Origin of the sequence: Micromonospora noduli (assembly GCF_003264475.1) — a bacterium.
In the GTDB taxonomy this organism is placed as follows: Bacteria; Actinomycetota; Actinomycetes; order Mycobacteriales; family Micromonosporaceae; genus Micromonospora; species Micromonospora noduli.
Genome location: NZ_PYAC01000006.1, coordinates 1 through 95,859, shown reverse-complemented (window position 1 = coordinate 95,859; position 95,859 = coordinate 1). Strand labels below are relative to the sequence as shown.

Below are 95,859 nucleotides of genomic sequence, written 5' to 3'. Positions count from 1 at the left end.
GCCGGGTCGTGGACCGGGCCCGACGAGTCGTGGACCGGGCCCCGACCGAGCCGACCGCTTCGTGGCTTGGCGCGCGGCAGGCAATCGCGCTGTCGGGAACTAGGCTCGCGGGCATGACGATCGACAGTGACGGCTTCGCCGCCCCGGCCGCCCTGGTCGAGCACGCCCGCCGGTTCCAGGCCGAGGGTGGCACCCCGGCGACGCCGCGGGTCGCCGCCACAGTGCTGCTGCTGCGTCCAACCGACGCCGACTTCGAGGTGTACGTCATCCGCCGGGTCGCCGCGATGACCTTCGGCGGGATGTACGCCTTCCCCGGAGGCGGGGTGGACCGCTCCGACTCGGAGGCGCACCTGGACTGGGCCGGCCCGACGCCGGGCGAATGGGCGGACCGGCTCGGAGTGGCCCCGCAGGCCGCGCAGGCGGTGGTCTGCGCCGCCGCGCGGGAGGTCTTCGAGGAGGCCGGTGTGCTGCTCGCCGGTCCGAACCGGGAAACCGTGGTGGGCGACGTCAGCGGCGACGACTGGGAGGCGGCCCGGCAGGACCTGGAGGGACGGCGGCTGGGCTTCGCGGCGCTGCTCGCCGACCGTCAGCTCACCCTCCGCTCGGACCTGCTGCTGCCGTGGAGCCGGTGGATCACTCCCGAGTTCGAGCCGCGCCGCTTCGACACGTACTTCTTCATCGCCCTGTTGCCGGCGGGCCAGCGGACCCGCGACGTCTCCGGAGAGGCCGACCACACCCTGTGGATCCGGCCGGCGGACGCGCTGGCCCGCGCGCAGGCCGGCGAGCTGACCATGCTGCCACCGACAGTGGTCACGCTGGCCCAGGTGGCGGCGGCCGGCGACCTGGCCGGGGTGGCGCGGGCGGCGGCCGATCGAGACGCCGCCAGCCCGGTCACCCCGCGCCTGGACCTGCCCCCGGACGGCGAACCCCGCTTCGTCCTGGGCTGACCACGGGCCCTGCCGCTGCGCCGGATATGGCACCGGCGCCCACGCCGGGAGGCGGGGCGCCGGTGACCGGACGTGGTCGGCTCAGCCGAAGCGGCCGGTGATGTAGTCCTCGGTCTTCTTCACGCTCGGGTTGCTGAAGATCTTCTGGGTGTTGTCGTACTCGATCAGCCGGCCCGGGTCGCCGGTCTTCTCGATCGAGAAGAAGGCGGTCCGGTCCGAGACACGCGCTGCCTGCTGCATGTTGTGCGTCACGATGATGATCGTGAACTTGTCCTTGAGCTGGAACATCAGGTCCTCGATCGCCAGCGTGGAGATCGGGTCCAGGGCGGAGCACGGCTCGTCCATCAGGACGACCTGCGGCTCGACCGCGATGGTCCGGGCGATGCAGAGCCGCTGCTGCTGACCGCCGGAGAGGCCCGCGCCGGGCTTGCCCAGCCGGTCCTTCACCTCGCCCCACAGGTTCGCGGCGCGCAGGGCCTTCTCGGCCGCGTCCTCCAGGATCGACTTCTTGCGGACTCCGTTGAGCTTCAGCCCGGCCACCACGTTCTCGAAGATGCTCATGGTGGGGAACGGGTTCGGCCGCTGGAAGACCATGCCGATGGTGCGCCGGACCGCTGTGACGTCCACGTCCCGGTCGTAGATGTCCTGGTCGTCGATGGTCAGGCTGCCCTCGACCCGGGCCCCCGGCAGCACCTCGTGCATCCGGTTGATCGACCGCAGGAACGTCGACTTGCCGCAACCGGACGGCCCGATGAGGGCGGTGACCGTCTTCGGTTCGACCGTCAGGTTGATGTTCTCGATCGCCTTGAAGCCGCCGTAGTACGCGGTGACGTTCGAGGCGGAGACGCGCTTGGCCATGGTGGTACCTCCGGGGTTCATCGGCTGAGCCTGTTGCGACGGGCCAGCAGCTTCGCCGCGATCGTCAGGATGAGCACGAGGGCGACCAGGGTGAGTGCCGCGGTCCACGCCCGTGCCGGGGCGTATTTCGACGCGTCACCGGCCTGCTGGTAGACGAAGAGGGACAGCGACGACTGGTTGTTCTCGAAGGGGTTGGTGTTGATCGCGGCGCCACCGCCGGCGACCAGCAGCACCGGCGCGGTCTCACCGGCCGCGCGGGCGATGGCGAGCATGACGCCGGTGACGATGCCGGGCAGCGCCGTCGGCAGGACCACCCGCAGGATGGTCTTCCACTTGGGTACGCCGAGCGCGTACGCGCCCTCACGCAGTGGCGCCGGTACGAGGCGGAGCATCTCCTCGGTGGACCGGACGATGGTGGGCAGCATGAGCACGCTCAGCGCGAGCGCGGCGGCGAAGCCGGAGAAGCTGGGCCGACCGTCGTTGAACCACGGCGACACGATCAGCACCCAGAACGCCAGCACGAAGAGGCCGGAGACGATCGACGGAATGCCGGTCATCACGTCCACGAAGAACCGGATCGCGAAGGCGAACTTGCCGCGCCCGTACTCGACGATGTAGATCGCGCAGAGAACGCCGAGCGGGACGGTGATCAGGGTGGCGATGCCGACCTGCTCCAGCGTGCCGACGATCGCGTGGTACGCGCCGCCGTTGGCGTCCCGGGCCCCGATGTTGTTCATCGAGGTCTGGAAGAAGTTGACGTCCAGTCGGTCGGCGCCCTTGCTGACCAGCGTCCAGACCACCGACACGAGCGGCAGTACCGCCAGCACGAAGGCGGAGTGGATCAGCGCGCTCCAGGTGCGGTTGCGGGCCGACCGGCGCCCCTCGACCGCGTTGGCGGCGGCGAAGAGCCCGACCAGGTAGAGGATCGCACCGAGGACGACCACGAGGACCGGGCCGCCGATGCTGGTGCCGTAGACGAGCACGGCGGAGAGCGCCAGGGCCGCCACGGCGATGGCCGGGGCGGCGTACCAGGGCAGCCGCTTGGCCCGCAGCGAGTCGGGTTGGGCCGGCGGCCGGGTGCGGTGGGAGGTGGCGGTTGTGGTCATGCGGCCGACTCCGTGAACTCCCGGCGGCGGTAGATGATCGCCCGCGCCGTGATGTTGACGATCAGCGTGATGGTGAACAGCACCAGGCCGGAGGCGATGAGCGCGCCCCGGCCGGTCTCGTTCGCCTCGCCGAACGCGTTGGCGATGTTGGCGGCGATGGTGTTGCCGCCGTTCTGGATCAGGTTGAACGAGATGCCGAAGGTGATGCCGAGGGTCAGCGCCAGGGCGATGGTCTCGCCGAGCGCCCGGCCGAGGCCGAGCATCATCGCGGCGATGATGCCGGGACGGCCGTAGGGCAGCACCGCGGTGCGGAGCATCTCCCAGCGGGTGGCGCCCAGGGCGAGGGCGGCCTCCTCGTTCGCGGTGGGGGTCTGGAGGAACACCTCGCGGGAGAGCGAGGTGATGATCGGCAGCACCATGATCGCGAGCACCAGGGCGCCGAGCATGACGGACGCCCCGAAGGGGCCGTCGCCGCCGAAGAGCGGGATCCAGCCGAAGTGCTGGTTCAGCCAGACCGAGAAGTCCCGGACGGGGCTGCTGAAGACGTCCCGCCCCCAGAGGCCGAAGACCACGCTCGGTACGGCGGCCAGCAGGTCGACCAGGAAGCCGAGCGCGGTGCCCAACCGGCGCGGCGCGTAGTGCGAGAGGTAGAGCGCGATGCCGAGCGCCACCGGCACCGCGATGAGCAGTGCGAGCGCAGAGCTGAGCACGGTGCCGAAGGCGAGCGCACCGATGCCGAACTTCGGCTCTGTCTCGTTGGGGGACCAGCCCTCGTAGGACCAGAAGTTTTCGGTGTTGGCGCGTAGGGCCGGCACCGCCTTGGCGACCAGGAAGATCGCGATGGCGGCGATGATGACCAGAACGGCGGTGCCGGCGGCCAGTGTGAGACCGCGGAAGGCCCGCTCGGCACCGAACTTACGGCTGCGCGGCAGCGCGCCGCCGCCGCCCAGCCCGGTGCCGCCCGGGGAACGGGTGCTGACTGGTGCCTCGGCCACACGCGCCGAGGCACCGGCGGGCCACTCGTGACTCTGGGTCACGCGCGTCCCGCCGGTGCCGGCGTCGGCCGAGCGGTGAGGGGTTTCACCCATCTGCTCGCTCGATTCGATTGCGGAGGTGTGGAATCGGGTCAGGAGAGGTTCTTGACCGCGGTCTCGACCTTGGTGCGGACCGTCTCCGGCAGCGGGGCGTAGCCCAGCTCGGTGAGAGAGGCCTGGCCCTCGGCACTGGCGGCGTGGCCCAGCAGGCCCTTGACCAGCTTCAGCTTGTCGGCCGCGAGGCCCTTGCTGCAGACGATCTCGTACGTCGCCAGGACGATCGGGTAGGCCCCGGCCTCCTTGGTGTTGTAGTCGATCTTCAGCTTGAGGTCGTCGCCCTGACCCTCGATGGCAGCGCCAGCGATGGTCTTGCCTGCCGCCTCGGCGGTCAGCGCGGCGAACTCGCCGTTGCCGTTGCCGATCTTCGACATCTTCAGACCGGCGTTCTCGGCGAACGACCACTCCATGTAGCCGATGGAGCCGTCCGCGCCCTTGACCCGGCTGGCCACGCCGTCCGAGCCCTTGGCGCCGGTGCCGCCCGGTGCCTTCCACGCCTTGGCGTTGCCCAGGGTCCAGTCGCTCTCAGCGGTCTTCGAGAGGTACTTGGTGAAGTTGTCGGTGGTGCCCGACTCGTCCGAACGGTGGACGGTCTGAATCGTGGTCGCCGGGAGCTTGGCGTCCGGGTTGTCGGCCTTGATCGTGGCGTCGTCCCACTTGGTGACCTTGCCGGCGAAGATCTTCGCCAGGGTGGCCGGCTTGAGCTGGAGGTTGTCCACGCCGCTGACGTTGTAGGCGACGGCCACCGGGCCGATCACCATCGGCAGGTGGATGGCCTTGCCACCGACGCACTTGGCGTCCGCCTGCGGCTGCTCCTCCGGCTTGAGCGCGGAGTCGGAACCGGCGAAGTCAGCGGTCCCGGCGATGAACGCCTGGATGCCGGCGCCCGAGCCGGAAGCCTCGTAGTTGATCGTGGTGCCCTGGCACTTCTGCTGGTACGCCTTGATCCACTCGGCCATGGCGTTCTTCTGCGCCGACGAGCCCTGGGCGTTCAGCGTGCCGGTAGCGCAGTCGACCGCGGCGGCCGAGCCCGAAGCACTCGCGCCGGAGGCGGGCTCGTTGTTGTCCGAGCCGCATGCACTGAGGCCGAGCGTCGCGGCAAGAGCGAGGCAGGCAATAGTGCCGTACCGCTGGAGCTTCACCTGAGGGGTTTCCCTTCGCGTCTGACTTGGCGCCCCGATCCCGGGGCCCGAGGACCGGCACTGACCGGCTGACACGAAAGTTAGAAGTGCCAGGTAGCCGGTTCGCCGGTCGCAAGTGAACGCAAGGTGAACACGTACGGCACCTGAGGTGACCGCTTGCCGAGGGTGAGTTGTCCGTTAAATGAACCCGGGTACACCTGTCGGAAGTATGGGCATATTTCTGGTTCGGCGTTATCCCGCCGACGCTCGGCCGTTACCCGTCGGTGACGCGCTCGGAGCGGCGGCCGACGGTCAGCCCAGGTGGTAGTTGATGTGCGCGGACCAGCGGGCGAAGCCCAGCCGCTCGTAGAGCGCGACGGCCCCGGTGTTCGAGTCGTCCACGAAGAGCATCACCCGGTCGAGGCCACGCTTGTCCCGCAGGTGTGCCAGTCCGGCGGTGGTCAGGGCCCGGCCGAGCCCGCCACCGTGCGCGGTCGGCTCCACCCCCAGGACGTACACCTCGCCGATCCGGGCCGACCCCGGCCGCTCGTGCACCTTGGTCCAGTGGAAGCCGAGCAGTCGGCCGGTCGCGCTCTCCTCGGCGAGCAGGAAGCCCGCCGGGTCGAACCACGGCTCGGCGAGGCGGACCCGCAGGTCGTCCGACGTCCACCGGCCCTGCTCGGGGTGCTCGGCGAAGGCCCGTGCGTTGAGGGCCAACCAGGCGGCGTCGTCCACCCCGGGCCGGAACGCACGCAGCGTCACCCCGTCGGGCAGGCGCGGCTCACCCAGCGGGGCCGCCAACGGCCGGCGCAACTGCCAGAGCACCCGGGCGCGGGCGAAGCCGAGGTCGACGGCGAGCGCGGCGGCCGAGGGGTGGTCGCCGTGCGCCCACGCCCGCAGCGGCCCGGTGGCCGAGGCGAGGACGCCCCGGGCGAGCGCCCGCCCGGTGCCCCGCCGCCGGTACGCGGGGTGCACCACCAGTTCGACCCCGATCCCGCCGACCGGGTCGGTGGTGTCCAGGTGCGCGTACCCGGTGAGGGTGCCGTCGTCGGCGCGGGCGATCAGATGAACGGCGGGGGCGTCGGGGTCGCGCAGCCGCAGCAGGACGTGTTCGTCGAGCGGGTCCGCTCCGTCCGTGTCACCTGCGGCGCTGGCGAGGGCGAGTACGTCGGCGATCTCCGTCGGCGCCAGTTGGTCGCTCCGGGTCACCTGGTCGCTGGTCGGCTCCGCGCTGCTCATCCCGCCACCGTATCCGTTGCGTGTCGTGACGCCCGGAGCGTCGCCGTAAAGCTGCGGCTCACGTCGGGTCGGTGGGGAGTGCCTCCAGATCGAACCGGGCGGTCAGGTCGGGCAGGATCCGGCGCAGTGCCTCCACCGTGCCCTGCCGGTCCCCACCGGCGTCGTGCAGCAGCACCACCGAGCCCGGTTCGGCCTGGCTCAGCACCGTCGCGGTGATCTTGTTGGCACCGGGTAGCTCCCAGTCCGACGGATCCACCGACCAGTGCAGCGGGGTCATGCCGAGCTGCTGCGCCACCGACACCACCGGGTACGTCCAGGCTCCGCCCGGCTGGCGGTACCAGACGATCGGGGCGTTCGGCACCGCCGCCCGGATCGCCGCGTTGGTGCGCAGGAGGTCGGAGCGGATCGCGTCGGCCGACCGGGCGCCCAGGCCGACATCGTGGTGCCAGGAGTGGTTGCACAGGGTGTGCCCGGCGTCCACGATCGACTGGACCAGTTCGGGGTGGTTCTGCGCGTTCTCGCCGACCACGCAGAACGTGGCCCGCACGTCGTATTCGCGCAGGAGGTCGAGGACCTGCGGCGTGTAGCGCGGGTCCGGCCCGTCGTCGAATGTCAGCGCGAGCCTCGGGGTGCCGGTCGTGGCGTGCGCGCCGAACAGGTTGTCGCCTCCGGCGTCCCGTCCGGACCCGTCCTGGCCGGCCTCGGCCGGGCCGGCGCTGCTGCTCGGGGCTGCGCCCGGCTCGCCAGCGCTGGGCTGGTCGGCGTAGTGCGGTCCGTCGGCGCTCGTGGTGACACCGGTGGACTGCCGAGGCGTCTGGTCGGGGACGAGGCTGCGGCCCAGCACGTACGCGGAGCCGAGCAGCCCCGCCACCACCAGCGTCACGATCCCCGCCGCCCGCGCGGTGGAGCTGCCCCGCGTCACGACTTCCGCCTGGCTTGCCGGTTACGCCGGCCCGTCGCCCCCGTGTGCAGTGCGCGCACCATCGCCCCTTTCTCCGACAAACCCGGCAGTCAGAATAGAGCTGCCAAGCTGCGCAAAAAGGGCATATGGGAAATCGCCCGTAGTGGTCTTTGGATCAGACCGGCAGGGGCGCGTGCTCCGCCTCGGGAAGCGACCGCGACGGCGGAACGACGAACTTGTAGCCGACCTGGCGGACGGTGCCGATCATCGACTCGTACTCCGAGCCGAGCTTGGCGCGCAGTCGCCGGACGTGCACGTCCACCGTGCGGGTGCCGCCGAAGTAGTCGTAGCCCCAGACCTCGCGCAGGAGCTGGTCCCGGGTGAACACCCGGCCCGGGTGCTGGGCCAGGAACTTCAGCAGCTCGAACTCCTTGTAGGTGAGGTCGAGCGGACGGCCCTTGAGCTTGGCCGCGTAGGTATCCGGGTCGATGGTCAGCTCGCCGGCCCGGATCGAGCCACCCGCGCCAGCGGTCGCGTTGCTGAGCCGGCCCACCGCCAGCCGCAGCCGTGCCTCGACCTCGGCGGGGCCGGCCGAGGCGAGGATGACGTCGTCGACGCCCCAGTCGGCGTTGAGTGCGATCAGGCCGGCCTCGGTCACCACCGCGACCAGCGGCACGCCGAGCCCGGTGGCGTGCAACATCCGGCAGGTCGCACGGGCCTCGCTCAACTCCGATCGGGCGTCCACCATCACCGCGTCCGGGCTGGGGCCCGCGACCAGGGTGCGAACATCACGCGGCGCGGTGCGGACCGAGTGCGGCAGCAGGTCGAGCGCCGGCAGTACAGCCGACGGTTCTCCTGCGCGCGCGGTCACCAGCAGCAGGATCTCCACGATCACCTCCGTCCCGGCGGCGCGAGGCCGCACGCGACCAGTCGCACTCATCAAGGAGTGCGCTGAGAAATTGCGTGGTCCCGGCGTCGCTGACGGGCGGGTAACGCGTTGAGCCTAACCGATCGCCTCGGCCGCGCCGTCAGGCCATTTCCCGTTTGTCTACCTTGCCCCTGATCGTGGCCCGGATTTTAACGTCGCTGAAACCCGTGACCACCGCGTCGGGCCGTCGGTCTGGCACGATCGGGTCGTGTTTCCCTCCACCTCGCCCGAGGCCGGCCGCGAATCGTGGCCCGCAGGGCCCCAACCGGGTCCGGCCGCCGCAGCGACGCGCGGCCAACCGCCCGCGCCGCGTACCGGTCCGGCCACCACCGATGGCGACCGCCGCGAACGGGGTGGGCCTCGCCGTGCCCGTCGCGCCGGCGAGCCGGCCCGCCGATCCGAAGAAGAGATCGACGAGCCGGAAGAGGAGGTCATCCCCCCGGTCGCGGTGCACCGTCAACTGGCGCTGACCATCGCCGGCTTCGCCGCGCTGCTCGGTGTCGGCCTGGTGCTCGGCGCGCAGACGTCGGGCCCCGGTCACCGGCTGCCGTTCGCCTTCATCATCTTCGGCGTCCAACTGCTGTTCGTGCTCGCCTGGACGATGGCCATGCGTCCGCCCGCGCTGTTGGTGGTCGCCGGGATCAGCGCCGTGGTCGCGGCGCTGGCCGACATCGCCGCGGTGCAGACCGACGTCGCCGGCCTGGCGCCACTGGGCTACCTGGCCGCCGGCGGGTTCCTCGCCGCCGTGCTCGGCCAGCTGGTTCGTCGGGTCGACCGGGTCCGGGTCACCGACTCCCTCGGTGCCACGCTGCTCATCGTGGTCGGGGTGGTGGCCTTCGGCACCCTGATCGTGCTCAGCCGGATCCCGGCCGGCACCCAGGCGATAACCGTCTGCCTGACCGCGAGCGGTGTCGCGCTCACCGTCGCCCGGCTCACCGACGCCGTGCTGCCCTGGCCCCGGCTCGCCCCGCAGGTGCCCCGGGGCGCCGCAGGCGTGGTGGCCGGCGCGATGGTCGGCACGCTGACCAGCGCCCTCCTCGGCAGCTACCTGGTGGCTCCCTTCACGCCGACCCGGGCCGCCGTGATCGGCCTGGTCGCGGCGGTCACCGCCGTCCTCTCCGACCTCGCCGTGGGGTACGCGGAGGCGGGCCGGTTGATGGCCGGCGAACCGCCCACGATGTGGGTGGCCCGGCACATGCAGGGCCCGCTCGGCGGCTTCGCCCTGGCGGCGCCCGCCGCGTACGCCATGTGCATGCTCTTCCTCTGAGTCACGGTTGAGCGCTGAGCCGGCCGGGTACCTACGGATGCGCCGCCCTGCGGCGTCGGTACGAACGACCCGTCGCGGCGCGACGGGCGGAGACAGGAGGCGGCGTGGCGCAGGACTATCCGGTGGACCAGGCGCGACCCCGACGGCGTGGCCGCAAGCTGCTCATCGGGCTGTTCGTGCTGCTCCTGCTGCTGGCGGCGTTGCTGGTGGTCGCCGATCGGGTGGCGGTCGGGGTCGCCGAGCGGATGATCGGCGACCGCGTACGCCAGGAGATCGCCAAGCAGGGCGCGCAGTCCGCCCCACCTGAGGTGGAGGTGGGCGGAACTCCGTTCCTCACCCAGGTGCTGGATGGCCGTTACCAGCGGATCACCATCAACCTGCGGGACGTGCAGGCCTCGGTCGAGGGCGACGCCGTCCGGCTGCCGGTGCTCGACGTGACCGCCCGCAACGTTCGGGCCTCGCTGGACACCCTGCGCACCGGCCAGGGTGACGTCGTGGCGGACACCGTCAACGGTGCCGGCACGATCAGCTACGAGAGTCTGGCCGCGCTGCTGAACCGCCCGGGTCTCACCCTCGGCGAGCAGAACGGCAAGCTCACCGTCAAGGCCCCGGCCGACATCCTCGGTCAGAAGCTCACCATCAGCGGCACCGCCGACGTCACCGTCGCCGACAACGGCGCTGTCGCCCTGCGGTTCAACGACCTGGACGCCGCGGGTCTGCCGAACCTGCCGCTGGCTCGTGCCTTCCTGAGCAACTACGCCAAGAGCATCTCCATCGACGTTCCCCTGCCGGAGTTGCCGTTCCAGCTCGCGGTCCGGGAGGTCCGTCCACTGCCGGAAGGGCTGGCGGTCACCGCCGACGCGAAGAACGTGCCGATCAACTCCGCTGGCTGACGCCGGAGGCGTGGTGGGACGCCGAAATCCTCGGCGATCCCGGCGATTCCCGGATGGTGGTCGGCCCAGTGGCAGCACGGTCACTGGCTGGTAGGCTCCCTGGCCATGGGGACCCACCTCACCAAACGGCGCGCGGTCGACCTGTGCCGCGTGGCCACCTGCCTGTGTCGCCCCGTCATCTGACGGCGGGGCTGTCTCCGGCCGCCTGACGGCGGCCACCGGCACAGGGTTCTCGCACCCTCCGGTTATCCCACCGAACGCCCGGCAGCGGCGCCGTCGCACGAACCCGTGATCCCGTCCTTCCGCTGGGTCCCGCGCGTGGTGCGACAGTTACACCCATCGATTCGCGCGCGTTGGCTCACCATCCATCCTCACCAGGGAGTGATTCGATGAGTCGCGACACCGCACTCGTTTCGGCCGAGTGGGCCGAGAAGAACCTCGACGCCCCGGGCGTCGTCTTCGTCGAGGTCGACGAGGACACCTCGGCCTACGAGACCGGCCACATCGCCGGTGCCATCAAGATTGACTGGAGGACCGACCTCCAGGACCAGGTTCGCCGGGACTTCGTCAACAAGACGCAGTTCGAGGCGCTGCTCTCCGAGCGGGGCATCAGCAACGACGACACCGTCATCCTGTACGGCGGCAACAACAACTGGTTCGCCGCGTACGCCTACTGGTACTTCAAGCTCTACGGCCACCGTGACGTGAAGCTGCTCGACGGCGGCCGCAAGAAGTGGGAGCTGGACGCCCGCCCGCTCGTCACCGACGCGGTGTCCCGCCCGGCGACGCAGTACGTCGCGCAGGAGCCGGACACCTCCATCCGGGCCTTCCGCGACGAGGTCGTCGCCGCGATCGGCACCAAGAACCTGGTCGACGTGCGCAGCCCCGACGAGTTCGCCGGTCGCCTGCTCGCCCCCGCCCACCTGCCGCAGGAGCAGGCGCAGCGGGCCGGCCACATTCCCACCGCCATCAGCGTGCCGTGGTCCAAGGCGGCCAACGAGGACGGCACCTTCCGGTCCGACGACGAGCTGCGCAAGATCTACGGCGACGCGGGGCTCGACGACGGCAAGGAGACCATCGCGTACTGCCGGATCGGCGAGCGCTCGTCGCACACCTGGTTCGTGCTCCAGGAGCTGCTGGGTCACCGCAACGTCAAGAACTACGACGGCTCCTGGACCGAGTACGGCTCGCTGGTCGGTGTGCCGGTCGCGCTCGGCGACGAACCCGGGGAGGCCTGATCATGACTCTTCCCACCGCTGCAGGTTGCGCCGCACCGGACCAGGCCGCGCCGCTGCCGGCCAGCCTGGACCTGGAGAAGGAAACCGTCATCACCGGCATCGTCCGTTCCGCCGAGGCCGAGCCGGTGCCGGGCGCGTACGTCCGGCTGCTCGACTCGACCGGTGAGTTCACCGCCGAGGTGGTCACCTCGGCTGCCGGGCAGTTCCGGTTCTTCGCCGCGCCGGGTTCCTGGACGCTGCGGGCGTTGTCCCGGCACGGCAACGGCGACACCGCTGTCACTGCCGGCCGAGGCGTCAACGAGGTTGCCGTCACCGTCGCCTGACCCACTGCTCTGATCGACCGGGGCCGGTCACCCTCCCGGGGGTGGCTGGCCCCGGTCGTTTCTTCGTAGCGCGCCGGCACGCCGGGGCGGGTGCCGAAATCCATCGGCATACGTCACTATCTACTGGTGGATTTCAGGGATGAAAGCGGCGGGTCCGACGAAGCGGTCCCCATCGTCCTCTGCGTGGGCACGGACATGTCGCTGCGGGAGCGGGTGCTGAGCCAACTCGACGGGCGCGCCCCGGTGCACAGCTGTTCCGATCTGACCGAGCTACGCGAGCTGTTGTCGTCGCCGACGGGCTCGGCGCCGGTCAGTTCCACAGTCCTTCCGCTCACCGAGGCGCGGGGCCTGGTGAAGTGGGGTGAGCTGGTCGTCGACCGGGCCGGACACCGGGTCACCTGGCGCGGCGAGGTGCTCCCGCTGACCCCCACCGAACGGGACTTGCTCACAGTGCTCATCGGCCCACCGCTGGTGGTGTGGAGCTACGAGCGGCTCTGCGTCTCCGCGCTGGGCGGTGCGGACACCGCAGCGCTGCAATCCACCATCAGACGGCTTCGTCGCAGGCTGCGGGGCCTCCCGGGCGGACCGCAGGTGCACACCGTGCGAGGCATCGGCTACCGGCTCGACCCGCCGCCCCGGCTGAACGACCACTGACCCGCAGTCGCTGCATCGGGCCGACCGCCTCCGCTGCCGGCCCGGCGGCGGGCGCGTGACACCATGGCCGGGTGAGCGGTGCTGTCCAGACGGGTTGGGCCTCTTCGGCCGGCCCTGCCGCGCCGACACCGGCCCGGTCTCGGCGGCGTTGGCTGCTGGCCGTAACAGTGGCCTGGGCGGTGCTGCTGGGCGGGCTCACCTGGACATCGGTGCGGAACGACCCGCCGACCGTGCGCGAACAGCGTTCCCTCGATCAGGCCGGCCCGGTGGTCGACCGGGCGGTCGGCGAGTTGGCCCGTGCGGCAGGTGCGGCCGGTCTGCTGGAACTGGGCCCCGCGCGGGTCGCGTCCGGCTGCCGGGTAACCCCGTTCGCCGACGGGGCAAGGCTGCGGCGCGAGGTAGGGGTGCTCGCGTCCGCCGGTGACGAGCGGGCCGTGCTGGCCGGCATCGCCGAGCGGCTGCCGGCGAGCTGGCGCGCCGGGGTCGGGCCCGGCGTGGACGGCCCCGAGCTGCGCGCCGACGCCGGTGAATTCGTGGCCATCGAGGGCCGGCCGACCGTCGACGGCCGGGTGCGACTGGTCGTCGACACCGGTTGCCGGCCGGTCGGCGCCGGCTACACGCCGCCCCCGGCCACCGTTGGCGGCCCGGAGACCGCTGCGCTGACAGCCGCGCTGCGGGCCCTCGACCGGCCGGGCGACGCCGCGTCGGAGCTGGTCATCGCGCCCTGCCCGGGCGGCGGGCTCGCCCGTACCGCATGGTCCGCGAACGGTCCCGGCCCGGCGGCCTCGACTGCCGCACTCGCCCCGCTGGCCGGCAACGCCCCACTGCTGGACCAACCCCCGCTGTACGCGTACCGCAGCGGTGCCGTCACGGTGCTGGCCGAGATCAGCCCGGACGCCACCCGAGTGGCCGCCACCGTCGGCTGCCCGGGCTGAGCCGGGCGGCCCGCCCGGGTCAGCCGTCGTCCGGCTGGTCCTCCGGGTCACGGCTGCGGCCCAACGCGTCGACCATGCCCCACCGGCCGGGGATGTCCAGCAGCTCGACCCGGCCCATCCCCGGTGGCACGGCCGGGTCGATGATCAGGTGCTCGCCCTGCGGCTCCAACCCCAGCATCACCCGCAGGAGCAGCAGTGGGGTGCCTGTCGACCAGGCCTGCGGGCTGCACGCGGTCGGGTACTCCACCGGGTAGTCGGTGAGGTCGCGGGCGTAGCCGGCGAACGCCTCCGGCAGCCGACCGTCGAAGTACCGGGACGCGGCCAGCATCGTGTCGCAGAGCAACCCTGCCTCCTCCCGGAAGCCGTACCGCCACAACCCCCAGGCGATGATCGAGTTGTCGAACGGCCAGACGGTGCCCACGTGGTAGCCGATCGGGTTGTACCGCCCCTCGTCCGCGGCGAGCGTCCGCACCCCCCAGCCGGAGAACAGTCGTGGCCCGAGCAGATGCTCGACCACCTTGCCGGCGCGCGACTCGTCCACGATGCCGCTCCACAGCAGGTGCCCGATGTTCGAGGTCAGCGCGTCCACCTGCCGGCCGTCGGCGTCCAGCGCGAGCGCGTAGTACTCGCGGTCGGCGATCCAGAAGTCCCTGTCGAACCGCCGTTTGAGGTCGGCGGCCTGCCGCTCCAGCTCGTCGGCGAACTCCGGATCGTTCCAGAAAGTCCGGGCCAGCCGGGCGGCCCGGACTTTCGCGTCGTACGCGTAGCCCTGCAACTCACAGGTTGCCCGGGGGAAGCCGGGCAGCTGACCGTCGGCGTACGAGATGGCGTCCCAGGAGTCCTTCCAGCACTGGTTCTGCAGGCCGGTCTCGGGGTTGCGGGTCTGGTACCAGAGGTAGCCGGTGCCGAGCAGGTCACCGTAGGTGTCGATCCACTGCAACGCCGCGCGGACCTGCGGCTCCAGCTTGCGGACGAGTGCGGTGTCACCGGTCCACCGCTCGTACTCGTCGAGCAGGATGATGAACAGGGGAGTCGAGTCGGCCGACCCGTAGTACGGCGAGTGAGGTTGCTCCTCGAAGCCGGCGGTCTCCCCGTACCGCAGCTCGTGCAGGATCTTGCCGGGCTCCTCGTCCCGGAAGTCGTCCACCCGGTGCCCCTGCAACCCGGCCAGCATCAGGATGGTCGGCGGGACCAGCTCCGGCAGGAACGGCAGCACCTGCAACGAGGTGATGATGCTGTCCCGACCGAACAGGGTCATGAACCAGGGGAGTCCCGCGGCGATCAGCCGTACGCCCAGGGCGATCGACTCGTAGCGCAACGCGGCCAGGTCGTTGAGGCTGCGCCGGTACGCCCCGGCCAGCGGCTCGCAGTCGCAGCCGAGCTTCGGCGCCCGGTCGATCAGCTCCTGCTGCTCGGCCCGGATGGCGTCCGCGCTGCGGCTGCCGCCGTAGGGCAGGGTGGCCCGGATGTCCTCGCCCCGGGCCCCGAAGACGACGCTGGACACGTGCAGCCGGGTGCTCCAGCTGTCGTTGCGGGCGATCCGGATCCGGAAGGTCATCCCGGTGTCGTCGACCTGCGCCGGCGCGGTGCTGCTGACCACCATCTCCCGGTGGAACGCCTCCCGCCGGTAGGTCAACCGCAGCTCGTTCTCGGCGACCGTGACGGTGGTCCGGCCCCGCTTCTGCCGAGAGTTCTTGATCTCGAACAGGTCGGCGAAATCGGCCCCGATCTCGATCCGGAGGGTGCACTCGACCTCCGCGCCGAGGTGGTTCAGCACTGTCAGCTCCTCCTCGAAGCTGCCCACGATCGCCCGGCTGCGGATCACCGACGCCTTGGCGTCCAGATAGTGCGTGGGTTCGCCGGGGGCGAGGAAGAACTTGGTGCGGTACGACTCGACATCGTCGACGGAGAGGGCGTGCAGCCGTTCGCCGTCCAGGGTGAGCACCCACTTGGACAGGAAGCGGGTGTCGAAGGAGAACAGCCCGGTGGGGAAGTCGTAGGACGGTTCGATGTCCCCACGCCGGTCGCTCACCAGGAAGGTGTTGCCGTCCAGAATGCTGACGAGGTCCTTCACCTGAGTCGCCCGGCTGCTCGACGGGCCGTTTCGCGGGGGTCGCGGGTGCCGGGCGGGTTCGGAAAGAACCGGCGGAAGGCGAGGAAGAGCACCACGTTCCCGCTGAACGTGCTCTCGTTGCGCAGCACCGCCGCGACCCCCTGGGCCTCACCGCTGATCAGCCGGTCGAAGAGGGCGGCGCTGCTGTACCAGATCGCGTCGGCCGGGCCGCGTCCCCGGCTGACCTGCACCGACCCGGGCCGCATCCGGACCAGCCAGTGTTCGGTGCGGTGGTCCTCGCCGAGGTCGATCTGGAGGGTGCCGTCGGCCAGGCCGCCCAGGACCTCGGCGGCGCGCGACGGCAGTGCCTCGAAGAACCTCTCCGCCGCCTCGGTCACATCCGAATCGTAGGCAGCCGTCCGAGATGTCGGGTCGGTATCGGCACTCCGCTCGGATCGACCCACCGCCGCCGTGCGGTCAGTAGACGAGTGCCTGCGCGCCCTCGGCCAACGCCTCCTCGACGAAGACCGCGGCACCGGCGATCCGGACCCCGGGGAGTACGTCGTCCGGGCCGATCTCCCGTCGGGCCGCGCACTGCGTGCAGGCGGTCACCCGGCCGCTGGTCAGGATGACGTGCAACAGCTCGGCCAGGGGCGCGGAGTGCGGCAGGTCGAACTGCTGGGCGCGACCGGGCAGCGCGAACCAGGTGGACTCACCGGTCAGCCAGAGCGAGACGTCCACCCCGGCCGCTACCGCCGTCGCGGCGACGGTGAATGCCTGCGCGCACCGCTCCGGGGCGTCCGCCCCTGCGGTGGCCTTGACGACGAGAGTGCGGGCCATGTGGCCCAGCATAGGATGGCCGGGATGGTTACCGAGATCGGGTTTGTCAGCCTGCTGGTCGCTGGCCTGGGCGGGCTCGCCGGTGGCCTGGTCTACCTTGCCGTACGCATTTCGAGAGGACGCTGGTGAGCGCGAGGAGTGAGCCGGGCCTGCGAGCCCCGCAGTCGCGAACGAAGGTGGCCCTGTGAGCGAGAACCCGCTGCAGCCGCCGTGGCTGAACGCGCCGCCGGTCGAGGAGTACCCGTTCGAGGAGAGCCACGACCTGCGGGTCGGGCCGAAGCTGCACCCCGCGCTGGATGCCCTGCTGCCGTACATCGGTCTGTGGCGCGGTCGGGGCAAGGGCGGTTTCCCCACCATCGAGGATTTCGACTACGCGCAGGAGATCCGGATCAGCCACGACGGCCGACCGTTCCTGCACTACGAGTCGCGTGCCTGGATCCTCGACGAGCAGAGCAAGCCGGTCCGTCCGGCCGGCCGCGAGGTGGGCTGGTGGCGGCCGGTGCTGGTGGATGGGCGGGCGACCGACGAGCTGGAGGCGCTGCTGACCACCCCGACCGGGGTGATGGAGCTGCACCTGGGCAAGCGCACCGGCACGCAGCTCGAGTTCGCCACCGACGCGGTGATCCGGACTCCGACCGCCAAGGAGGTCACCGGCGGGCACCGGCTCTTCGGCATCGTCGAGGGTGCGCTGCTCTACGCCCAGGAGATGGCCGCCATGGGGCACGGGCTCAGTCCGCACCTCTCCGCCCGACTCGTCCGGGTCGGCGGCTGACCTCGACGGTCGGTGGCCGGCTAGACGGGGAAATTCAGCAGGGCCTGTAGGGCGGGGGTACGCGGGCAGCGAGCCCGCCGTACTCCGTCCAGCGTGTGGACCTCGGCGGCTCCGCGCAGCGACGAGGTGAACCACACGCCGTCCGCCGCGTGCAGTTCGGCGGCGCTGACCATCCGTTCGGCGGCGCCCAGGCCCAGCTCGCTCGCGTGGGCGAGCAGCCAGGCCGCGGTGGTGCCGGCGAGGATGCCGGTGCTGGCGGCCGGCACCGTGCAGAGGGTGTCGTCTGTGAGCCACACCACATTGGCGGTGGGGCCCTCCAGCGCGTACCCGTCTGAGGAGATCCAGAGCACGTCGTCCACGCCGGCCCGGCGGGCCCAGCGGCGGGCGGCGCTGCTGACCGCGTACGACGTGGACTTGATGCCGACCGGCAGCCAGGTCAGCCCACTGCGGGCGGCGGCGGGCAGCCCCAGCGGCAGGGTGGCCACAGTGATTCCGTCCCGCCGGGCGGCCCTGGAGGCCGCCGGCACCGGGGCCAGCGTGGCGTAGATGGTGGGCGGACCGCCGGCCTCCGGGCCTCGGGTGCAGACCAACCGAAGTGCCCCCTCCACAGCTGCTGGCCAGCCTGTCCGCACCTGATCCAGCAGGTCGATCAGGGCGCTGGTGGGGGGCAGTGGCAGCTCGACGGCGGCGGCCGCCGTGGCCAGGCGGGCCAGGTGTTCGTCGCGCAGCCACGGTTGGCCGCCCCGCAGGTGCATGGTCTCGAAGAGGCCGTCGCCGTGCAGCACCCCGAGGTCGTCACCCCGAAGCACCGGGTCGCCGGGCGGCACCGGGCCACGCCCCAGGACGGCGATCCGCGCGGGCGGGTCGGCCGCGTTCTTCCCGACGGACGACCTCACCATGACCGTCGAGCGTAGCGGCGATCGATCGCGGTGCGGGGAACAGCCTGGTGGCCGAACTATGATCGGACGGTGTCCGAATCCTCCCTCGCGGAAATGCTGCGGGCCCGTGGGCTGCGGCTGACGGCCCAGCGGCAGCTCGTCCTCCAGGCGGTGCTCGATCTGGGCCACGCCACCCCGGAGCAGGTGCACACCGCGGTCCGGGAGGTCGCCGCCGGCGTCAACATCACCACCATCTACCGCACGCTCGAGCTGCTGGAACGGCTCGGTCTGGTCACCCACACGCACCTGTCGCACGGCTCACCGACCTATCACGCCGCCGGTGAACACCAACACGTCCACCTGGTCTGCCGGGAGTGTGGCGCGATCGACGAGATCGATCCGGAGCTGCTCCGCCCCCTCGCCGACCAGTTGGCCGCGCAGCGCGGGTTCCGGGTGGACATCGGGCACGTGTCACTCTTCGGCGTCTGCGTACGCTGCGAGAACGGGGACGAAAAATGATCGACATCGCGGGTGCGGTGGCCGTCGAGAGCATCGACGAGGCCAGCCGTGACCAGCCGGATCCGGCGCACGTCGCGGCCGGGGTGCGAGGGGTGGCCGCGCACTACGGCGACCCGCTGCGCGAGCAGCGCACCCTCGACACCGAGGTTGGTCTGGTCGACCGGTCGCATCGAGGGGTCATCGCGGTGCCCGGGGAGGAGCGGGCCAGTTGGCTGCACACCGTCACCTCGCAGCACCTGAACGCGCTGGCCGCCGGTGAGGGCACCGAGTTGCTGGTGCTGTCCCCGCACGGCCACATCGAGCAGCACGCCATGGTCGCCGAGGACGGCGAGACCACCTGGCTGGACACCGAGCCCGGCGCCACCCAGGGCCTGCTGACCTACCTGGAGAAGATGCGGTTCTTCAGCAAGGTCGAACCACGCGACGCAACGGCCGAGCGCGCGCTGTTGTCGCTGGTCGGGCCGGCGGCCATGGAGGCGCTCGGTACGCTCGGCGTGACCGGGCTCGCCGCACCGGACGTGGTCGCGGTGCCGGGTCCGAAGTTCCCGCACGGTGCCGTGCCATCCCGGGCGAGCGCTCGGTACGACGTGCGACCGCTGTCGATCGGCGGCTGGGCCCGACGTGGTCCGCTCGGGGTGGACCTGCTGGTGCCCCGGTCGGGGATGGACCAGGTGGTGGCGGAGCTGCGCGGCGCCGGTGTGCCGGTCGCGGGACTGTGGGCGTACGAGGCGATCCGGGTGGCGGCTCGGCAGCCGCGGGTCGGGGTGGACACCGACCACCGGACCATTCCGGCCGAGGTCGACCTGATCGCCCCGGCGGTGCATCTGGACAAGGGTTGCTACCGGGGGCAGGAGACTGTGGCGCGGGTGCACAACATGGGCCGGCCGCCGCGTCGCCTGGTGCTGCTGCATCTGGACGGGGTGACCACGGATCAGCCGCCGGTGGCCGGTACGCCGGTGACCCTCGACGGCCGGGCGGTCGGCTTCGTCGGCACCGCCGTGCTGCACCACGAGCTGGGCCAGGTCGCTCTCGCGGTGCTGAAGCGGAACGTCCCGGACGATGCCGCGTTGCTGATCGGCGAGACCGCGGCGGCGATCGACCCGTCCTGAGCGGGCCGTCTAGGATCGCCGGCATGACGACAGGGACGTTGATCACGGTGGCCCCGACCGGCGCTGAGTCGGCCAAGGCGGAGGTGCCGGCGCTGCCGGTGACCCTCGACGAGTTGCTGCTCACCGCCAAGGAGTGCGAGGCGCTCGGCGCCGCCGTGATCCACGTCCACATCCGCGACGACGAGGCCCGGCCGACGCTCGACCCGGTGCGGCTGGCCGACACGGTGGCGGCGCTGCGGGAGAGCACTGACCTGATCGTGCAACTCTCCTCCGGCGGCGCGGTGACCGACCCGGAGGCCGCCCGGCTCGCCGTGCTCGACGCCCGTCCGGACATGGCCTCCTGCACCATGGGCACTGTCAACTTCGGCGACGACGTCTTCCTCAACCGCTGGGAGTTCATCGTCGACCTGCACACCCGGATGCAGGAACGCGGAATCGTGCCGGAGTACGAGATCTTCGACCTCGGCCACCTGTCCGCGTTGCAGCGGTTGCTCGGCAAGTACGGGCTGCCGGCCGGCGGGCACGTGCACGTCGACTTCGTGATGGGAGTGCCGGGCGGGATGCCGGGCAACACCGAGACCCTGGTCGCGGCCCACCGGATGCTGCGGGACCTGCCCGAGGGCACCACCTTCTCGGCCACCGGCGTCGGCCGGAGCACCATCGCGGTGCTGCTGGCCTCGCTGTCGACCGGCGGGCACCTGCGGGTCGGCATGGAGGACACGGTGACGTACGCGAAGGGCCGCCCGGTGGAGTCCAACATGCAGTTGGTCGCCCGCGCTGTGGGTTTCGCGCAGCTCGCTCAGCGCCCGCCGCTGACCACCACCGAGGCCCGCGAGCTGCTCGGGCTGTAAGGCCGGGTCTGTCCCGCGCCCCTGTCACCCGGGCGGTGGACCTCCTGGTCACCCCGCCGCCGGGCACCCCCGGACCGTCGGTACCGTCCAGCGCGTGACGAAGACGTACGAGGGCGGCGCGCCGCTCGCCGAGGTGGTCCGGTCCGGGTTCGTGGAGGGTGCGCACCGCGGCTCGGTGGTGGTGCTGGACGCCGCCGGTGTCGCGGTGGCGTCCGCCGGGGACGTGACCTCGCCGATCTTCCCCCGCTCGGCCAGCAAGCCGATGCAGGCGATCGGGATGCTCCGGGCCGGCCTGGCCCTGACCGACCCGGCCGACGTGGCGCTGGTCTCGGCGAGCCACGCTGGCGAGGAATTCCACCTGGCCCGGGTCGGTGCGCTGCTGGAGCGCGCCGGGTTGGACGCGTCGGCGCTGCACTGCCCGCCCGACCTGCCGGTGGGGGCCGCGGCCCGGGAGGCGGTGCTCCGGGCCGGTGGTGGCCCGAGCCGGGTGCAGATGAACTGCTCCGGCAAGCACAGCGGGATGCTGTTGACCTGCGAGGCCGCCGGTTGGTCCCGGGAGGGCTACTGGCGGCCGGAGCACCCGCTTCAGCAGCGGCTGCGGGCCGCCATCGAGGAGTTCACCGGTGAGCAGGCGGCGGCGGTGGGGGTTGACGGTTGCGGCGCCCCGGTCCTCGCGGTCTCACTGGCCGGTCTGGCCGGGGCGTACCTCCGGCTGGTCGACGCCGAGCCCGGCTCGGTGCCGCGCACGGTGGCGGACGCGATGCGGGCGTACCCGGAGATCGTGGGTGGCACCCAGGCCGACGACACCCGGCTGATGCGGGGTGTCCCGGGGCTGCTGGCCAAGGTCGGTGCCGAGGGCGTGATCGCCGTGGCGCTGCCGGGCGTCGGCGCCGTCGCACTGAAGATCGACGACGGCGCCGACCGGGCCCGGATGCCGGTCCTGGTGTCCGCGCTGCGCCGGCTCGGCGTGGACGCTCCGGTGCTGACCGAGTACGCCGAGGTGCCGCTCTTCGGTGGCGGGGTCCCGGTCGGGGCGGTCCGCCCGCTCTGGTGACACCGTCGGCGGCGGTGGCGGTCAGCTCAGGAAGTCGAGCAGCGCGGCGTTGACCGGCTCCGGACGCTCGAGCGGCAGCAGGTGCGCGGCGTCCTGCACGTCGGGCAGTCGTACCGCGCCGGGGACCTCGGCGGCGATCCGGTCGGCGAGCCGACTGATGTCCGGCACGTCCGCGGCGCCGGCGGTGACCAGGACGGGGATCTTCAACTCACCGAGACGACCGATCGCCGGTGGCGACAGCTCTCCCACCTCGACCGCGCCGAGCGCCAGCTCGGCGGCGAGGGCACGCTGGTCCATCTCCTGCGCGAACGCGACCAGCTCCGTGTCGACGTCCTCCGGCTGGCGGCGCGGGCCGACCACCCAGAACCGCACCTCACCGGCCGCGCCGGCGACGAAGTCGTCCGGGTCGACCTCGCCGACCAGGCCGTCCCAGAGGTCGTTCGCCTCGTCGGACCACTCATTGCCGGAGACCGCCGTGTCGAACAGTGCGAGCGCGCTCACCCGGTCGGGGTGGGCCAGCGCGGTGTCGATGGCGACCGCCCCGCCGAAGGAGCAGCCGACCAGGGCAGCCCGGGGCAGGTCGAGCGCGTCCAGCAGCCCGGCCACGTCGTCGTGGTGCGTGAACGGGGTCGGCGGGAGCTCCGAGTCTCCGTAGCCGCGCAGGTCCGGGACGATCACCCGGTGCCGGGCGGCGAGCGCGGACACCTGCCCTCGCCACATCCGCCGGTCGGCGATTCCGGCGTGCAGCAGGACGACGGGCGAACCGGTGCCGGCCTCGTCGTACGCGATGCTTGCTCCATTGACTGTGATCTTGTGCACGGACGGACCGTACGGATCGGCCGAGCGGCGCGCAAACGGGGTCCTGAGACGTTGCTAACTATGGTTAGCGTTTTGCTTGCAACAGCTAGCGCGGGCGGTTAGCGTCGCTGCCATGGCCACACCCAAGGACCTTCCCGACGTCGGCGGGTTCATCCGCGATCTGCGGCGCAACGCCAAGATCTCGCTTCGGCAGCTCGCCGAGCAGGCGGGGGTCAGCAACCCGTACCTCAGCCAGATCGAGCGAGGCCTGCGCAAACCCAGCGCCGAGGTGCTCCAGCAACTGGCGAGTGCGCTGCGGGTCTCCACGCCGGCGATGTACCTGCGCGCCGGTCTGCTCGACGACAAGGAAGGCCACGGGGTGCTCGCCGCAATCGCCGTGGACGCCGACCTGACGATGGCGCAGAAGCAGTCGCTCAGTCAGATCTACGAGACGTTCCGCCGGGAGAACACCCGGCTGGCCGAGGCCCAGGCCGAAGCCGAGGCGGCGCAGGCCGACCAGCCCGCCAGCCAGGCTGCGGACCTGGCCAATGTGGCCGCCACCGGCCCCACCACCGTGGGCGGCACCCCGACCGAGGCCGTGCTCGAGTCGGTAGCCGTCACCGAGGCGGGCACCGCCCCCGCCCCGGGCAGCACCACCATCCCCCAGAAGAAGAAGGCCGCCGAGGCGGCCGAAGAGGAGACGCCATGAGCGAGCCGAAGACCAACCGCATCCCCGCCCCGATCTACGCCGCAGCCGGCGCCGGTGAACTGGCCATCGAGCAGCTGCGCAAGCTGCCGGCCGTGGTCGGCGTCCTCAGCACCCGGGTCGTCGCCGACCTGGGTGGCCGGGCAGTGCTGACCGGCTTCGAGCTGAAGCAGAAGGCCACCGAGACGCTGCGCACCGCCAACGAGACCGCCGACCTGGCGAAGCTGCGCGAGGTGGCCGACATCGACAAGCTGCGCGCCGCCGCAACCCGCAACGCCGCCCTGGTGGTCGCGGGCGCCCAGGTCGCCCAGGAGCGCGCGTTCGCCGCGTACGGCGCGCTCGTCGCCCGGGGCGAGCGGGTCGTCGGTGCCGGCGTGCTGGAGGCCGCCGAGACGGTCAACGCCGACATCGAGGCCACCGAGGCCGTGACGCCGGCCACCACCGCGGCTGCCACCACCCCCACCGTTGCGGCCCCCGCCGACGCGCCGACCCCGGCCGACGTGGCCGAGATCGCCGAGGCCAAGCCGGCTGCGGTCAAGAAGGTCGCCCGCGCGCCGAAGGCTGCCAAGCCGGCCGAGACCCCGTCGGCGAAGCTCCCCCGGGCCACCAAGCGGACCCGCCCGGCCGCCGAGTAGCTCGTCGGGTCGACGACCCCGGCGGCGTCCTTGTCGGACGTAGCCGGGGTCGTGGACATAAACTGGCCGACATGGCCAACGCCGCGCCGATCTTCGCGTTCGAAGTCCGCTACGTGATCGAGCTGATCCTGCTCGTCTTCGCGCTGATCATCCAGGGTGTCGCGCTGGTGCACGCCGTCACGCAGCGCTCCGACGCCTTCCCCGCCATCGGGACGCTGCCCAAGGGCGGCTGGATCGCCATCCTGGCGGTCTGCCTGGTGCTCACCCTGCTCGGTTTCGGTCCGATCAGCCTCTTCGGACTGATCGGCATCGCCGCCGCGCTCATCTACCTGCTCGACGTACGGGTCGGTCTGCGCGACCTGAGTGACGGCAAAGGGTTCTGGTGAGAGGTTTTCGCTGGCCGCCCCCACCCGACAGCGGGCCCCGCACCTGGGGGCCCGGTCCGGGTGGGCCGCGTACCGGCAGGCCGGCACTGCCGGAGCCGGAGACCGAGCTGGTCACCACCCCGCACGGCGTACGGCTGGAGCGGCTGGTCACCGGCACCGGTGATCCGGTCACCGTGTTCGCGCACGGGCTGGGCAACGGGATCGCCACCACCCGCCCGTTCGGCAGTGGGGTGAACGGCCGCAAGGTGTTCTTCCAGTTCCGCGGGCACGGCCGATCCGTTGCCCCGGACGGGCCGTGGGACTACCTGGACCTGGCCCGGGATCTACGGGCGATCGCCGACCTCGGCGGCGCCAGCCGGGCTTTCGGCGCCAGCCTCGGCGCGGGTGCCCTCTGCCGACTCCTCGTGGAGAGCCCGGAGCGTTTCGACAAGCTGGTCTTCTTCCTGCCGGCGGTCCTCGACGAGCCACGCGGGCCGCTCGCCCGCGAGCGCGTCACCGACCTGCTGGAGGCGGTGGAGAGCGGGGACGCCTCGGCGGTCGCCGACATCGTCACGCTGGAGTTGCCCCCGGCGGTGCGCAACACCCCGGCCGGCTGGGCCTACCTGCGACAACGGCTCGACCAACTGCTCCGCGACGGTCTGGCCGACGGTCTGGCCACGCTCACCGACCAGATCCCGCTGCGCCAGATCGGTGACCTGACGGCGGTCACCGCGCCGGCGTTGGTGATCGGTTGCGCGGGCGACGACCTGCACCCGGTCGAGGTCGCCGAGCGGCTCGCCGTCGCGCTGCCCCAGGCCACGCTGCACGTGTACGACCGGCCCGGCGTGCTCTGGTCGGAACGCGCCGATCTGCGCGACCGCATCTCCGGCTTCCTGAACGAGTAACCTGCCCTGTCATGGGCGTCACACAGCACGGCCGGACGCACCGGCTGGACCTTGCCGACCCGACAGTGCGCGAATGGACGTGCACGGTCCTGCACTCCGATGCCGAGCAGGGCATCGTGCTGGACCGTTCGGCGTTCTATCCGGGCGGCGGTGGTCAACCACCCGACCACGGCGTCCTGCTCTGGCAGGGCGTGCAGACCCGGATCGTCGGCACCCGCAAGGGCGACGACCCCTACCTGATCCCCGCCGAGGGTGACCCGCTGCCGCCGGTCGGCACCGAGGTCGTGGGCGCTGTGGAGGACGAGCGCCGCACCCGGTTGATGCGTACCCACTCCGGGCTGCACGTGCTCTGCGGTGTGGTGTTCCGCGACTTCGGCGCGCTGGTCACCGGCGGCAACATGGAGCCGGGCGAGGCCCGGATGGACTTCAACCTCCCCGAGGTGCCCCCGGACTTCAAGAGCCGCATCGAGGAGCTGGTCAACGCCGAGGTGGCCGCCGACCGCTCGGTCGCCACCCGGGTGCTGCCGCGCACCGAGGCGCTGGCCCTGCCGGACATCATCCGTACCCAGTCCAACCTCATCCCGGCGGATGAGCAGGAGGTCCGGATCGTCGACATCGTCGGGCTGGACGTGCAGGCCGACGGCGGCACCCACGTCGCCTCCACCGCCCAGATCGGCAAGGTCCAGGTGGTCAAGGTGGAGAGCAAGGGCCGGGCCAACCGCCGGGTCCGGGTCCGACTGGCCGATTAGATCGAGTACTGAATTCGGACGTCGGTTGTCAGGTATTCCTGACAACGTCGCAGGCATGACACAACCGCTCACAGGAAAGATCGCGCTCGTCGCCGGCGCCACCCGTGGTGCCGGGCGCCAGATCGCCGTTCAGCTCGGCGCGGCCGGTGCCACGGTCTACGCCACCGGTCGCAGCACCCGGGCCGGCCGCTCCGAGATGGACCGACCGGAGACCATCGAGGAGACGGCCGAGCTGGTCAGCGCGGCCGGCGGCACCGGCATCGCCGTCCAGGTCGACCACCTGGTGCCCGAGCAGGTCCGCGACCTGGTGGCCCGGATCGACGCCGAGCAGGGCCAACTCGACGTGCTGGTGAACGACATCTGGGGCGGCGACCCACTGGTCACCTGGGAGAAGCCGGTCTGGGAGCAGCCGCTCGACGCCGGCTTCCGTACCCTGCGACTGGCCGTCGACACGCACATCATCACCAGCCACTTCGCCCTGCCGCTGCTGATCCGCAAGCCCGGCGGCCTGGTGGTGGAGATGGGCGACGGCACCAAGGCGTACAACGACAAGAACTACCGGCTGTCGGTCTTCTACGACCTGGCCAAGGTCTCGGTCAACCGGCTCGCCTTCAGCCAGGCGCACGAGCTGAAGCCGCACGGCTGCACGGCCGTGGCGCTCACCCCCGGCTGGATCCGTTCCGAGGCGATGCTGGAGCACTTCGGCGTGACCGAGGAGAACTGGCGCGACGGTGCCGCCACCGACCCGAACTTCCTCATCTCGGAGACCCCGGCCTTCGTCGGCCGGGCGGTGGCCGCGCTCGCCGCCGACGAGGAGAAGGCCCGCTGGCACGGCGAATCCGTCGACGCCGGCACGCTGTCCAAGGTGTACGACTTCACCGACCTCGACGGCAGCCAACCCGAGGGTTTCCGCTACATCACCGAGGTGGTCGACGCGGGCAAGCCGGCGGACGTGACCGGCTACCGGTAGAGCGCGGCGAGCCGGTCGGCGCTCTCCGCGAACAACCGCCGCAGCTCGGGCGGGTCGATGACCTCGACCTCGGGGCCGAGCCCCAACAGTTGGTGGTACGCCACCTGGACCGACTCGACGGGCAGCCGCGTCACCACCCAGCCCTGCCCGTCGGGCGGGCTGGCGGCGGCGACCAGTTGGTCGTACACGAAGGGGGCATCGACCAGGTGCCGGAGCTGGCGCAGGCCGGCGGGGCTCAGCCGGACGGCGACCTCGGCCCGCAGCATGGTCCGCAGGAACGACCCGGCCTGCTCGCGCCAGTGTCCGGCCAGGTCGAAGCCCTCGTCGCGGTCGAAGTGCTCGTCGCCCACCTCGACCCCGGTGACCCGGTCCACCCGGTAGGTGCGCACGTCGTCGCCGACACGGCCGACCAGATACCAGACCCCGCTCTTGAGCACCAGGCCGTACGGCTGGACCTGGCGGGTCGCCTCCCGGTCGCCGCGTCGGTAGCGCAGCTCCACCACCCGGTCGCCCCAGACCGCCCGGGCCAGCTCCGGCAGCCAGACCGGTGGCGCGGTCTCCCGGAACCAGCCCGGTACGTCCAGGTGGAACCGCTGTCCGGCACGGGCCGGCGCGTCGCGCAGGGCGGGTGGCAGCGCGGCGAGCACCTTCAGCTCGGCCGACGCGACCGCGTCGGCGAGCCCCATCTCCCCGGCCGGCCCGGGCAGCCCGGCGAGGAAGAGCGCCTCCGCCTCGTCCCGGGTCAGCCCGGTCAGTCGGGTGCGGTACCCGCCGAGCAGGCGGTAACCGCCGGCCCGCCCCCGGTCGGCGTAGACCGGCACGCCCGCCGCGGAGAGCGCCAGAACGTCCCGGTAGACGGTCCGCTCGGAGACCTCCAGCTCCTGAGCCAGCTCGCTAGCGGTCATCGACCCGCGCGACTGCAACAGCAACAGCAACGAGATCAGTCGGGACGCGCGCACCCGCCCATCCTGCCCGGTGCCGCTCACCGCCCGCCGGGCGTCAGCAACCCCCGGTCGTACGCGGTGGCCACCGCGGCAGCCCGGTCGTTGACCCCCAGCTTGGCGTACAGGTGCAGCAGGTGCGTCTTGACGGTGGCCTCGCTGATGAACAGGCGGGTCGCCGCCTCCCGGTTGGAGGCACCCCGGGCCACCAGGGTGAGCACCTCCAGCTCCCGTTGACTCAGCGGCTCCTCGGCGGGAGCGCGCAGCCGGCCCATCAGCCGGCCGGCGACGCTCGGCGCGAGCACCGACTCACCCCGGGCCGCGGCCCGGACCGCCCGCACCAGATCCTCCCGAGGTGTGTCTTTGAGCAGGTAACCGGTCGCGCCGGCCTCGATCGCCGGCAGCACGTCCGCGTCCGTGTCGTAGGTGGTGAGCACCAGCACCCGGGCGGCGCTGCCGGCGCGAGCCAGCCTGCCGATGGCGGTCACCCCGTCCATGCCGGGCATCCGCAGATCCATCAGCACCACGTCCGGCCGCAGCGTCGCGACCAGGACCAATGCCTCCGAGCCGTCCGCCGCCTCGCCCACCACCTCGAAATCGGGGTCGCCGGTGAACATCCCCCGCAGGCCGTCCCGCACCACCGGATGGTCGTCGACGATCAGCAGTCGAACCGGGGCGGTCAACCGGCACCTCCGGGTAGCGCGGGGACGGACGCCGAGATGGCGGTGCCGCTGCCCGGCTCAGATTCGACGGCCAACTCGCCACCGACCCGTGTCACCCGTTGCCGCATGGCGGTCAGCCCGTACCCGCCGCCCGGCTCACGGGGCAGCGGCTGGTCGGTGAGGTCGAAACCCGCCCCGTCGTCACGGACGTCGAGCGTGACCACGTCCGCCATGTACGACAGGGTCAGCCCGACCCGTGACGCGGCGGCGTGCCGGGCCACGTTGGACAGCGCCTCCTGGGCGGCCCGTAGCAGGGTCACCTCGACCTCCGGGTGCAGTGGGCGGGGCGTGCCGGTGGTGGCCACGTCGGCCCGTACCCCGTTCAGGGCCGACCAGCGTCCGCCCAGCTCGACGAGGGCGTCCGGTAGCCGGGCCGTCTCCAACGGTTCCGGACGGACCGCCTGTACCGAACGGCGGGCCTCGGTGAGGCTCTCCCGGGCCAGGGCGAGCGCGTTGTCGACGTGCCGGCGCCAGTCGGCGGACCGGTCGCGGGTCTGCTCGGCGGCCTCCAACTGGGTGATGATGCCGGTCAACCCCTGCGCCAGGGTGTCGTGGATCTCGCGTGCCATCCGTTGCCGTTCGTCCAGCACGCCGGCCTCCCGGGCCTGGGTGAGTAGTTGGGCGTGCAGCCCGGCGTTCTCACTGACCGTCTCGGTGAGTTGGCGGTTGGCGTCGCCGAGTTCCGCCACCAATCGCTTGCGTTTGGCGTCCTCCTGTTCGGCGATCATCGCGAACCAGGTCACCGAGCCGGCGACCACCAGATTGAACAGCACCAGCACCAGCCAGAGCGGCCAGTGCGACACCGCCACCGACAGACCACCGCCCTGAGAGGTGGCGACGAGGGTGGCCGTGGTGACCACGCCGACGACCCGCCAGCGCCCGGGCAGCACCGGAAAGGCGTGGATGTAGCCGATCCAGGCGAAGAAGCCGTACCACGGGCTGGCGGCCACCAGCGCGGCGGCGAACGTGAGCAGCCCGGCGTAGTAGACAGCCATCAGCGTGCGCCGGCTCTGCCAGCCGGGGTGCACTGTGACGAACCAGGCGACCCAGCATCCGGCCGCCACGGCGACGGCGAGGGTGGGCAGCGCCCCGAGGTGCTGGGGTGCCGGTGCGACGAGGGCCAGCAGGGTGCCCAGGGTCAGACCGCCGAAGGGGAGCACCCGATAGAGGGCCGCCTCGCGCTCTCGCCAACTGGTCAGACGGTCGTGCCCACCGTTGCAGGTCATCCCATCTCCGCTCACTCCCAGCGGAACAGTTTCGCCGCGCCGGCGCCGGCCGACACGGCGATCACCGCCATTATCGCCAGGTGCAGCGGTTGCGGCGACGTGCCGGTCCAGGCGTCGAGGAGCGCCTGCACCCCGGGCGGCGTGTAGTCGCCGATTCGCGCCACGACGTCCGGGAGCAGGAATCGGGGCAGGTAGACCCCGCCAAAGAACATGGTGACCAGGAACAGCGGCACGGCCAGGGCCTGTGCCGCCTTCGTCGTCCGGGCCACGGCGGCGACCAGCAGGCCGAGCGACAGCAGGGCGGCCGTGCCGAGGATGAACGCCAGCGTGAAGCCGAGCGGGTGCCGGGGGAACGGCACCCCGAACGCGAGCCGGGCGACCACGATGAGCAGCAGCGCGCTGGCCAGGATTCCGGCCAGGGCCAGCACCAGTTGGGCGGCGAGCAGAGCCGCCGGGTGCGCCGGGGTGGTCGCCAGCCGACGCAGCACGCCGCGTTCCCGGTAGGTGGCCAGCACCGAAGGCAGGGTGTTCACCCCGACCATGGCGAGGGTGACCACCAGCAGCGACGGGGCGAAATAGCTGACGAAGGTCTGCCCGTCGAAGGTCGGATCCGGCTTGCGGAGCGAGGGGATCAGCCCCAGCACCACCAGGATCAGTGTGGGCAGCCCGATCGTGGTGAGAAGCGTCGGCAGGTCTCGCAGGTAGAGGCGCGCCTCGGTTCTCAGGATGTTGCGAAAGGCGTGCATGCTGGCTCCCTCTCAGTTGGCGGGTCGGTGCCCGGTCAGCTCGACGAAGGCGTCGTCGAGGGTGGACTGCTCCAGCCGCAGGTCCGCGGCGACGATCTGGTGGCGGGCGAGCACCGAGGTGACCGCGTGCAGCAACTCACCGGTGCCGGTCACCACCACCTGGCTGCCGGTTCGCTGCACGGCGGACACCTCGGGCAGGTCGGTGAGGAGCCGGTCGTCGACCGGAGCCGAGGGCCGGAACCGGATCCGTTGCTCCGGAGCCACCGTCGACACCAGGCCCGCCGGGCTGTCCAGGGCGACCACCCGACCCCGGTCGATCACCGCGACCCGGTCGCAGAGCCGCTCGGCCTCCTCCATGAAGTGGGTGACCAGCACGATCGTCACCCCGCTGTCGCGGACCTGTTCGATGAGGCCCCAGGTGTCCCGGCGGGCCTGCGGGTCCAGCCCGGTCGTCAGCTCGTCGAGGATGGCGATCTCCGGGTTACCCACCAGGGCCAGCGCGATGGAGAGCCGCTGCTTCTGACCGCCGGAGAGCTTCTTGTACGCGGTGTTCCGCTTGTCGCCGAGGCCCAGCTTGTCGATCAGCTCGGCCGGGTCGGCCGGGTTGCGGTAGAACGAGGCGTACAGCTCCAGTGCCTCGGCCACCCGCAACCGGTCCGGCAGTTGACTCTCCTGGAGTTGCACCCCGACCCGCTGGCGTAGCTGGGCCGCGTCCCGGCGGGGGTCGAGCCCGAGGACCGACACCCCGCCCCCGTCTGGGACACGCAGCCCGGCGACACACTCGACGGTGGTGGTCTTGCCAGCGCCGTTCGGACCGAGGACGCCGAAGATCTCCCCGGCCTCCACGGCGAGCGACACGTCGTCCACCGCCACCAGGTCGCCGTACCGCTTCTTCAGGTGGGTCACCTCGATGACCGGCATCGTGCCGCCTTCCGCCGCCGCTGACTTCGTACCCTTCAAGGGTTGTCGGGGTGGCTCGCCGGCGAATCGACCGGTCGGCGACGAACCTCGGCGTCCCCGGTGGATCACTGCCGTCCGTCAACCGGTTGATGTGTACGCGGCGAGTCGCTGCTAGCGCTCCGCCCGGCGGATCCGATCACGGCTGGTTAGGCTGCTCGATCGTGGATGCCAGCAGAATCGCCAGCCCGGTGACCGGGGTCGTCGGACGCTTCCTCGCCGGGGCGGGGCTGCTCCTGCGTGGGCTGGGCCTCTACGTCCGCAGCCCGGGGCTGATGCTGCTCGGCATCGTGCCGGCGCTGATCTCCGGCGTGCTCTTCCTGGCCGCGCTCGCCACGCTCGTGTACTTCGTGGACGATCTCGCCGCGCTCGTCACCCCGTTCGCCGACGACTGGTCGAGCACCGGCCGCAGCCTGGTCCGGGTGACCGCTGGGCTGGCCTTCCTGGGGCTCGGCGGCCTGCTCGGCGTGCTCACCTTCACCGCTGTCACCCTGGTCATCGGCGACCCGTTCTACGAGAAGATCTCCGAGCAGGTCGAGCAGCGGTACGGCGGCACGCCGGGCGCGGTGGACGTGCCCTTCTGGTCGTCGCTGCGCCGCAGCCTCGCTGACTCGGTACGTCTGGTGGCGCTCACGGCGCTGGTCGGCATCCCGCTCTTCGTCGCCGGCTTCATCCCGGTGGTCGGCCAGACGGTCGTCCCGGTCATCGGGGCGGCCGTGGGCGGGTGGTTCCTCGCAGTGGAGTTGGTCGGTGCACCCTTCTACCGACGGGGGATGCGGCTGCCGCAGCGCCGGACGATCCTGAAAGCCGACCGACCCACAGCGCTCGGCTTCGGAGTGGCCGTCTTCCTCTGCTTCCTGATTCCGCTCGGCGCCGTGCTGATCATGCCGGCCGCGGTCGCCGGTGCCACGCTGCTGGCCCGCCGCTCGATGGGTCAGCCGATCGAGGAGAGCTGACATGGAGATCACCCTGGTCGAGGGGGACATCACCACACAGCGGGTGGACGCCGTTGTGAACGCCGCGAACTCGTCCCTGCTCGGCGGGGGTGGGGTCGACGGTGCCATCCACCGGCGCGGCGGGCCGGCGATCCTGGCCGAGTGCCGGGCGCTGCGTGCGTCCCGCTACGGCAGGGGTCTGCCCACCGGTCAGGCGGTGGCGACCACGGCCGGGGAGCTACCGGCCCGCTGGGTGATCCACACCGTCGGGCCGGTCTGGTCGGCCAGCGAGGACCGGTCGGCGCTGCTGCGCGACTGCTACGCCAACAGCCTCCGGGTGGCCGACGAGTTGGGTGCTGGCACCGTGGCCTTTCCGCTGATCTCCGCCGGTATCTACGGGTGGCCGGTCGACGACGCGGTCGGTCAGGCGCTGGCGGTGCTGCGCGCGGCCACCCCGGCCACCGCCACCGAGGCCCGGCTGGTGCTCTTCGGCGCCGACACCCACGCCGTCGCCCGCCAGGTCTTCGACCTCGATGCCCGCTCTGGTGGGAGTGTCGCTGGTGAGCCGTATACCTGAGAGTCATATTTATGCCTCAGAGGTATATCGCTCACCGAAGCGACACCGCCCCGCCGGACGCGGAGGCCCACGGGTGGTTGGCGGTCAGGTCAGGTCGGCCAGGCAGCTCCACTCGGCTGCCACCGGGCGGTAGCCCAACCGGGTGTTGATCGCGAGCATCGGCCCGTTCGCCTCGTCGTTCGAGGTGTACGCGACGCGCACACCGTTCGCGGCGGCCCGGTGCAGCGCGGCCGTCTTGGTGAGCCGGGCGAGGCCCCGCCCCCGGTACGCCGGGAGACTGCCGGTGAAGTCCGACCACATCCGGTCCCCGTCCCGCTTCACCAGGCTGAAGGCGGCGACCTCACCATCGACTACGGCGGCGATGCTTGCCGCCTTGTCCAGACCGAGGTTGTCCCAGACGTCGTAGTGCCAGCTCTCGTAGCTGATCGAGTCGACCGGCACGTCGCCCGGCTCGTCGACGGATGCGGCCACGTCGGCCGCGTACAGCAGATGCGGGTCGAGGTCGGAGATCGGGAGCAGCCGTACGCCCGGCGGCGGGTCGGGCAGCGCGGGTGCCGGATTCAATTCGAGCGCGGAGAAGCGCAGTTCACGACTGGGCTCGTAGCCGTGCCGACGGGCGAACGGCAGCGCGTCCGGCTGGGCGAAGGCGCGGAGCCGGCGGACCCCCAGCGGGGCGAGGTGACCGGTCGCGGTCGTCAGCAGCGCGGTGCCGATGCCGCGCCGCCGGTGCTCGGGGTGGACGTGCAGGAGAGTGATGTCACCGAAGTTCGCCGTCGAGGTCGAGGCGTTGCGTTGGGCCGTCACCCAACCGACGACCTGGGCATCGACCTCGGCTACGAAGGCGACCCAGTCCCTGCCCGGTACCGGTTCGGCGATCATTTTCCGGGTCGACTCGACCCCGCGCACCTGGTACGGGTAGACGATCGCCCGCAGGGCCACCACGCCCGCAGCGTCGTCCGGCTGCGCCACCCGAATACGCATGTCAGGCCCCCATCCGTACTGCCGTGACGGGTCGACACCTCGTGCTCGCGTCCTTCGGAGCTGATGTCGTAAATGAATCAGCCGGAGCGCCCCAACTGTCGGCGTCGCCCCGACCGCCGATGTCACCTGGGCCGCTGATGTCATCGCGGCCGCCGATGTCACCTGGGGCCTCGACCTCGAGCAGTTGGTCGGAACAGCTTGGCACGGGCAGCAGCGCGACAGGATCCGGCATGTGGGCGAGGCTAACCAAGATCGTCCGCCCGAGCGACGCATTAACCATGTGCTCCCGCGGCCTGCGACCGACCTGCAGGCAGCAACTTCAGGGAAATAGTGGCCTCCCGGCGCTCGGAGACCACTACTTCCCTGAAGTTGTGCGGATCTTGCAGGGCGGGGCGGCGCGGACCGGACCGGACCGCGGGGCGGGCGCGGAGGCGCGCTCAGGCGGAGGCGCGGCGGATCAGCTCGGTGGGGAGCATGACCGCCTGCTCGATGCTCTCCCCGGCGGCCAGCCGGAGCAGTTGGCGGGTCATCCGGCGGCCGAGTTCCACGATCGGCTGCCGGACGGTGGTCAGCGGCGGCTCGGTGTAGGCGGCGGTCTCGATGTCGTCGAAGCCGACCACCGCCACGTCGTCGGGCACCCGCCGACCTGCCTCGCGCAGCGTCCGCAGGGCGGCGTGGGCCATCAGGTCGGAGGCTGCGAAGACGCCGTCGAGGTCGGGATGCTCGGCGAGCAGGCGGCGCATCGCCGCCGACCCGGATTCCCGGGTGAAGTCACCGATGGCGATCAGCTCGGGCAGCCCCGCGTCGGCGACAGTGCTGCGGTAACCGCTGAGCCGTTCGATCCCGGCGACCATGTCCTGTGGCCCGGCGATGGTCGCGATCCGTCGACGACCGCTGTCGATCATGTGCCGGACGGCCGCGGTGACCCCGGCCACGTGGTCGACGTCGACGTACGGGACTGGCACGTCGCCGAGCGGGCGGCCGCTGACCACCACCGGGATGCCGAGTCGGGCAAGCGTGCCGGGCAGCGGGTCGGCACCGTGCAGCGACGCGAAGAGCACGCCGTCGACGTGCCGGCCGGTGGTGTACCGCTCGACCCGGTGGTGCCCGGCCGGCGAGCCGGCGAGCATCAGCACCAGTTGCTTGTCGGCCGCCTCCAGCTCCTGGCTGACGCCCCGGATGATGCCGGGGAAGACCTGGTCGTCGGAGAAGACCCGGGTGGCAGCCTCCGGCATGACCAGGGCGATCGAGTCGGTGCGCTGGGTGACCAGGCTGCGGGCCGCCAGGTTGGGGACGTACCCCAGCTCGGCGACCGCCCGGGTGACCGCCTCGCGGATCGGTTCGGCAACGGTGGTGGAGCCGTTGACCACCCGGGAAACGGTGGCTCGGGACACTCCGGCCCGCGCTGCCACCGCTTCGAGCGTCGGCCGCTGCGCCGTCGTCATCGCGCTTTCCCCCCGCTCGTCACAGCCCGTTCCGGGAGATCACCTCCTGGTACCACCGGGCGCTGGCCTTCGGTGTGCGCCGCTGGGTCAGGTAGTCGACGTGCACGATCCCGAACCGCTTGCGGTAACCCTCCGCCCACTCGAAGTTGTCCAGGAATGACCATACGAGATAACCGCGCAGGTCCACGCCCCGGGAGATCGCCTCGTGCGCCGCACGGAGATGCCCGTCGAGGTAGGCGATGCGATCGGCGTCGATCACCTGCGTCGGCCCGTCGGGCGAGTCGGCGCCGGGCTTGTCGGGGAACGCCGCACCGTTCTCGGTGATCAGCAGCGGCACTCCGGGGTAGTCGGCGGCGATCCGCTCCAGCAGCCGGGTGAGCCCGGCCGGTTCGATCATCCAACCCATGTCGGTGAGCGGCCCGGCCGGCGGCAGGAAGTGCACAGCGCCCTCGGTGCCCGGATACGCGCCGTTGCCGGCACCGTCGGGCCGACCGGCCACGTAACTCGGGGCGTAGTAGTTGATGCCGAGCAGGTCGATCGGGGCGGCGATCACCTTCTCGTCGCCGTCGCGGATGAACGTCGGCTCGACGATCCGGGCCACGTGCTCGCGGACGTCGTCCGGGTAGCCGCCGGCCAGCAGGGGGTCGAGGAAGATCCGGTTGTGCAGGCCGTCGACCAGGCGGACCGCGGCGGCGTCCGCCGCGCTCTGCGGGTCGGCCGGGCGTACGTCGGCCGGGTTGACTGTGATGCCCACGCTGCGCGCGCCGGCCGCCCGCAACGCCCGCGCCGCCAGGCCGTGCCCCAACAGCAGATGGTGTACGGCGGTGAAGGCCGCCGCCGGATCCTGCTCGCCCGGAGCGTGCAGGCCGTTGGCGTAACCGAGGTAGGCCGAGCACCACGGCTCGTTGAGCGTGGTCCACACGTCGATCCGGTCGCCGAGGCGGGCGTACACCGCGGTGGCGTAGGTGGCGAAGTGTTCGGCGGTGTCCCGGTTGGTCCAGCCACCCCGGTCACCCAGGGCCTGCGGCAGATCCCAGTGGTAGAGGGTGACGATCGGGTCGATTCCCCGGTCGAGCAGCGCGTCGGTGAGCCGGTCGTAGAAGTCCAGCCCACGGGGGTTGGCCGGGCCGGTGCCGTCGGGTTGGATTCGCGGCCAGGCGACCGAGAACCGGTACGCCCGCAGGCCCAGCTCGGCCATCAGCGCCACGTCGTCGGCGTACCGGTGGTAGTGGTCGCAGGCGACGTCGCCGGTGTGGCCCTGGTAAACCTTGCCCGGCGTACGGCTGAAGGTGTCCCAGATGGACCGACCGCGACCGTCGTCGCGGGCCGCACCCTCGATCTGGTACGCGGCGGTGGCCGCCCCCCAGAGGAAGTGTTCGGGAAACCGGATCTCGTTGCTGGACCGGTTGGTTGGCTCGCTCCGCTCGTTCACGCCTTGACCGCACCTTCCATGATTCCGCCGATGATCTGCCGGCCGAACAACACGAAGACCAGTAGCAGGGGCAGCGTCGCGATGGCCGTTCCGGTGAACACCTGCGACATGTCCTGGTAATACCCGTCCGACAGTGCCCGTAGGGACAGCTGCACTGTCGGATTCGCCGGATCGTTCAATACAGCGTACGGCCAGAGAAAGTCGTTCCAGGTGGTCATGAAGGTGAGCAGACCGAGGACTGCGGCGGCGGGACGCAGGGCGGGCAGCACGACGTGCCACCAGATCCGGGCGGTGCCACAGCCGTCCATCCGGGCGGCCTCGATCAGCTCGTCGCTGATGGCCTGGCCGGCGTACTGCCGCATCATGAACACCCCGAACCCGGTGACCAGCACGGGGACGATGACCGCGGGCAGCCGGTCGTTCCAGTGCAGCTTGGTCATGAGCAGGTAGAGCGGGATCACGCCGAGCTGCGTCGGCACCATCATGGTCGCGATGATCACCAGCAGCATGGCGTTGCGGCCACGGAACCTGAGCTTGGCGAAGGCGAACCCGGCCAGGCTGGAGAAGAACACCACGGAGACGGTGACCGTGGTGGCCACGATCGCCGAGTTGATCAGGCCGGTCAGGAAGTACGCGTCGGTGTTGTCGAACAGGCGGGCGATGTTCGCGCCCAGGTTGCCGCCGGGGGTGACCGGGGGTGGCAGTTGGCCCATCGCGTCGTTGCTGCGGCTGGCGACGACGAACATCCACCAGATCGGGAAGACCGACAGGCCGGCGGCGACGACCAGGGCGAGGTAGGTGAGCGGGCTGGCCCGCCAGAGTCGGCTCATCGCGCCGCTCCCTTCTGCGGTCGATTCCCGCCGCCGAGTCGGCGCAGGATCAGCACGTTGACCGCCGCGACGATCGCGATGAGCGCGAAGAGCAGCCAGGCCACGGCCGAGCCGTACCCGAAGTTGTAGTGCGGGGCGAAGGCGTTCTCGAACATGTACATGGTCAGGGTCTGCGACTCGCGCAGCGGTCCGCCCCGGATCGGGTTGGTGCCGGAGTGGAACATCCGGGGCTCGGTGAAGAGTTGCAGGCCGCCGATGGTGGCGATGATCGTGCAGAAGATGATCGTCGGTTTGAGTAGCGGCACGGTGACCGACCAGAACTGGCGGGCCCGGCTGGCGCCGTCGATCGCCGCCGCCTCGTACAGGTCGCGGGGGATGGCCTGCATGGCGGCCAGCAGGATCAGCGCGTTGTAGCCGGTCCACCGCCAGTCGACCATGGCGGAGATGGCCACCCAGGAGGCGAACCGGTTGGACTTCCAGCCGATCGGATCCATCCCGACCAGGTCGAGCAGCCAGTTGATCATGCCGAACTCGCGGCCGAAGAGCACCCCGAACACGATCGCCACCGCAGCGGTGGACGTGACGTTGGGGACGAGCACCGCCATCCGCCAACCGGTGCGTGCCCGCAGGCCGCGGTTGAGCAGGTTGGCCAGCCAGAGCGCGGCGAGCAACTGCGGCACCGTGGAGATCACGAAGATGCCCAGCGTGTTGACAAGCGCGTGCCAGAAGTCGGTGTCGGCGAGCAGCCGGGTGTAGTTCTCCGCCCCGATGAAGGGGTGGTCGGCACCGAGCAGGTCCCAGTCGTGCAGCGACACCCAGAAGGTGTACGCCAGCGGGTACGCCCCGAAGATGCCGAAGATCAGGAAGAACGGGGCGATGTAGAGGTACGGCGAGAAGCGGGTGTCGAATCGACTGAGCCGACCCGAGGATTGGCGGGGGCTACCGCTTGCCGGTGTGGCCGGCGGACGGGCGTCGAGCTGGACGGTCATGCCCGAGGACTCCTTTCCGTCGTGCGGGCGGGACCTGTGCTTCCGAGGCCCGCCCGCACGCTCGCTCGGGGCTACTTGGCGGCGGCCTTCTTCGCGTTGGTCACCGCGTCGGTCCAGCCCTGCGCGGGGTTGCGCTGACCCAGCTCCACGGTCCGTACGGCGTTCTCCACCTCGGTCCGTACGGCCTGGTTCTTCGGGCCCATGTAGACCGGCTTCAGGCTCTTCGCGCCGGTGCCGAAGATGGCGCCGACCGGTGCCCCCGAGAAGTACGCGTTGGTCGCGCCGGTGATCGCCGGGTCGTCGAGCGCCTGCGGCGAGGAGGGCAGCGGACCCTTGGCCTTGAACGCCCCGATCTGCCCCTTGGCGCTGGTCAGGAACTTGGCCAGCTTGATCGCCTCGGCCTGGTGCTTGCTCTGCTTGGGAACGGCGAGGTGCGATCCACCCCAGTTGCCGCCGTTACCCGGCACCCGGGCGATGTCCCACTTGCCCTGTGCGTCAGCGCCGGCGTTGGCCTCGATGACGCCGGTCATCCAGGCGGGGCAGGCGATGGTGGCGAACTTCGACTGCTTGAAGGCGGACACCCACTCCTCCGACCAGGAGCCGTATTTGCCGGAGAGGCCCGAGTCGATGATGTCCATAGTGGTGTCGTAGGCCTGCCGCACGGCCGGGTTGCTGTCGACGACCAGCTTCTCGCTGGTGTCGTAGTAGCTGTAGCCGGTCGTGTTGCCGGCGGTCTGCAACAGGATGGTGTTGAAGGTGTTGGTCGCCCCGTCGAGGAAGGACGCGCCGGTCTTCGCCGCGGTGAACCGCTCGCCGGTGGCGATGTAGTCCGGCCAGGTGGGCCAGAGCTTCGAGACCGCGTCCCGTTCGGTGGGCAGGCCGGCCTTCTGGAAGAGGTCCTTGCGGTAGCAGATGGCGATCCCGCCGACGTCGGTGCCGAGGCCGATGAGCTGCTTGCCATCGGCGGTCAGGCCGGCGTTCCACTTCCACTCCAGGAAGTTGCCCTTGAGGTCGGCGGCGCCGTGGTCCAGCAGGTTGACGAAGTTCGCCGGATTGGCCTTGTACTCGACCAGCAGACCCTCCTCGATGGCCACCACGTCGCCGGCGCCCCGGCCGGCGGCGAGCCACTGCGTGAGCTTCGGCGAGTACTCGTCGAGGTTGGTGCCGGTGCCGCGCTCGACGATCTTCACGCCGGGGTTGGCGGTCATGTACTCCTGGTAGAGCTGCTCGTAGCCGAACTGGCCGAAGACGTCGACGGTCAGGGTGACCGGTCCGTCGCCTGGCTCGTCACCGCCGCCGCAGCCAGCGGTGACGAGCAGGGCGGTGGCGGCGGCGAGGGCCACCGCGGCGAGGCGGCGGCGCGGGAAGACAGCCATGGTTTATCGACCTCTCTCAAGGCGGGCGGGTGATGGCAGATGGCTAAGAGAGCGCTCTCACGACAGGGTGGTGGGTCGTCAACCCGCTGTCAAGAGAGCGCTCTCTCAGCGTTGTGGTCCCGTGATGGACGGCCGCCGGAGCACAGCGCGCCCAGTGCGCCGAACGCCGACGAGGGCGCCACCCCCGCCGGGGTGACGCCCTCGTTCGTGGTGCGTCGGTCAGCCGGTGCGCAGACCGTCCAACAGGGTGCGGTCACCGACGACGTCCAGCGTCTCGAAGCTCACCCGCCCCCAGAGCGCCAGCAGCAGGTCGCTCGCGGTGCCGCTGACCTGGGCGCGGGCGTGGTGATCGTCGTGGTCGAAGATGGTAGCGGTGTCGAGCAGCGCCACCCCCTCGCCGCGCAGCCGCAGATACCACTCCTGGGCCGCGTCGGTCGCGCAGAGCTGCACCACCCCGTGCCAGTCACCCGGCACCTGCCGCCGGCCCGCCGGCAGCCAGGTGTCCAGCACCTCACTCACCCCGTCGGCCGCGAGCTTCGCCTCGACCGGATCGCCAGCCCCGATGGCGAGCTGGGCGTCCCAGCGGTGCACGGCCGTCTCGTGCGCCATCCGACGCGGCCAGAAACCGGCCTTCTTCGGCTGCGGGGCCCAGTTCCACGCCGGTGCCTCCGGGTCGATCCCGTCGAAGAGGGTCATCACCCGGTCGTAACCCTGCTGCCACAGCTGGAGCGCGTTCACGCCCGGGTCGGCCTCGATCTTCTCCCGCCGAGGCGGCTGGCTGGTCTGGCCGGAACCGGCGAACGACGACACCCAGTGGTAGATGCCGGCCATGTGCAGTGTGACGTCGTTGACCGTCCAGCCCGGACAGGACAGCACCGGTGTCTCCGGCGGCGCCTCGGCCACCGCTGCCGCGAAAGCCGGACCCTCCGTCCGGAGCGCCCCGATCCAGAAATCCTTGCTGCCCTGCAGTCTGCTCATCGCCATCCTCCCGGGGGTGCCGGGCGACCAGTGGGTGCCACGGCTACTTGTCAGCCTAAGGTGAAGGGCGTGCCAGACGCCTCCGCCCAGCCGACAACCGACGCCGATCGTGCCATCCCCGGTCCACTCGCCGGCTACACCACCCTCCGAACGGGTGGGCCGGCTGAGCGGATCGTGGCCGCCGGCAGTGCCGACGAACTCGTCCGGGCGGTACGCGCCGCGGTGGAGCCGGTCCTGATCCTGGCCGGGGGCAGCAACGTGGTGATCGGCGACGCCGGCTTCCCCGGCACCGTCGTGCTGGTGCGCTCCCGTGGCATGCGGGTCATCGCCGAGGACGCCACCTCGGTCACCGTACGGGTCGACGCCGGCGAGCCGTGGGACGACCTGGTCGCCGCCACGGTCGCCAACGGCTGGGCCGGGCTGGAATGCCTCTCTGGCATCCCCGGCTCGACCGGTGCCACCCCGATCCAGAACGTCGGCGCGTACGGCCAGGAGGTCGCCGAGACGATCACCGGCGTCGAGGTGTACGACCGGGTCGAGGGCACCCGTCAGGTCATCCCCGCCGCGGACTGCGGCTTCGCCTACCGGGGCAGCATCTTCAAGTACGTGGACCGCTGGGTGGTGCTCTCCGTCGACTTCCGACTCACCAGGTCTCCGCTCTCCGGGCCGGTGCGCTACGCGGAGCTGGCCCGAGCCCTCGGTGTCGAGGTGGGCGACCAGGTGCCGCTGGCCGACGCCCGAGCGGTGGTGCTGCGGCTGCGGGCGGGCAAGGGGATGGTGCTCGACGCCAACGACCCGGACACTCGCTCGGTCGGCTCCTTCTTCACCAACCCGGTGCTCGACCGCGCGACGTACGAACAACTCCTGGAACGCTCCGCCGAGCTGGGCGACCCGCCCGCCTGGCCGGGGGCGGACGGTCTGGTCAAGGTGAGCGCCGCCTGGCTGATCGATAAGGCCGGCTTCGCCAAGGGCCACCCCGGCGAGGGTGGGGTGGCCATCTCCAGCAAGCACACCCTGGCCCTGACCAACCGCAGCGGCACCGCCCACACCAGCGACCTGCTCACCCTGGCCCGCACCATTCGCGATCAGGTCCACGCCCGCTTCGGCGTAACCCTGCACCCCGAACCAGTCCTCATCAACTGCACCCTCTGACCCTGCAGGGTCAGGGGAGGGGCCAGGTGAGGGTCAGCTCGCCCTGACGCCAGCGGGTGGGGTTGTCGTGGACGGGCCAGCCGGTTTCGTGGAGACGGGTCACCGCGTGCAGCCAGCGTTGGCGGGGGCCAAAGGTGGCGTACGGGGCGGCGGCCTGCCAGGCGCCGGCCAGGGCGCGAATCAGCGCGTGCACCGGCTCACCGGGAACGTTGTGGTGGATCAGCGCCTTGGGCAGCCGCTCGGCCAGCTCGGCAGGGCTGCCCAGCGTGGTGAGCTTCGCGGCCAGGGTCAGCGTCCGGGGGCCGTCGGCGTCGATCAGCAGCCAACTGGCGAGCCGCCCCAACTCGTCACACGTGCCCTCGACGAGCACTCCGCCGGGGGCGAGCGCGGCGGTCATCGTCTGCCAGGCTTCGGCCACCTCGCTCTCGTCGTACTGTCGCAGCACGTTGAACGCGCGGACCAGCACCGGCCGGAGCCCGGCCAACTCGAACCCACCCCGGGCGAACGTCAATCCGGGTGGGTCGGCGGCCGGCGCCGCGGCCGCCACCCGGGCCGCGTCGATCTCCAACCCGACCAGCCGTACGTCCGGACGAACCCCGGCCGCCAGTCGAGCGCGCAACTCCACAGCGGTCACCGGGGTGGCGCCGTAGCCGAGGTCGACCACCAGGGGGTCGTCCGCCGCCAACAGCCGGTCGGCGCAGGTGGCGACGATCCAGTTGTCCACCCGACGGAGCCGGTTCGGGTTCGTCGTGCCGCGGGTGACCACGCCGACCGGCCGGCGCCGCGCCGCAGGGCTCATGTCGACCTCCGGGCCAATCTCCGTTCGCGACTGCGGGGCTCGAAAACCCGGCTCACTTCTCCCTAGACCCGGTGCACCTTGTGCTGGGCGGCCTGTGCCCGGGGCCGGACCACCAGCCGGTCGATGTTGACGTGCTCGGGGCGGGTGGCGCACCAGGCGATGCAGTCGGCGACGTCCTCGGCGACCAGCGGCCCCGGCACCCCGGCGTAGACGGCGGCGGCCCGTTCCGCGTCGCCCTCGAAGCGGACCAGCCCGAACTCGTCGGTCTTCACCATGCCCGGGTCGATCTCGATGACCCGCAGCGGCCGACCACACAGCTCCAGGCGCAGCGTGCCGGCGATGGCGGTCTGCGCGTGCTTCGCGGCGGTGTAGCCGCCCCCGCCCTCGTACACGGTCAGGCCGGCGGTGGAGGAGACCACCACGATGGTGCCGGAGCCGGATGCTTCCAGCGCCGGCAGCAGGGCCTGGGTGACCCGCAGGGTGCCGAGCACGTTCACGTCGTACATCCACTGCCAGTCGGCGACCGAGCCGGACTCCACCGGGTCCAACCCGCGCGCTCCGCCGGCGTTGTTGACCAGCAGGGTGACCGGCCCGGGTGCCTGGGCGGCGGCCTCGGCCAGCCGGGCCACCGACTCGTCCGAAGTGACGTCGCAGGTCACGGCGGTGGCCTGCCCGCCGGCGGCGGTGATCTCGGCGACCAGGTCGGTGAGCCGCTCGGCGCGACGGGCGGCGGCGAGCACGTGGAAGCCCTCGGCGGCGAGCCGGCGGGCGGTGGCCGCGCCGATCCCGCTGGACGCTCCGGTGACGATGGCGACTGAGGTCATCCCGACATTGTCACCCTGGGCGTACGAGCCGCCCCGACCGGGCGTACGGCAGCCATCGGCGGGCGTTCGGTGATGAGGTCCGTCACGCCGAGGGGCCGCGCTGGGGAATTTCCGAAGCCCGATGGGGAAGATGACATCCGGCGTACAGGTTGACCGAGAAGCGCCGGTCGTGCGAGACGGCATCAACCGTGATGAAGGAGCGGATGTGGCGGAAATGCACACCGGTGTCGGGCGTCAGCGAGGTGCCCGACCGTGGCCTCGGCCGCGCCGCATCGCCACCCTGTCGGTACACACCTCCCCCCTGCACCAGCCCGGCACGGGTGATGCCGGCGGAATGAACGTCTACATCCTCGAAGTCGCCCGGCGTCTCGCCGAGGCCAACGTGGAGGTGGAGATCTTCACCCGGGCCACCTCCGGTGACCTCCCCCCGGTGGTCGAGATGGCGCCCGGCGTGCAGGTCCGGCACATCACCTCCGGCCCCCTGGAGGGCCTCACCAAGGAGGAGCTGCCCGGTCAGCTCTGCGCCTTCACGGCCGGGGTGCTGCGTGCGGAAGCGTCCCGCCCGCCCGGCCACTACGACCTGATCCACTCCCACTACTGGCTCTCCGGCCAGGTCGGTTGGCTGGCCAAGGAGCGTTGGGGGGTGCCGCTGGTGCACACCGCGCACACCCTGGCGAAGGTCAAGAACGCCCAGCTCGCGGCCGGTGACCGGCCGGAGCCCAAGGCCCGGGTCATCGGCGAGGAGCAGGTCGTCGCCGAGGCGGACCGGCTGGTCGCCAACACCCGGGTCGAGGCCAGCGACCTGCTCGACCGGTACGACGCCGACCCGACCCGGGTGTCCGTCGTGCAGCCGGGCGTCGACCTCGCCCGGTTCCGGCCCGCGCCGGGCGACAGGTCCGCGGCCGCCCGCCAGGCCCGTCGCCGGCTGGGGCTTCCAGTCGACGGGTACGTGGTTGCCTTCGTCGGTCGGATCCAGCCGCTCAAGGCCCCCGACGTGCTGATCCGCGCGATCGCCGCATTGCGGGAGCGCGACCCGGCGCTGGCCGACAAGGTGACAGTGGTGATCTGCGGCGGGCCCAGCGGCAGTGGGCTGGACCGGCCGACCGCCCTGATCGAGTTGGCCGCCAGACTCGGGGTCGGCGACGGGGTGCGGTTCCTGCCGCCGCTCACCGGGGACGACCTTCCGGCCCTGTACCGGGCGGCGGATCTGGTCGCGGTGCCGTCGCACAACGAGTCGTTCGGGCTGGTCGCCCTGGAGGCGCAGGCCTGCGGTACGCCGGTGCTGGCCGCCGCCGTCGGAGGGCTGGTCACCGCCGTCCGGGACCAGGTCAGTGGCGTACTGATCGACGGGCACGACCCGGTGGACTGGGCCCGTGCGATGGGCAGCCTGCTGCCGAACCGGGCGCTGCGGTCGGTGCTGGCCCGAGGTGCCGAGCAGCACGCCCGGCACTTCTCCTGGGACCGCACCGTCGCCGGCCTGCTCGGTGTCTACGGCGAGGCGATCGCCGGGCACCGCGCCCGGCTCGCGGCCGACCTGGCCGGTGACCCGGCGCTCTCCTGCTCCTGGTGACCCGCGGCCCGTTGTCACCCGGTGCGCGAGCCGGGTCGGTCGTAGAGTGGGTCCGGTGAGCCCGAAGAGCGATCTTGCGACCCTGATCGAGTCGGTCTGCGCCGAGCGGGACCTGGCCTGGGAGTCGACCGGCCCCGGCTCGTATGCGGTGACGCTGCCGGGCACCCACAAGCTCAAGACGATCTGCAACCTGATCGTCGGCGAGCACGCGCTGCGGATCGAGGCGTTCGTGATGCGCCAGCCGGACGAGCGCCGCGAGGAGCTGTGGGCCTGGCTGTTGCAGCGCAACGCCCGGATGTACGGCGTCTCCTTCTCCACCGACGCGGTCGGCGACGTGTACCTGACCGGTCGGGTCAACCCGGCCGGCGTGGACGCCGACGAGTTGGACCGCCTGTTCGGCGCTGTGCTCACGTACGCCGACGAGTCGTTCGACACGATGCTGGAGATCGGCTTCGGCAGTTCGATCCGGCGCGAGTACGAGTGGCGGGTGAAGCGGGGCGAGTCGACCGCCAACCTGGCCGCCTTCGCCCACCTCTTCGAGCCCTCCGGCGCCGGCCCCGACCCAACCTGACCCACCGACGCGGCGACGCGGCGACGCCACTCGATCCTGGCTCCAGCACGAGCATGGCGAGTTGACTGTGGTTCGGAGTGCTCCTGACGGGTATGCCGCACCGCGCGGTGCGGCAAGGGACCCCCGCGCGCCGATGACGGAGTGCCAAGGAGCGGAGCGTCCCATGGCTCAGCGGAACAGCTCAGGTCGCGGCGCGACTGCGACCAGGACGAAGCGACAGGCCGGCAACCAGACGCCGGGTACGCCCGGAGTCTCCGAGTCGGAGATTTCCCGGATGCGGGTGGACGACATCCGCGGGCAGCTGCGTAAACGGGGGGTCTCCGGGATCTCCGCACTGCGCAAGCCCGAGCTGGTGAAACAGCTGGTGCGCTCGATGCGGGCCGGCGCGGGTCGGAGCAGCACCGGCCCGTCGGGCCGGGCCGCCGGCACCAGGGCGTCGGCGGGTCGTGCCGCCGCCACCAAGAAGTCGGCGGCCAGGCCGGCGTCGAGCCGCGCGAAGGCCGCGCCGGCGAACAAGAGCGCGCCCGCGAAGCGGGCCGCCGCAACGAAGGCGACCGCCGGGCGGAAGTCGACGGCGGCGGCGAAGAGGGCACCGGCGAAGAAGGCGACCGCCGCGAAGAAGACCACAGCGGCGACGTCGACGGCCGCCCGCAAGAGCACGGCCGCGAGCAGGACCACCGCCGCCCGGAAGACCGCCGCAGCGCGGAAGACCACGGCGGCCCGTAAGACAGCGACGGCGCGTACGGCGCCCGCGCGGAAGGCGCCGGCGAAGAAGGCGCCGGCCCGCCCGGCGGCGAAGCGCACGGCACCGGCCAAGAGCGCGGCGGCCAAGCGCACGACGGCGAAGCGCACGGCACCGGCCAAGAGTGCGGCGGCGAAGCGCACCACAGCGAAGCGCACGGCACCGGCCAAGAGCGCGGCGGCCAAGCGCACGTTGACGCCGTCGACCGGTGGCGGGACGGCGGCCGGCGGGATCCGGACCGGACGGGGTACGGGTCGGTCGGTCCGCAGTTCGCAGGTGATCTCGTCGATCGCGGACCGGCCGGAGCGGCCGGGGCGGAGTTTGATCACGGCGAACCATGAGGTGATCCAGCGCTGGGCCCAGGAGCGCGGGGCGAAGCCGGCGACCATCGCGGGCACCGAGCGGGATGGCCGGGCGGGTGTGCTGACCTTCAACATTCCCGGATACCGGGAAAGCAGCCGGATTCGCGAGATCACCTGGGATGAGTGGTTCTACACGTTTGACCTGCGGCGGCTGAACCTGATTTATCAGGAACAGTTGCGGGACGGCCGGCAGAGCAACTTCTTCCGGACCGAGTCACCTGATCGGGAAGACGGTTGAGGTGTTTGCGGGAATGGCCGACGGGTACCCGGCTGTTGCCAACGGACGAGGCCGGAGCAGCGGATACTCGCCAGTTGTGACCGGCGAGACAGCCGTTCTGGGTTGAATCCAGAATCCGGGCGAACTAGCTTTATTGCACCGCGCCACGTTTGGAAACGTTCGGGGGAGCGGCGGATCGATCAGATCCGCGCACCAGACGAGGCGCGAGGGGACGGGTGGAATAACCGTTGGGGGACGGTTCCCACCTGTTTGGACCGGCGGCGTGAGCGGGCGATGCTTACGGGGGTGAGTGTTGCCCGCCGCCGCCGGCCCCGCCGGCGGGCGCCCACCACGACCTCAGGGACGTGGTGGGCGCTTTGCGTCGGTTATCCGGTCGGTACGCGGTCTGCGGGGGTTGCCGGCTCCCTGTCGACAACCCGGCGCAGCGCGGCGACGTGCCGCTCCCGGGATGGTCCGGCGAGCAGGTGCCCGAGCGCGGCCAGCAGACCCAGCCCGCCCACGATCAGCCAGTGCCGGTCGCCGAGGTGCTGGAGGCTCACCCCGCCGAGGGTGGGTGCGACGAACGCCGCGGCTGGGAACGTCAGGTAGAAGACCGACTGGTAGCGCGCTCGTAGCTGCGGTGGCGCCAGGTCCGCGTTGATCTGCGCGTTGGGCGGGGCGGCGAGCATCGAGCCGACCGTCCAGACCACTGCGGCACCCAGGTAGATGGCCAGTTCGTCGGCGATGGCGAGCGCCCCGAAACCGAGCGCGAGCAGCGCCGTGGAGGCGGCCAGCACGATGTCCTTGCGGTGCCGGTCGATCAGCCGGGGCACGAACAACTGCCCGACCACGATCAGCGCGCCGCCGAGCGCCACCACCAGCCCGTACGCCGATGGGCCCAGGCCGTCCGCGCGCATGGCCAGCGGCATGATGGTCGACGTCTGCATGGTGAGTACGGCCAGCACGAAGGTGAGCCCGACGAACACCAGGAAGGTGCGGTCGGTGAGCGCGGTGTGCAGTCCCGGCCGACGGGTCCGGATGGATTTCGGTGCCGCCCCTGTGGCGGGCGGTGGGTCGGCCGCTGGCCGGGCCAGCCGCAGGGTTTCGGGCACCTTCCAGGCGATCACGGCTGCGGCGGTCAGGGTGGCGCCCGCGTCGACCAGGAACAGTGCGGTGAAGCTCGCCTCGGCCAGGACTCCGGCGAGCAGAGAGGCGACCGCCATGCCCAGGTTGAACGCCCAGAACTGAAGGTTGAACGCCCGCGAGCGACGCTCGGCGGGCACCACGTCGACGATCGCCGCCACGAACGCCGGGCTGGGCATCGAGTGGACCACGCCGATCAGCGCGGAGAGCACCGCGATCAGCAGCAGGGGTCGGGTGAAGGCGAGCGCCACCATCAGGCCGACAGTGGCCAGGTGCGCGGCGAGCAGGGTCGCCCGGCGTCCCCACCGGTCGGCGAGCACCCCGCCGAGCAGCACTCCGGCCGCCCCGCCGGCCCCGTACGCGCCGACCACGGTGCCGGCCAGCCCTTCGCTCGCGCCGCGTACGTCGGTGAGGTAGAGCGAGAGGAACAGCATGGCGAACGCGCCGGCCCGGTTGATCAGCAGGCCGGCCCAGAGGTACCAGAAGGTGGCGGGTAGTCCGCCTGCGGTGTCGTGCCACCAGCGCCGCAGGGCGTGCACCCGACCTCCCGACAGTTCAGGTTGTTAACTGTTTCCACTGCACAGTAGGAACTCCGGCACGGCCGCGCCACTCATTACGCCTCGGCGGGCTGTGGGGCACGGGACGTGGTGGCCGGTGCCAGTGCCTCACCGGAGCGCCGCAGCGCGGCCGCACGCCGTTCCCGGGCCGGCCCCGACACCAGGTGGGCCACCGCGGTCAGGAGGCCGAGCGCGGCGCAGCCGTACCAGAGGGTGTCGTTGCCAGCGTGCTCGCGCACCAGGCCACCGAGGATCGGCGCGCTGGCCCCGGCGATCTGCCACGAGAGGGAGAACACGCCCTGGTAGCGACCGCGCAGCTCGGCCGGGGAGAGCTCGGCGATCAGCGTGGAGTTGGAGGGCGAGTTCAGCATCTCGCCGACCGTCCAGATCAGCACTGTCAGCCCGTAGAACCAGGGGGTGCCGGCGAACGCGGTCAGCCCGAACCCCACGCCCATCACCACGGACGCCAGCGCGAGCACGTGCGAGCGGCTCCGACCCCGGATCAGTCGGGGCACGAAGAGCTGGCCGACCACGATGAGGATGCCGTTGAGCGCGATCACCGAGCCGTAGGTGGCGGGGCTCAGACCGTCGTCGCCCATCGCGATCGGCAGCATCGAGATGTGCTGGAGGAACACCAGCGCGGCGAACAGGTTGAGTGCCACGAAGCCGAGGTAGACCCGGTCGGTGAGGATCGTGCGCAGCGCGCCGCGCGGAGCCGCTGCCGCCGTGGCGGCGGTGGCGGGGCCTGTCTGTCGGGTCTCCGGCACCTTGCTGAAGATGATCAGCGCGGTGATCAGCATGGTGGCCGCGTCGACCACGAACAGCAGCAGGTAGTCGGCCTGGGCGGCCAGGCCGGCGAGGACGGCCGCGCAGGCGAAGCCCAGGTTGATCGCCCAGTAGTTGAGCGAGAAGGCGCGCAGCCGGTCCTTGGCCGGCACCACGTCGATCATCATCGCCCCGAACGCGGGCCGGGCCGCCTCGGCGAACATGCCGAGCAGCAGCGCGCCCAGCGCCACCGCCCAGAGATCCCGGGCCAGCCCGAGGCCGAGCATCATGGCCGCCGCGCCCACGTGGGCGGTGAGCAGCGTCGGCCGGCGGCCCCACCGGTCGGCCAGAGTGCCGCCGGCGGTCGTGCCGAACGCCCCGCCGACACCCCAGAGGCCGATCACCAGGCCGGCCTGCGAGGCCGAGAAGCCACGTTCCTGGGTCAGGTAGATGGCGAGGAAGACGAGGACGAACGAGCCGAGTCGGTTGATCAGGGTGCCGGACCACAGGTACCAGAAGGTGGTCGGTAGGCCGCCGGTGGTGTCCCGGAACCAACTCCGCATCGTCCGCATATGGCGCCCCGCTTGCAAGTAATGACCGATGTGACTGGCGTGCCTTACAACCCTAGTGGCGGCCGGATCTGCTGGTCATCAGCTTTTTCACGTGGTGGTCGTCACGACGGCTGCCCGCGTGTCCGTCGGGCGGTTGAGGCAGGATGATCCGCATGACTGCGAGCGAAGGGCCCACCGTCGGGACGCTGGTCCTGCTGCGACACGGTGAGAGCGACTGGAATGCCAAGAACCTCTTCACCGGCTGGGTGGACGTCGACCTGACCGAGAAGGGCGAGGGCGAGGCGCGGCGCGGCGGCGAGTTGATGCGCGAGCACAGCCTGCTGCCGGACGTCGTGCACACCAGCGTGATGCGCCGTGCGATCCGCACCGCCGAGCTGGCGCTCAACGCCGCCGACCGGCACTGGATCGCCGTACGCCGGTCGTGGCGGCTCAACGAGCGTCACTACGGCGCCCTGCAGGGCAAGAACAAGAAGCAGACCCTCGACGAGTACGGCGAGGAGCAGTTCATGCTCTGGCGCCGGTCGTACGACACGCCACCGCCGCCCATCGACGACAACGACGAGTGGTCGCAGGTGGGTGACCCGCGCTACGCGCTGCTGCCGACCGAACTGATGCCCCGCACCGAGTGCCTCAAGGACGTCGTCGACCGGATGCTGCCCTACTGGTACGACTCGATCGTGCCGGACATCCTGGCCGGCCGGACGGTGCTGGTGGCCGCGCACGGCAACTCGCTGCGCGCCCTCGTCAAGCACCTCGACCAGATCTCCGACGAGGCGATCGCCAAGCTGAACATCCCGACGGGCATCCCGCTGCGCTACGACCTCGACCCGCAGCTGCGCCCGCTCACTCTGGGCGGCACCTACCTCGACCCGACCGCTGCGAAGGCAGCCGCCGCGGCGGTGGCCAACCAGGGGCGCTGAGCCACCAGAAAAGGGGCCCCTCGTCATCGCGAAGAGCGATGGCGAGGGGCCCCTTCCGTGTCGGTCAGTTACTGCTGGGCGCGCTCTCCCCGGTGATCAGGTAGATCACGTGCTCGCCGGCGTTGACCGCGTGGTCGGCGAAGCGCTCGTAGAAGCGGCCCAGCAGGGTGGCGTCGATCGCCGTCTCCACCCCGTACGGCCAGTCGTCGCCGAGCAGCACGGCGAACAGGTTCTTGTGCAGCTCGTCCATGGCGTCGTCATCGCGGTCCAGTTCGCCGGCGAGGTCGGCGTCGGGCTTCGCCAGCACCGAACCGATCTTCACGGCCATCCGGTCGGCGATCTCGGACATCTCGGTGAAGACAGTCCGCAGCTCGGCCGGGACGGCGGGGGAGGGGTGCCGGCGCAGGGCGGTCTTCGCCACGTGCTCGGCGAGGTCGCCCATCCGCTCCAGATCAGCGGCCACGTGCAGCGCGGTGATCATCGCCCGGAGGTCGGAGGCGACCGGCGCCTGTCGGGCGAGCAGGTCACAGACCCGCTCCTCGACGTGCCGGTAGAGGTCGTCGATCTCGGCGTCCCGCTCGATGACCGTCTCGGCGGCCTGCCGGTCGGCGGTGAGCAGGGCCCGGGTGGCCTGGCGCATGGCGGCGCGGACGCCCTCCGCCATGTCCACCAGCAGTTGGCTGACGATCTGGAGGTCGGCCCGGAACTCGTCGCGCATCATCACGTCCTGTGGTCGGTCGCCGCCGACGGGTGCCGGCGCAGGGGGTTGAGCAGGTGCGACGCCAACGGTAGGGCGCGTGGACGGATCCCGGATGAACCACGGTGAACGACGCCAGACGTGGGGGTGAACACTTCCGTAAGTGAGGGTAGTTCGTCCCGTTCTGTGTGGTAGCCAGGTTAACAATGACCCTACGATCGCCGGGTGGAGTGGGCGGTGGCGGTCGTGGTGGCTCTGGCGTTGGTGGCCGGGATGGCCGCCGGTCTGCTGCTGCCCCGGTTCCTGCCGAGGCGGGACGGTCACTCCACGTCGACGGGGAGCGTCAGCTTCCGCTGGAGCAGGGGGAGGCCCGCGATAGCCGACGAGCAGCAGGCCGGGCTCGGCCGCCGGACGATCGACTCACTCCGGGCCGGTGTCGTGGTTCTGGACAACGACGACGTCCCCGTGTTGATCAACCCGGCCGCCCGCGCGATGGGGCTGCTGCGTACCGGCAGCACTCCGGGCTCAATCGCCGCGCACCCGCTGATCCGTACCCTCGCCGGCCAGGTGCGACGCACCGGCGTGCGACGCGAGATCGAGCTGGACCTGCCCCGAGGCCGCGACAGCGCGGGGGAGAACCCGCTCGGCGTGCACCTGCGGGCGATGGGTCTGGGCAACGGCTTCGTCGCGGTCGAGGCGGTCGACGTGACCGAGTCGCACCGGCTGACCCGGGTACGACGAGACTTCGTGGCCAACGTGAGCCACGAGCTGAAGACCCCGATCGGTGCCCTGCAACTGCTCGCCGAGGCGTTGCTGGACGCGACCGAGCCGGCCGACGCCGCGGTACCCGACCTCTCCGAGGACCTGGTGGCCGCCCGCCGGTTCGCCGAACGGATCCAGCACGAGTCGACCCGGCTGGGTCGACTCGTGCAGGAGTTGCTGGAGTTGACCCGGTTGCAGGGGGCTGAGCCGCAACCGCCACCGGAGCCGGTCGCGCTGGACTGGGTGATCGCCGAGGTGGTCGACCGGACCCGCACCACGGCCTCCGCCCGGGGTGTCGCGGTGACCGTGGAGGGGGCGCGTGGTCTCACCGCTTACGGCAGCGACTCCCAACTCGCCACGGCGGTGGCGAATCTGGTGGAGAACGCCATCAACTACTCGGGCGAGGACACCACGGTGCGGGTGACCCTCCGCGGCGACGACGAGCACGTCGAGGTCGCCGTCGCTGACCAGGGCATCGGTATCGCCCCCACCGACGTCGACCGGATCTTCGAGCGGTTCTACCGGGCCGACCAGGCCCGCTCGCGCGCCACCGGCGGCACCGGGCTCGGTCTGGCGATCGTGAAACACATTGCGAGCAACCATGGCGGACGGGTCGAGGTGTCGAGCACTCTTGGTGGTGGATCGACGTTCACCCTCCGGCTGCCCGCCAGTCCACCGGATGACCTCCTGGCGACACTGCCGCCGGTTGGGATCGAGTCCGGTCCGACTGGGCTACGGCAGGTCTGACAGCAAATGGAAAGGAAATCCCCGTTGAGCCGCGTTCTCGTGGTCGAGGACGAGGAGTCGTTCTCCGACGCCTTGTCGTACATGCTCCGTAAGGAGGGCTTTGAGGTTTCGGTCGCCGCGACCGGCACCGACGCCCTCACCGAGTTCGACCGGACCGGCGCCGACATCGTGCTGCTCGACCTGATGTTGCCCGAGATGTCGGGGACCGAGGTCTGCCGGCAGTTGCGGCAGCGCTCCGCCGTACCGATCATCATGGTCACCGCCCGGGACAGCGAGATCGACAAGGTGGTCGGGCTGGAGATCGGCGCCGACGACTACGTCACGAAGCCGTACTCGCCGCGGGAACTGGTCGCCCGGATCCGGGCAGTGCTGCGCCGGCAGAGCCCGGAGGTGGCCGAGGCGGGTGCGCCGACGCTGGCCGCCGGGCCGGTGCGGATGGACATCGAGCGGCACGTGGTGACCGTCGACGGCGGGGCCGTACAGCTGCCGCTGAAGGAATTCGAGCTGCTGGAGCTGCTGCTGCGCAACGCGGGCCGGGTGCTCACCCGCGGCCAGCTCATCGACCGGGTCTGGGGCGCCGACTACGTCGGTGACACCAAGACGCTGGACGTGCACGTCAAACGGCTGCGCTCCAAGATCGAGCCGGAGCCGTCCGCGCCGCGCTTCATCGTGACCGTGCGAGGTCTGGGCTACAAGTTCGAGCCGTGATCGGCGTACCCGAAGGGGGTCTGCGCTCGACGCAGGCCCCCTTCGGCCTGTCGGCCCTTGAGCGGCGGGCCAGCTCCGAGAGCTGAGCCACCTGCGCGGCGGGGCGAGTCCGTTGATGCGGCCCTTTGGAGCTGATGTCACAGACGAGTCATCCGCTGACGTCGTGGAGCCGGTGTCGTAGCGCCGATGCCGTACAGCCGGTGCCGTACAGCCGGTGCCGTACAGCCGATGTCGTAAACGAGTCAGCTCCAAAGGCGTTTCACCCGATGCACCGGCTCCTTGTCCGCGGCTAGACCTCGTCGGCCGGGTGCGGGGCGATCATGCCCTGCTTCGTTCTGGTCGCGCACAGCTCGGCCAGCCGCTCGTACGCGGCAGCACCGATCAGGGCGGTCAGCTCCGGGGAGTACGACAGGTACATCGGCTCGGTGCCGACGTGCGCGTCCGTCGAGGAGGTGCACCACCAGTCCAGGTCGTGCCCGCCGGCTCCCCAGCCCCGCCGGTCGAACTCGGACAGGGTTGAGACCAGCACCTTGCTGTTGTCCGGTCGCTTCACCCAGTCCTGATCGCGGCGGATCGGCAGCTGCCAACAGACGTCCGGCTTGTATTCCAACGGGTGCACCCCGTCGCGCAGCGCCTGGGCGTGCAGGGCGCAACCGCCCCCGCCGGCGAAGTCGGCGTCGTTGAGGAACACGCACGGACCGTCGGCCCCCTGGGTGGCGGTGCGGCGGGCCGGGTTCTTGCCGTCGATGGTGTCCTCGTCGGTCCAGTTCTTGAACCCGCGCCGGAAATGCTGCCAGGTCGACGGGGTGAGTCGCCGGACGGCGTTGCGAACCCGCTTCTCGTCGTCCGAGTCGGTGAAGAACGCCCCGTGCGAGCAGCAACCGTCGGCGGCCCGGCCGGCGATGATGCCGTGGCAGCCCTTGCCGAAGATGCAGGTCCAGCGGGAGAGCAACCAGGTCAGGTCGGCCCGGATCACGTGCGTCTCGTCGGCTGGGTCGGTGAACTCGATCCACTCCCGAGGGAAGTCCAGGGGCACCTCGCGACTGCGCGGGTCACCCGGGTCGTCCACCAGCACACGGAGCTCCATCGTCACTCGGCCCAGCGTACGCGCGGTCACGTCCGCAGGCCGGTGAGCCGCGCAAACGTGTTGCGCCTAGGGTCTTCACCATGCGACTGGGTGTCCTCGACGTCGGATCCAACACGGTGCATCTCCTTGTGGTGGACGCGCACCACGGCGCGCACCCGTGGCCGGCGCACTCCGAGAAGGTGGTGCTCCGGCTGGCCGAGCAGATCGGCCCAGACGGCGCTCTGACCGAGGCGGGCGCGGACGGCCTGGTCAAGGCGGTGGGCATGGCCAAGGCGGCGGCCACCGGGTTGGCGGCCGACGACCTGATCGCTTTCGCCACGTCCGCGGTGCGCGACGCCACCAACGCCGCCGAGGTGCTGGCCCGGGTCCGGGACGAGACCGGCGTACGCCTGGCGGTGCTCTCCGGGGCGGACGAGGCGCGGATGACGTTCCTGGCGGTACGGCGGTGGTTCGGCTGGTCGGCGGGCCGCCTGCTGGTGCTTGACATCGGTGGCGGCTCGTTGGAGATCGCCGCCGGCATCGACGAGGACCCGGACGTCGCGGTCTCCCTGCCACTCGGGGCCGGTCGGCTGACCCGCGAGCGTCTGCGGGTCGATCCGGCCAGTGCGGCCCCGCCTTCGGCGGAGGCCGTCGACAAGCTCCGCGAGTACGTGGACGGCCGGCTGGACAAGGTCGTCGACCAGATGACGGAGGTGGGCTGGGGCCGCGCGGTGGCCACCTCGAAGACGTTCCGCACCCTGGCCCGACTGGCCGGGGCGGCCCCGTCCGGTTCCGGGCTGTGGGTGCGACGCAGCCTGACCCGGGCCGGCTTGCGGCAGGTCATCGGTTTCATCCGGCACATCCCACCGGCGCAGTTGATGGAGCTGGAGGGGGTCAGCGCGGGTCGGGCCCACCAGTTGCTGGCCGGTGCCGTGGTCGCCGAGGCGGTGATGCGCCGCCTGGATCTGGACTCGCTGGACATCTGCCCGTGGGCGCTGCGGGAGGGTGTCATCCTCCGCCGCCTCGATCAACTGGAGCCGATCTGATCCGGCGGCCGTTTTCGGTCGATTTGCCGGCGCTCGTCACGATGCCCCCGGCGCTGCCGGGCTACGCTGGCTGATGTGACTTCCCGCGTTCCAGTGCTCCTGTCCAGCTCGTCGGTCTTTCCCGAGCCGACCGCGGCGGCGTTCCAACTGGCCGCGGCGCTCGGCTACGACGGCGTCGAGGTGATGGTCTGGACCGACGTGGTCAGCCAGGACGCGGGCGCTCTGCGCGGCCTCTCCACGCACTACGACGTGCCGGTGCTCTCGGTGCACGCGCCCTGCCTGCTGGTTACCCAGCGCGTGTGGAGCCCGGACCCGTGGGAGCGCCTGCGCAAGGCCGCCGAGCTGGCCGAGACGCTGGGCGCGCCGACTGTCGTGGTGCACCCACCGTTCACCTGGCAGCGCGACTACGCGCGCAACTTCGCCGAGGGTCTGGCCACCGTCGCGGACCGGTTCAGCGGGCTGCGCTTCGCTGTGGAGAACATGTACCCGGTGCGGATGGCGGGCCGGCAGTTCGTCCCGTATGTGCCCGGCTGGGATCCGACCGACGCCGGCTACCCGTCGTACACCCTGGATCTGTCGCACTGCGCGGCGTCGCACAGCGACCCCCTGGAGATGGCCGACCGGATGGGCGCCGGGCTGGCGCACGTACACCTCGGCGACGGCACGGGCGAGGGCCGCGACGAGCACCTGGTGCCCGGGCGCGGCACCCAGCCCTGCGGGGAGCTGCTCTCCTCGCTGGCCGGCCGGGGTTTCACCGGGGCGGTGGCGGTGGAGGTCGCCACCCGGGGCGCGAAGAGCCGCGCGGTGCGCGAGGCGGACCTGCGCGCCGCGCTGGAGTTCGCCCGCCAGCACCTGACCGCGTCGTCACCGGTCGACGCCTGACCCGTCCGCCCACGATCGGGCGGCAACGGTGTCAGCTGACCGGTGAGAGGGAATCGGCGGCGGAGGTCGGCTGCGGGGCGACAGTGACCTGCTCGCCGACCGCCGCCCGCTTGCGGGCCCGGTGCGCGGCGACGTGCGAGCGGGTGGCGCAGCGCTCCGAGCAGAACCGCCGGCAGCAGTTGGACGACGTGTCCAGGTAGACGTTGCCGCACCGCTCGTCGGCGCAGACCCCGAACCGGGCGCTGCCGTACTCGCAGAGCCAGACCGACAGCCCCCAGACCGCGCCGGCCAGATATTCGGCACTGACCGAGGCGCCCCGACTGGTCACGTGCATGTGCCAGTCGCTGGAGTCGTGCCCGGAGATGCGCGGCTGCACCGGGAACGCCTCGAGCAGCGCGTTCAGCTCGGTGACCGCCTGGGCGTCCCGCCCCGAGGTGCCGTACTCGAAGACGTCGCGCAACCGTTTCTGCGCCCGGCGGAAAATCGCCACGTCCCGGTCCGCGACCTCGTCGCGCATCCAGGCGTTCTCGTCGGGGAAGAGGGCCCGCAGGTCGTCGAGGTCGTCCAGGCGGGCGTTGACCAGGTCAACGCCGGTCCGGGCGTACGCGTCGAAGTTCACGCCCCCAACGGTAGACGACTCAGCGGGTGCGCGGCGCGTCGATGTAGTGCGGCAGGAAGCGCGCGTAGCCGTCGGTGATCAGACTCGCGCTCTCCCGCACACCCACGCCGGCCGATTCGCCGTCGACGATCCAGCTGCCCAGCACCATCCGGTTGCCGGCGAACTGCGGCAACGCCCGGAACTCCTGGTAGCACCAGCCCTCGTCGCCGTAGATCCCCGGGTTGGTGATCTCCTCATCGGCGGTGACGATGCGCACCGATCCGCCCTCGCGGCCGAGCAGCGGCTTGGCGACGTACTCCCGCATGCCGCGCGGCGAGTCGAGGTACGCCGGGAGCAGGTACTCGTGGCCGGGGTACAGCTCCCAGAGGACCGCGAGCAGCGCCTTGTTGGAGAGCAGCAGCTTCCAGGCCGGCTCGATCCAGGTGGTCGGGGTGCCCGGGGCCAGGGCCGCCGGCCCGTACGGCTCGGCCAGCATCCACTCCCACGGGTAGAGCTTGAAGCAGGTGGTCACCGGGTTGTCGTCGGCGTCGACGAAGCGTCGGCCGTCCCAGCCGATCTCCTGGATGGGTTGGAGTTCGACGCTCAGGCCGGCCTGTCGGGCGGTCTCGGCGAGGTACCCGGCGGTCATGTGGTCCTCGCCGGACTCCTCCTCGTTCGACCAGAGCACGTGCACCCGGGGGTCGTGCAGCCCCGCCCCGATCTTGGCCCAGGCGCCGACCAGCCGCTCGTGCAGGCTGTTCCACTGGTCCAGCTCCGGCCGGGTCTGCTCCAGCCAGTACCACTGGATGATGCTCGCCTCGACCAACGCGGTGGGGGTGTCCGCGTTGTACTCCAACATCTTCGGAGGCCAGGTGCCGTCGTACGCGAGGTCGAAGCGCCCGTACAGGGTCGGTGGCGCCTCCCGCAGCGACCGGGCCACCGCCTCGGCCGCCCACTCCGGGATGCCGAACTCGGCGTACCGGCGCTGCGCCACCACGTGCTCGGCGGCGGCCACCGACATCCGATGCAGCTCCTCGGTGGCCTCCTCCAGCCGCAGCACCTCGTCCAGGTCGAAGGCGTACGCGGCGGTCTCGTCCCAGTACGACATGATCCCGCCGTCGGGCAGCTCGGTGTCGACGTAGACCAGCCCCTGCGACCGGATGGTGGCGTCCCAGTCGGGGCGCGGCGTGACCGTCTCGCGGCGCACGTCAGCCGCCGCAGGCGGCGAGGTGGGTGCCGAATCCACCGCGTTCGGGCAGGGCGGCGGTGGTCGGCTCCGGGGCGGTGCGACCGGCGGCCGGGTCGGTGACGCGCATCGCCAGCGCGACGGTGTCGCCGCCGCCGACCGGCCCGAGGGCGCAGTCGTCGTCATCGTCGTCGTCCGAGGTCATGTTGCAGCCGGAGAGGGCGAGCGCGAGAGCGGTGAGCGCGCCGAGCTGCACGGAGGCCGAGCGGAGTCGGCGGCGGGGGCGTTGGTCCACGGCATCGTTGTAGCCGATCGACGCCACCGCCGCCGCCCCGCCCCCGGGCCGAGGTGCCCCGGCCGCCCCTCGGCGGGGCCCCTGGCAGGGGCGTTACGCTCGGCTCATGCTCCGTTCCGTCATCCTCGCCGCCTCCCGGTCATCCCAGGTCGAGCGGCTCGTCGCGACTGCCCCGTACACCCGGGACGTCGTCCGCCGGTTCGTCGCCGGCGCCGCCACCGACGACGCGTTGCGCGCGACCCGCGGGCTCGTCGACGACGGCCTCGCGGTCACCCTCGACCACCTCGGTGAGGACACCGTCCGCCCCGAGCAGGCCACCGCCACCCGGGACGAATACCTGAAACTGCTGAAGATGCTCGGCGCCGCTGGGCTCACCCCGGCCGCCGAGGTGAGCGTGAAGCTCTCCGCCCTCGGCCAGATGTTCGACGAGCAGTTGGCGTACGACAACGCGCGGGCGATCTGCGCGGCGGCCGACGCGGCGGGCACCACCGTCACCCTGGACATGGAGGACCACACCACCACCGACTCGACGTTGGAGGTGCTGAGCCGGCTGCGCAAGGACTTCCCGTCGACCGGCGCGGTGCTCCAGGCGTACCTGCGGCGGACCGAGTCGGACTGCCGGGAGCTCTCCTCGGCCGGGTCGCGGGTGCGGCTGTGCAAGGGCGCCTACAAGGAGCCGGAGTCGGTGGCGTACCAGTCGGCCCGTGAGGTGGACAAGTCGTACGTGCGCTGCATGAACATCCTGATGTCCGGCGACGGTTACCCGATGCTGGCCACCCACGACCCGCGGATGATCGCTATCGGTGAGGACCGGGCCCGGTGGTTCGACAGGGGTCCCGAGCGTTTCGAGTTCCAGATGCTCTACGGCATCCGCCCCGAGGAGCAGGCCCGGTTGGCCGGGGACGGCTACACCGTGCGCACCTACGTCCCGTACGGCGACGAGTGGTACGGCTACCTGATGCGCCGGCTCGCCGAGCGCCCCGCCAACCTGGTCTTCTTCGGCCGTGCCCTGATCTCCAAGAAGTAGTTCCTCCGGTTCGGCGAAACGGGCCGGCGGCGACCTCTCGGGGTCACCGCCGGCCCGTTTCCGGTATCCGGCTTGCCAACGTTGGCTAAGTGGCTTAGCTTTAAGGCTATGACAACTAGCCAGGTGCGGCGGGACGGCGGACACATCGCGTACGAGGTGCAGGGCGAAGGGCCGTTGGTGGTCCTCGCGCACGGCATGGGCGAGAACAGGGCGAGCTTCCGGCACCTCGTGCCGCTACTGGTGGCCGCCGGTCACCGGGTCGCCTCGGTCGACGTCCGGGGCCACGGCGAGTCCAGCGCCGGCTGGTCCACGTACGCCCCGGCGGAGGTCGGCGCGGACCTGCTGGCCGTGGTCCGCGACCTCGATGCCGGCCCGGCCGTGCTGGTCGGCAGTTCGTCCGCCGCTGCGGCGGTGGTCTTCGCCGCCACCGACGCGCCCGAGCTGGTCACCGGCATCGTGCAGATCGGCGCGTTCGTCGGTCAGCCGAAGCTCAACCCGCTGCTGCGGATGGCGATGTGGTCAGTGCTGCACAGCCCTCGACTGTTCGGGATGTTCCACAACACACTGTTCCCGGTGCACCGACCCGCCGACGACGCCGCGTACCGCCGCTCGATGGTGGCCAACCTGCGCGAGCCCGGTCGGATGGCCGCGACGCGCGGCGTGATCGCACCGGCCGAGCCGCACTGGACCGCCCGCGCCCCGCAGGTGCGGCAACCGGTGCTGGTGCTGATGGGGTCCAAGGACCCGGACTTCCCCGACCCGGGAGCCGAGGCGCGGGCCGCCCGGCGGCTCTTCGGCACCGCCGAGGCCCGGATGATCGAGGAGTCCGGCCACTACCCGCACGCCGACCGGCCGCAGCGCACCGCCGAGGAACTGCTCGGCTTCCTGGCGGTGTGCGCCGGTGCCTAGGGTCGGCCTGAACCAGCAGACCGTCGTACGGGAGGCGGCCCGGCTGGCCGACGAGGTCGGCTTCCAGCAGCTCACCCTCGCCGCGCTCGCCAGCCGGCTCGGGGTGGCGCTGCCCAGCCTCTACAAGCACGTGCGCGGGGCGGACGCGTTGGCCCAGAAGCTGGCCGTGCTGGCCACCGCCGAGTTGGCCACCGAGATGACCACCGCCGCCGTCGGCCGCTCCGGTGGCGACGCGCTCCGGGCCCTGGCGGACGCCTACCGTGACTACGCCCTCCGGCACCCCGGCCGCTACCCGGCGACGCAGCGGGTGCCCGACCCGGCCGACCCGGAACACGTCGAGGCGGGCGAACGCGCCGTCGGTGCCATCTTCGCGGTGCTGCGCGGGTACGGGCTGACCGACGACGACGCGGTGGACGCGACCCGGGCCCTGCGCAGCGCCCTGCACGGCTTCGTGACCCTGGAGGCCGCGGGCGGCTTCGGTCTGCCCCGCGATATCGACCGCTCGTACCACCAGTTGGTCGCGAGCATGGACGTCTCGTTCCGCTCCTGGCCGCGCACCGGCGGGTGAGCGAGCGGCCGGGCCGATCCGCCCGGGGCGGCCTCGTCGCATCCAGGTAGTGGTCGTACCCTTCGGCGGGTGACTGACGAGGTGCAGCAGCCAGCACCACGGCGGCTCTGGCCGCTGTGGACGGTGCTCGTGGTGGTCCTCCTGCTGCTGGGCTGCGGCCTGCCGGCGGCGCTCGTCGTCGGAGTGATCCGGGAGACAGGCTCGCGCCCCACTGTCAGCCGGGTCGGCTCCTCGGCGGCCGACGACCCGGCCACCGCCGTGGCCCGCGGGCTGTCCGACCGGATCACCGCCCAGCTCCACCGGCAGTCCGCGGCACTCCTCGGCGGCGACCGCGCCGGTTTCCTCGCCGTCGCCGATCCCGCCGCCCACAACGATCTGCGCCGACGCTTCGCCGCGTTACGCGAGCTCAAGGTGACCGGCTGGCGGGCCGAGCCGAGTGGCCTGCCCGTGCCGATCATCGGCAAGCCCGGCGAGTGGCGGCTGCTGGTGCGCTTCCAGTACTGCTTCGTCACGCCGAACTGCCGGCCCAGCCCGGTGCTGATCGGCACCCGGTGGCGGGAGAACGGCGACCAGCCCCGGATGGTCGCCATGGAGGAATCCAAGTCGGTGGAGACCGGCACGCGACCGTGGGAGATCAGCGACCTGGTGGTCGCCATCGGCGCGCGGACCATAGTCGCCACCACCCCGGCGCTGCGCGGCAAGCTGCCCGGCCTGCTCGCCCAGGCCGAGGCGGCGGCGAAGGTCGCCGACGGGTACGCGGTGACCGGCTCCCCGCCGGACCGATACCGGGTCTTCTACGCCGGGCGCACCGAGTGGCAGCGTTGGTACGGCGGGGAGCGCCCGGAATGGACCGGCGGTTACGCGGTCACCGTGGGCGGCGGCCACCACGAGGTGGTGCTCAACGCCGAAGGGCTCTCCAACAGCGGCACCGACGACCTGCTGCGGCACGAGCTGACCCACGCGGCGTCGTTGCCGGAGCGCGGCTACCCGGGCAAGCTCACCTGGTGGTTGGTCGAGGGCCTGGCCGAGTTCGCCGGTGCCGGCGGCCAGGCGGTCGACCGGTACGAGGGGATCGCCGACGTGCGCAAGATGGTCCGGGGCGGCTGGGACGGCAAGTTGGAGGGCGTCAACCCCGCCGACGATGCCTCCGCCGAACGGGTGGCCGCCAGCTACGGCATCGGCTACCTGGCCGTCCGGCACCTGGTCGACCGGTACGGGCCGCTGCGGCTGCTCACCTTCTTCAAGACCGTGGTGCACGACGGCAGGACCATCGACGCGGCCTCCGAGAAGGCGTTCGGTGAGCAGTGGTCGACGCTGCACGACGAGTGCGTGGCGTACGTCCGCGCCACCGCCGCCTGACGCAGCTCGGAGGCGGTGCGGCGGTGCGCCGTACCATCGATGGGTGCGCCGTCCTCAGTCGTCACGGCCCGCCAGCACCATGCGGCCCCGCCTGCTCATCGCCCTGACCGCCGTCGTCGTCCTCACCGCCACCACCGCCGCCTCCTGCGGCGACGAAGGCCCCGATCTCGCGCTGGCGTCGGCCGCCCGCAACCCGGTCACCGAGGTGATCGACGCACCCGCCACGGTGACCGCCCGCGCCGCCGCCACCCTCACCGCTCCCGCCGACGGCACCCTGTCCGGCCTGCGCGTCCAACCCGGACAACGGGTCAAGCGCGGTCAGGTGCTGGCGGTGGTCGACTCACCGAGCGCGCAACAGCGTCTCCGTCAGGCCAAGGAGGCGCTGGCCGCCGCGAAGCGCGCCGGCCGGGGCGTCGGAGCGGGCAGCCTGACCAGTAGCCGGCGTGGCACCGACAAGGCCGCCGACGAGGCGTTCGACGCGGCCCGGAAGGCCGCCGAGAAGATCGCCGACCCGCAACTGCGCGACGCGCTACTCACCCAGGTGACGTCCGCGCAACGCCAGTACGCGGCCGCCGCGCGCAGCGCCGACCAGGCGGTCCGCGCGGTGCAGCGGGGGATCAACGGCTTGAGTTCCGCCGTCGGCGCGCTCTCCGCGGCGCAGCGGCTCCAGGCCCAGCAGGCGTACGACCTGGCGAAGGCGACAGTCGACGCGCTGACCCTGCGTGCCCCGATCGCCGGGGTGGTGCAGCCCGGCGGCACCCGGGCCGGCGGTGGCGCGAATGCCGGTCTGGCCGGGCTGCTGGAGCAGGCCGGTGGCGCGCAGGCGGCCGGGCTCGACCCGTCCGTGCTGGCCCCCAGCCAGGGTGGGCCGCCGGCCGGCGTGGACGACGCGGTCGCGGTCGGTGGTCAGGTCACCGCCGGTACACCGGTGCTGACCGTGGTGGACACCGGGCAGTTGGGTCTGCTCGCCGAGGTGGACGAGACCGACGTGCTGCTGGTCAAGGCCGGCGTGCCGGCCACTGTCGAGTTGGACGCCGTCACCGGCGCCAGCTATGACGCCACCGTCCGCTCGGTCGACGTGCTGCCCACCAGCTCCGCGCAGGGCGGGGTCACCTACCGGGTCCGCCTCGCGCTGGGCGCCGGGAAGCTGGCCGAGGACGAGCCGGCCCCGACGCCCCGCCCCGGCATGAACGCGATCGTGCACCTGCGGGTACGTGAGGCCGTCGACGCGGTGACCGTCCCCGCGTCGGCGGTGTTCTCCGCCGACGGCCGGGACGCGGTCTGGGTGGTCCGTGACGGCAAGGCGGGCCGGGCGCCGGTGACCGTGGGCGTCCAGGGGTCCGACCTCGTGCAGATCCTCAACGGCGTGCAGCCCGGCGACCGGATCGTGGTGCGCGGTGCCGACCAGGTCCGCGACGGCCAGGAAGTCCAGTGACCGAACCCGCCGTCGCAGATCGGCCGGCAGGGGAGCGGGTTCCGGCCATCGAGGCGGTGGACGTGTCCCGGACGTACCAGCTCGACGGGGTGTCGGTGGAGGCGCTGCGCGGGGTGTCGCTCACCGTGCAGCCGGGGGACTACGTGGCCCTGGTCGGTCCGTCCGGCTCGGGCAAGTCCACCCTCATGCACCTCCTCGGCGGGCTGGACCGGCCCACCGGTGGCCGCCTCGTGATCGGCGGGCGGGACGTCAACGCCCTCGCCCCACCGGAGATGGCGACCCTGCGCAACGAGACGTTCGGCTTCGTCTTCCAGGCGTTCCACCTGTTGCCGCGTACCTCGGCGGTGGAGAACGTTGCGTTGCCCCTGGTCTACCGGGGGGTGTCGGCCCGGCAGCGGCGGGAGCGGGCGGCGGCGATGCTGGGCCGGGTCGGCCTCGGGCACCGGCTGGATCACCGGCCCAACCAGATGTCCGGCGGTGAGCAGCAGCGGGTGGCGATCGCCCGCGCGCTGGTCACCGAGCCGACGGTGCTGCTGGCCGACGAACCCACCGGCAACCTGGACAGCGTCACCGGCGCCGCCGTGCTGGAGCTGTTGGAGCAACTGAACGCGGAGTCGGGGGTGGCGCTGGTGATGGTCACCCACGACCAGGAGGTGGCGGCCCGCGCTCACCGCCGGATCACCATGCGCGACGGGGTGGTCGTGGCGGACAGCGCCGATCCGCGCTCCGCTCATGATCGACCGCCGTCCGTTGATCACGGTCGACCTGCGACACTGGTCCCCGCTCCCAGCGCGGAGCCCCGGTCCGCGTCCGGAAGCGGTCCGGGGCACCCGTCCGGTGGCTCCGGTGGCGCCGCCGGAGCCACCGGGCGCCTTCCGCGCGAGGTCGAGCGGCCCGGAGGTACGGGGTGAGAGTCGCCGAGGCGTGGCGGGTGGCGCTGGACGCCCTGCGGGCCAACCGGCTGCGTAGCGCGCTGACCATGCTCGGGGTGATCATCGGGGTGGCCTCGGTGGTGCTGCTGGTGGCCATCGGCACCGGCACCAAGCAGAAGGTCGAGCAACAGGTCGAGGGCCTCGGCTCCAACCTGCTGCTGGTGGTCCCCGGCCGGATCGAGGTGGGCAACGCGCCGGTCGTCTCGCCGCTGACCCTCAAGGACGTGGACGCCGTCACCCGGGTGGTCGGCGACCCCGACCGGGTGGCGGTCACCGTCGCCTCCGGGGCTACCGCGCGGGCCGGTGCCCGTTCCGACTTCACCACAGTGCAGGGCGTCCTGGAGACGACCCCGGCGGTGTTCACGCGCTCGCTGGCGCGGGGACGCTACCTCACCGGCACGGACGTGGACACCAGCCGACGGGTGGCGGTGCTCGGTGACTCGGTCGCCCGTGCGCTCTTCCCCGACCGGGACCCGCTCGGTCAGCAGGTGGCGCTGGCCGGGGTGCGGTTCCGGGTGATCGGAGTCTTCGCGCCCCTCGGCCAGAGCCTCGGCGTCGACCGGGACGACGAGGTGCACGTGCCGGTGACCGCCGCGCAACGACTCTGGGGCACCCAGCGGGTCGACGGCATCGCGGTGAAGGCGCCGGACCGGGAGCGGATCGACGAGCTGGGCGAACGGATCGTCGCCGAGCTGAACCGCCGCCACCCGGACACCGAGTTCAGCGCGGTCACCCAGCAGCAGATCCTCGGCGTGCTCGGCGACATCCTCGGTGTCCTCACCGGCGTGCTGGCGGCCATCGCCGGCATCTCGCTGCTCGTCGGCGGCGTCGGCGTCTCCAACATCATGCTGGTCAGCGTCCGGGAGCGGACCCGGGAGATCGGGCTGCGCAAGGCCGTCGGCGCGCGTCCCCGCGACATCGGCGTGCAGTTCCTGCTGGAGGCGGTGCTGCTCACCACGATCGGCGGGCTCACCGGGATGGCGCTGGGCGTGGGAACCGCACTGCTGGTCGACGCGCTGTCGCCAATTCCGGCGGCGATCACCTGGTGGTCGTTGGCGCTCGCCTTCGGCGTTTCGGCGGTGGTGGGCATCGTCTTCGGGGTGGTCCCCGCGCAGCGCGCCGGTCGCCTCGACCCGGTGGTCGCGCTGCGCACCGAATGAGCACCCGGACCAACCGGACGACGGACGCGCACGGGCGGATACCAGGAGCACGGATCGGGTGAACAGGCCACCGAAGCATGATCAGTTGCAGGAAGGGATCGCGCCGGTCACAACCGCCCCGCTACCGTACTGGTAACACGCGCGTCGTCGGCCCGGCCCGGAGCATCCGTCGGGTTGGCACGCGCCGGGCATGGGATGGGTCGGTGAGCCATGGCCGGGTCACAGTCCGACGGACGGCTGTCGGAGGTCAAGTTCCTGACCGTCGCGGAGGTGGCGACGGTCATGCGGGTGTCAAAGATGACTGTCTATCGCCTGGTGCACAGCGGTGAGCTCACCGCCGTCCGGGTCGGCCGGTCATTCCGGGTGCCCGAGCATGCGGTGCACGAATATCTCCGGGGTGCCTTTCAGGAGACCGCCTGAGCCACCGCCCCGCCCTCCGATCGCCAGTTGACCGGCATCGGTGGGCGTAAGGAGTGAGCTTGCGGGCCGCGCTGTCGCGAACCAGAGGCGGCCGCGACGGGGGCGCGTTGGTCCGGCTGACGCCCTCCGGCTACCCTGGAGCCCGACCGAGACCCCACCGGTGCGCCCCGCCGCCCAGACTGGTCCGGTCCGTTGTCCGCAAGCGGTCGCCGTCGCCACCTGCGTGGTGTCATCCGGTCCGCCCCGCACGTTGTATCGAAAGGCTGTCGTATGGGCTCGGTGGTCAAGAAGCGCCGTAAGCGCATGGCTAAGAAGAAGCACCGCAAGCTGCTGCGCAAGACCCGCGTCCAGCGTCGCCGTCTCGGCAAGTGATCGCCGCCGGGCTGTCGGCCCGGCGTTCGGCGTCACTTGCCAAACTGTCGACCTCCGGAGGCTCAGGTGATCAGGCCGTGGTCGTCCCGGCTCGGTCCATCCTGCCGGCGTAGGTGCGTCAGATGACCCCCGGTGGCACCTCAGGTGCTCCGGGGGTCGTCGTCGTCACCGGAGTGGGCCGTTACCTGGGCGCCCACGTGGCGGCCCGACTGGCCGCCGACCCGCGCATCGAGCGGGTCATCGGGGTCGACGCACCGGACTCCGGCACCGAGTTCACCGACCTGCTGGACCGGGTCGAACGCATCCGCGTCGACAGCGGCTCCCTCGGTGGCCTCCTCGCCGACCTGGACGTCGACGCGGTGGTGCACCTCGCGCTGGTCACCTCACCCGATCCGGCGCATGGCGGCCGGTCCGCGATGAAGGACCAGAACGTCATCGGCAGCATGCAGATGCTCGCCGCCTGCCAGCGGGCACCTCGACTGCGCAAGCTCGTGGTCCGCTCGTCGACCGCCGCGTACGGGGTGTCGTTCCGGGATCCGGCGGTCTTCACCGAGGAGACCGAACCCCGCGAGGTGCCGCGCGGCGGTTTCGGCCGCGACATCCTCGACCTTGAGGGGTACGTGCGCGGCTTCCGCCGCCGCCGACCCGACGTCACCGCCACGGTGCTGCGCTTCGCCCCGTTCATCGGCTCGACCGCCGACACCACGTTGACCCGCTACTTCTCGCAGCCCTTCGTGCCGACCGTCTTCGGCCGTGACCCCCGCCTGCAGTTCCTGCACTTCGACGACGCGTTGGAGGTGCTGCACCGGTCGATCGTGGAGGACCATCCCGGCACGTACAACGTCGCCGGCCCCGGGGTGCTGTCGCTGTCCCAGGCGATCCGACGTGCCGGACGGGTCGCCGTCCCGGTGCTGGAGCCGGGTCTGTCCGGGGCCGCCGCGCTGGCCCGCACCATGGGCTTCGGCCGCTACGGCCTGGACCAGGTCGACCTCTTCGTGCACGGCCGGGTGGTCGACACCAGCCGGCTCGAGCAGGAGTACGGCTTCACGCCCCGGTCGACCGCCGAGGCGTTCGAGGACTTCATCCGGGCCCATCACGGTGGGGTGGTGGTCACCCGGGGTCAGCTGGCCGCCGCCGAGCAACTCGTCCTGGACGGCATTCGGCAGGTCCGTTCAGCGGTCCGGGAGCGGTCATCGTGAGCGCGAGGAGTGAGCCGGTCTTGCGAGCCCCGCAGTCGCGAACCGAGGCGGCATCATGAGTGGGTCGGAGGAGGGGCGCGACCCGCAGTCGGTCGGGCGTTTCGACGTACCGCAGCAGGTGCCCGCGCCGGACGCGGAGCCGGCGCGGCGCAACGGACATCGACCGGCCGCGCAGGCCGCGCCGATCCCGACGGAACCGCCGGCCTCGACCACGCCGGCGGCCTCAGCCCCGACCCCGACCTCAGCCCCGACCTCGACCTCGACCCCTTCCGACGAGGCCGACGCCGGGTTGACCGGCGGCACCGAGCCTGCGGTGTCGGACCGGCCCGGGGACCACTGGGACCGCAAGGTCGCGAACGGGTTGGCGTTCCTGCGCCGGCGGCTCTCCGGTGACTACGAGGTCGACGAGTTCGGTTTCGACTCGGAGCTGACCGACGCGGTCTTCCACCCGCTGCTGCGGCTGCTCTACCGGGACTGGTTCCGCACCGAGGTCAGTGGGGTGGAGCACGTCCCCGTGGACGGGCCCGCCCTGGTGGTCGGCAACCACTCCGGGACTGTGGCACTGGACGCCCTGATCCTCTCGGCGGCGCTGCACGACAAGCACCCCGCCCACCGCTACCTGCGGCTGCTCGGCGCCGACCTGGTCTTCCGGATGCCGGTGGTCTCCGAGTTGGCCCGCAAGACCGGCGGCACTGTGGCCTGCAACCCGGACGCCGAGCGGCTGCTCGGCGGCGGCGACCTGGTCGGTGTGTTCCCCGAGGGCTTCAAGGGCATCGGCAAGCTCTACGCCGACCGTTACAAACTGCAACGCTTCGGGCGGGGCGGGTTCGTCTCGGCGGCGCTGCGCACCGGCACCCCGATCGTGCCCGTCGCCATCGTCGGCGGCGAGGAGATCTACCCGATGCTCGCCGACATCAAGCCCCTGGCGCGGCTGCTGAAGCTGCCCTACTTCCCGGTCACGCCGACGTTCCCGCTGCTCGGCCCGCTGGGCATGGTGCCGCTGCCCAGCAAGTGGCTGATCGAGTTCTGCCCGCCGATCCCCACCGCCCACCTGACCGACTCGGCGGACGACCCGCTGGTGGTCTTCAACCTCGCCGACCAGGTGCGGGAGACCATCCAACAGACCCTGCACACCCTGCTGGAACGACGGCCCGACCCGTTCGGCCCCTAGGGTCTCTCAGCTGGCGCGGCGGCGGCGCTGTAGGGCCAGGCCGGCGGTGACCGCGCCCGCGACCAGCCCGGCGGCCGCGGTCGACGGTACGGCGATCTTGACCGCTCGGCGGCCGGTGCGGAAGTCCCGCACCTCCCAGCCGTGCTGGCGGGCCTGCCGCAGCAGGGCGCCGTCCGGGTTGACCGCCACCGCCCGGCCCACCGCGCAGAGCAGCGGCAGGTCGTTCGCCGAATCGCTGTAAGCCGCGCAGCGGAACAGGTCGAGCCCTTCCACGGCGGCGAGCTGGGTGACCGCCTCAGCCTTGGCCGGCCCGTGCATCAGGTCACCCACCAACCGCCCGGTGTACGCCCCGTCCAGCACCTCGGCCACCGTGCCGATGGCACCGGTCAGGCCGAGCCGGGCGGCGATCACCCGGCCGATCTCGACGGGGGCGGCGCTGACCAGCCAGACCCGCTGACCGGCGTCCAGGTGACGCTGAGCGAGCTGGTGGGTGCCGGCCCAGATCCGGGGGGCCATCATCTCGTCGAAGATCTCCTCGGCGAGGTGTTCGACCTCGTTGACCCGCCAGCCCTGAACGAAGGCCAGCGCCGCCTCCTTGGCCACTGACATGTCACCGGCGTGCTCCCGGGCCAGCACCCGGAAGCGGAGCTGTTGCCAGGCGAATCGGGCCAGGTCGGCGGTTGTCACGTAGTTTCGGGAGGCGAGACCACGGGCGAACCAGTAGATCGACGCGCCCTGCATCATCGTGTTGTCCACGTCGAAGAACGCCGCGGCGGTCGGGTCGGGTGCGCTGACCGGGGCCAGGTCGGTCTCCGCCCAGGCTGCGGTGTGCCCCTCGGCGTCGGTGCTGACCGTCACCTTACGGCTACGCGCCACGCGAATCCCTTCCTCACCGGTACGACGGATGCTCCCCCGCGAGGGTATCCGCCGCAGACGGGTGACCGGCCGGGCACACAGCGAACTGTGGCGCGGCCGGTCGGACGTGCGGTATGGGGACGCGGGTCAGCGGGCCCCGGGGCAGGTGCTCGGGTTCGGCCCGAGGGCGTCGCTGGCGGTCGGTGCGGGCAGGCCGCAGGCGATCGCCGCGCGCAGGTCGTCCGAGCGTTCCCGGATGCTGTCCAGCAGAACCAGCGACCGCTGGGTCCGTTCCCGGTCGACCCGGGTGCTCCCGTCGAGCAGACCGCGTACGGCCCGGCGCTGGCTCGACACGAAGGTGTTGAGAGTGTCCAGGCTGCCCGGCTCGGCCCGCTGCACAGCGGCCGAGGTCAGCAGGCGTACGCCCTGCCGACTGTCGGCGTCCATGTCGTCGAGGACCGCGCTGTAGCCGATCCGGTCACCGCGCAGCTTCGCGGCTTCGCCGACTCTGGTCCGGGCGAAGTCCAGGAAGAGCTGGCCCCTGCTGATGTCGGAGCTGGCCAGAGCGAGCTGTGCCCGTTCGGTGGAGCGCTTCATGCCGTACAGCGCGTCACCGGGCACCGCGTTCTCGCTGGCGGCGGAGATCCCGGAGACGGCGATGGCCCCGGCGGCGATGCCGACCAGGATCGCGCCCCGGGCTCGGGCCCGCCGTGCGGTGACCGCCGGCAGTAGCCGCCCGCGGGTGGTCGTGGCGGCCGGTTCGCTGACCGCCGCTGGTGCGCTGCCCAGCCCTTCCCGCTCGGCGGTTGCGAGCAGCATCGCCCGCAGGCCGGTACGGAAGTCCTGGTCCACCTCGACAGCCGGGGGGTCGACGCTGAGCCGCTGACCCACTGCGACGAGCGGCGCCAGTTGGCCGTCCACCCGGGATCGCACGTGGTGTCGTCGAGCGCCGTTGGCCTCGTCGAGAAGCTGCGCGAAACGCTCCGCGCGCCGGCGGGAGAAGAGGGTGTTGTCCACCGCAGGCACCTCCTCTCGCTGGTCACGGCCGGTCGGCCGCCGTCGTTGCCAGCGACCGGGCGGCAGTGTGACACCACGGAGGTGAGGTGCCGCCGGCATGCCGGTCGGACCTCGGTGACCCGGGCCTGCCGGGACATCCACCGGTCGCACCCGGAGAAACGCGGCGGACCGGGCACGGGTTACGGGCCTGGCGGGCCGGAAATTACAGAAAGTGATGGTCATCACCGGGCGGGACCGACTTTGAGCTGCGCGGACGTTGATCGACGCCCGTCGGTCCCGCCGTAACAAACTACGGCTGGAAGCCGTCGGGCAGCAGCCGGGCCAGGGCGCGGACGGCGCGGTACTGGAGGGCCTTGATGGCTCCCTCGTTCTTGCCCATCGCGCGGGCCGTCTCGGCGACCGAGAAGCCCTGGAGGAAGCGGAGCACGATGCACTCCTGCTGCTCCGGGTTGAGCTGCTTCACAGCGGTGAGAAGCGCGACGTTGGTGATGTGCTCCACCACCGCCGCCTCCGGGCTGCCCTCCGGGCCCCGGTCCTCCCGGTCGGCGTCGAGCACGTCGCCGGTGGTGACCTCCAGCCGGTACCGGCCCGACTTGAAGTGGTCCGCGACGAGGTTGCGGGCGATCGTCACCAGCCAGGCGCCGAGGTCGCGGCCCTGCCAGGTGAAGCTGCCGATCCGCTTGAGCGCGCGCAGGAAGGTGTCCGAGGTGAGGTCCTCAGCGAGTTGCCGGTTGCCGACCCGGAAGTAGACGAACCGGAAGACGGTGTCCACGTAGCGGTCGTAGATCAGGCCGAACGCCTCGGACTCGCCGGCCTGGGCCCGCTCGATCAGCGTCCAGACCTCGGTTGCCGGGTCGGACGGGTCCGGGCGGCTCGGGAAACCGGTCGGGGTGGTCGCGGTGGTCGCGGTGGTGGCCGGCACCGCCGGGATCACCGCTGTCTCACCCGCCGCCGGGTCGGTGGTGACCGCCGGTGTGTCGCTTACCCGACGACCCTGCACAGGCATTGTGGGTCGGGACGGTACGGCGACCCGGCCGCCGGCCGGCTTCGCGTTTCCACCGGGCACCGCGGGTCGCGGGGGTGGCTCGTTGTGGTGTGGCCGGCTGCGGATCCGCTGCGCCGCGCCGTCACCCCGCACGACGCCGCCGTGCTGTTCGTCCGATGGGGCACGGGCCGCTGGCCGCTCGTTGACGTGCGAGCGGGCGGGTTGACCGGTCAGGCCGACCGGGCGTTCCGCGTAACCGAAGGTGGTCACCGCGTTGCCCCCGTCCCGTCGGTCGCCGGGCGGGCCGGTCTAGCTCTCGTCGGGGCGAACCGACCGGGTGACCGGTCGGGCAGGACGGTCACGGGAGTTGCCGACGGGCGGCAATTCCCCTGGAGGTGCTGGTCCAATGCGCTCACAGGCACGGGGGCCTCCTCGGGCTGAGGGGTGTCGACTCACGGCAAATGGGGTGAGCCGACCCGAGTGATGATAGGGCCAACGTCACCCGCGCGTGGCAAGTCCGTTACACAAGGCGGAAGTATTTCCCGCTCCGTCGCACCGGTGGCGGACCGGTTGTCCGTCGTGTGCGATTGACTTTCCGTCGACCCGGTGTTCCAGGATGGATCCCCAGGTCGGAGGTGCGCGCCCGTTCGGCTGACAGGCCGCGCCGGCCGGCCGGACGGGGGCGGCCGAACTGCCGGGGGCCACCGTCGTCCGTCCCATCGACAGGACCTGATCGGATCGCCGGTGGCACACCGGACAGTCCCGTACATGGGACTGTCGCAGTGTCGTCCGCCGGGCGTGGCCCCAACCATCGGGCGTGGCCCGTCGCCGTCCGCTGTGCCAGACTCGATCACCGTGCAGGACGCCTCGGAAAGCCCCGCGCCGAACCTCGCCGACCGGGTCCGCCGGGCGGCTCTCGACCGCGCCGACCGGCCCGCGCTGCACTGGCGTGAGCACACGGTGAGCTGGTCCGAACTGGACGCCGCGGTGGACGCCGCCGCCCGCGGCCTGTCCGCCGCCGCGCCACCCACCGACCCCGGCGGTACGCCACCACGCGTCGCCATCGCGCTGCCCAACACCCCGGACTTCGTGATCGCCTGGCTCGGCGCCCTCCGCGCCGGGCTGGTCACCGTGCCGGTCAACCCCGGTCTCACCGCCCCGGAGCTACGGCACGTGCTGGCCGACTCCGGCGCGTCGGTGCTCATCGCCACCGACCACGTCCGAGCTCTGGTCGCCGCCGTGGCCGCCGAGCTGCCCGCGCTCGCCTCGGTGCACGGCACGCCACCGACCGCCGAGGCGCCCGGACCGGCACCCCGCCCCCGACGCGGCGGCGCCGACCTGGCTGTACTGCTCTATACCTCCGGCACCGAGGGGCGACCCAAGGGAGCGATGCTCTCGCACCAGGCGCTGCTCGCCAACCAGGACCAGGTCGCGGGGATCGAGCCGCCGGTGGTCGGGCCGACCGACACTGTTCTCCTGGCGTTGCCGCTGTTCCACGCGTACGGGCTCAACTCGGGGCTCGGCGCGGTCGTGCACCACGGCGCTACCGGGGTGCTGCTCGACGAGCCGGGCCCGACGGCGGGGCTGGACGAGATCGCGCGGCACCGGGTCAGCGTGCTGGTCGGCGTACCGTCGATGTTCCTGACCTGGGCCGGTGCGGCCACGGCCCGCGCGGCGACCGCGTCGGTGCGGGTGGCGGTCTGCGGCGCGGCACCGCTCGAACCCGCTGTCGCGGCGCGCTTCACTGAGGTCACCGGGCATCAGGTGCACATCGGGTACGGCCTCACCGAGACCGCGCCGGTGCTCACCTCCACCCTGGTCGGCGGCGTGGCCAAGCCGGGTTCGATCGGCCGGCAGCTGCCCGGGGTGCGGCTACGCCTGGTCGGCGCCGACGGGGTGGACCTGTGGCGCGACGGGCTGGCCGTCCCCGACGACGACCCGGACGAGCTGGACATCTCCGACGTGGCGCCGGGCACCGACCCGGGGCAGATCGTGGTGTCCGGCCCGAACCTCTTCACCGGCTACTGGCCCGACGGTCGGGGCGGCCCGGACGCCGAGGGTTGGTGGGGCACCGGTGACATCGCGTACGCCGACGAGGACGGGGACCTCTTCCTGGTCGACCGGCTCGGCGAGTTGATCCTGGTCAACGGGTTCAACGTCTATCCGCACGAGGTCGAGCTGGTGCTCGCCGGGCACCCCGGGGTGGTCGAGTCGGCGGTACTGGGTGTGCCGCACCCGCGGACCGGCGAGACTGTGCGGGCGTACGTGGTGCCGGTGCAGGGCCGACCGGTGACCAGCGAGGAGTTGCTCGCCCACTGCGCACGGAACCTGGCCCGGTTCAAGTGCCCGACCGCTGTCGAGTTCGTCGACGCCCTGCCGCACTCGGCGATCGGCAAGGTACGCAAGACCCAACTCCGGTCGGCGACGCCGACCGACCGCACGGAGGTAACCGATGGCCAGTGACGCCCGACTCGCCCTGATCACCCGACCCGGCTGCCACCTGTGCGACGACGCCAAGGCGGCGCTCGACCGGGTGGTCGCGGTCACCGGCGACAAGTGGGTCGAGTGGGACGTCACCGGCGACGAGGGGCTGGAGCGGGAGTACGGGGACCGGCTGCCGGTGGTGATGCTCGACGGCAAGGAGCACGGCTACTGGCGGGTCGAGGAGGACCGGCTGCTGCGGGACCTGACCACGCCGCAGCTCTGACGGGTGCCTATGGTGCTCTGATGACCTCTGCGCCCCCGCACCTCGTCTGGGACTGGAACGGCACCCTGCTCAACGACCTCAGCCTGGTGGTGTCCGCCACCAACGTCGTGTTCGCGAGCCTCGGCGGGCCGACGGTCACCCCGGACGAGCACCGGGTGCGGTTCCGCAGGCCGATCGCCGAGTACTACGCCGAGGTGCTCGGGCAGGCGGTGGACGACGACGAGTTCGGCCGACTGGACAAGATCTTCCACGACGCGTACCGCACCGGACTGACCACCTGCGAGCTGGCCGCCGACGCGCGCGCCGCCATGGCCGCCTGGCCGGGCAGCCAGAGCCTGCTCTCCATGTGGTTCCACGAGGAGCTGGTCCCGACCGTGCACACGTACGGGTTGACCGGCCACTTCACCCGCGTCGACGGGCTGCGGGCCACTGTCGGCGGCGGCCACAAGGCCGAGTCGCTCCAGCAGCACCTTGCCGAACTGGGCGTGGACGGCGCCTCGGTGGTGCTGATCGGCGACTCCATCGACGACGCGGACGCGGCGCTCGCGGTGGGTGGCCGTGCAGTGCTCTACACCGGCGGGTTCACCGACCCGGCCCGGCTGCGCGCCTCCGGTCACCCGGTGGCGGACACCCTCACCGACGCGGTGGCCCTGGCCCGGGAGGTCAGTTCCGCAGATAGGTGAGGACGGCCAGCACCCGCCGGTGCTGTTCGGTGTCCGGCGGCAGGGTGAGCTTGGTGAAGATGTTGCGCACGTGCTTTTCCACCGCGCCGTCGCTGACCACCAGGGCACGCGCGATGGCGGTGTTCGAACGCCCCTCGGCCATCAGGGCGAGCACCTCGCGCTCGCGGGGGGTCAGCTCGCGCAGCGGGTCGTCCCGGCGACGCCGCGCGAAGAGCTGACCGACCACCTCCGGGTCGAGCACCGTGCCGCCGCCCGCCACCCTGCGCAGCGCGTCCAGGAACTCGTCGATCGCGGCCACCCGGTCCTTGAGCAGGTAGCCGATCCCGCCGCCGGCGCCGCCGGTGGTGGCGAGCAGATCATCGGCGTACGACACCTCGACGTACTGGGAGAGCACCAGGATCGGGGTGCGCGGCACCAGCCGGCGGGCCTCCACCGCAGCCCGCAACCCCTCGTCGGTGTGCGACGGCGGCATCCGGACGTCGACGATCGACACGTCGGGCCGGTGCTCGACCACCGCCTCGACCAGGGCGTCACCGTCCCCGACGGCGGCCACCACCTGGTGCCCGCTCTCGGTCAGCAGCCGGACCAGCCCCTCCCGGAGCAGGACGGCGTCGTCGGCGATCACGATGCGCATGGCTGTGTTGTCTACCACGTCCGGCCCGTCGTACGGGCTCGGCGCGGTGCGGGACCGCTCACAGCGGCAGCTCGGCGCGGATCTCGGTGGGGCCGCCGGTCGGGCTGACCACAACCAGTTCGCCACCGGCGGCCCGGACCCGGTCGGCGATGCCGGCGAGCCCGTGCCCCTTCGCCAGGTGCGCGCCGCCCTGCCCGTCGTCGCCCACCCGCACCCGCAGGTGGGTGCCCTTGCGGGCCACGGCCACTGTGGCCTCGGTGGCCCGGCTGTGCTTGGCGACGTTTGTCAGCGCCTCGGACACCACGAAGTACGCGGTGTTCTCCACCGCCGGGTCGAGTCGTCCGGCCGGGGTGCCGAGCTGCGGGTCCACCTGGAGCTCGATCGGGATCAGCCCGCGGCCGGCGATCGCGGCCAGCGCGCTGGGCAGGCCCCGGTCGACCAGGATCGGCGGCGCGATGCCCCGGGACAGCGCCCGCAGCTCGGCCAGCGTGTCCCGGGTCTGGGTGACCGCCTCGTCGATGGTGCGGCCGGCCGCCTCCGGGTCCGAGGCGAGCTGCATCCGGGCCCGGCTGAGGTCCATTGCCAGCCGGACCAGGCGCTGCTGGGGGCCGTCGTGGATGTCACGTTCCAACCGGCGTAGCGCGGAGGCCTCGGCGGACACGGCGGCCCGCTTCTGCTCCTCCAGCACTGTGATCCGGTCGCGCATCTCAGCCACCCCGGTCAGCATCGCCTTGGCGAAGCTGGCCTGGAGCAGCGCGCAGCCCCGCACCACGATCGGCAGGGTGATCAGGAAGAACACCCCGAGCGCGGTGTACAGGCCGATCCGGGCGGTGGTCGAGTCGCCCAGGCCGAGCAGCTGCGCCAGGTCCTGATCACCTTCGCCATCGGCCCGGGGCAGGGCCCAGTCGTACGCCCAGTAGAGCGAGCCGGCGATCGCCGCGGCCCACCAGGACACCGTCACCACGAAGGTGCCCACCGCCGCGATCAGCCGCAGGATGCCGTGCGCCAGGTCGAGCCAGGACTGGGCGTCCCGCATCGGCACGAAGATCCGCCGCCAGGCGTTCGCGCCCGCCTCGGGCAGCCGGTAGTGCGGCCGGATCCGGGGCTGGTGGAGCACCGCGGGCAGCCGCAGCCGCTCGACGTCGGCCAGCCCACGGGCGGTGTACAGGGTGCCGCTGAGGATCGGCAGGCCGATCACAGTGACCACCAGGCCGATGCCGACCGCGAGGCCGACGATGAGGACGACGAAGCTGGCCAGCGCCAGGGGCAGGCCGAGCAGCACGTACCCGGAGTCGACGAAGAGCTGGCGGGGGATGCTCGGTGCCAGCGTCGGTCGGTCGCTGGTGGCGGCAACGGCGGTCATGCTCAAAGGCTAGGCATCTGGGCTCGGCGTCCCCATCCCGAAACCCCGCCTCTCCTCCGTAGTGCTGTCCCTACCACCGCCGGCACCGCCTCTACCACCGCCGTGACGACCCCGGCGCGGGATTGGTCAGAGAAGTCGGGATTGAGCAATAATCGCCCTGGCGGTGAGCGGACCAGGCCGTTCAATCGATCTTGTGGAATGGAGGGGCTGGTGAGGTCGCGCCACGCAGCGACAAGATCGCGATTTGTGCACGTCTTCACAAGCGCCTACGCTGTGACTCCGACGCGCCCTGCTAGCACAGCCGGCAACCTCGGTCGCCAGCGGGAGTCCACAAACGGCCGACCAGCGGAGTTGGCCGAGGATCGCACCGCACGGAGTCTCATGAGTCAGCACCGTCACCCAGGCGCGCCCGGCCGCGCCGGTGCCGTACCGGCGCTCCCGGATCTGCCCGAGGCGACCGTCGCTCGGCTCCCGGAGTACCTGCGCGCGCTGCACAATCTCGCCGACGCCGGGCACGAGACGGTCTCCAGCGAGGGCCTCTCCGCCGCCGCCGGGGTCAACTCCGCCAAGCTCCGCAAGGACCTCTCCCACCTCGGCTCGTACGGCACCAGGGGCGTCGGCTACGACGTCGCGCTGCTGATCGAGCAGATCGAGTATGTGCTCGGGCTCACCCAACGCCGGGCGGTTGCCCTGGTCGGCGTGGGTAATCTCGGTCACGCTCTGGCCGGCTACGACGGCTTCGCCAGCCGGGGCTTCCGGATCGCCGCACTGCTCGACGCCGATCCCTCCCGGGTCGGTGAGGAGATCAACGGCCTGGTAGTCCGGCATGTTGACGACCTACCGACGGTCGCCGCGGAGGAATCCCTCGCGATCGGCGTGATCGCCACCCCGGCCGCCGCCGCCCAGCAGGTCGCCGACCAACTGGTCGCCGTCGGCGTGACGAGCATCCTCAACTTCGCGCCGTGCGTACTCTCGGTTCCGGAGGGGGTCGACGTGCGCAAGGTCGACCTCGCCATCGAGCTGCAGATTTTGTCCTTCCACGAGCACCGCAAGGCGTCGCTGACCGCGCTGCCCGCCACCGGCGGGACCGCTCTCACCGCCCTGCCGGGCGGGTTCGCGGCCACCGACACCCAGGAGGCGATAGGCACGTGAAACTGCTCGTCGTCGGCGCGTCCTACCGGACCGCCCCGGTCGCCACGCTGGAGCAGCTGGCAGTGCCCCCCGCCGACCTGACCCGAACACTGGACCGCCTGGTCGCCCAGCCGTACGTTTCCGAGGCGGTGATCGTCTCCACCTGCAACCGGGTGGAGGTCTACGCCGCCGTGTCCGGTTTCCACGGTGGGCTCGGCGACGTCTGCGCCGTGCTGGCCGAGCAGGCCGGCAGCTCGCCGACCGCGCTCGCCAGCCACCTGTACGTGCACTACGACACCGCGGCCGTCGATCACGTCTTCCGGGTCGCCACCGGTCTGGACTCGATGGTGGTGGGCGAGGCGCAGATCCTCGGCCAGTTGCGTGACGCGTACCACTGGGCCAGCGGCGCCGACTCGGCCGGTCGGCTGCTGCACGAGCTGATGCAGCAGGCGCTGCGGGTCGGCAAGCGTGCCCACGCCGAGACCGGCATCGACCGGGCCGGCCAGAGCGTCGTCACCGCCGCCCTGGAGCTGGCCGCCGGGCACCTCGACGGCGACCTCGTCGGCCACCCGGCCCTGGTGGTCGGCGCCGGTGCGATGGGTTCGCTCGGGGTGGCCACGCTGTCCCGGCTGGGCGCCGGGCCCCTCACCGTCAGCAACCGGGGCGCCGACCGGGCCGTCCGGCTCGCCGAGTCGTACGGGGCGACTGCCGCGCCGATGACCGAGCTGGCCGACACCCTCTCCACAGTGGACATCGTAGTGGCCGCCACCGCGTCCACCGAACCGGTCCTCACCCGGTCGGTGGTCACCGCGGCGCTGGCCGAGCGCGACCCGTCCCGGGGCCCGCTGGTCCTGCTCGACCTGGCCGTACCGCGCGACGTCGAGGAGGGCGTCGCCGAGCTGCCCGGCGTCGAGGTGATCGACATCGACCGGATGGCGGCGCTGCTCGCCGACGGTCCGGCGGCTGCCGACGCCGCGGCGGTCGAACGCATCGTGCTCGGCGAGGTGGAGGGCTTCCTCACCTGGCTGCGCGGCGCCGACGTGGCACCCACAGTGGCCGCGCTGCGCGGCCGGGCCGACGACGTGGTCACCGCCGAGCTGCGCCGACTGGCCCAGCGCCGCCCCGACCTCGGCGACGACCTGCGGGCCGAGGTGGCCCGCACTGTGCACCGGGTTGTGCAGCGGCTGCTGCACCAGCCCACCGTCAAGGTCCGCCAGTTGGCCGCGGAGCCCGGCGGCGACCAGTACGCGGCACTGCTGCGCGAGCTGTTCGACCTCGAGGTGCCGCAGACCTCGCCGGTGGACACCGTCCCGGACGTGCTGACCCCCGACCTCGGCATGGCGCTCCCCGGCACCGACCCGGTGTCCGGAGCCGACGCCGCCGAGCCCACCCCACCCACCGGAGGTGCGCGATGACCGCCCCCCTGCGCCTCGGCACCCGGGGCAGCGCCCTGGCGATGGCCCAGTCCGGCCAGGTCGCCGAGGCGGTGACCGCCGCCACCGGCCGCCCCGTCGAGCTGGTCGAGGTGGTCACCGCGGGCGACCGCTCCAACGCGCCGGTGCACCGGCTGGGCGTCGGGGTGTTCGTCTCCGCCCTGCGTGACGCGCTGACCGCCGGGACGATCGACTTCGCGGTGCACTCGTACAAGGATCTGCCCACGGCCGCCGCCGGTGGGCTGCACATCGCGGCGGTACCGGCCCGGCAGGACCCGCGCGACGCGTTGGTGGCCCGCGACGGCCGGACGCTCGCCGAGCTGCCGCCCGGGGCCACCGTGGGCACCGGAGCGCTGCGTCGGATCGCCCAGTTGCACGCCCTCGGCCTGCAACTGGAGGTCACCCCGATCCGCGGCAACGTCGACACCCGCCTGGGGCGGGTGCTCGGTCCCGAGGCCGACCTCGACGCCGTCGTCCTGGCCCGGGCCGGTCTGGCCCGACTCGGCCGGCTCGACGTGATCACCGAGTCGCTGGACCCGATGCTCATGCTGCCCGCTCCCGCTCAGGGCGCGTTGGCAGTGGAGTGCCGGGTCGACGACCAGGACCTGGTCGAGCTGCTCGCCGTGCTCGACCACGCACCGTCGCGTGCCGCGGTCACCGCGGAACGTGCGTTTCTGGCAACCCTGGAGGCCGGGTGCAGCGCACCCGTCGCCGCCTATGCCGAACTCGCCGAAGGCGAGACCGGCGATGAGATCTACCTGCGCGGGGCGGTGATCAGCCCGGACGGCACTCGTGACCTCCGGCTGTCCCGCACCGGAACGCCCGCCGACGCGGCGGAGATCGGTAAGGCACTCGCCGCCGAACTCCTCGACCTCGGCGCCGACTCGATCCTCGGCCACGAAGGACACACCGGCCCGGGGACCCAGCAATTTGGGAGCACAGAATGACCCGCACCCGTAAGCCCGTCGGCCGTATCGCGTTCGTCGGGGCTGGCCCCGGTGACCCGGGCCTGCTGACCCGTCGGGCCCACGACGCCCTGGTCGACGCCGACCAGGTGATCTACGACCGGGGAGTCCCGGAGTCGTTGCTCACCGTCGTTCGCGCCGAGGCCAGGGACGATGCCGAGTTCACCCCGGCCGAGGGCGCGCCGGGGGACGTGGCGAAGGTGCTGATCTCCGCGGCCCGCTCCGGGCTCAACGCGGTGCACCTCGTGGCCGGCGACCCGTTCGGGCACGACTCGGTGGTCAAGGAGGTGCAGGCGGTGGCCCGCACCGCCGCCCACTTCGAGGTGGTGCCCGGCGTCGGCCAGGCCGAGGGTGTGGCCACCTACGCCGGGGTCCCGCTGCCGGGTGTACGTACGGCCGCCGACGTCGAGGACGTCAGCGCGCTGGACTTCGAGGCGTTGGCCACGGCCGTCGGCCGGGGTTCGCTCGCGCTCGCCGTGGACGCCGGTGACCTCGCCGCCGTCCGCGACGGGCTGCTCGCCGCCGGGGTCGACGGCACCACCGGCGTCGGGGTGACCGGCGACGGCACCGGCGAGACCCAGTACACGACCACGTCGACAGTGGACAGCTTCGTGGCCGCCGCGCTCGGCTTCACCGGCCGGGTGGTGCTCACCGTCGGTGTCGGCGTGGGGCAGCGCGACAAGCTGAGCTGGTGGGAGAACCGCCCGCTGTACGGCTGGAAGGTGCTCGTACCCCGGACCAAGGAGCAGGCCGGCGCGATGAGCGCCCGGCTGCGCGCGTACGGGGCGATCCCCTGCGAGGTGCCGACCATCGCGGTCGAGCCGCCGCGTACCCCGGCGCAGATGGAGCGGGCGGTCAAGGGCCTGGTCGACGGCCGGTACGCCTGGGTGATCTTCACGTCGGTGAACGCGGTCCGCGCGGTCTGGGAGAAGTTCGCCGAGCACGGCCTCGACGCCCGGCACTTCGGCGGCGTCAAGATCGCCTGCATCGGTGAGGCCACCGCGGACGCGGTCCGCGCGTTCGGCATCCAGCCGGAGCTGATCCCCGCCGGGGAGCAGTCCTCGGAGGGCCTGCTGGCCGAGTTCTCGCCGCACGACGAGATCCTCGACCCGGTGGGCCGGGTGCTGCTGCCGCGCGCCGACATCGCCACCGAGACGCTCGCCGCCGGGCTCACCGAGCGCGGCTGGGAGGTCGACGACGTGACCGCGTACCGGACGGTGCGGGCCGCTCCGCCGCCCGCCGAGATCCGCGACGCGATCAAGTCGGGCGGGTTCGACGCGGTGCTCTTCACCTCGTCCTCCACCGTGCGCAACCTGGTCGGCATCGCCGGGAAGCCGCACGCCCGGACGGTTGTTGCCGTCATTGGGCCCAAGACGGCGGAGACCGCGACGGAGTTCGGCCTGCGCGTCGACGTCCAGCCGCCGCACGCCTCGGTGCCCGACCTGGTGGAGGCGCTCGCCGCCTACGCCGTCGAGCTGCGGGAGAAGCTGGCCGCCATGCCGGCCAAGCAGCGCCGTGGCTCGAAGGTGCAGGGCCCGACCGCTCTGCGCTTCCGGTAGTCGTTCGAGGAGGGCCTGCCATGTCGTACCCCGAGATCCGGCCCCGCCGGCTGCGCCGCAACCCGGCGGTCCGCCGGCTGGTGTCCGAGACCCGGGTCGACCCGGCCGAGCTGGTCGTGCCGATGTTCGTTAAGGAGGGGCTGACCGAGCCCCGCGCCATCGGGTCGCTCCCGGGGGTGCTCCAGCACTCCCGGGACTCGCTGCGCAAGGCGGCGGCCGAGGCGGTCCAGGCCGGTGTCGGTGGGATCATGCTCTTCGGCGTGCCGGAGCAGCGGGACCCGACCGGCTCCGGCGGCATCGACCCGAACGGCATCCTCAACGTCGCCATCCGCGACGTGGTGGCCGAGGTGGGCGACGCCACTGTGGTGATGAGCGACCTGTGCCTCGACGAGTTCACCTCGCACGGGCACTGTGGGCTGCTCACCCCCGACGGTGAGGTCGACAACGACTCGACCCTGGCCGCGTACGCCGAGATGGCGGTCGCCCAGGCCGCCGCCGGGGTCGGCATGGTCGGGCCGTCCGGGATGATGGACGGCCAGGTCGGCGTGGTACGCCGGGCCCTCGACGCTGCCGGGTACCAGGACGTCTCCGTGCTGGCGTACGCAGTGAAGTACGCCTCCGCCTTCTACGGCCCGTTCCGGGAGGCGGTGGAGTCGGCGCTGGAGGGCGACCGGCGCACCTACCAGCAGGACCCGGCCAATCTGCGTGAGTCGCTGCGCGAGGTCGCGTTGGACGTCGCCGAGGGCGCCGATCTGGTGATGGTCAAGCCGGCGCTGCCCTACCTCGACGTGGTGTCGGCGGTGCGGGCCGCGGTCGACGTCCCGGTCGCCGCCTACCAGGTCTCCGGGGAGTACGCGATGGTCGAGGCGGCCGCCGCGAACGGCTGGATCGACCGCGAGCGGGTGATGCTGGAGACGCTCACCTCGATCAAGCGGGCCGGTGCGCAGGTCATCCTCACCTACTGGGCCGTCGAGGCCGCCAACCTGCTCCGTCAGCGCTACTGAGCGGCCCCACCTGCACGCGGGCCCGACGATTCGATCGCGCTGAAACAAGGAAATAGTGGCCTCGTCCTCAGGGGAGGCCACTATTTCCAGGATCGAGCGCGATCATCGCCGGGCCCTGACGATCAGGGCAGTTGCCCCGGGCGGTCGACGACCGCCATCTGGGTGATGGCAGTGCTCGTGTACGGCGACTCCTTGCCATCCCGCACGATAAGACGGCGGGTGCCGAGGTAGGCGTGGGTCTCCCGGTCGAAGATCAGGTCGATGTGTGCACCGAACACGCCCGGCGTCCGCAGTGCCACCCCCCGCCGGCCGGCCGCGTCCCGAATCTCGCCGGGCAACACTGTGGCCCCGGGCACCTGGGCCATGGCCTGGAACAGTGCACCGAGCGACTGCGGCGGCACGTACCCCTCAAGCATCCACATTCCGTCGCCGAAGATCGTCGCAGGGTCGTTGCGGATGGCCTCCAGGTCCGCACCGGCGGGCAGATCCACTGGGATCGGGTGATCCCGCAGGTACTGCGCCATCTGCTCCGGCTCGGTGGGCAGGCCCTGGAAGTAGCCGGGCGGCGGCGCCAGGTGCGAGACGTTGTCGGTCCGCCACTCGTCGGGGCGGCTCTCCAGCCTCCGCCGCTGCTGCCAGGTGGGGTCGTCGCCGACCGGCACCCAGCGCTGGAGCCGCTCCTGGGTGTACGGGCCGGCATCCGGCCGATCCCGCGAGGTGAGTCGCAGTTCGATGAAGAGGAACTGGCCGGGGCGCGCCACCAGGTCGGGCTGCTGCCGGGCCGTATCCGCGGCGTCGGTCAGGATCTCGGCCGCGTTCGCCGTCGGTGGCGCGTCGTCCACCGTCTGCACCACCAACCCGCCGATGGTCAGCAGGGCGGCCAGCCCACCGACCCCGGCCAGGCGCCAGCCCGGCGTCCGCCACCGTAAGCCTCGGCGGGCTGCACGAACGGGAGGCGCGGTCGGCGCCGGGTCGGAGGTCTGGTTCGTGACGTGGTCCCGCAACTCGCCGAGGAGTCGTTCCTCGAAGTTGCCCAGTGGGGTGTGGGTCATGGTGATCATCCCTCCGATCAGACGAGTGCGGATTCGGACTGTGCGAGCGCGAGGCGTACCGCGCGGCGTGCCCGGTGCACGCGGACCCGGGCTGCGACCGGGGAGATGCCGAGCGCGTCGGCGGCGTCCGCCACGGACAGGCCGTCGACGGCGACGAGTTCCAACAGGGTGCGGGTGCGCTCCGGTAGGCCGCGCAGCGCCTGGTAGGTGCGGCGGGCCAGCGCCTCGGCGTCGATGCGTTCCTCGATCCGGGCGATGTCGTCGGCATCGAGCAGCCGTCGTCCCGCTATGCGACCGCTGGCCCGCAGGAGTCGGGTCGCCCGCCGATGTTCGGCCGCGATGACGTTGCGAGCCACGCCGAAGAGCCAGCCCAACTCGCTGCCCCGCTCCGGCCGGTAACTGGTCGCACTGTCAATCACCGCGAGGAACACCTCGGCCGTGAGATCGGCGGCAGTGTGGGGGTCGTCAACACGACGGGCGACGAACCGGCTGATCGTCTCGACGTGCCGCCGGTAGAACCGCTCGAACGCCTCGGGGTCCGCGCCGATGGCCGCCAGGCCGTCCCCGCCTGGGCTCGGGATAGTCACAGGCCGTCCTCTCGTTGGCCGTCCTTACACCCCTTCATTGGCTCGGCGGCGGCACTGTGTTACGTCCCAGGGCAAGGTCATGCCGAAACGCGGATGTAGTGGCCTCCTGGTCCGCGGAGGCCACTACATCCTGGATCGAGCGCGATCACGCGCGGCTGAGCGGAAACCGTCAGTCGTCGTTGGTGATCGTTCCGGTCGCGAGTGGATCAGCCAGCCGCAGGCCGGGCACGCCGGCCACCAGCAGCGTCAACTTCTCGTCCGCCTCCCGCTTGCGGTCACCGCGCACCGACACCGGGAACGCCACCGACGTCTGCCCGGCGGCCAACACCTTGCAGCCGGCGTACGGGTCGAAGTCCGAGCCCGCCTGCGCCGTGAGGCCGACGGTGGCGGCGCAGAGCAGCACCGACTGGGACAGCGGCCGGGACACGGTGGCGGTGAAGGTGAGCTGCCGGGTGCCCTGGTTGCCCTCGGCCACCGCCGTGTCGGCCACTGTCAAGGACGCTCGGGACCGGAACCGGGCCACCTGCGGATCGTGGTCACTGGAACCGCGCGACCCGTCACCGGCGAACTCCGCCGGCCAGTCGGCGTTGATGTGCGCTGCCCGCACCTGCACCAGGTCGCCGTAGAACGCGTCGTTGACGAACAGGTGGTCGAGTGTCTGCGCCTGCCCCTCGAAGCTGTACGAGTAGGCCGAGGCGGGCACGTCCGCGACGAGGTTGTCCCACAGGTTGTGCAGGCCCGCCTCGTAGAGCGGGGCGAGCTGGTCCGACGGCGTGGGCTGCTCGCCGGTGGCGATGGGATCGTCCGGGCGGGGGAACACGTTCAGGTCCCCGCCGTAGACCACCCGGGCGGTCTGGTCGGCCGCCTCGATCGCGGTCACGATCGCCGCGCCGTAACGCGCCTGCTCCCGCCGCTGCCCGACCCGGCTGTCCGGGCCGGAGGAGTAGTGGTTGCTGAGCGCGTACAGGGTGAACCGCTCGGTCGAGCCTGGCGCCGCGGCCACGCTGAACTTGCCCAACTGCGGAGCACGGGTGAAGACGTTGCTCCCGTCCCGACCGGTCGAGGTGTCCACATCCGCCGGCAACACCGCGTTGAGGGCCTTCGGGTTCTGCACGTCGGCGTTGGCCGGCAACCCCGCGGCCCGGTACTGGACGGTCGGTGCCGACCCCAGCAGGGGGTCCGCCACCGTCGCGGCCGCCAGCGACACCCGGTCCGTGCGGTACAGGAAGGCCGCTGTGATACCGCGGGCGTCCGCGCCGGTCCGGTCATAGGCGGCGGCGTACGTGGGCCCACCGGCCGCCGCGACCGTCAGCGCCAACTCCTGGATGCTGTCCGGAGCACCATCGGCGTTGTTGGTGTCGCCGCAGCTCAGCGCCGCACCGGAGACCGTGCAGATGTCCTGGTCCTCGGCCTCCTGCACCAGGATCAGGTCCGGTGCGTGCAGGTCGGTGACGATCTGGTCGGCGAGCGCGGCCAACTGCTCGCGGTACTCCGCCTCGCTGCCCGGGACGTAGTCGAACGGCGGGTCGACGCCCACGCAGCCGGCGTTACCGGCGAAGTCGCAGCCGTCGAACGGGTCGTCGCGGTAGTCGTACAGGTTCTCCACGTTGTAGGTGGCCACGGCCACCTCCTGCGACCGGTCGGCCGGCTTGGGCGGGTTGTTCTTCGACGGGTCGGCCCCGGCGGCGAACTCCGCCCGCTCGACCTGGACGCCGTACTTCTCGAACGAGTAGTAGACCCCGCCCACCGCGTCCGCCCGCAGCGTGTCGAAGGTGTGCGCCGGCGGGAGCAGCGCGGCGCTGTCCCCGGCGGTGGCCTTCACGCCCATGCTGCCGAGCAGCGTCCGCTGGCCGTTGCCGTCGTCGAAGCGGCGGGTCGGGTCGTTGTCCAGTGGGTGCGAATCACGGAAGACCCGCCGGGAGTAAGCGTCGGCGCGGTCCAGCAGCGGGTCGTCGCGGTCGACCACCCACAGCTCCGCGTCGGCAGTGGAGGAGAAGACGTCCCGGCCGCTCACCGCGCCGCTGCCCGCGCGTACCCGGATCCGGGAACCCTCGTGCCGCTCCCAGAAGCGCTGCGCGTCGATCAGCACGGCCGGCGGCACCGCGTCGGCCACCGCGACCGCGCTGTCCACGACCAGCCCACCGCCGACCCGGCGGACCAGCGACGCGCCGGAGAGCTGGGTGAAGTTGTAGTACTCAGACACCCGGGCCCGCAGCACCACCTCGTCGCCGACCGTCGGCACGTAACCGCCGATCAGCGAGGTGAACGTGCCCATGAACACGAAGATGCCGTCGGAGCTGGTCGGGTCGCCGTCGGTGTCACCAACGCGGCTCTGCAGGAAGAAGCCGTGCTGCTCCGCCCCGGCCGAGGTGCGGGCCAGGGTCAACTGGGTGATCACGCCGCGTACGTCGTACAGCGTGCTGCTCGTGCCGTTGCCGCTCGCCGGTGCGAGCGGTGACCGGTCGCTCGGACCGGACTCGGTGTCGGTGGTCGGACCCTGCACCTCGCCGACGGTCAGCTCCCGGGTCACCTGCACGGCCAGCGCGCAGCTCGCGGTGCCACCGCCCGCGTCGGTCGCGGTGAGGGTGACTGTGTACGCCCCGGCGGCGAGGTCGGCGCTCACGCCGACCGTGGCGCGGGCGGTGCCGCCCACCCCGTCGGCGGGGGTGAACGCGGTACGGGTGATCGAGCCGGAGGTCGGGCTCGGGCTGATCGCGGTCACCGCCAGGTCGACGATCGTGTCGTCGGGGTCGGCGGCGGTCACCTCGCGGCTCGCGGCCGTGCCGGCGGCGGTGACCAGCGGCCCGCCACAGGTCAGCGTGGCCGGCACGTCGACCGGGCCACCGCCGTCCACGGTGTGCGCGCCCAGCCCGTCGAACGTGTCGACGGGGAAACCGGCCCACTGCGTGGCGGGGTCGAACGCGTCCGACGGGTCGGTGTCACCGGCGGCCACGTTCGGCAGTCGACGCACTGTGTTGTCAGCGGTGCTGGTGACGCCGGCGCCCCACTCGGTGCCCGGGTCGACGCCCACCTGGCCGATCGAGTCGAGCACTGTGGTGCCCCGGCGCAGCACGATCGCGTCGTCACCGTTGAAGAGGCTCGCCCCGGTGGTCTGGTCGGCCTGGGCGAGGATGGCGGCCCCGGCCGAGGCGCTGGCGAACACGAACGCGTCTCCGGCCGCCACGCTGCCGGTCAGGGCGATCGTGGTGGCCGTGGTGGAGCCGTTGAAGTAGAGCTGCAACTGGTAGCCACCGGCCGCCAGGTCGACGGCGGCGCCCGTGCCGTTGAACAGCTCGATCGCCTTGTTGTTCGACGAACCCTCGACGTACTCCGAAATGAACAGGTCGGTGGGCGCGGCGCTGGCCGCGGTGGGTGCGACGCCGAGCGCCGTGACGGTCACGGCGGCGGTGGCGGTCGCGAGCGCGGCGATTGAGCGGCGCGGGCGCATAGGGCCTCCACGATGGGTGGATGGGGGTCAACGCACGTTAAGGTGCGCGACTGTCCACCGTCCATCCCCTAATGGACAGTTTCGTGAATTTCTCAGCGCGGCGGATCGAGGCGGTGCACCAGCTCAGCGACGTCGACGCTGTATTCGCACCAGTCCCGGTCGGGGCGGTAGCCCAGCTCCGCATTGACCTTCAACATCGCCTCGTTGGCCTGCGCGTTCCAGGTTTGCACCTCGATCAGCTCCGGCTCGGCGGAGCGCAACTCCAGCAGCATCCGGGCCTTGATCGCCCGATCGATGCCGTAACCCCGGTGATCCTGCGCGACGATCGTGTCGTACTGGTCGGCGCGGGTCGGGTGCTGCGCCGGCACCACCACCTCGGTCAGGCCGGCCACCTCGCCGCTCTGCTCGTGCCGGGCGAGCACGATGTACGGCTTCATGCCCCGCCGGTGCAGCGTGTCGAGGCTGTCCCGCAGCCGCTCCGGGTCGTAGGAGCTGGGGCGCAGCTCACCGTCGTCGACGTCGCGCACCTCGGCCTTGGCCCGCGCGTACGCCTCGATCAGGTCGTCCGGCGGCCCGCCCGGAAAGAACTGCAGCTGGTAGCCCGCGCTGATGCCGGTGGCCATCTCGGCCAGCTCGGCCCAGTCCACCGCGGTCAGGTCGAGCACGCTGCGCGTCTCCACGTACTCCCGGTTGAAGCCGAGCGACTCGTAGAACCCGACCGCCGGCGTGTCGCCGACGACCTCGACCCCGATCGACCGGAAGCCCTCCTGATAGACCCGGCGTGCGGCGCGCAGCACCAGGTCACGGCCGAGGCCGGTGCGCCGGGCGGACGGGTGCACCAGCACCTCGAGCACGCCGATGTCACCCAGAAGGAGTACGTGCACCTGGCCGATCACCTCGCCCGTGTCGCCCGGGGCGGTCGGCTCGGCCTGGGCGATCCAGGAAATCCGCCGCTCGCCGGGCATCACCTCGGCGAGGTACTCCCGCAGCGAAGCCTCCCGCCAGGGCGGATCCTGCGGCAGATCGGCCGCCAGAACCGCGTTCAGCGTGGCCAACAGCGACGCGATCTCGGCGGACGACGCGGTCCTGGGGTCCCACTCGCGCACCATCACCCGTCTAGCTTGCCGCTAACAGAGGCCCGGGGGAAGTGTCCAGTTCTCCAACGTATCGAGACGATCACTTCACGACCGACTGGCCCGTCCGTACCGGTTCGCGGTGTCGTAGACGTCCTGGGCGTACCGCCGGACGTCGTTGTAGGAGAGGATCGCGTTCCACCAGTCGCCCGCAATGCTCAGGTTTCGACCACCCTTGCAGAGGTAATTGCCCGCTGCCAGGGCTGCGTCGTCCAGGTCGTGCGGGTCCTTGCGGCCGTCGTTGTCCGCGTCCGCGCCGATCTCCTGCCAGGTGGTCGGGATGAACTGCATCGGGCCGATGGCGCGGTCGAGGGTCGCGTCCCCGTCGAGCGCCCCACGGTCGGTGTCGATGATCCGCATCCGACCCTCCTTCCCGTCCAGCGGCAGCCCGAAGATGTTGGGCACCGCCTTGCCGTCCTGCCCCAACCGCGCCCCGTTGGTCGAGCCGTGATCCGATTCGACCTTTCCGATCGCGGCCAGCGTGGTCCAGCTCAGCGCACAGCTGCGGTTGGACTGGGCGAGCACCAGCTCGGCGTAGCCGTACGCCTGCATGGCGACCGCCGGGACGCCGACCTTGGCGCCGACCTGCTGCGCCCAGCCGGCCAGGGCGTCCGACGGTCGGCCACCGATCACCGAGCCGGTCGGCAGCCCGTTGCCGGGCAACCCGCCGGTGGGCAGCGGAAGGGTCGGCAGCGGCCCGGTGGGCAGCGGGCTGGTCGGCAGGCCGGACGGCATCCCCGGCGCTGCGACCCCGCTCGGCGTGGCCGAGGCGTCGACAGCGACCGGGCGGGGTGAGCGGATCGCGGCCGGTACGAGCAGCGCTCCCGCCGCGGCGGTCGCGGCCACCAGCGCCAGCAGGAAGACGCCGGGCAGGGTCAGCCGACCACTCGGCCGGCGTGCCCAGGCGCGGGTCGCCTGGGCTGCGGCGGCCGCTGCCCGGCGTGGCGGCAGACGTACCGCGTGGGCGAACTGCACCCGCCGCCGACGGGCCGGGTCGGACGCCGGCACGACCGGGATCTCATCCACAGTGGTCTTCGCCGGGTCCGCGGCACCGGTCTTCGCGTCATCGGCTGACGTGTCGGCGCTCGACGCGCCGGCCGCCTTCGACGCGGACAAGCCGCTGGCGCTGCCGTCCGCCTTCGAGGCGTCGGCTTTCGCGTCCTCGGCTTTCGCGGCGTCGGCCTTGGGGGCGTCGGCCTTCGCGTCCTCGGCCCTGAGGGTGTCGGTCTTCTGGTCCTCGGGTTTTGCAGCGTCGGCCTTGAGGTCCTCGGCTTTACCAATCTCGGCCTTCGCGGCCTCGGCCTTCGCGGACTCGGCCTGGGGGGCGGCTGCTGGGCTTGCGGCCGCCGGGACGGGTTCGGCCGGAACTTTCGTGCCGGTGGCGCTCGCGTCCGGTTCGGACCCGGCGGAGTCGGACGCGGTGGGCTTGGCCGCTGGCGGAGCCGGCGCGGTGGCCGCCGGCGTGGTGGCCGGCGGCGTGGTCGGCGCGGACGCGGAACGCCCGCTCAGCCAGGGGCGGCGGGGGCGGGGCACCTTGCGCACCGGGTCGGGCGCGGCCCCTGAGCCTTCGAGCGGCCCGTCCAGCGGCGCGGCCGGTCGTAACGGTTGCACATGCGTGTCGTCCTCGCCGTCCACCACCTGTCGAGTATCACCCATGCTCCGCGAACCGCCAGATCCACGTACCCTGGGTGCCATGCCCCGGTACGAGTTCCGCTGCCGCGCCTGCGGCGACACCTTCGAGGTCAACCGTTCGATGGCGGCGGCCGGTGAGCCGGCCAGCTGCCCACAGGGACACGCCGACACGGTCAAGCTTCTTTCCGCGGTCGCGGTCACCGGCCGCAGTGGTGCCCCGGCACCCGCTGGTGGTGGCTGCTGCGGCGGCGCCTGCGGCTGCTGATCGGGCCAATTCGGCGCCGCCTGGTGGGCCGGCCTTGCCGGGAGCGGGTCCGAGTGGCACGTTGAGGCGGCACTTGCCCGGCCGTTCTCACGATGTGTGATCGTTCGGATTCAGGCAGCATGAACCCGACGTCACGGGCGGAGGTTCCTCGCATGTCGCCACGGATCCAGCTCCCGAGCGGTTGGGTGACCTTCGTATTTACCGATATCGAGGGCTCGACCCGGCTGGCTCAGCTGCTCGGCCCGGACTACCGCCCGGTGCTCGCCGAGCATCGACGGCTGCTGCGCCGCACGCTGGCCAGCACGGGTGGCGCGGAGCTGCTGACCGAGGGCGACTCGTTCTTCCTGGCCTTCGAGGAAGCGACCGCGGCGATGACCGCGTGCCTGACCGCCCAGCGGGCACTGTCCAGCCACGACTGGCCCACCTCCGAGGCCGCGCCCCGGGTGCGGATGGGCCTGCACACCGGCTATGCCGAGCCACGCGACGGCGAGTACGCCAGCCCCGAGGTGCACCGGGCTGCCCGGGTGGCGGCCGCCGCGCACGGCGGGCAGGTGCTCTGCACCGCGTCCACCGCACGGCGGGCCGAGCCGATGCCGCCGGGTGCGACCCTGCTCGACCTGGGCCTGCACCGACTGCGCGGCTTCGACGACCGGGAACGACTGTTCCAACTGGTCGCCCCGGGTCTGGAGCGGCAGTTCCCCCGGCCCCGCACCGCCGACGCGGTAGCGCACAACCTGCCCACCCAGGTGACCTCGTTCGTCGGCCGGCAGGCCGAGCGCATCGAGTTGGGCCTGCTGGTGCGTCAACACCGCCTGGTCACCGTGCTGGGCGCCGGCGGCGCGGGCAAGACCCGGCTCGCGGTGGAGCTGGCCAGCGGAGTTGTCGAGGCGTACCCGGACGGGGTCTGGTTCGTCGACATCGCCTCGGTGACCGACCCGGGGCTGGTGGCGTTCGCCATCGCCGCCGTGCTCGGCCTGCGTCCCGAGCCGGGCCGGCCGATGCTGGACACCCTCGTCGAGTACGCGGCCGGCCGCCGGATGCTTGTCGTACTGGACACCTGCGACACCCAACCGGCCGCCTGCGCAGAGGTGATCGCGCGTCTGCTGTCCGGCGGGGGCGGCGTACGGGTGCTGGCCACCAGTCGTGAGTCGTTCAGCCTGCCCGGCGAGGTGGTGTGGCGGATTCCGCCGCTCTCGGTCGACCCGCGCGCGGACGGTGCGGAGAGCGACGCGGTGGCGCTGCTGCTGGACCGTACGGCGGCGGCGCGCGGTGGTCGGCAGCCCGACCCGGCCGAGTCCGCCGACCTGCGCCGGGTCGTGCAGCGGTTGGACGGTCTGCCTCTCGCCATCGAGTTGGCCGCCGCCCGGCTGCGGGTGCTCTCCGTCGGCCAGCTCGCCGAGCGGCTGGACGACGTCCTCGGCACCCTGGACGCCGGCCGGGAGGACCCGGATCCGCCGCCGGTGGAGCGGGGCTGGTCCGGCAACCAGCAGGACACCGTGGACCTGGTCGCGGCGGCGGCCGGGGCGTCACCGCCCACGCCGGCGAGCCGAGCGGTGCAGCGCTCGGCCACCGAACGACATATGACCATGCAGGCCACCGTCACCTGGTCCTACCGGACGCTGGGGCCCCGGGCCGCCCGCCTGCTGCGGTGGCTGGCGGTCTTCGCCGGCCCGGTGGATCTGGCGACTGTGGAGTGGTTGCTGGGTGACGATCCGCTGGATCCGCTCTCGGTCCTGGTCGACAAGTCGATGGTGCTGGCCGAGCCGCGTGCCGCCGGCAGCACCTACCGGATGCTCGACCCCATCCGGGCGTACGCGGCGCGGCGGTTGGCCGAGGCGGGTGAGGAGCAGGCCGCTCGGGACCGGCACGTGGCCTGGTCGGCGCACGCGTTGGACCGGGCCCATCTGGGCCAGGACGGCCGACCGGTGACGCTGTCGTTGTATGCCCTCGATCCACTGGCCGGGGAGTTGCGCGCCGCGCTGCGGTGGTGCGCCACCGGCGGGAGCGCGCGTGCCGGTCTCGGTCTGGCGGGTGGGCTGGACCAGTGGTGGCTGGAGCGGGGCCTGGCCCGCGAGGGGCGGCTGTGGCTGTTCCGGCTGTACGGACGAATTGCGGAGACGGGGGAGCGGATCCCGGAGGCGGAGATGGCGGCGGCGTACCACATGCATTCGCTGCATGCCAGCGCCGACGGCGAGTTCGCCGAGGAGCTGCGCTACTCCCAGCGGGCGGAGGCGGCGGCGCGGCAGGCCGGCGACGCCGGGTTGCTGGCCCGGGTGCTCGCCGGCAGGGCCGCGCCCCTGGTCGACATGGGGCAGTTCGTCGAGGCCGAGCGGGTGTGCCGGGAGGTCATCGACTGGGCGCACGGGCAGGACGTGGTCGGCGAGGCGCTGTTCGCGGTCTTCAGCCTGGCCGAGCTGCTCTGGCGGCGGGGCGCCCTGGAGGAGGCGGCGGAACTGCTGGGCGCGGTCCGTCCGGTGGAGGCGGCCCGGCCCGTGGAGCGGGGCAGGCGTTCGGTGGACATGCTGCTCGGCATGGTCGCGCTGGCCCGCGGCGACGTGATCGCCGCACACGAGCATCTGCTGGTGGCGTTGCGCTCCCGGATGGGCCACGGCTACCACGGGCGGGCGTGCGACACCTTGAACGCGGTCGCGGTGCGCTGCGCGATCGGCGGGGAGCGGTTGACCGCCGCCCGCCTGTTCGGGGCCGCGCAGGCCACCCGGGCGAGCATGCGTGCCACCCCCGGCATCTTCGGCGGTTACTGGGCCGAGCAGCAGGGGGAGTTGCGCGCGGTACTGGGCGACGCGGCCTTCGACGACGCGTACGGCGAGGGTGCGGAGCTGGGGCTGGACGAGGCCGCGGCGCTGGCACTCGACGTGGAACACCCGGACCTGGCGGCGGACTCGACCCGCTTCAGCACTGGCCTGTCCCAACCAACCCCCCGCCGTCCCGCCGACCCCGACCGCCATCCAGCCACCCGAACCGAACGCGCCTAACCCACCCCACCCTGCCCTCCCCACCCCCACCCCCACCCTTGTTGATCAAGAGGTTTGCGTCAGGAAACGCGCTCCCGATGACCGAAACCTCTTGATCAACGCGGGCGGTGGGGGGGGTGGGGGGTGGTGGGGGGGGAGGGTGGAGTTAGTGGGGTGGGGTTAGTGGGTTGCTGCGGCTTTGGCTTCGGCTTGGGCCTTCATTCGGGCTGCGCGGTCGATGTCGGCCTGCTGGACGGCCGCTATCGAACCGAAGATGCTGACCGCCTGGTAGTAGGTCCAGGCCAGGCTGTAGCAGGCCGGCCGGACGACCGAGTTGTACGTGGTGCAGACGCGCTTCAGGTCCTCGTAGAAGGCGCTGTCGAGGCGGGACTTGTTGGCGGAGAACTGGCCGACCGCCTTGTAGTTGCGGTAGCCGAAGTCGTGCCGGTAGCAGCCCAGGTTGAAGGTGAAGCCGAGCGGGTTGTCCGGGCTGGACGAGCAGTAGTCGGTGGACCAGTTGAAGTTGTACTCGGCCCAGGGTGCCCGGTTGACCCGGGCGCTGTTCCACGAGTTGTAGCTGGACGCGCTGGTCTGGGTCCAGCTGGACAGCACGGAGAGCCGTTGGGCGGGGGTGACGGCGGCGGCGGGGGAGGCGATGGCGAGGGTGGCGAGCAGCGCTAACGCGCCCGAGGCGATCAGGGTGGCGAGACGTCGGGGCACGGGTTACCTCCGCGGGGGTGAGCGGGTGGGACGGAAGTTACCGGCGGGTTACCGGATGTCGATGAGTGTCGATCAGCTGATCAACTGGGCGGTATGCGCATCGCCAACTATTGGTGACATACGTTGAAACAGACGAATGCC

General features: G+C 71.8%; 96 protein-coding genes. 52 read left to right on the top strand and 44 right to left on the bottom strand.

Translation table 11 applies throughout. The features are described 5' to 3' along the window. Window positions 1-113 precede the first annotated feature (113 nt). Complete coding sequence (locus tag MED15_RS09655) at window positions 114-947, top strand: NUDIX hydrolase (RefSeq protein ID WP_091402863.1); 834 nt, start codon at window positions 114-116, stop codon at window positions 945-947. Between the two features lie 81 nt (window positions 948-1,028). Here the strand turns inward: MED15_RS09655 and pstB are convergent, their stop codons facing one another. From pstB to MED15_RS09620, 7 genes are all read right to left on the bottom strand, one after another. Further along, on the bottom strand, window positions 1,029-1,805 hold the full coding sequence (gene pstB, locus MED15_RS09650) for a phosphate ABC transporter ATP-binding protein PstB (protein WP_112584183.1): 777 nt from the start codon (window positions 1,803-1,805) through the stop codon (window positions 1,029-1,031). A 17-nt stretch (window positions 1,806-1,822) separates the two neighbouring features. Next, window positions 1,823-2,911: a phosphate ABC transporter permease PstA gene (gene pstA / locus MED15_RS09645; protein WP_112584184.1), complete on the bottom strand. Its 1,089-nt coding sequence runs from the start codon at window positions 2,909-2,911 to the stop codon at window positions 1,823-1,825. Further along, the gene (pstC, locus tag MED15_RS09640; protein WP_112606114.1) at window positions 2,908-3,999 is read right to left on the bottom strand and encodes a phosphate ABC transporter permease subunit PstC; all 1,092 of its coding nucleotides are present in this window, start codon (window positions 3,997-3,999) and stop codon (window positions 2,908-2,910) included. Before pstC ends, pstA begins: the two co-directional genes overlap by 4 nt. Window positions 4,000-4,037: 38 nt before the next feature. After that, window positions 4,038-5,144, bottom strand: a complete 1,107-nt coding sequence (pstS, locus tag MED15_RS09635; protein ID WP_112584186.1) for a phosphate ABC transporter substrate-binding protein PstS — start codon at window positions 5,142-5,144, stop codon at window positions 4,038-4,040. 291 nt (window positions 5,145-5,435) lie between these two features. Continuing rightward, the gene (gene mshD, locus MED15_RS09630; protein ID WP_112606117.1) at window positions 5,436-6,362 is read right to left on the bottom strand and encodes a mycothiol synthase; all 927 of its coding nucleotides are present in this window, start codon (window positions 6,360-6,362) and stop codon (window positions 5,436-5,438) included. Between the two features lie 58 nt (window positions 6,363-6,420). Beyond that, window positions 6,421-7,284 (bottom strand): polysaccharide deacetylase family protein, encoded by an 864-nt coding sequence (locus tag MED15_RS09625; RefSeq protein ID WP_112735389.1) that lies wholly within the window; start codon window positions 7,282-7,284, stop codon window positions 6,421-6,423. A gap of 154 nt (window positions 7,285-7,438) precedes the next feature. Beyond that, entirely contained in the window at window positions 7,439-8,158 is a 720-nt protein-coding gene (locus tag MED15_RS09620) for a winged helix-turn-helix transcriptional regulator (protein WP_181518701.1), read from the bottom strand. 241 nt (window positions 8,159-8,399) lie between these two features. Here MED15_RS09620 and MED15_RS09615 point away from each other — a divergent pair, with 241 nt between their 5' ends. From MED15_RS09615 to MED15_RS09590, 7 genes are all read left to right on the top strand, one after another. Next, the gene (locus tag MED15_RS09615) at window positions 8,400-9,458 is read left to right on the top strand and encodes a hypothetical protein (protein WP_112584189.1); all 1,059 of its coding nucleotides are present in this window, start codon (window positions 8,400-8,402) and stop codon (window positions 9,456-9,458) included. Between the two features lie 104 nt (window positions 9,459-9,562). Next, window positions 9,563-10,351: an LmeA family phospholipid-binding protein gene (locus tag MED15_RS09610; protein WP_112606123.1), complete on the top strand. Its 789-nt coding sequence runs from the start codon at window positions 9,563-9,565 to the stop codon at window positions 10,349-10,351. A 105-nt stretch (window positions 10,352-10,456) separates the two neighbouring features. Further along, entirely contained in the window at window positions 10,457-10,534 is a 78-nt protein-coding gene (locus tag MED15_RS34680; protein ID WP_310503780.1) for an Ms5788A family Cys-rich leader peptide, read from the top strand. A 206-nt stretch (window positions 10,535-10,740) separates the two neighbouring features. Further along, window positions 10,741-11,589: a sulfurtransferase gene (locus MED15_RS09605; protein WP_112584191.1), complete on the top strand. Its 849-nt coding sequence runs from the start codon at window positions 10,741-10,743 to the stop codon at window positions 11,587-11,589. Window positions 11,590-11,591: 2 nt separating this feature from the next. Further along, complete coding sequence (locus MED15_RS09600) at window positions 11,592-11,912, top strand: DUF1416 domain-containing protein (RefSeq protein WP_091402852.1); 321 nt, start codon at window positions 11,592-11,594, stop codon at window positions 11,910-11,912. 195 nt (window positions 11,913-12,107) lie between these two features. Then, window positions 12,108-12,566: a winged helix-turn-helix domain-containing protein gene (locus MED15_RS09595; RefSeq protein WP_112584193.1), complete on the top strand. Its 459-nt coding sequence runs from the start codon at window positions 12,108-12,110 to the stop codon at window positions 12,564-12,566. A gap of 71 nt (window positions 12,567-12,637) precedes the next feature. Further along, entirely contained in the window at window positions 12,638-13,501 is an 864-nt protein-coding gene (locus tag MED15_RS09590) for a hypothetical protein (RefSeq protein WP_112584194.1), read from the top strand. Between the two features lie 19 nt (window positions 13,502-13,520). On the opposite strand, the gene MED15_RS09585 is transcribed toward MED15_RS09590, so the two are convergent. From MED15_RS09585 to MED15_RS09575, 3 genes are all read right to left on the bottom strand, one after another. Then, window positions 13,521-15,575 (bottom strand): amylo-alpha-1,6-glucosidase, encoded by a 2,055-nt coding sequence (locus MED15_RS09585; protein WP_112584195.1) that lies wholly within the window; start codon window positions 15,573-15,575, stop codon window positions 13,521-13,523. Beyond that, window positions 15,572-15,952: an SCP2 sterol-binding domain-containing protein gene (locus MED15_RS09580; protein ID WP_112584196.1), complete on the bottom strand. Its 381-nt coding sequence runs from the start codon at window positions 15,950-15,952 to the stop codon at window positions 15,572-15,574. Before MED15_RS09580 ends, MED15_RS09585 begins: the two co-directional genes overlap by 4 nt. A gap of 79 nt (window positions 15,953-16,031) precedes the next feature. Next, window positions 16,032-16,406, bottom strand: a complete 375-nt coding sequence (locus MED15_RS09575) for a DsrE family protein (RefSeq protein ID WP_112584197.1) — start codon at window positions 16,404-16,406, stop codon at window positions 16,032-16,034. 12 nt (window positions 16,407-16,418) lie between these two features. Between MED15_RS09575 and mtfM the strand changes: the two genes are divergently transcribed. Then, a complete protein-coding gene (gene mtfM / locus MED15_RS34550; RefSeq protein ID WP_030327764.1) occupies window positions 16,419-16,523 on the top strand; it encodes a small membrane protein MtfM in 105 nt (34 codons plus the stop codon). 55 nt (window positions 16,524-16,578) lie between these two features. Continuing rightward, window positions 16,579-17,166: a heme-binding beta-barrel domain-containing protein gene (locus tag MED15_RS09570; protein WP_091402847.1), complete on the top strand. Its 588-nt coding sequence runs from the start codon at window positions 16,579-16,581 to the stop codon at window positions 17,164-17,166. Between the two features lie 20 nt (window positions 17,167-17,186). Here the strand turns inward: MED15_RS09570 and MED15_RS09565 are convergent, their stop codons facing one another. Further along, complete coding sequence (locus MED15_RS09565; RefSeq protein WP_112584199.1) at window positions 17,187-18,065, bottom strand: aminotransferase class IV; 879 nt, start codon at window positions 18,063-18,065, stop codon at window positions 17,187-17,189. A gap of 69 nt (window positions 18,066-18,134) precedes the next feature. Between MED15_RS09565 and MED15_RS09560 the strand changes: the two genes are divergently transcribed. The 4 genes from MED15_RS09560 to MED15_RS09545 all read left to right on the top strand — a co-directional run bounded on the left by MED15_RS09560 (window position 18,135) and on the right by MED15_RS09545 (window position 21,577). Next, a complete protein-coding gene (locus MED15_RS09560; RefSeq protein WP_091402843.1) occupies window positions 18,135-18,563 on the top strand; it encodes a Fur family transcriptional regulator in 429 nt (142 codons plus the stop codon). Continuing rightward, window positions 18,560-19,672: a CAF17-like 4Fe-4S cluster assembly/insertion protein YgfZ gene (gene ygfZ, locus MED15_RS09555; protein WP_112735387.1), complete on the top strand. Its 1,113-nt coding sequence runs from the start codon at window positions 18,560-18,562 to the stop codon at window positions 19,670-19,672. The genes MED15_RS09560 and ygfZ overlap by 4 nt, the downstream gene beginning before the upstream one ends. A gap of 23 nt (window positions 19,673-19,695) precedes the next feature. Beyond that, window positions 19,696-20,523 (top strand): beta-keto acid cleavage family enzyme, encoded by an 828-nt coding sequence (locus tag MED15_RS09550; RefSeq protein WP_091402837.1) that lies wholly within the window; start codon window positions 19,696-19,698, stop codon window positions 20,521-20,523. 94 nt (window positions 20,524-20,617) lie between these two features. Continuing rightward, the gene (locus MED15_RS09545; RefSeq protein WP_112584201.1) at window positions 20,618-21,577 is read left to right on the top strand and encodes an asparaginase; all 960 of its coding nucleotides are present in this window, start codon (window positions 20,618-20,620) and stop codon (window positions 21,575-21,577) included. Between the two features lie 21 nt (window positions 21,578-21,598). On the opposite strand, the gene MED15_RS09540 is transcribed toward MED15_RS09545, so the two are convergent. Then, on the bottom strand, window positions 21,599-22,396 hold the full coding sequence (locus tag MED15_RS09540) for an alpha/beta fold hydrolase (protein ID WP_112584202.1): 798 nt from the start codon (window positions 22,394-22,396) through the stop codon (window positions 21,599-21,601). A 112-nt stretch (window positions 22,397-22,508) separates the two neighbouring features. Between MED15_RS09540 and MED15_RS09535 the strand changes: the two genes are divergently transcribed. The 6 genes from MED15_RS09535 (at window position 22,509) to MED15_RS09510 (ending at window position 26,705) form a co-directional block, all read left to right on the top strand. After that, a complete protein-coding gene (locus MED15_RS09535; RefSeq protein WP_112735385.1) occupies window positions 22,509-23,084 on the top strand; it encodes a helix-turn-helix domain-containing protein in 576 nt (191 codons plus the stop codon). Continuing rightward, entirely contained in the window at window positions 23,081-23,716 is a 636-nt protein-coding gene (locus MED15_RS09530; RefSeq protein WP_091402826.1) for a hypothetical protein, read from the top strand. Before MED15_RS09535 ends, MED15_RS09530 begins: the two co-directional genes overlap by 4 nt. A 71-nt stretch (window positions 23,717-23,787) precedes the next feature. Then, a complete protein-coding gene (locus tag MED15_RS09525; protein ID WP_030327754.1) occupies window positions 23,788-24,102 on the top strand; it encodes a DUF2516 family protein in 315 nt (104 codons plus the stop codon). Next, window positions 24,099-24,986, top strand: coding sequence for an alpha/beta fold hydrolase (locus tag MED15_RS09520; protein ID WP_112699818.1), 888 nt, complete (start codon window positions 24,099-24,101; stop codon window positions 24,984-24,986). Before MED15_RS09525 ends, MED15_RS09520 begins: the two co-directional genes overlap by 4 nt. A gap of 11 nt (window positions 24,987-24,997) precedes the next feature. Next, window positions 24,998-25,735: an alanyl-tRNA editing protein gene (locus tag MED15_RS09515; RefSeq protein WP_112584206.1), complete on the top strand. Its 738-nt coding sequence runs from the start codon at window positions 24,998-25,000 to the stop codon at window positions 25,733-25,735. A 55-nt stretch (window positions 25,736-25,790) separates the two neighbouring features. Continuing rightward, a complete protein-coding gene (locus MED15_RS09510) occupies window positions 25,791-26,705 on the top strand; it encodes an SDR family oxidoreductase (protein ID WP_112735383.1) in 915 nt (304 codons plus the stop codon). On the opposite strand, the gene MED15_RS09505 is transcribed toward MED15_RS09510, so the two are convergent. From MED15_RS09505 to MED15_RS09485, 5 genes are read right to left on the bottom strand one after another with little or no spacing between them, the layout of a single operon-like run. Then, window positions 26,696-27,664 (bottom strand): helix-turn-helix transcriptional regulator, encoded by a 969-nt coding sequence (locus MED15_RS09505; protein ID WP_112584208.1) that lies wholly within the window; start codon window positions 27,662-27,664, stop codon window positions 26,696-26,698. The two genes, MED15_RS09510 and MED15_RS09505, sit on opposite strands and share 10 nt — an antisense overlap. Window positions 27,665-27,687: 23 nt before the next feature. After that, window positions 27,688-28,329, bottom strand: a complete 642-nt coding sequence (locus MED15_RS09500; protein ID WP_091402812.1) for a response regulator — start codon at window positions 28,327-28,329, stop codon at window positions 27,688-27,690. Beyond that, complete coding sequence (locus MED15_RS09495; RefSeq protein ID WP_167457631.1) at window positions 28,326-29,594, bottom strand: sensor histidine kinase; 1,269 nt, start codon at window positions 29,592-29,594, stop codon at window positions 28,326-28,328. The genes MED15_RS09500 and MED15_RS09495 overlap by 4 nt, the downstream gene beginning before the upstream one ends. Window positions 29,595-29,605: 11 nt before the next feature. Then, a complete protein-coding gene (locus MED15_RS09490; RefSeq protein WP_112584210.1) occupies window positions 29,606-30,340 on the bottom strand; it encodes an ABC transporter permease in 735 nt (244 codons plus the stop codon). 12 nt (window positions 30,341-30,352) lie between these two features. Next, the gene (locus MED15_RS09485) at window positions 30,353-31,261 is read right to left on the bottom strand and encodes an ABC transporter ATP-binding protein (protein WP_112584211.1); all 909 of its coding nucleotides are present in this window, start codon (window positions 31,259-31,261) and stop codon (window positions 30,353-30,355) included. Between the two features lie 200 nt (window positions 31,262-31,461). Between MED15_RS09485 and MED15_RS09480 the strand changes: the two genes are divergently transcribed. Further along, complete coding sequence (locus MED15_RS09480) at window positions 31,462-32,253, top strand: EI24 domain-containing protein (RefSeq protein ID WP_112584212.1); 792 nt, start codon at window positions 31,462-31,464, stop codon at window positions 32,251-32,253. A gap of 1 nt (window position 32,254) precedes the next feature. Further along, window positions 32,255-32,809, top strand: coding sequence for an O-acetyl-ADP-ribose deacetylase (locus MED15_RS09475; protein ID WP_112584213.1), 555 nt, complete (start codon window positions 32,255-32,257; stop codon window positions 32,807-32,809). Window positions 32,810-32,893: 84 nt separating this feature from the next. Here MED15_RS09475 and MED15_RS09470 read toward each other — a convergent pair whose 3' ends face one another. The 7 genes from MED15_RS09470 to MED15_RS09440 form a co-directional block, all read right to left on the bottom strand. Then, window positions 32,894-33,790, bottom strand: coding sequence for a GNAT family N-acetyltransferase (locus MED15_RS09470; protein WP_112584214.1), 897 nt, complete (start codon window positions 33,788-33,790; stop codon window positions 32,894-32,896). A 437-nt stretch (window positions 33,791-34,227) separates the two neighbouring features. Beyond that, window positions 34,228-35,235 (bottom strand): LacI family DNA-binding transcriptional regulator, encoded by a 1,008-nt coding sequence (locus MED15_RS09465; protein ID WP_112584215.1) that lies wholly within the window; start codon window positions 35,233-35,235, stop codon window positions 34,228-34,230. 19 nt (window positions 35,236-35,254) lie between these two features. Beyond that, on the bottom strand, window positions 35,255-36,667 hold the full coding sequence (locus MED15_RS09460; RefSeq protein WP_112735379.1) for a GH1 family beta-glucosidase: 1,413 nt from the start codon (window positions 36,665-36,667) through the stop codon (window positions 35,255-35,257). Further along, the gene (locus MED15_RS09455) at window positions 36,664-37,497 is read right to left on the bottom strand and encodes a carbohydrate ABC transporter permease (RefSeq protein ID WP_091402792.1); all 834 of its coding nucleotides are present in this window, start codon (window positions 37,495-37,497) and stop codon (window positions 36,664-36,666) included. The genes MED15_RS09460 and MED15_RS09455 overlap by 4 nt, the downstream gene beginning before the upstream one ends. Further along, window positions 37,494-38,486, bottom strand: coding sequence for a carbohydrate ABC transporter permease (locus tag MED15_RS09450; protein ID WP_112735377.1), 993 nt, complete (start codon window positions 38,484-38,486; stop codon window positions 37,494-37,496). Before MED15_RS09450 ends, MED15_RS09455 begins: the two co-directional genes overlap by 4 nt. Window positions 38,487-38,557: 71 nt before the next feature. Continuing rightward, a complete protein-coding gene (locus MED15_RS09445) occupies window positions 38,558-39,862 on the bottom strand; it encodes an ABC transporter substrate-binding protein (protein ID WP_112584218.1) in 1,305 nt (434 codons plus the stop codon). 219 nt (window positions 39,863-40,081) lie between these two features. After that, window positions 40,082-40,840: a maleylpyruvate isomerase family mycothiol-dependent enzyme gene (locus MED15_RS09440; RefSeq protein WP_112584219.1), complete on the bottom strand. Its 759-nt coding sequence runs from the start codon at window positions 40,838-40,840 to the stop codon at window positions 40,082-40,084. A 69-nt stretch (window positions 40,841-40,909) separates the two neighbouring features. Between MED15_RS09440 and MED15_RS09435 the strand changes: the two genes are divergently transcribed. Then, window positions 40,910-41,992 carry a UDP-N-acetylmuramate dehydrogenase gene (locus MED15_RS09435; protein ID WP_208646607.1) on the top strand — a complete coding sequence of 361 codons (1,083 nt, stop codon included), beginning with the start codon at window positions 40,910-40,912 and terminating at the stop codon, window positions 41,990-41,992. A gap of 10 nt (window positions 41,993-42,002) precedes the next feature. On the opposite strand, the gene MED15_RS09430 is transcribed toward MED15_RS09435, so the two are convergent. Then, window positions 42,003-42,791, bottom strand: a complete 789-nt coding sequence (locus MED15_RS09430; RefSeq protein WP_112735373.1) for a class I SAM-dependent methyltransferase — start codon at window positions 42,789-42,791, stop codon at window positions 42,003-42,005. Between the two features lie 62 nt (window positions 42,792-42,853). Then, on the bottom strand, window positions 42,854-43,615 hold the full coding sequence (locus MED15_RS09425; RefSeq protein WP_091402775.1) for an SDR family oxidoreductase: 762 nt from the start codon (window positions 43,613-43,615) through the stop codon (window positions 42,854-42,856). A 205-nt stretch (window positions 43,616-43,820) separates the two neighbouring features. Between MED15_RS09425 and mshA the strand changes: the two genes are divergently transcribed. From mshA to MED15_RS34675, 3 genes are all read left to right on the top strand, one after another. Continuing rightward, entirely contained in the window at window positions 43,821-45,185 is a 1,365-nt protein-coding gene (gene mshA / locus MED15_RS09420; RefSeq protein WP_112605244.1) for a D-inositol-3-phosphate glycosyltransferase, read from the top strand. A 55-nt stretch (window positions 45,186-45,240) separates the two neighbouring features. Continuing rightward, complete coding sequence (locus MED15_RS09415) at window positions 45,241-45,756, top strand: type III secretion system chaperone family protein (protein ID WP_112605262.1); 516 nt, start codon at window positions 45,241-45,243, stop codon at window positions 45,754-45,756. A gap of 373 nt (window positions 45,757-46,129) precedes the next feature. Further along, window positions 46,130-47,098, top strand: a complete 969-nt coding sequence (locus MED15_RS34675) for a hypothetical protein (protein WP_425271077.1) — start codon at window positions 46,130-46,132, stop codon at window positions 47,096-47,098. Window positions 47,099-47,463: 365 nt separating this feature from the next. On the opposite strand, the gene MED15_RS09405 is transcribed toward MED15_RS34675, so the two are convergent. Beyond that, window positions 47,464-48,759 (bottom strand): MFS transporter, encoded by a 1,296-nt coding sequence (locus MED15_RS09405; RefSeq protein WP_112735369.1) that lies wholly within the window; start codon window positions 48,757-48,759, stop codon window positions 47,464-47,466. 74 nt (window positions 48,760-48,833) lie between these two features. Next, complete coding sequence (locus MED15_RS09400) at window positions 48,834-50,114, bottom strand: MDR family MFS transporter (protein WP_112735368.1); 1,281 nt, start codon at window positions 50,112-50,114, stop codon at window positions 48,834-48,836. A 152-nt stretch (window positions 50,115-50,266) separates the two neighbouring features. Between MED15_RS09400 and MED15_RS09395 the strand changes: the two genes are divergently transcribed. Continuing rightward, the gene (locus MED15_RS09395) at window positions 50,267-51,034 is read left to right on the top strand and encodes a phosphoglyceromutase (RefSeq protein WP_091403562.1); all 768 of its coding nucleotides are present in this window, start codon (window positions 50,267-50,269) and stop codon (window positions 51,032-51,034) included. A 64-nt stretch (window positions 51,035-51,098) separates the two neighbouring features. Here the strand turns inward: MED15_RS09395 and phoU are convergent, their stop codons facing one another. Continuing rightward, a complete protein-coding gene (gene phoU, locus MED15_RS09390) occupies window positions 51,099-51,752 on the bottom strand; it encodes a phosphate signaling complex protein PhoU (RefSeq protein WP_091403559.1) in 654 nt (217 codons plus the stop codon). Between the two features lie 204 nt (window positions 51,753-51,956). Between phoU and MED15_RS09385 the strand changes: the two genes are divergently transcribed. Then, window positions 51,957-53,240, top strand: a complete 1,284-nt coding sequence (locus MED15_RS09385; RefSeq protein ID WP_112735366.1) for a sensor histidine kinase — start codon at window positions 51,957-51,959, stop codon at window positions 53,238-53,240. A gap of 24 nt (window positions 53,241-53,264) precedes the next feature. After that, window positions 53,265-53,948, top strand: coding sequence for a response regulator transcription factor (locus MED15_RS09380; protein WP_030329696.1), 684 nt, complete (start codon window positions 53,265-53,267; stop codon window positions 53,946-53,948). Window positions 53,949-54,237: 289 nt separating this feature from the next. On the opposite strand, the gene MED15_RS09375 is transcribed toward MED15_RS09380, so the two are convergent. Beyond that, window positions 54,238-55,035 carry a DUF3109 family protein gene (locus tag MED15_RS09375; protein WP_112584228.1) on the bottom strand — a complete coding sequence of 266 codons (798 nt, stop codon included), beginning with the start codon at window positions 55,033-55,035 and terminating at the stop codon, window positions 54,238-54,240. 80 nt (window positions 55,036-55,115) lie between these two features. On the opposite strand from MED15_RS09375, the gene MED15_RS09370 reads away from it, so the two are divergent. Continuing rightward, entirely contained in the window at window positions 55,116-56,060 is a 945-nt protein-coding gene (locus tag MED15_RS09370) for a Ppx/GppA phosphatase family protein (protein ID WP_112584229.1), read from the top strand. A 75-nt stretch (window positions 56,061-56,135) separates the two neighbouring features. Beyond that, entirely contained in the window at window positions 56,136-56,942 is an 807-nt protein-coding gene (locus MED15_RS09365; protein WP_112584230.1) for a sugar phosphate isomerase/epimerase family protein, read from the top strand. A 31-nt stretch (window positions 56,943-56,973) separates the two neighbouring features. On the opposite strand, the gene MED15_RS09360 is transcribed toward MED15_RS09365, so the two are convergent. Genes MED15_RS09360 through MED15_RS09350 form a run of 3 tightly spaced genes read right to left on the bottom strand, consistent with a single transcriptional unit; the run spans window position 56,974 to window position 59,021 of the window. Continuing rightward, window positions 56,974-57,561, bottom strand: coding sequence for a CGNR zinc finger domain-containing protein (locus MED15_RS09360; RefSeq protein ID WP_091402753.1), 588 nt, complete (start codon window positions 57,559-57,561; stop codon window positions 56,974-56,976). Window positions 57,562-57,580: 19 nt separating this feature from the next. Then, complete coding sequence (locus tag MED15_RS09355) at window positions 57,581-58,747, bottom strand: glutathionylspermidine synthase family protein (RefSeq protein ID WP_112584231.1); 1,167 nt, start codon at window positions 58,745-58,747, stop codon at window positions 57,581-57,583. A 1-nt stretch (window position 58,748) separates the two neighbouring features. Then, the gene (locus MED15_RS09350; protein ID WP_225855034.1) at window positions 58,749-59,021 is read right to left on the bottom strand and encodes a hypothetical protein; all 273 of its coding nucleotides are present in this window, start codon (window positions 59,019-59,021) and stop codon (window positions 58,749-58,751) included. 106 nt (window positions 59,022-59,127) lie between these two features. Between MED15_RS09350 and MED15_RS09345 the strand changes: the two genes are divergently transcribed. The 11 genes from MED15_RS09345 (at window position 59,128) to MED15_RS09290 (ending at window position 69,573) form a co-directional block, all read left to right on the top strand. Further along, window positions 59,128-60,048: a proline dehydrogenase family protein gene (locus tag MED15_RS09345; RefSeq protein WP_112584232.1), complete on the top strand. Its 921-nt coding sequence runs from the start codon at window positions 59,128-59,130 to the stop codon at window positions 60,046-60,048. A 108-nt stretch (window positions 60,049-60,156) separates the two neighbouring features. Further along, window positions 60,157-60,957, top strand: a complete 801-nt coding sequence (locus tag MED15_RS09340; RefSeq protein WP_112733585.1) for an alpha/beta fold hydrolase — start codon at window positions 60,157-60,159, stop codon at window positions 60,955-60,957. Beyond that, complete coding sequence (locus tag MED15_RS09335) at window positions 60,950-61,525, top strand: TetR/AcrR family transcriptional regulator (protein WP_112726504.1); 576 nt, start codon at window positions 60,950-60,952, stop codon at window positions 61,523-61,525. The genes MED15_RS09340 and MED15_RS09335 overlap by 8 nt, the downstream gene beginning before the upstream one ends. Window positions 61,526-61,594: 69 nt before the next feature. After that, a complete protein-coding gene (locus MED15_RS09330) occupies window positions 61,595-62,884 on the top strand; it encodes a hypothetical protein (protein WP_112735364.1) in 1,290 nt (429 codons plus the stop codon). Between the two features lie 79 nt (window positions 62,885-62,963). Further along, complete coding sequence (locus MED15_RS09325) at window positions 62,964-64,319, top strand: efflux RND transporter periplasmic adaptor subunit (RefSeq protein ID WP_112584236.1); 1,356 nt, start codon at window positions 62,964-62,966, stop codon at window positions 64,317-64,319. After that, the gene (locus MED15_RS09320; protein WP_112735363.1) at window positions 64,316-65,230 is read left to right on the top strand and encodes an ABC transporter ATP-binding protein; all 915 of its coding nucleotides are present in this window, start codon (window positions 64,316-64,318) and stop codon (window positions 65,228-65,230) included. The genes MED15_RS09325 and MED15_RS09320 overlap by 4 nt, the downstream gene beginning before the upstream one ends. Continuing rightward, entirely contained in the window at window positions 65,227-66,411 is a 1,185-nt protein-coding gene (locus MED15_RS09315) for an ABC transporter permease (protein ID WP_091402733.1), read from the top strand. The genes MED15_RS09320 and MED15_RS09315 overlap by 4 nt, the downstream gene beginning before the upstream one ends. 210 nt (window positions 66,412-66,621) lie before the next feature. Further along, complete coding sequence (locus MED15_RS09310; protein ID WP_007465625.1) at window positions 66,622-66,831, top strand: helix-turn-helix domain-containing protein; 210 nt, start codon at window positions 66,622-66,624, stop codon at window positions 66,829-66,831. A 270-nt stretch (window positions 66,832-67,101) separates the two neighbouring features. Next, window positions 67,102-67,203: a 30S ribosomal protein bS22 gene (locus MED15_RS09305; protein ID WP_007465623.1), complete on the top strand. Its 102-nt coding sequence runs from the start codon at window positions 67,102-67,104 to the stop codon at window positions 67,201-67,203. Between the two features lie 122 nt (window positions 67,204-67,325). After that, a complete protein-coding gene (locus MED15_RS09300) occupies window positions 67,326-68,402 on the top strand; it encodes an NAD-dependent epimerase/dehydratase family protein (RefSeq protein ID WP_112699074.1) in 1,077 nt (358 codons plus the stop codon). 289 nt (window positions 68,403-68,691) lie between these two features. Further along, a complete protein-coding gene (locus MED15_RS09290; RefSeq protein WP_112584240.1) occupies window positions 68,692-69,573 on the top strand; it encodes a lysophospholipid acyltransferase family protein in 882 nt (293 codons plus the stop codon). 6 nt (window positions 69,574-69,579) lie between these two features. Here MED15_RS09290 and MED15_RS09285 read toward each other — a convergent pair whose 3' ends face one another. The 3 genes from MED15_RS09285 to MED15_RS09275 all read right to left on the bottom strand — a co-directional run bounded on the left by MED15_RS09285 (window position 69,580) and on the right by MED15_RS09275 (window position 72,700). Continuing rightward, window positions 69,580-70,449: an HAD family hydrolase gene (locus MED15_RS09285; protein WP_112734409.1), complete on the bottom strand. Its 870-nt coding sequence runs from the start codon at window positions 70,447-70,449 to the stop codon at window positions 69,580-69,582. A gap of 126 nt (window positions 70,450-70,575) precedes the next feature. After that, window positions 70,576-71,445, bottom strand: coding sequence for a DUF5667 domain-containing protein (locus MED15_RS09280; RefSeq protein WP_112584242.1), 870 nt, complete (start codon window positions 71,443-71,445; stop codon window positions 70,576-70,578). Window positions 71,446-71,734: 289 nt separating this feature from the next. Continuing rightward, the gene (locus MED15_RS09275) at window positions 71,735-72,700 is read right to left on the bottom strand and encodes an ECF subfamily RNA polymerase sigma factor, BldN family (protein ID WP_112584243.1); all 966 of its coding nucleotides are present in this window, start codon (window positions 72,698-72,700) and stop codon (window positions 71,735-71,737) included. 585 nt (window positions 72,701-73,285) lie between these two features. Between MED15_RS09275 and MED15_RS09270 the strand changes: the two genes are divergently transcribed. Genes MED15_RS09270 through MED15_RS09260 form a run of 3 tightly spaced genes read left to right on the top strand, consistent with a single transcriptional unit; the run spans window position 73,286 to window position 75,820 of the window. Next, complete coding sequence (locus MED15_RS09270) at window positions 73,286-74,893, top strand: AMP-binding protein (protein WP_244220423.1); 1,608 nt, start codon at window positions 73,286-73,288, stop codon at window positions 74,891-74,893. Then, complete coding sequence (locus MED15_RS09265; protein ID WP_030490173.1) at window positions 74,883-75,137, top strand: glutaredoxin family protein; 255 nt, start codon at window positions 74,883-74,885, stop codon at window positions 75,135-75,137. The genes MED15_RS09270 and MED15_RS09265 overlap by 11 nt, the downstream gene beginning before the upstream one ends. Before the next feature lie 20 nt (window positions 75,138-75,157). Then, window positions 75,158-75,820 (top strand): HAD family hydrolase, encoded by a 663-nt coding sequence (locus MED15_RS09260; protein ID WP_112584245.1) that lies wholly within the window; start codon window positions 75,158-75,160, stop codon window positions 75,818-75,820. Here MED15_RS09260 and MED15_RS09255 read toward each other — a convergent pair. Together MED15_RS09255 and MED15_RS09250 are read right to left on the bottom strand one after the other, a co-directional pair. Continuing rightward, complete coding sequence (locus MED15_RS09255) at window positions 75,801-76,454, bottom strand: response regulator transcription factor (protein WP_030329744.1); 654 nt, start codon at window positions 76,452-76,454, stop codon at window positions 75,801-75,803. The genes MED15_RS09260 and MED15_RS09255 overlap by 20 nt on opposite strands. Before the next feature lie 58 nt (window positions 76,455-76,512). Further along, window positions 76,513-77,817, bottom strand: a complete 1,305-nt coding sequence (locus MED15_RS09250) for a sensor histidine kinase (protein ID WP_112699080.1) — start codon at window positions 77,815-77,817, stop codon at window positions 76,513-76,515. 381 nt (window positions 77,818-78,198) lie between these two features. Here MED15_RS09250 and MED15_RS09245 point away from each other — a divergent pair, with 381 nt between their 5' ends. From MED15_RS09245 to hemB, 5 genes are read left to right on the top strand one after another with little or no spacing between them, the layout of a single operon-like run. Continuing rightward, a complete protein-coding gene (locus MED15_RS09245; protein ID WP_091402715.1) occupies window positions 78,199-78,969 on the top strand; it encodes a redox-sensing transcriptional repressor Rex in 771 nt (256 codons plus the stop codon). Continuing rightward, the gene (locus tag MED15_RS09240; RefSeq protein WP_112735357.1) at window positions 78,966-80,363 is read left to right on the top strand and encodes a glutamyl-tRNA reductase; all 1,398 of its coding nucleotides are present in this window, start codon (window positions 78,966-78,968) and stop codon (window positions 80,361-80,363) included. The genes MED15_RS09245 and MED15_RS09240 overlap by 4 nt, the downstream gene beginning before the upstream one ends. Beyond that, a complete protein-coding gene (gene hemC / locus MED15_RS09235) occupies window positions 80,360-81,328 on the top strand; it encodes a hydroxymethylbilane synthase (RefSeq protein WP_112605225.1) in 969 nt (322 codons plus the stop codon). Before MED15_RS09240 ends, hemC begins: the two co-directional genes overlap by 4 nt. After that, the gene (locus MED15_RS09230) at window positions 81,325-82,905 is read left to right on the top strand and encodes a bifunctional uroporphyrinogen-III C-methyltransferase/uroporphyrinogen-III synthase (RefSeq protein WP_112584249.1); all 1,581 of its coding nucleotides are present in this window, start codon (window positions 81,325-81,327) and stop codon (window positions 82,903-82,905) included. Before hemC ends, MED15_RS09230 begins: the two co-directional genes overlap by 4 nt. Before the next feature lie 20 nt (window positions 82,906-82,925). After that, on the top strand, window positions 82,926-83,909 hold the full coding sequence (gene hemB, locus MED15_RS09225) for a porphobilinogen synthase (protein ID WP_112584250.1): 984 nt from the start codon (window positions 82,926-82,928) through the stop codon (window positions 83,907-83,909). A gap of 122 nt (window positions 83,910-84,031) precedes the next feature. Here hemB and MED15_RS09220 read toward each other — a convergent pair whose 3' ends face one another. The 5 genes from MED15_RS09220 to MED15_RS09200 all read right to left on the bottom strand — a co-directional run bounded on the left by MED15_RS09220 (window position 84,032) and on the right by MED15_RS09200 (window position 91,785). Beyond that, complete coding sequence (locus tag MED15_RS09220; protein WP_146754781.1) at window positions 84,032-84,961, bottom strand: CU044_5270 family protein; 930 nt, start codon at window positions 84,959-84,961, stop codon at window positions 84,032-84,034. A 17-nt stretch (window positions 84,962-84,978) separates the two neighbouring features. Then, a complete protein-coding gene (locus MED15_RS09215) occupies window positions 84,979-85,548 on the bottom strand; it encodes an RNA polymerase sigma factor (protein ID WP_112584252.1) in 570 nt (189 codons plus the stop codon). Window positions 85,549-85,717: 169 nt separating this feature from the next. Beyond that, the gene (locus MED15_RS09210; RefSeq protein WP_112735355.1) at window positions 85,718-88,996 is read right to left on the bottom strand and encodes a lamin tail domain-containing protein; all 3,279 of its coding nucleotides are present in this window, start codon (window positions 88,994-88,996) and stop codon (window positions 85,718-85,720) included. Window positions 88,997-89,088: 92 nt separating this feature from the next. Beyond that, window positions 89,089-90,105, bottom strand: a complete 1,017-nt coding sequence (locus tag MED15_RS09205) for a GNAT family N-acetyltransferase (RefSeq protein ID WP_112584254.1) — start codon at window positions 90,103-90,105, stop codon at window positions 89,089-89,091. A 72-nt stretch (window positions 90,106-90,177) separates the two neighbouring features. Further along, entirely contained in the window at window positions 90,178-91,785 is a 1,608-nt protein-coding gene (locus MED15_RS09200) for a lytic transglycosylase domain-containing protein (protein ID WP_112735353.1), read from the bottom strand. Window positions 91,786-91,822: 37 nt separating this feature from the next. Here MED15_RS09200 and MED15_RS09195 point away from each other — a divergent pair, with 37 nt between their 5' ends. Both MED15_RS09195 and MED15_RS09190 read left to right on the top strand, forming a co-directional pair. Further along, window positions 91,823-92,026 carry an FmdB family zinc ribbon protein gene (locus MED15_RS09195; protein ID WP_112584256.1) on the top strand — a complete coding sequence of 68 codons (204 nt, stop codon included), beginning with the start codon at window positions 91,823-91,825 and terminating at the stop codon, window positions 92,024-92,026. Between the two features lie 152 nt (window positions 92,027-92,178). After that, the gene (locus MED15_RS09190) at window positions 92,179-95,019 is read left to right on the top strand and encodes an ATP-binding protein (protein WP_112584257.1); all 2,841 of its coding nucleotides are present in this window, start codon (window positions 92,179-92,181) and stop codon (window positions 95,017-95,019) included. Window positions 95,020-95,178: 159 nt separating this feature from the next. Here the strand turns inward: MED15_RS09190 and MED15_RS09185 are convergent, their stop codons facing one another. Then, window positions 95,179-95,718, bottom strand: a complete 540-nt coding sequence (locus MED15_RS09185) for a phospholipase (protein ID WP_112735351.1) — start codon at window positions 95,716-95,718, stop codon at window positions 95,179-95,181. Between the last annotated feature and the right edge of the window lie 141 nt (window positions 95,719-95,859).

Bases quoted from the DNA above. Each gene is read 5' to 3' on its own strand.
- MED15_RS09205 (WP_112584254.1), bottom strand. From the start codon at position 90,105: ATGGTGCGCGAGTGGGACCCCAGGACCGCGTCGTCCGCCGAGATCGCG.
- MED15_RS09375 (WP_112584228.1), bottom strand. From the start codon at position 55,035: ATGGAGCTCCGTGTGCTGGTGGACGACCCGGGTGACCCGCGCAGTCGC.
- MED15_RS09430 (WP_112735373.1), bottom strand. From the start codon at position 42,791: ATGAGCCCTGCGGCGCGGCGCCGGCCGGTCGGCGTGGTCACCCGCGGC.
- MED15_RS09195 (WP_112584256.1), top strand. From the start codon at position 91,823: ATGCCCCGGTACGAGTTCCGCTGCCGCGCCTGCGGCGACACCTTCGAG.
- MED15_RS09370 (WP_112584229.1), top strand. From the start codon at position 55,116: ATGCGACTGGGTGTCCTCGACGTCGGATCCAACACGGTGCATCTCCTT.
- MED15_RS09210 (WP_112735355.1), bottom strand. From the start codon at position 88,996: ATGCGCCCGCGCCGCTCAATCGCCGCGCTCGCGACCGCCACCGCCGCC.
- MED15_RS09260 (WP_112584245.1), top strand. From the start codon at position 75,158: ATGACCTCTGCGCCCCCGCACCTCGTCTGGGACTGGAACGGCACCCTG.
- MED15_RS09605 (WP_112584191.1), top strand. From the start codon at position 10,741: ATGAGTCGCGACACCGCACTCGTTTCGGCCGAGTGGGCCGAGAAGAAC.
- MED15_RS09190 (WP_112584257.1), top strand. From the start codon at position 92,179: ATGTCGCCACGGATCCAGCTCCCGAGCGGTTGGGTGACCTTCGTATTT.
- MED15_RS09600 (WP_091402852.1), top strand. From the start codon at position 11,592: ATGACTCTTCCCACCGCTGCAGGTTGCGCCGCACCGGACCAGGCCGCG.
- MED15_RS09495 (WP_167457631.1), bottom strand. From the start codon at position 29,594: ATGACCTGCAACGGTGGGCACGACCGTCTGACCAGTTGGCGAGAGCGC.
- MED15_RS09655 (WP_091402863.1), top strand. From the start codon at position 114: ATGACGATCGACAGTGACGGCTTCGCCGCCCCGGCCGCCCTGGTCGAG.
- pstC (WP_112606114.1), bottom strand. From the start codon at position 3,999: ATGGGTGAAACCCCTCACCGCTCGGCCGACGCCGGCACCGGCGGGACG.
- MED15_RS09510 (WP_112735383.1), top strand. From the start codon at position 25,791: ATGACACAACCGCTCACAGGAAAGATCGCGCTCGTCGCCGGCGCCACC.
- hemB (WP_112584250.1), top strand. From the start codon at position 82,926: ATGTCGTACCCCGAGATCCGGCCCCGCCGGCTGCGCCGCAACCCGGCG.
- ygfZ (WP_112735387.1), top strand. From the start codon at position 18,560: ATGATCGACATCGCGGGTGCGGTGGCCGTCGAGAGCATCGACGAGGCC.
- MED15_RS34675 (WP_425271077.1), top strand. From the start codon at position 46,130: ATGCGGGCCGGCGCGGGTCGGAGCAGCACCGGCCCGTCGGGCCGGGCC.
- MED15_RS09220 (WP_146754781.1), bottom strand. From the start codon at position 84,961: ATGACCCACACCCCACTGGGCAACTTCGAGGAACGACTCCTCGGCGAG.
- pstA (WP_112584184.1), bottom strand. From the start codon at position 2,911: ATGACCACAACCGCCACCTCCCACCGCACCCGGCCGCCGGCCCAACCC.
- MED15_RS09255 (WP_030329744.1), bottom strand. From the start codon at position 76,454: ATGCGCATCGTGATCGCCGACGACGCCGTCCTGCTCCGGGAGGGGCTG.
- MED15_RS09200 (WP_112735353.1), bottom strand. From the start codon at position 91,785: ATGGGTGATACTCGACAGGTGGTGGACGGCGAGGACGACACGCATGTG.
- MED15_RS09310 (WP_007465625.1), top strand. From the start codon at position 66,622: ATGGCCGGGTCACAGTCCGACGGACGGCTGTCGGAGGTCAAGTTCCTG.
- hemC (WP_112605225.1), top strand. From the start codon at position 80,360: ATGACCGCCCCCCTGCGCCTCGGCACCCGGGGCAGCGCCCTGGCGATG.
- MED15_RS09550 (WP_091402837.1), top strand. From the start codon at position 19,696: ATGACGACAGGGACGTTGATCACGGTGGCCCCGACCGGCGCTGAGTCG.
- MED15_RS09485 (WP_112584211.1), bottom strand. From the start codon at position 31,261: ATGCCGGTCATCGAGGTGACCCACCTGAAGAAGCGGTACGGCGACCTG.
- MED15_RS09525 (WP_030327754.1), top strand. From the start codon at position 23,788: ATGGCCAACGCCGCGCCGATCTTCGCGTTCGAAGTCCGCTACGTGATC.
- MED15_RS09305 (WP_007465623.1), top strand. From the start codon at position 67,102: ATGGGCTCGGTGGTCAAGAAGCGCCGTAAGCGCATGGCTAAGAAGAAG.
- MED15_RS09530 (WP_091402826.1), top strand. From the start codon at position 23,081: ATGAGCGAGCCGAAGACCAACCGCATCCCCGCCCCGATCTACGCCGCA.
- MED15_RS09575 (WP_112584197.1), bottom strand. From the start codon at position 16,406: ATGCTGGGCCACATGGCCCGCACTCTCGTCGTCAAGGCCACCGCAGGG.
- pstB (WP_112584183.1), bottom strand. From the start codon at position 1,805: ATGGCCAAGCGCGTCTCCGCCTCGAACGTCACCGCGTACTACGGCGGC.
- MED15_RS09340 (WP_112733585.1), top strand. From the start codon at position 60,157: ATGACAACTAGCCAGGTGCGGCGGGACGGCGGACACATCGCGTACGAG.
- MED15_RS09565 (WP_112584199.1), bottom strand. From the start codon at position 18,065: ATGGTGAGGTCGTCCGTCGGGAAGAACGCGGCCGACCCGCCCGCGCGG.
- mshD (WP_112606117.1), bottom strand. From the start codon at position 6,362: ATGAGCAGCGCGGAGCCGACCAGCGACCAGGTGACCCGGAGCGACCAA.
- MED15_RS09395 (WP_091403562.1), top strand. From the start codon at position 50,267: ATGACTGCGAGCGAAGGGCCCACCGTCGGGACGCTGGTCCTGCTGCGA.
- MED15_RS09300 (WP_112699074.1), top strand. From the start codon at position 67,326: ATGACCCCCGGTGGCACCTCAGGTGCTCCGGGGGTCGTCGTCGTCACC.
- MED15_RS09470 (WP_112584214.1), bottom strand. From the start codon at position 33,790: ATGCGTATTCGGGTGGCGCAGCCGGACGACGCTGCGGGCGTGGTGGCC.
- MED15_RS09515 (WP_112584206.1), top strand. From the start codon at position 24,998: ATGGGCGTCACACAGCACGGCCGGACGCACCGGCTGGACCTTGCCGAC.
- MED15_RS09265 (WP_030490173.1), top strand. From the start codon at position 74,883: ATGGCCAGTGACGCCCGACTCGCCCTGATCACCCGACCCGGCTGCCAC.
- MED15_RS09325 (WP_112584236.1), top strand. From the start codon at position 62,964: ATGCGGCCCCGCCTGCTCATCGCCCTGACCGCCGTCGTCGTCCTCACC.
- MED15_RS09245 (WP_091402715.1), top strand. From the start codon at position 78,199: ATGAGTCAGCACCGTCACCCAGGCGCGCCCGGCCGCGCCGGTGCCGTA.
- MED15_RS09230 (WP_112584249.1), top strand. From the start codon at position 81,325: ATGACCCGCACCCGTAAGCCCGTCGGCCGTATCGCGTTCGTCGGGGCT.
- MED15_RS09465 (WP_112584215.1), bottom strand. From the start codon at position 35,235: ATGACGACGGCGCAGCGGCCGACGCTCGAAGCGGTGGCAGCGCGGGCC.
- MED15_RS09445 (WP_112584218.1), bottom strand. From the start codon at position 39,862: ATGGCTGTCTTCCCGCGCCGCCGCCTCGCCGCGGTGGCCCTCGCCGCC.
- MED15_RS09535 (WP_112735385.1), top strand. From the start codon at position 22,509: ATGGCCACACCCAAGGACCTTCCCGACGTCGGCGGGTTCATCCGCGAT.
- MED15_RS09455 (WP_091402792.1), bottom strand. From the start codon at position 37,497: ATGAGCCGACTCTGGCGGGCCAGCCCGCTCACCTACCTCGCCCTGGTC.
- MED15_RS09250 (WP_112699080.1), bottom strand. From the start codon at position 77,817: ATGACCGCCGTTGCCGCCACCAGCGACCGACCGACGCTGGCACCGAGC.
- MED15_RS09450 (WP_112735377.1), bottom strand. From the start codon at position 38,486: ATGACCGTCCAGCTCGACGCCCGTCCGCCGGCCACACCGGCAAGCGGT.
- MED15_RS09440 (WP_112584219.1), bottom strand. From the start codon at position 40,840: ATGAGCAGACTGCAGGGCAGCAAGGATTTCTGGATCGGGGCGCTCCGG.
- phoU (WP_091403559.1), bottom strand. From the start codon at position 51,752: ATGCGCGACGAGTTCCGGGCCGACCTCCAGATCGTCAGCCAACTGCTG.
- MED15_RS34680 (WP_310503780.1), top strand. From the start codon at position 10,457: ATGGGGACCCACCTCACCAAACGGCGCGCGGTCGACCTGTGCCGCGTG.
- MED15_RS09595 (WP_112584193.1), top strand. From the start codon at position 12,108: ATGTCGCTGCGGGAGCGGGTGCTGAGCCAACTCGACGGGCGCGCCCCG.
- MED15_RS09475 (WP_112584213.1), top strand. From the start codon at position 32,255: ATGGAGATCACCCTGGTCGAGGGGGACATCACCACACAGCGGGTGGAC.
- mtfM (WP_030327764.1), top strand. From the start codon at position 16,419: ATGGTTACCGAGATCGGGTTTGTCAGCCTGCTGGTCGCTGGCCTGGGC.
- MED15_RS09400 (WP_112735368.1), bottom strand. From the start codon at position 50,114: ATGCGGACGATGCGGAGTTGGTTCCGGGACACCACCGGCGGCCTACCG.
- MED15_RS09345 (WP_112584232.1), top strand. From the start codon at position 59,128: ATGCTCCGTTCCGTCATCCTCGCCGCCTCCCGGTCATCCCAGGTCGAG.
- MED15_RS09490 (WP_112584210.1), bottom strand. From the start codon at position 30,340: ATGCACGCCTTTCGCAACATCCTGAGAACCGAGGCGCGCCTCTACCTG.
- MED15_RS09425 (WP_091402775.1), bottom strand. From the start codon at position 43,615: ATGACCTCAGTCGCCATCGTCACCGGAGCGTCCAGCGGGATCGGCGCG.